This window comes from Bacteroides cellulolyticus (assembly GCF_025567135.1).
GTDB classification, from domain to species: Bacteria; Bacteroidota; Bacteroidia; order Bacteroidales; family Bacteroidaceae; genus Phocaeicola; species Phocaeicola cellulolyticus.
Genome location: NZ_JAOQJJ010000001.1, coordinates 173,015 through 287,397 on the forward strand (window position 1 = coordinate 173,015; position 114,383 = coordinate 287,397).

A 114,383-nucleotide genomic window follows, 5' to 3' on the forward strand; every position below is an offset into this window, starting at 1 on the left:
TTAAAAGATGCCGTAGAAAGAGCAAAAAACTGCCTTTCTAGAGAAAAAAATGAAAACGGAAGACATTCATATACAAATGTGTTTAAGGCATTTGAGTAATCTTATTTTATTAATATTTTGTGATTCCATTTTCAAAGAGCATAAAGGTCTATTAGACGTTATAGCCTTATAGTGTTGGCAGAATGGGTTATAATGAAGGTTTTGTCTTTCTTGTAGAGAAAGTGAAATATATAGTGTTGTTTCATTTTAAGATGAGAGAAGGTTATTTGTTATAATACAAACATTAATAATGTTTTATGGTAAATCAAAAAAAAATAAACGAATTTATTAGTTGTATCCATCAGAATGGAAGTGATAAGATTGAAGTATTGTTTAATGCTTTGGAGTCTTGTAACTATTCTGAACTTAAATGCCTATATAGCAAAGTTCCAAGAATTTATAAAGGTTTATTTTCTTTGTCTTTTTTGAAGAGAACATCTTTTTCACAAATTAATAAGACTTCTAAATTTATTTATTTAAACACATCTGAAATTATCGGCAAACAAGTTTATGTGATATTGATGCATTCAAAAATTATAAATAAATATCTGAGTTATAAAAATAAATATGAATTTTTATATTTGAATGGTCTATATGATGAAGCACGTATAATCCTTAATAAGATAGATCATGAAATTTCGTATTCGTATTGGGCAATGTCCAATTATATTAGAATGGAAAGAATGCAAAAAGGTGTAAATGCCGCTATTAAAGTACATAATGAATATTGGCATGCAAATGACAATTTAATTATTAAGAAATTTTGTAATGCAGCTTTTTATACAAGTGCACTCGATTATTCTTCAGATATTAAAAAGAAATTGTATTATAAGCCAGAGAATGAGTATGCTAAAAAACTGAATAATTTAGTCAGCACACGGTATTTTGCTTTTGAAGGTATCAATGAAGAAAATGAATTATGTATTGATTTTTGTACTTCAATTATAGATTTATATAACCATTTTATAATTTGTATCTCCAATGTAACACAAGAACACATTACTGAAGATATTCGTTTAGGTTTAAAAGAAGTAGCAGAGGCCGTAGAGGATCCATATATATTGAAACTTTGTATTCTTTATGATATTAAAACAACGAAGAATTACAACAATCCGATAGAACGAAACTCTATAATAAAAGATTATGTAAATCAAAACTACAATAATGTTATTGAGAATGTTCCCAATTATTTAAAATCTAAAAATGTTTTCGATGCTGAATTGTTAATCATGCTGTCAAAAAGTATGGTCAATCATGGAAGTGACACCTCTATTTTAAAAAATGATGGAACTATTTATGAATCTATAAAATATCATCTTTGCCAGTTATTAAACAGAAAAGACGACGTCACATTCCATCAAAGGAAATTAGAAGATTTATGTAAATCACAATTTGATATAACTGAGATCAGATATCTTTATTCTACAATAAAAGCCATTTGTAATACTGATATATATAATTTATATTTAAATACCTGGAGATATTCCAAGTATTTAAATATTGGTGATGTATGCTTTTTTAAAGATAACCGTAAACAGAAACTTCTAGAATGGAAATACGACACATCAATTGTTGAAGCTTGCTTTAATTTTCCTCAGCAGTGTTTGTCTCAAGATTGTTGGGAGATATCTATTGCGGGAATTCATGACGAAGAGATGAATTATCAATTATTAGTAGCGTTAGAACAAAATCAAATAGTAGGATATCTAAAAAGTCCTATTTGTTTGTATTTATTTGAAACTTTTATCCAACAAAAAAAATATAAAGAGGCTGTCGTCTTTTTTGTAAAAAACCATATATCGGATATAAATGTTAATATACCCATCCCAAATAGTTCTGTTAATTTAATATTAGAGTTAAATGATATAATTGTAAAAGAAATTCCATTAGAATTGGCAATATTTTATTTTTTAATAAATTCTGATATTGATATAATTTATTTGGCATATAAACAGTGCTTGCGTAAATTAAATGTTAAAAAAGCTTCAGAGGTCCAAGTTACAGGAAATACAATAATTGATTATTTCTTAGCAAATATTGCAATCCCTAGAATTTTAACACTGCATGTACTTAGATTTAAGTCAGTAGAAGATGTTATTAATGAACGAATATCAATATGTACAAATCTAAATTTGTTTTATGATAAAAAACGATTTGCTGAAGAAATAGCTGGTCATATTCGTGACTTGAAGATTCTGGAATTAAATAATAAAGTAGATGATAATAAAATTTATGTTGATACTCAATCAATAAAAGACAATGAGTTAGATGAAGCAAAAGCTCTCTTTAAAATGTATGAACAATCTTCTTCAGAAGAATCTGTTTTAAGTGAAAGTGTATCGATGCTTGTTCATAAACTTAGAGAAATGGGGATTGGGGTTGAAGTTTTTCTAGGATCATTAGAACATGGCCAAGAGCGAGTTAATTATCAGTATGATATATTAAAACGCATGTTTATATATATTCGTGATCAATTTCTGTTCAATCCCAAATCTGGACTTGATAATTATTTAAGTACACGAATTAGGCATGGAACCTTGATTAATCAGTTACGAAATCATTTTGAAACGGATAATTTGATTTCTAATAAAGTTAATGATGCCTATATTCCAAACGAATTTTGGATATATTCCGTTTTTGGCATAAAAGACGCTATATTAAAAAGTGATTGCATAACCAGATTTACAGAATTTTCTTCAAAAATAGATGCGCTTATTTTTAAGATTAAAGATCAATATGTCCAAGTTAGAACAGAACAATATCAAGAAAAAATGGAAGCATGTTTCAATTTTGATATAGAAAACTTTGAAGAAAAACTTAGAGAACTTCATTCTCGCAGCGAACTTAATTCATTCGAAGCTATTCTTTCTGAGATTTTAGCTATTTTGTGGGCGCATACAGATGATTGTTTGGAAATTGTAAAAACTAAATTGATGGATGTGCAGAATTTGTTATTAGAAGAGTTACATGCTTTTGAGAAAGACATAGAAAAACTTGTTGGCTATAAAAAAGTATCATGGGTAAAGTTTCACGATGCCTTGACTCAGTGTACTAATAATATTCAGAGTGATATTCAAATAGTTGCAAGATGGTTTAATAGAAGTAGTTCTGTTGATTTTGATTTTACAATTAAACAAGTAATAGAAACTTGTAAGCATGGAATAAATGCCAATAATAATAATAAATTTTTGGTAGAAGTTGAGTGTGATTCGTTTTCGGAGTTAAAAGGTAAATATTTTTCAACACTTTATGATATGTTTCATGATATAATGATCAATGCTCTCAATTATGAAAGAGAAAAACATACTGGTGGTATTTGTAGAATAAATGCAATAGAAAATGAGGATATATTAAAGATAAATGTAAGTAATCCTATAATTAGTGATAATATTGATGAAATGTGTGAAAAGGTTAATAAAATCAACAGAAATTTAGAAAATCTTTTAAGTGGAGGAATTTCAAGAATGGAAGGCAATTCTGGGTGTATCAAAATATTTAATGCAGTCCATAATCACCTTGGTTCAAAGAATAACTCATATTCTAATTCTATAGAAAATGAATGTTTTAATGTTAATATTGAGTTGGACTTAATTCCTTTGAGAAAATGAGAGTATTATTTGTAGAAGATGATGACAATAAACGTAATAGTGTTATTGCATATTTATCGTCAGTGTTCAAGGATGATATTTCTATTTCAATAGGAATGTCAATTGCAAGTGGTGTTCAACTAGCTATAGATGAGAAGTTTGATGTAATAATATTAGATATGACAATACCAAACTTTGACAAAACAGATGGCAAGGATGGTGGACAGTCTTTTAAAAACGGAGGAGAATTTATTATTCGAGAATTGATAGATGAAGGAGTCTTATTTAAATGCTTGATTTTAACTCAATACGAAACTTTTAATAATGAAACTATTGATCAAATTAGTGAACGAATAAAAACTAAATGCGGAGTTAATTATCTTGGTTATGTTAAATATAACAAGTTAAATGAAGAGTGGAAGGGACAATTAGTAAAATTATTGCAAGATGTTAAGAATTTTAATAATAGATGATACTCCTAGTAAAGTAAAGGATATCTTGGATTTACTATCAGAAATGCGTGATATAAATATGAACCTAGTCGAATCTGCCGTTTCTGTTCAAGATGCAGAAGAGAAATTTTCGAAGGTACAATATGATTTGGTTATTTTAGATCTATACCTACCTCTTCGTCATGGTATGGATCCTAGTCCAGATAATGCTATTACGTTATTAAATGATTTGTCAAATGAAGATGAGTTGATGATGCCGTATAATATAGTAGGCATAACTAGATGGAAGGATGCAGATCCGAAATATAAAGCAATATTTGATGAATTCTTATTAGCATATATTTTATATGAAGAATGTAGTGATGATTGGAAATTGAAGCTACGTAATAAAATAGATTTTCTAAGAAAAGCTCAAAAAAGCTTAATGAATCAAGAGTTTTATGACTATGATGTAGCTATTATCAATGCATTGCAAACTGAAAATAGGCATGTTAAAAAGGCTTTTGAGAATGATGGTTGGGAAGAACTAAAAGTTCCTGCCGACCATTCTACTATTTATTATACAAAACAGATTTTTAATAAAGACAAAACATATAGAATAGTAACTTGTTCTTCTTTGCAAATGGCATCAACAGCATCAGCAGTTTTAGCTACAAAAGTTATATATAACTTTAGACCTAAATTATTAATAATGACAGGTATTGCTGCTGCTGTTAATAGAGATGACGTTAATTTGGGTGATATTTTGGTTGCATCAAAAGTATGGGATGGAGCTAGCGGAAAAATAAAAACAGATAAAGAAGGGGATGATGTATTTTATCCAGATTTTCACGAGATACCTATTGATCCTGATATTCATGCTCTAGTACAAAAAATGGCTGACAATAGAGGGTTATTGGATTCTATCGAAGCGAAGTACGAAGGGCATAAACCGGCTTACAAATTAAATGTAAGGATTGGGCCCATTGCGTCTGTACCAGCTGTATTGTCTTCTCAAGGAGAAGTAAAGAAAATTGAAATTCATTGTAGAAAGCTTTTAGGTATAGAAATGGAAGGTTACGGCGTATTTTATGCGGCACAAAATAGTGCCCACCCAAAACCTCAATACACGATATTAATAAAATCTGCTTCAGATTTTGCAGATCCACAAAAGTCAGATGATTTTCAAGACTATTGTATGTACACTTCTGCAAACTTTGCTCGTCATTTGATTTATTTAATTTTTGATTCACCTATATTAAAATGAGTCTATAATAAATTCCCAATTAATACAATAAAAAATACATTTATATATTGTTTTGAGTTTATTTTTACCACAATATACAACTTTAGGGTTGTATTATCCTGAATTTTTGGTACCTTTGCCTAATGAGTTAGGTAAAGGTATTTTTTTGATATACAATATGGTAGAAAAACATATCAAAATAGGTTCAGAAATAATTCAGAACAAATCTGAAGAAAGATGGAAGAATAACTCTCTAGCTATAGCGACAGTTATGTCTAGTAGAATGGTTGAGCTTGGTTTAACACAACGGACTTTGGCTAAAAAGATGAATTGTACTCAACAATATGTTTCAAAAGTGTTGAAAGGACGTGAGAATCTATCATTAGAAACCATGTGTAAGATAGAAGATGCACTAGATATCAAAGTATTAAATACTGAATTAAAGAAGTAAAACATCATAGCAAGATAAAAGTATGTCAATACAAAGTGAAGCGGCATTAGAAGCCGGACTTATCGCTACCCTTCAACAAATGGACTATGAATATATCCAGATTGCAGAGGAAGATAATCTTCAAGCCAATTTCAAACGGCAGTTGGAGAAGCATAACCGTAAGCAGTTGTCAGAGCATGGTCGTACTGAATTTACCGGTGAGGAATTTGAAAAGATACTTATCTACCTAGAAGGTGGTACGCGCTTTGAAAAAGCAAAAAAACTCCGGGACCTCTATCCGCTTGACACGTCAGATGGCAAGCGGATTTGGGTGGAGTTTCTCAATCGTCAGCAATGGTGTCAGAATGAGTTTCAGGTGTCGAACCAAATTACGGTGGAAGGACGTAAGAAATGCCGCTATGATGTAACCATTCTTATAAATGGTTTGCCTTTGGTTCAGATTGAATTGAAACGCCGAGGCGTGGAACTGAAACAAGCATACAATCAAATACAGCGTTACCACAAGACTTCATTCCACGGACTATTTGACTATATCCAGTTGTTTGTCATATCCAACGGAGTAAATACACGTTATTTCGCCAATAATCCGAATAGTGGTTATAAATTCACATTCAACTGGACTGATGCTGCCAATCATCCGTTCAATGAGTTGGATAAGTTTGCCGTATTTTTCTTAGAGAAGTGTACGCTCGGTAAAATTATAGGAAAATATATTGTACTGCATGAGGGCGACAAGTGCCTGATGGTGCTTCGCCCTTATCAATTTTATGCGGTAGAGAAGATTTTGGACAGGGTACAAAACTCTAACGACAATGGCTATATCTGGCATACAACAGGTGCTGGAAAAACATTAACTTCATTCAAGGCGGCACAGCTTGTATCGGAATTGGATGATGTAGATAAGGTGATGTTTGTAGTTGACCGTCATGACCTCGACACTCAGACACAATCGGAATACGAGGCATTTGAGCCGGGTGCGGTGGATAGTACCGACAATACGGATGAACTTGTGAAGCGACTGCAAAGCAATTCAAAGATTATTATCACTACCATTCAGAAACTCAACTCTGCAGTCAGCAAGACTTGGTATAGCAATAAGATTGAATCTGTCCGTCACTCACGTATCGTAATGATATTTGATGAGTGTCATCGCAGTCATTTCGGGGACAGCCACAAGAAGATTATGAAGTTCTTTGACAATGCCCGGATATTCGGCTTTACCGGAACGCCTATCTTTACTGAGAATGCGGTGGACGGACATACCACCAAAGAAATATTCGGCAATTGCCTCCATAAATATCTGATTAAGGATGCCATTGCGGATGAAAACGTGCTTGGTTTCCTTGTAGAATACTATCACGGCAATGAAGTCGTTGATAATGACAATCAAGCCCGAATGGAAGAAATTGCAAAATTCATCCTTAACAATTTCAACAAATCCACATTTGATGGAGATTTTGATGCCTTGTTTGCCGTGCAGTCCGTTCCGATGCTTATACGCTATTACAAGATTTTCAAATCTTTGACCCCTAAAATCCGAATCGGTGCAGTGTTTACGTACGCAGCCAATAGTAGCCAGGATGATGACCAGACAGGTATGGGTACAGGTCAATATACAAGTCAAAGTGTAGGCGAAGCTGACGAACTGCAAGCCATCATGGATGATTACAATAAAATGTTCGGAACAGCTTTCACGACTGAGAATTTCCGAGCATACTATGATGACATCAATCTGCGCATGAAAAAGAAGAAAGCGGATATGAAACCGCTTGACCTTTGCCTTGTCGTGGGTATGTTCTTAACCGGCTTTGACAGCAAGAAACTGAATACGCTCTATGTGGATAAAAACATGGAGTATCATGGCTTGCTGCAAGCGTTCAGTCGTACCAACCGAGTACTGAACGAGAAGAAGCGTTTTGGTAAAATCGTTTGTTTTCGTGACTTGAAAAGTAATGTTGATACGTCTATCAGGTTATTTAGTAACTCTGACAATCCTGAGGATATAGTGCGCCCTCCGTTTGAGGAAGTAAAACAGGAATACAGAACTTTAGCAACAGAGTTTCTTCAAAAATATCCTACGCCCGGCAGCATAGACTTTCTGCAAAGTGAAAACGACAAAAAGAATTTTGTGCTTGCTTTTCGTGATATAATCCGCAAACACGCAGAAATCCAGATATACGAAGATTATAGCGAAGATGCGGACGATCTTGGACTGACAGAACAACAATTCAACGACTATAAGAGTAAATATCTCGACATAACAGTTGGCTTTATCAATCCTCCAGTTACACCACCAGTTGTTGCGGAAGACCCTGTGCCATACGGCAGTAATCAAGGCTTGGAAGATATAGATTTCTGTCTTGAACTTCTGCATAGTGACATTATCAATGTGGCTTATATCCTTGAACTCATTGCCGACCTTGACCCATATAGCGATGATTATTCTGCCAAACGCCAGCATATCATTGATACTATGATTAAGGATGCTGGAATGAGAGGCAAAGCCAAACTCATAGACGGCTTTATCAAAAAGAATGTGGATGAAGACAAGGAAAACTTCATGACTGGGCGTAATAAGGCTGACGGCACAAATGAATTGGAGGAACGCCTGAACCAGTATATTGTATCTGAACGAAATAAAGCTATATGTGATTTGGCTGATGAAGAACAAATTTCTTCCGAGGTGCTTAATCTCTATATAAAAGAGTATGACTATTTGCAGAAGGAACAGCCGGAAATCATACAAAAGGCTTTGAAAGAGAAACATCTTGGCCTGATAAAGACAAGAAAAGCATTGACACGCATTCTTGACCGTCTGCGTGGTATTATAAGAACTTTTAGTTGGGAATAAAATATGAGTGACAATAAAGAAATAGGCTATGTGTATATTCTTACGAATCCGAGTTTTCGTGAGGATTGGGTTAAGATTGGTAAAAGTTCACGTCCTGTTGATGTACGCTCAAAGGAATTGGATAACACTGCGGTTCCGCTTCCATTTGAGATTTTCGCCACAATGAAAACTTCCAAGTTTAATGAAGTTGAGAAGTTGGTCCATAAGACTATAGACCGATTGACTGACTTACGTATTAGGCAAAACAGGGAGTTCTTTAACGTCGATCCCAAAGTAGCACTTGATATATTCAGAGATATTGCCCAAACTGTAGACGATGCAGTTGTGACAGAATATAAGGATAATAAACCTATTGTTACTAATGCTGAAAAGGAGGAGCAAAAAATTGAAATAGAACGTCCGAAGAAACGGGAAAGATTCAAATTCAGTATGGTTAATATTCCGGTAGGAGAATACATCACTTTTATCCCAACCAATATAAATGTAAAAGTTGCAAGTGATGATTCTATTGAATATGAAGGAAGAATATATAAATTATCACCCTTCGTAGGAACTTTTCTACCGGAAGAAAAAAGAACACCGTCCAATGCCTATCAGGGAGCAAAATACTTTTCTTACAATGGACAGGTATTGGATGATTTACGCAAACAATTTGAGCAAAAATCTATAGAAAATGATTAAAATTATAGATAGTCTATACCTTACAGAGAAAGGATGTAGTATAAAAAAACGCAATTATCATCCAGTTCATATTCGTCAAGGAGATATTGATGGTGCATGCGCTGTATATTCTTTGATGATGAATTTACTTATCTTGAAGACGATAAGTCGAGTTCAGATTGAAGATGTATACGATAATATAAAGAAGTCGCCAGAAACGGAAAAGCTATTCCATGAATTTTTTGACAAACATGGTATGATAAGAGGTGGCTTTTATTTTGATCGGCTTACCAAATTAGTCAATAGGGTTTATGGAGAGGTTGTTACTGCCCAATATTCCAATATTAATGATAATTTTAGAGAAACTGATTTTTGGGAGTTAGTAAAGACAGCAATAGATGACAATATCCCCATTATTCTTGGTATGGATTTTAAAACGGGCGGTGGTCATGCTGTTCTTGCCGTTGGGTACGAATATGATGAAGATGGCATATTCAATGTGTTTTGTCTTGATCCCGGATATGAATGTAACCCAACATCATATTGGAATATGGTTATTGCCTTAAATCTATTCAGCGGAAAATTCAAGCATCAGTGTTTGACTAACAATTCTTATAATTGTCCTGCAGTATATATCTCTGATGCAATATTAATTACGAAAAATAAGAAAAAATAATATGAGCGAAGAATTACAACAGAAACTCCGTGACCAGCTTTGGGAGGTCGCAAACCGTTTGCGTGGCAATATGTCGGCAAGCGACTTTATGTATTTTACCTTGGGGTTTATCTTTTATAAATACTTGTCGGAAAAAATAGAGAAATACGCCAACAGTGCACTTGAAGATGACGAAGTCACTTTTAAAGAATTGTGGGATATGACCGATGCCGATGCTATGGAGTTACAGGAAGAGGTCAAAAACCAGTGCCTGGAAAATATTGGTTATTTTATAGAGCCCAAATATCTGTTTTCATCTGTGATAGACACTATCAAACGGAAAGAAAATATCCTGCCAATGCTGGAACGTTCGTTGAAACGCATAGAAGACAGTACACTTGGGCAGGATAGCGAAGAGGATTTCGGAGGACTGTTCTCTGATATTGATTTGGCTTCTCCAAAGTTGGGTAAGACCGCTGACGACAAGAATACATTGGTCAGCAATGTGCTTCTTGCTTTGGATGATATAGATTTTGGTGTGGAAGCCTCACAGGAAATTGATATTCTCGGTGATGCCTACGAATATATGATTTCTCAATTTGCTGCCGGAGCTGGGAAGAAAGCAGGAGAGTTCTATACGCCTCAGGAAGTCAGTCGTATATTGGCGGAAATTGTTTCTATCGGCCACCAACGTCTGCGCAATGTGTATGATCCTACTTGTGGCAGCGGCTCGTTATTGTTACGTGCAGCAAGTATAGGAAAGGCTGTTGATATATTTGGACAAGAAAAGAATCCTACTACCTACAATCTTGCCAGAATGAATATGCTGCTTCACGGAATCAAGTTCAGCAACTTCAAAATAGAAAACGGTGATACGCTAGAATGGGACGCTTTTGGAGACACCCAATTTGATGCAGTAGTTGCAAATCCTCCGTTCTCTGCCGAATGGAGTGCCGCCGACAAGTTCAACAATGATGATCGTTTCAGCAAGGCCGGACGGCTCGCACCGAAGAAAACAGCCGATTACGCCTTTATCCTGCACATGATTTATCACTTGAATGAGGGCGGTACAATGGCTTGCGTAGCTCCTCACGGTGTATTGTTCCGTGGAAATGCCGAAGGTGTTATCCGCCGTTTCCTCATAGAAAAAAAGAACTACATAGATGCCATTATCGGATTACCAGCCAACATATTCTATGGTACAAGTATTCCGACCTGTATTCTTGTCTTCAAGAAATGCCGTAAGGAAGATGACAATATCCTGTTCATTGACGCAAGCAAGGAGTTTGAAAAAGTAAAGACTCAAAACAAGCTTCGTCCACAGCATATACAGAAGATTGTTGAAACCTACCGTGACCGTAAGGAAATAGAAAAGTACAGTCATCTTGCCACCTTACAAGAAGTGGCCGACAATGACTACAACTTGAATATCCCCCGGTATGTTGATACCTTTGAGGAAGAAGAACCTATCGACATTAAGGCCGTAATGGCAGAAATCAAAGAACTTGAAGCCAAACGTGCCGAACTGGACAAAGAGATTGAGGTGTATTTGAAAGAATTGGGACTAGTTGAATAAATGGAGGTATAATGGCAAAACGGTTTGAGATAAGAAACAGTACGGCAGAATTCCTAATCTTCGCTATTGAGGGCAAGGAAGATGGCATACAGGTGATGTATCAGAATGATACCATCTGGTGTACGCAGAAAGCTATGGCAACCTTATTTGATTGTTCGACAGATAACATAGGCTTGCATCTTAAGAATATATATGCCAGTCAGGAGTTACAGAAAGAAACAACTACCGAGTTTTTCTCGGTAGTTCAAACGGAAGGTGAACGTCAAGTCAACAGAAAGACCCTGTTCTACAATTTGGATGCCATTATATCTGTAGGGTATCGAGTAAACAGTATCAGAGCCACACAATTTCGCCAATGGTGCACTGCAGTCATCCGTCAATTCTCTATCCGTGGCTACGTGATAGACAAAAAGAGAATGGAAAACGGTTCTTTCATTGGTGAAGATTATTTTGAACATTTGCTTGCCGAAATCAGGGAGATAAGGTTGAGTGAACGCCGTTTTTATCAGAAACTTACCGATATTTATGCCACTGCAATTGACTATAATCGTGATGCTCCGACTACAAAACTGTTTTTTAAAAAGGTCCAGAACAAAATGCATTATGCGGTACACGGCCAGACAGCAGCAGAACTGATTGTGAACAGAGCCAATGCTGAAAAAGAACACATGGGACTGACTACCTGGGAGAATGCTCCAGACGGGAAAATAGTCAAGACTGATGTAAGTATTGCTAAGAACTACCTAAAAGGTATAGAATTGGAAGATATGGGACGTTTGGTCAATGCAGTTCTGGACATGGCAGAGCGTATGGCAAAGCGTCATATACCTATGACGATGGAAGATTGGGCAAAACGTATTGATCTCATTCTGGAAGCAAGTGGTGATGCAATCCTTACCGATGCAGGCAAAGTAACGGCTGAGTTTGCCAAGAAATTTGCTGAAGCAGAATTTGAAAAATACCGAATTATTCAAGATCGCTTGTTTAGTTCAGATTTTGACCGTTTTAATGAAGGTGACAACTTTTTGCCGTTTGATATTAATCCCGATAAAGAATAATGACTATGACAAATAATAAAGATAAAAAAGTCCTTAATGTTCCAAATCTGAGATTCCCAGAGTTTACGGGGGAATGGAAAAAGGAACGACTAGATGAAATAGCAGAATTATCTAAAGGAATAGGTATATCAAAAGAACAATTGTCTAGCAATGGAAATCCTTGTATACTTTACGGAGAATTATACACAAAGTATAAATCAGAGATTATTAGTGAAGTAATAAGTAAAACTAACATTGAGAAAAATAAACTGAAACATAGTAAACAAAATGATGTAATTATACCATGTTCAGGTGAGACTGCTGTTGATATTGCTGTTGCTCGTTGTGTCCCATTTGATAATGTTTTATTAGGAGGTGACTTGAATATTATACGCTTGCATAAATATGATGGTGCTTTTATGGCATACCAACTGAACAGTAAGAGAAAAATAGAGATAGCAAAGTTGGCACAAGGAGTTTCTGTCGTACATTTATATGGTGAAAATTTGAAATCAATCAATACATATAATCCAAGTTTACAGGAGCAGCAGAAAATTGTAAGATTACTTTCTTTACTTGATGAACGAATCGCTACCCAAAACAAAATCATTGAGGATTTGAAAAAACTAAAGTCCGCAATCTGTGAAAAACTTTTTTCTAGTCCCAAAGATAAGCAACCACAAATAAGATTATATGGTTTTTTCGGTGATTGGCACTTTGTACGGCTTTCTGATATTTGCCATAGAATCTGCAGAAAAAATACGGGAGAGCAATGTAAGCAAGTTTTGACGATAGCAGCTCAATATGGTCTTGTTAGTCAAGAAGAATTTTTCAACAAGAATGTTGCTAGTGAAAATTTGTCAGGATATTACCTTCTACAAAAGGGAGATTTTGCATATAATAAAAGTTATTCGGGAGATTATGTTTGGGGGACAGTAAAACGTTTAGACAATTATGAGCAGGGTGTACTATCCCCATTATATATTTGTTTTCGTCCAGACCCAGCTAGAGTGGATTCTGATTTTCTCATCTATTATTTTGAATCAAAAAAATGGCATAAAACTGTCGCAAATATAGCTGGTGAAGGTGCAAGAAATCATGGTTTACTTAATATCTCTGTTGTAGATTACTTTAATACTATTCATTGTATTCCATCTATGGATGAACAGAAACAAATAGCTCAGATTATAGGTACATTGTTATCAAAGATAGCACGAGAACAACGCATGTTGAATTGTTACGCTGCACAACGGCAATACCTACTTCGTCAGATGTTTATATAAACATTTGGCGAAGTAAATATTGTTTTTCTGACTGTACAGCAATTAAGATGTCAGTTTCTACTTGGACTTTTCTTTCAAGTAAAGAAAGAAAAGCAGAAATTGTTTTTTGTTGTTCTATTATCGGTACTATTACCCTGAATTTAGCTAAATCTTTCTTCTGAATATTAGGTAATCCTGAGCCAATGCGAAGTTTCATAATAGTATCCTCATTACATTTAAGGTAATGATACAGATATAGTTTCTCTACATTATTTGTGATATTTTGAATTGTATAGCAATGTCCTCCACTCCAAAATGGAGTGGTATTGAATTGTACATAACCACAAGAATTTCCGCCTTCACTTATAGATATGGTGTTGGCTTCAGTATTATAATCATCATAATAACCTGATGGTTCTATGCCTCCATTCATCACATAGTAATTGCCACTATCTGTAAGAAATTCTCCATTGACTTGTTTACCTTTAACTATATCACATATATCAGCTAATGTAACAACATCACCATTTATAGACGTAAAGAATCTTTCTGAAATTGCGGACATTTCAGAAATTTCATCCTTAATTCAGGCAATATGCGAAACCTTAATAGAATCAGAACAGCATAAAGTCGAATTGTCATTTAATGATTTTGGTAAACCATATTCAGGTTTATCAGGTAAAAGTGCAGAAGATTTTGGTAATGGGTGGCCCTACATAACATATATGAATGTCTATCAGAATCAAATCATTGATATAACCGATGTTGGTTTAGTCAAAATCAATGAGACAGAGCAACAATCGGTTGTCCGCTATGGCGACATTCTTTTCACCTTGTCATCTGAAACACCGGATGAAGTTGGAATGGGTGCAGTGTATTTGGGAGATGCTTATCCTTTATACCTGAATAGTTTTTGTTTTGGTGTCCATATCACAGATGAAAGTAAGATTTTCCCTCCATTTTTAGCATACTATATTTCAACCAAATCATTTAGAAAGGCTGTTTTCCCATTGGCACAAGGCAGTACACGTTTCAATTTGCAAAAGAGCGATTTCATGAAAAAAAAGTTTCTTTTTCCAACGGTAGAAAAACAGAACAAAATATACTCCGTTCTCAAAGCCTATTCGGATAAGCTTTCTATCGAAAAGAATATAGCCAATTTACTTTGTGAACAGAAAAGTTACCTTTTACGTCAGTTGTTTATATAAACATCTGACGAAGTAGGTATTGTTTTTCTTTCTCATACGAACATAACAAACTTTTCTCTACATCAATCTTTGTTTGAATGCTTGTCAGGGCGTTAGCAATATAGACTACTTCATCCTCTGTTTTTGGAAGAGGAATGGAGTTTTCCAAGAAACGGGCGTTAGTAATGTTGATTGTGTTCTTCGCTCCTTTCTGTATAAGTGGATGCAAATAATTGAACGCATTGTTGGACTGCATGAAATAGAAGTGCAGAAAAACTCCGATGTTATCATTAATCGGCTTATATACACCATACAGAGGTGATACCGCAACAGCGTTTTTAATATAACAGCGTTTTACTATTCCATAAGGAAAATCACCTGTTGGGCTTTTTGTATAAACAATGTCACCATATTTAACAATATTGTAATGCGATGTTTCTTTGGCAGCAAAAGAGCGTCCAAGATATTCTATCTGATTAATGACACCTTGACTTACAGATACAGAACAAACAGTATAGCCATTTATATTCTTTTCTGTTCTCTCTTGTAGAACTTTGCTTAATTCCGTTTTCTGCCAATTCCCCTCGCGTATTCCATCCATCTTTTTCTGATAAATAATTGCCTGAATTAAGGATTCATATTTCTCAATGATTTTGTTTTGGGTAATAATACGTTCATCGATAAGAGATAAGATTTTGGCTATTTTTGCCTGTTCTATTTTTGATGGTACGTTTATATTTAGCCGTAATAATTTGTTTACGGCTAAACCGGGTTGTGCAGATTGGTCTGAATACTGTCCCAATTTCATCTTTTGAAAAAGATATTGTAAAAATGTCGTTTCATTTTCCTTTGATGCACAAACAGCAATGGCATGTTCTGTTACATACGTTTTTCCTGTAACTTTTCTGATATTTCCACATAAAGCACCTTGTCGTCCAATAAGTATATAATCTCCATCATGATTATAACTTTCTGTAAACCCACGTAGGCCATTCCCTCCGTAAACAGGATAAAGTCCTTGACCAGTTATCATTTCTGCTTTAATGTTTTTACCACTCTGGAATTCCGAGCAAGCTTCTTTAATAGTTATGTTTCCCCACTCATTTGTAAACTCCGGAAATCTCAGATTTGGAACATTACATATTATATATCTCTAATTATATGAATTAATATCGATTATTTATGAATCACAAGAAACTTAAAGAAATTGCTATTGCTTGGAAAGACTATAAAAGGTCTTATGTGAAGCAGTCTACAATGGCTGCATACGTACTAATTTTAGAGAATCATATTCTCCCGGCTTTCGGAGAGAATGATTCGCTTCCTGAACAGAGTGTACAAAATTTCGTTTTAGAGAAAATGGAAAGTGGGCTAAGTGCCAAATCAATCAAGGACATACTTATAGTTCTTAAAATGGTTATGAAGTTTGGAGTAAAACATGAATGGATGAATTATTATGAATGGGACATTAAGTATCCCACAATTAGCAAAAATAATAATATAGAAGTGCTGACAATAGCTCACCATAAGAAAATACTCGATTACATTCGACAAAATTTCACGTTTCGTAATTTAGGTATCTATATATGTCTGACTACAGGACTTCGTATTGGTGAAGTATGTGCTCTCCGTTGGAGTGATATCGATGAGATTAGCGGAACTATTAAGGTTCAACGCACTATAGAGCGTATATATATAATTGAAGGTGGAAAAAGGCACACAGAACTTATTATTAATACTCCAAAAACACAGAACTCTTGTCGAGAAATACCTATGAGTAAAGAACTTTTGGCCCTAGTTAAACCTCTTAAGAAAGTATTTAATGCAGATTATTATGTACTTACTAATGATATTTCTCCTATAGAACCACGAACATACCGTAATTATTATAAACGGTTCATGAATCAGCTAGATATTCCTAAATTAAAGTTTCATGGTCTTCGCCATAGCTTTGCTACACGCTGTATAGAAAGTAATTGTGACTATAAAACTGTTAGTGTATTACTAGGACACTCTAATATTACTACAACGCTTAATCTTTATGTCCATCCCAATATGGAGCAAAAGAAACGTTGTATCGCAAAAATGTTCAAATCGTTAGGGAAATAGAACTTACAAACAAATACGTTTTGAATAATCAATGAATTAAAATAGAGTTTCAACCGATTATCATCTCTTCGGTTGAAACTCATGTGTTTATTTTTTATCTTTACATATTATCATCACCACTACCACCATCGTAATTCCCAAGATCAGAATAAGCCCACATGCAGCAACCATCCTCCAAATTAACCAGGAATGCAAAAATTCTACATTCGCCACGATCATACAGACCAAGAAAGAGGATAGGGCAATTAGAATGACAATCAAAATATAAAATGCCTTATATGATAGAGAAATGTGATTATCTATTTGAGCAATCCTCTGCTCTGCCTCTGTGCACTTGATCTCAATTTGGTCAATGAACTGGCCAAGAACGGTATTGCCAAATTTTACAGCCTGCTCTTGCGTATCCTGGGTAATAGACAACTTGTACTTTTCTAATAAATCTACCAATGCGGTAAGATCCGTCCTCAATCCATACACATTGTCATTCAACTCGGCAAGTTCTTTTACGTTTATGCCAAGCAGACGTTTTTCCTCCTCAAGATATTCATTTTGAGGAGTACTTTTGGTAATTTGCGCTTCCTTCATTTCAGCGGTAAAATCAAATTTCTTTTTCATAAGCTTATCGTTTTAATCCTGTTTTCGGTTTCTTTCCTAAGGTACGAATGGCAGCACGGGCACATCTTTTTGCCCATAGGAGATCATCCTCGTCCTTATCTCTCCATGGCAATTCGCTTTGTGAACCACCGCCACCTCCGTTTGGTGCATTGGGAACTTCCAGCAATCCGACAAATATTGCTACTGCCATATCGGTTAACTCCTGTGAATTGGAGACGAAACGATAATCAAATTCATCGTTAAAATGGTTGAGTACCTTTTCTGGAATGTAGAACCGATGTTCCTGACCTTCGTGACTCAATGTATAGGGAACCGTATTCGGATTGTAGATCTTATATTTGGTATAATCAGCGGATGCCGATGGCTTCTGAATCTGTTTCGAATCAGTGTCTTTAGGTTTGTTGTTTGCTGCAATGCCTGACCTATAATGAAGTTTCTCCCAAGTGGCAGGAAGTTTTGAAACCATTAGGTTTCTACCAATACCCAGATCGGAAGCTTTGTATTTCGTCTTTCCTTTCATGATAGCATATCCGTGAAGAATACCATCATTGTCCTTTCGCTCATGTATGGTATATCCCTTCTTTGTCAATGCTGCTCTGTATTCATCCCATGACCATGATGACATGGATTTAAGGACATTCATACAATCCCGTGTAACCAATGGCATATTGACATTTCTTACCTGTTTTGCTGTCGTCCATCCACGTTTCTTTGCCACTTTTTCCGCTGCCCATTGGGCACGAAGGTGTATATTGTGGTCGTTGTTGATCTGTCCGTCTTCATCCATCCGGCAGACAGCAGCATGAAGATGAGGAACTCCGCTATTGGATTCCATATGGAGCCAGACTGTGTATTTGCTGTTGGCCAGATTGGTCGGACAGTTTCGTACTTTCTCGTCCTTGTCTTTGAACACTTGTTTGTCAAACTCTGTAGCGAAATCCTGCCAAAGTTTTTGCCAGTCTTCAATGGTGAAGTCCTTGGTATGTTCGGGTGACGGACTAAGTTCAATCCTGATGACTGAGTTCTTCACCGGACGGAAGCGGGAAAGAGTGAGTTGCATGGAATTCCAGACACCCATTGCATCTGGTTCCGATGGCATCATATTGTCCAATACCCGATAGATTTTTTCCGGATGTTTTTTATTATGTGATTCGCCGGTTATATATCGGATGTCGTTTATGCCATGCGATATTGCTTTAGCCTTTGCGATCATGATTCTTCAGTTTTATTATTGGTTGGAATACTGTTCGGCTCTTTTACGGAATTTAGGAACTGGCAGACATTTTCTGCCACATTGCCAAGCTCCTTCAGCCAGTTCACCATAAATGGAATCTGGTTGAACATCGTGTGCCGTTGGCTTGCACTCATTCCATGAAGGGCTGATGTGTATTTCACCAGGTCAGCACGGCAGTTGTCCAGATTCTGCAGCAGTGCAGCTTCTTCTTTGGAGAGTCTTGCCTTTGGCTTATAATTATATGCCCGCGCAAGTAGATAATCGCTTACGGTCATTCCGCATTGTTCGGCCAGTGACTTGATATGTTCTTTCTGTCGGGGGCTGACTTTGGCCCCGATAAATACGGTTCTCCTGTTGTCCGGAGTCTCGTTCTGTTCTGTTTGTTTTATTATTTCTTTTTCCATGAAAATCTAATATTATAACGGGTTAAGGTGCGAGCCTGCGAGTACCGCACCGGCGAAGTGGCTAAGCCGGCGAGAGCGCCAATGTACAACCATAACAGAGTGGAGGTTATACCTTGGCATATCTCGCAACAGATACCTGTTGAAACTGCACGGCAAGCCGTGTCGTATATACAAATGAAATAGGCATTTCTACTGTTACCATAAACGATATAAGTATTCTGGTTATCCAATAAAAGGGGAGAAGATGAATATTCCCTATAACGTCTTTATGACTTTGCTTTATTCTAATATGTACACCCTGCCAATAAAGTAAAGCCGGATTCAATAATAGCTGTCTGGATTGATTTTATATTCCTTTCCCTCTTTTATGACCATCCTTTTGTTACTGAGGAAGGTGGCAACTTTAACTGCTTTGTTATGTCCCAGCTTAATGTCCTGCAGAGCATATCCTTCCTTCAGTCGTTCCAGATAATCGTCATAACTGGTAATACAGACGTTTGTAAAAGCTGCGTCCAGAGCTGCCCGATGCACGCTCTCGGAAATTTCCTTGTACGGATCAAACGGTTCTTTTGCAGGTCTTCCGATTTTCTTTTCCTGGGGCTGATAGGAATCGAGCAGTTCAGGTAAGACTTCATCGTTTATGCGGAAAGCAAACGGTTCAAATTCCCGGTCACGGATATGAATGGCTTCTACTACGCTCACTGTTCTGTCCATTTTGTCCACTTCTACCTGCATGACTGTTTCTGCCTTGTTATTCAGTTCTGTGCCGATGTGACCACGGGCATTCTCGTCATTCTTGTTCTGATGGAGAATGGTATGAATGTGAATCTGGCGGTCATCCGTCCATTGCATGAATCTGGAAATAATATCGGTCGCTTCACTGGGGGAATTGATATCATAAAGAAAGTCTCGGATGCCATCTATAATCACCAGTCCGAGATCGGGGATTGTACCGATAGCCTGTTCGACTATAGCCAGACGTATCGTAGGGACGTACTTGCGCAAAGCCAGCATAATCAGATTGTCTGGATTCTTGTCCTCCGGGAGTCCGGCAAGGCGCAGGATTCTTTTCAATACTTTCTGGCAATGATGGCGTCCCTGTTCTGTATCAATGTACAGAACAGTTCGCTTATCCTCTGGAAATGATGAACGGTATTTCAGCACAGTACCGTTTTTCAATGCCGATGCTGCAATGGCTGTTACGTTAAAAGTTTTCTTGCTTTTGGCCTTGCCTATAGAGGCACTGAAGTTTCCCAGTGTACCGATTGCGGCATCATCTACCATCAATACAACCGGTGACTGTTCATAAGCTCCGTTTGCACTTACAGCAGATTCCTCCATATAAGCGGTCAATTCCTCGTCAGTAGGAATTCTAATGTCTGTCTTGTCCATAGGCTTTACACGTTTTTAGGGTTAGCCTTACGACGGGTGGCAGTAAACATCTGTGTCTGTTCTTCTTCAAAAGTCAGTGGAACCTGTACCTTTCTTCAGGTCTCAAGCCATTTGTCCAGTTCATCACGATAGACAAAAAGATGTTTGCCTTGTTTGATTACAGGAATGCCTCCATGCTTGACCTTATAATAAAATGAGGATTTGGATATACCAAGGTAGGTACATACTTCATCAACTGTCATAGGAACGTGATGGTTCTCTTTGACCTTGTTTTGGACTGCCAGACTGTTTTTCAATACAGTTTCCAGACTTTCAATTCTCTTACATAATTCACCTACAACTGTAGGTAAATCGTTAAAGGTTAAATTTTTAAAATGCATAATGTCTTTATTTGTTGTGTTTAACGCCACAAACTAAATCAATGACATTATGCAGAAAAATAGGAGACGAGAATCATTTTCCGGTCTGTATTAATTCATTTTTTTCTCACACTGCGCTTTGTTTATAAGAGTATAATCAAATTTAAAATCATCATATTTTGGACTGTCAATAGGAATCTGACTGTGTATGGTATCTTTGAGATTCTTGACAAGGTATCCCAAGGTTGCATTTTTTAATTCATTAGGAAATATGGTTTTTATGAAATTGGCTCTTTCTGATAATGATATGCCTAACCGTTCGCCTATATTCCAGACAAAATGTCGTAATGAAGGTGATGTAAGAGGAGTTTCCATTTTTGAACGGATGGGTTTATACAAATCTGATTGCCCACTTGCCAAATGGTCTATGTTTTCATGTAGTATAAGCAGATTCTCTTTGGTAAGAAATTTTGCGGTAGAATAGGTGGTATATTCATGAATAGCATTTATAATCATTATTTTTCTCTCTAATTCTTCCTTCTGGATTTCTTCCATACGGCTTTCGAATCCCTGGAGATATGAAAAAGCTTCGGGTTTAACTTCTGAGGTAGGTTGTTGCTCCAAAACTTTGATTTCTTTCGAATCATCATGCTGCTCTGATATTGTAATGGATGTAACGATTTCAGAGCTGACAGCTTTATTTTCTGTCGTATCAGTATTCTTTGTCTTTTCCGGTAACTCAATCATTGAAATAACTTCTGTTGCATTGCTAACTTCAATCATTTCTATATCTGAAACTTCTACAGTTGGTTCACTGCATTCTTCAATTATCATATCTGGTTTGGGAATAACTTTGTCAGGTATAGAATTTCTTTGATTATCAGAAAAGATCTGCGGACATTCATCCGTAAGGAATATATAGAATACACGTTGTAATCCTCCGCACGTTATGATTATTACAACAGTTCCTAATATTATAGGTGTTGTATATCTGGTCAGATCTATCTGGTGATTAATGTACAGATATGTTGCAATTACTGAAAAAAGGATATAACTTACCGCAAGTATGAAACTTATCTTTCGTGCCGATAATTTAATATTGTTTGTCATGTTCCGTAATTATATGTATTAGTTTTTATGGCAAATATATTTTCTATTTCCAAATAGTTGTAATTAGTGACAGATAATCGTTGAGATTTTAAGAAAAATAAGCCTAAAGTACGAAAATCATACTCTAAATCATACTATAATCATACTTTAGGCCTATTATTTATTTAGAATACAGACTGCTATCCTTTCCTTTTTAGGGTAATCTTGTTGCTCGCTTCACGCTTGTTGCTGTCCACTACTTTCATGTATCTTTGGGTCGTGGTTATGCTCTTGTGAGCCATCATACTTTGTATGGTACGGATGTCGGTCCCTGCAGCTCCTTGCAGGGTTGCGAATGTTCTACGATACGAATGGAATGTTATATTCTTTGTGATTCCGGCAGAACGAATCCATTCCTTCATGGGAACTTGGGTCCAGCACCTTTTCAAACCTTTGAATACCAAACCCTTCTTCTCAGGTGAGTATTCTATCAGCTTCAGGGCTTCATCACTAATGGGGATGATGTCTTCCGTCTTTGTTTTCTGTGTGATGGTGTGTACACATTTTCCTCCTGCTGCAAAATCAACGATTTCCTCCCAGCAGAGAGTAAGTATGTCACTGAGTCTCAAACTAGTCAGGCACGAAAAGAGGGAAGCGGTTTTTAGAACTGGTATCTTGCATGGTGTTTCGGCCAGACAGTACAATTCCTCTACACTCAAATAGTCCTTTACCACATCTTCCGGTTCAATCTTTTCCAGGAAATCATTTATGTTTGCCTTGATCAGCCGATTGCGATAGAGAATTTTCAGGAATCCTCTGAATGTGGACCAGTAGCCGGACGCAGAGTTTCGTGTAATATATCCATCCCGTTTTAGCTGTCTGGCATTGAGCAGATATTCACGAAACTTGTTGCACAGCTCCACATCAATTTCTTCGAAAGTACATTTGCCATGTACGAAGTTATAGAAGTGCTGATAAACGAATTCCCATTTCTGGTCGTGCTTGGGAAGTTGCTTACGGTAGTATTCCAGAAAGTCTGCCTTATATTTTCTCTTGTCGAAGAAATCATATCGTTCGTTTACGATAGCTTCAAAGCGCCGGCATCGGATGGCTTCTGCTTTCTCTGACATGGTTGCATTGAAGTCACGTTCCCGCTGGTTCTTCGGATTTGCATAGATATAAATGTTCAAACCTTCGTGACGGATAGTCTTCATCGTTTCCTGGTCACGGTAGCCCGGATAATAGTCCAGATAGAAGGAAAGCATACCATTTTTTAACGGGCGGGTTCTCAAAGTTACAGTTTTACATTCTGACATAGTTACAAATGTTATTAGTTGACTTAAATTTTGCGGTGAAGATGCACAATGACTTTATGCAGACCGCATTCAGCATAAAATCATTTTCCAGTCTGTATATATGTCTGTACAGATTCATTATCTGGCGCCCATAATGTGGTCAAATTCCACTTTCAGGAATCTCACAAAACGCCCTTTCTTCTCCCGTTTTATTTCGTGGAATTGCAGAATGCCGTAAACAGAATCCCGTGTGAGACTATACTTCTTCATGGCTTCCTGCACGGTATAGTATTCTGAAGAATCATCTTCGGTTGTCTTCTTGGACAGATCGAAGTGAAGTTTTGAGTAGAATATCTGGCCGTGCTCTTTCTTTGAAGGGATGTTGTTGCGGTAAACATGTGAACGGATGGCTACACGTGTCATCCCATAGTTTTTTTCGATTTCTTCCGGAGTGTACCATTCGGTCAAGGCGTCATCCGTCTTATATTTGGCAAATGCCGCATCTATGTGTTTTTTACTGTAATAATTGAACTGGCGGATTCTGACTTTGGGAACATTATTTTGTCGGGTATAGGTCCACACCCATTTGGCGTTGACTTTGTACTTTTCCGCAATCTGTTCAGCGGTATAATACTCGGTAACGTCAAATTCATCTTTTGGTCTGAGAACTTCATAAGGTTTTGTTTTCAGCATAAGTTCGATGTCGGTTCTTCTGATGAGCGACATTCTTGAACTCAGCCTTGATGCACGAAGTTTGTCCTCCTTTACCAGTTTATAGACATACTGGCGAGAAACTCCCATTAGTCTGGCTGCTTGAGAAAAGGTAAAGTATTCCTGGCTCTCCAGTTTGTTCTTTACCTCCAGCATTTCCTGAAATTCGCGCATTTCCATTCTACGTTCCTTCATGCGGTGTTTGTAACCTCTTTTGGAACATTGCGGACTACAATAATTAGTAGTGGTCTTTTTTGCCATGAAAGGCTTGCCGCACCACTGGCAGATTCTTTTTACTTCCATTTTTGTTATTCTCCATATTTTAGTGAAACATGAGCTTTTTACAGCTTGGATAATTTCCCTTTTTGTCTACTCACGTAAACCATTGTCAATACACGTCAACAAATGCGTCAGTGTGACATCGGGCAAAAGCCCTTAATTGTTCCGCGGTAGAAATACGGTAGAAAAATATGGTGAACAACAGTATCCAACTGTTTATAGCTGGATTTTTGGAAAATAAAAAAGCCGCTGAAAATCAGCGACTTCATTATAGTTGGTTCTAATTCGTTGCAGTTGATTACAATATCCTACTTGCCGATGCAAAAATTCCTAAATATATTCCCCAGCACCTCATCATTAGTTATCTCCCCACCAACGATTTCTGCCAGATGGAACAGACATTCCCTTAAATCCTGGCTTACCAGATCACCGGAAAGTCCCATGGCCATTCCGTCCTGTACGCGGTGGATGGCTTCAAGGGCATGGGATAGAGCCTCGTAATGACGGACGTTGCTTACCACAACATCATTTTGTGTCACTTCGGGTAATGCTGCCGCTTTTACGAGAAGCTTTTGCAGTTCTGCTATTCCCTTGCGGTTTTTTGCAGAGATTGATATTGTTTCCATGCAGTCATCCTCACCAAGACATATATTTTCTTTCGCAACTATATCATGGTTGGGAGTCACATCACATTTGTTCATCACAAGGATGAGCTTTTTGCCTTCGCATCGTGGAATAACCTTGTCCTTTAATGTATCTATCTGGGCTTTTGCTTCAGTGCTGTCAACCACCCATAGTACTATTGAGGCCTGATCCAGCTTTTGGAAACTGCGTTCTATACCTATAGTCTCGATGGCGTCGGATGTCTCACGTATTCCGGCCGTATCAATAAATCTGAATGTTACTCCTTCAATGTTCATAGTGTCTTCTATCACGTCACGTGTTGTACCGTGAATGTCGCTCACTATGGCACGTTCTTCGTTCAGCAAGGCGTTGAGTAGGGTAGATTTGCCAGCATTTGTTTCACCTATGATTGCTACAGGGATACCGTTCTTTATCGCGTTTCCCACGCTGAACGACTGTACAAGACCGGTTATCACTTCTTCCACCTGCGATGCAATCTGTGCAAGTTCGCTACGGTCGGCAAATTCCAGTTCCTCATGGTCGCTGAAATCCAGTTCCAGCTCCATAAGAGATGTCAGATGGAGCAGCTTTTCTCTTAATGATGACAGCTCTCTGCTGAATCCACCACGCATCTGGTTCATTGCCATACGGTGTGTGGCGGCCGATGTGGATGCTATAAGGTCTGCCACAGCCTCTGCCTGGCTTAAGTCCATCTTGCCGTTCAGGAAAGCTCTTTGAGTGAATTCTCCGGGACCTGCAGCACGACATCCGTTCTTTATCAGCAGTTGCATCACTTGTTGCAGGATATACGATGAACCATGGCATGATATTTCCGTTGAGTCTTCACCCGTATATGAATGTGGTCCGCGGAAAAGGCTCACCAGCACTTCATCCTCTATTTCGCCTTCATTGCCAATGATATGCCCGAATGTCAGTGTGTATGCTTTACGTCCGTCTAGTGGAGCCCCGTTTATCGGACTGAAAATCCTGTCCGTTATGGCTATGGCATCCTTTCCCGAAACTCTTATAGTACCTATTGCACCTCCCTGTGCCGTAGCTATGGCACATATTGTATCATCTGTGTATAGAATATTCATTTGTATAAAATCAGTATAAATTTTTTACTATCATTCCCACGACCTTTTCCAGATATATGCGGTCTGTGTCGTCAAAAGTATTCAGCTCGTCACTGTCTATGTCCAAAACTCCGACAACATTCACGCCACTTATCATCGGAACCACTATTTCCGACCGTGAAAGTGAACTGCATGCAATGTGTCCCGGAAAAAGATCCACGTCTGCCACCACCTGCGTCCTGGCTTCTGCCCATGCTGTTCCGCACACACCTCTTCCTTTTTTTATACGATAGCATGCTACACTTCCCTGAAACGGTCCCAAGTGCAGTTCTCCTTCTTCTATCAGATAAAAACCTATCCAGAAGAAGCCGAATGCCTCTTTCAGTGCGGCAGTAGTATTTGCCAGTACGCTGATAATGTTCTTCTCGCCCTCAATCAGATGCGAGTACTGTTCAAGGAAGTGTAAATATTTTTCTTCCTTTCCGGCTATATTGTCCTGCTTGAAACTCTCTTCCATTATATTCTTTCCAATACCGTTTTTATTAAGTCGTCTATCTGGTTTTTATATCCTGTGTTGGCTTCCTTTGCCACTCTGTTTGCAATTACCATACATACCGTCGTAGCTTTGTGTCCCTGTAGTCTTGCCAGACCTGCAAGTGCCGAACTTTCCATCTCGAAATTGGTTATTCTTCGTCCGTCATATTCGAATGTCTCTATTTTTTCATTCTGATGCGGATCTGCCAACTGAACCCGCAGTTTCCTTCCCTGTGGTCCGAAGAAACCTCCGCAAGCCACAGTAATACCTCTCACCATATCTTTGCCTGCTATGCGTTCCACCATCTCCTTGTTGGCATGAATTGCATATGGGGCGGGGGAGCACATATTTCCACACCATCCCAGATGATTCAGCAACGCACGTTCCAAAGGCAGGTCACAGACAGCGTTTCGTCCTTCGTAGAAGTTAAGCAATCCGTCAAAACCTATCGATATTTCAGAGCAGATGAATGTTCCCACAGGAGTATAAGGCTGCAATCCTCCGCACGTTCCTATCCTGACTATTTCAAGCGATTTCAGATTTTCCTTTTCATATCTTGTGTTGAAGTCTATATTCGCCAGAGCATCAAGCTCATTCATCACGATATCTATATTGTCACATCCTATGCCTGTTGAGACTACGGTTATTCTCTTACCTTTGTACGTACCGGTTATGGTTCTGAACTCCCGGCTTTCCACTTCGCATTCTTTGCTGTCGAAATGCGATGCCACAGTAGCCACACGTCCCGGATCTCCCACCAGTATCACCTTGTCTGCCAGATGTTCAGGTTTCAAATGCAGATGGAACACCGATCCGTCTTCATTTATAATAAGTTCCGAAGGGGCAAAATATTCTTTCATAGGCATTTATTTAAGTTCAATGTTTCTTATCGTAGTTGACATTCTTTCTATTTCGGCTCTTAAATCATTCACCCTCTTTTCTTTATCCAGTATTCCCGGTGCCATTGAGGCTTTTGTTGCCTGGTTTGATTTCGAATATTTCTCTCTCAATTGTCCCAGTTCCTTTTCCAGGGCATTCAGGTCACTCTGTTTTTTGGTCATCTCCTGAAACATCTGTTTTGCTTTTGCCTTTCTGAAATCGTTCAGCGATGTATATGTCCTGTTGTCATTCACAATGAATGTGAAATCAGCTTTCTTGGCCTTGTTTTCTGTGGCATACATCACCTTTGCAAGCCTTTGCTTTGCTCTGGCAACAGTGTTGTTGTCCGTTTGTGTAAGAGCTATATTATCAAGTTTTGCCAGGGAAATCATTTTGTCTTCACCCACAGCGTCATAATCGTAAGTAATCTTCGATTCGTTTGGCACGAACACATACACACACACTTTCCCCTCCGGCTGATACCTGTCCGATGCAAACCATCCCAGATTGTTATAATCGTCTATGGCATACATATAGTCGTTGAACCTCGAGTTGAAAGGATATCCTATGTTGTCCGGTTTGAAGAATGAGTTCTCTTCCGAGTCGGCACGCGTAATGAATATGTCGTATCCTCCCAGACTGTCATCTCCTTTTGCCGAGAAATAAAGTGTTGTACCGTCCGAGTCCAGGAATGGGAAGTTCAGTACTGTCATGTCTTCGTTTATGCCTTTCAGCTTTTGCGGATTGCTCCAGCTGTCAATCAGCTTCATGCTTGCATACAGCTTGCTGTTTCCGTTTTCATCCTTTCCTGAGAGCAGCATTTTGTCTCCCATCTCGTTGATGAATTCCACTGTCATATCGTCATCATTGCCGCTACCGTCATTGGTCATTTTTAGTGTACCGGCCTGTTCGCTCAATTTATATGCGTCAAGAAATCTCTGTTTATCCACCACGAAACTGTCTATCACCGTAATGTTCTCCACGCTTCTTATCAGTCTTTCACCCTTCCTGTATTTCGTCATCAGTTCTTCGGCTTCCGATGTATCTCTTTTCTTTTTTTCCAGCCAGTAGATATGTTGTTCCAGATTTTCTATAGCATCTTCATATCTGTACATGTCATAATAAGCCTTGCTTACGTACAGGTAAGCGTTTATCACCTTTCTGGCCGCACTTTTTTCCAGATAAGGCAGTCCTTCCATCATCTCTCCCGTCTCATAACAGCATGCCCCGTACCAGAAGTTATAGCTGGCGTTCGACGGCGATTGCTTCACCAGTTTCTTGAATACCGGTTTTGCCTTTTCGAATTCACCTTGTGTAAACCATCTCTGCGCCTGGCTAAGCGTCTGTGCTCCGGCACTGGCAGAAAACATCAATAGTGCTATTGCAGTCAGTTTTATTTTTGTATCCATATATATCTGTTTTTATATTTTCTTGTTTTATCATTGTGATCAACCGATTGGTGGTCAAATCATTCTATTCAATCAGGAATTAAAAACTAATATTCTCATCAACTTTCTACAAAAATAATCAAAATATCCGAAAGCAGGTATTTATCTTCAATTATTTAGTAGGCTGATGCAGCTTGACATAAGCTTTTATCTGCGATTGCGGAGTATATTTCCACTCATACCGGATGTTTGCGTAATCAGGTTCCTGCCGGAAAGCATGGCTGTATTTTTATGATAAATCAAGGAATATACGTAAAAAAAATAACGGACAAGACTGAACAAAAACATTTTATGAGTACCTTTGCACCCGCTTTTTGAAATGATTTATGACAAAACAGACTGAAGAAGACAAGACACTCTACCGCATAAACAAGCGTTTCCTGAAAGGAATAGTTGATTACGGACTTATAAACGACGGCGACAAGATCCTGGTCGGACTGTCGGGAGGAAAGGACTCCATGGCTCTGCTTGAACTGCTTGCCATGCGTTCCAGAATATTCAAGCCGCGTTTCTCTGTCATGGCGGTACATGTGGAGATGAGCAACATAGAATACAAGTCGGACACTACGTACCTGCGCGAGTTTGCAGAATCGCTTGGCGTTGAGTTCGTCACCTACACCACCTCGTTCGATCCTACAACAGACACACGCAAGTCGCCGTGCTTCCTCTGTTCGTGGAACAGACGCAAGGCATTGTTTACCGTAGCCAAGGAACATGGATGCAACAAGATTGCCCTCGGTCATCACATGGACGACATTCTTGAGACACTGCTGATGAACATGACGTTTCAGGGAGCTATAAGTACCATGCCTCCACGCCTGGTGATGCGCAAGTTCGATATGACCGTCATCCGCCCTATGTGCCTGATACACGAGTCGGACCTGATAGAAATGGCTCGTATCCGCGGATACCGCAAGCAGATAAAGAATTGTCCTTATGAGAAGGATTCCCACCGCTCGGACATGAAGGAAGTGCTGCACCGTCTGGAAGAGATGAATCCCGAGGCAAGATACAGCCTGTGGAGCAGTATGAACAACATCCAGGAAGACATGCTGCCTGTAGTAGAGAAACTGTAAACTGAAAACTTAAAAAACTCACAATATGTTATCACATGGAATTTTCTCAGTATTATTACTGATTTTGTCAAACATTTTCATGACATTTGCCTGGTATGGCCATCTCAAGATGCGCGAATACAGCTGGTTTGAATCATTGCCGCTGATAGGAGTGATAGCCTTCAGCTGGGCTATAGCATTTTTCGAATACTGCCTTCAGGTACCTGCCAACCGTCTTGGCTTCCGCGAGAGTGGGGGACCGTTCGATATCATGCAGCTCAAGGTCATCCAGGAGGTTATCACACTTGTTGTGTTCACCGTATTCTCTGTCATAGCCTTCAAGATGGAACTGAAATGGAACCACCTTGCAGCATTCTGCTGTCTTATCCTGGCAGTCTATTTCATATTCAAGAAATAAGAAAATGTCCCGACATATCATAAAATATGCCTTGCCGTTCTCAATCTGACGACAAGGCATATTTCTTTTCCCGCGGCTTATTCCAGTCCGTATCTCATCTTTCTTATCTTCTCCTGTTCGGCTCTTTCTTCAGCCTCCCGTTTTTCCTTTTTCCTCATATAGATATAGATGCTGTCCATGCTTCCCGGCAGTTCTTCAATCATCTTCTCCTCCATGGCTTTCACCTTTTCCTCCTCATCCTTTATTTTCTTAGCTGCCTTGGCCTTTTTCACGTTCCATCTGAAGTTCCTTCTCACCCTGTCAGGCTTTCTCTCCTTGTCCGCTTCCTCGTTCGCCTTTTCCAGATACTCGTTCCTCAGCGAGTCTTTCCTCAATGCAATCACCATCTCTATCTCCGCCCTTGCTGAGTCCGACAATACAGGAAAATCCCCTGTCATTGCCGTATCTTTCCCGTTCTTGCTGTAGTCGAACACAGGCATCGTCATCCCGTTGTAGAATGTCGGAAATTTCAGGCTGTCAGCCAGCGACGGCTGATACGTCTGATATGTCTTCCATGCATTTGCATGCTTCCTGTTATGTTGCAGCATCCTTCCCCTTCGAGTAAGGTTGTTGTATATAAATCCCAGTATGTCAAGATTTCCTATAGTCACCCCCGCACCTTTCATCATCACCCCGTCGCTTATCATACCTGCCGAAGGAGCTATGCTCCTTCCGTAATTGCCTTCTTCATCTCCGAAAGGATTGAATGTCCACGTTATCTCATAATCCTTCTCTTTTTTGCCGAACACCATTACGTCATACACCGGATCTTCGCCGAATTTTGTCCATATGGAGTATGGAAGCATCCTTATATATCCTTTTGGCTTTCTCACCTTCGTGGTGTCTGTAAGGCTCTTGGGTACTGCCAGATCGGCCTTGAACTCCATCCACGGTTTCTTCAACGGTGCCTCAAGAGGTTTTGTCGCATCGTTGTTCATTTCAGGCATAAAATCAAACTTGATCAGCTTTATGGCATCCTCGTTCAGTTTCAGTTCACTGTCCGTCTTTTCGTTCTTGAAATCCTTCTTGAAGTCAGTGTTCAACTGCTGTGCCGCAATATTGTTACCTATCATCAGCATGCCGGCTATAATGACCGGAATATGTACCTTACTGTTATTCTCCATCTTTTCCTAATATCATTTCACTCTTCCGCCCTGTAGCCAATGCTTCTCGTAATATCGTTCGTTCAGGCTGCTCACCACCACTCCCACACTGCTCGAAGCGTGTATGAATCTGCCGTTTTTCAGATATATCCCTACGTGCGATGCCTTTCTTTTCTTTTTTCCGTTGTGGAAGAAAACCAGATCCCCCTCACGCAGATTTCTTTTCAGGATTTTCCTGCAGTCGTCATTCCTCTGGTCCTCCGCGCTTCTTCCCAGTTTTTTCATATACACGGTCTTGTATATTGCCGATGTCAGTCCCGAGCAGTCCACACCTTTCTTCGTCTTGCCTCCGTACCTGTATGGCGTACCTATCCAGTCGGCAGCTTCGATGTACAGCTTGTGGTTGTCGTTCATCTCTATATCCATGTCCAGTCTGATGGCCGCAGCTGCCAGATCCCTGAAGTCATAGTTAAACCTGTGGCTTCCGCACGACGACAGCAGCAGTACCGATATACACACCGCCATTACATGGATTATTTTTCTGTATAGAGTCTTTTCTGGCATTTATAATGTCTTTTTTTACGTGTTTCAATACAAATGTAGTCAATAGTTCCCTTTCGGAAGATTTCCGTTTGCACAATTTAGTTACAATTTAACATTATTCTTACAATATATCCCCTGATTACAAAAAAATGGAGACGATACACTCATAATTCGTAGTATATCGTCTCCAATATATATTTACGGTCACCTCTCGGCTATTCCGTCAATCTCATTTCACCGGCGAGTTCATGCTCACTTCAATCATGTTCTTCTGTCCGAAGAAGTCTTTTGCGAATTTCTTCAGGTCATCTATTGAAATTCCGTTCACGGTGTTTTCATATCCTTTGTTCATATCTACACCTTCCCACAACATGGTGTTCAGAATTCCCATCCAGTAAGAGTTTTCCTTCTGGTTCTGCTGATATGTCTTGAGCATATATTCTTTCACCTTGTTCAGGTCTTCAGTCTTAGGACCCTGTGCGATGAAGTCGCTGATACCTTTGTTTATCAGTTCCACCATCTGAGGTCTGCGCTGCGGATCAGTGTCGAAATATATCTGGAACACACCTTCAGCTTCAGGATATTTGCTTACAGAGCCGTTGCATGACACACCGTATGTACCTCCTGCATCCTCTCTCACAGTCTGTGTATATAGAATGTTCAGCAGTTGTCCCATCATGCTCATCAGCACCACATTTTTCTGGTCATACTTGCATTTTCCGCTTGCCACCATAAGAACTGACGATTTGGCTGTCTCCATCTCTCTTGTGAAGTTGTTTTCATACAGTCCCTTTCTGATGTCAGGGTTCACGTCGCGGAATTTCTCGTTACGTTTTGTCGAAGGCAGACTGCCCAGATATTTTTCTATCAGCGGAGTAGCTGTAGCCTCGTCAATGTTGCCCACCATGATGAAAGTAAAGTCGCTTGCGTCAGCAAATCTGTCTTTATACAGTTCCATCACCTTGTTGTAGTCAATCTTGTCAAGAGTCTCAGCCTTCACGCTTATAGCTCTAGGATGTCTGTTATACAGAGCCACGCTTATTGAGTCGCCGAAAGCAGTGTTAGGGTCAGCTTCAGCATTAGCCAGGGCAGCCTTGTTTCTGTTGATAAACGATGCGAAAGCATCCTGATCCATTCTTGGAGCTGTAAATCTCAGATAAGTAAGCTGCAGCATTGTTTCCATATCCTTAGGCGAGCAAGAACCGCTTATACCCTCAGTCAGGCTGTTTACGTATGCCGATGCCGAAGCCATCTTTCCTGCAAGCACCTTGTCCAGATCCACTGCGCTGAAGTTGCCTAGTCCTCCCAGGCTTACCACCTGGTTGATCAGTTTGAACTGAATTGCATCCTTGTCGTCGAACATTGAAGTACCACCGGTACTGAAAGCCTGCATTCTCACTTCGTCAGCCTTGAAGTCAGTCTTCTTCAGAACCACCTTCACACCGTTGCTCAGAGTCAGGATCTTGCTGTTGAACGGTCCTGCTTCCTCTTTCACAACCTTTCCTCCTGCAGGAAGTTCCTTCATCAGAGGTTCGTTTGAAACCTTATCCACGTATGCTTCAAGTTTTGCAGCCTTAACCTTGTCGATAACTCCCTTCAGCTCAGCTTCTGTAGGATATTTCATACCTTCCTTCTCAGGACAGAACACGCTCAGCACGATGTTCTTTTCTCCGATAATCTGTTTTACCACCTGGTTGATTGCATCTACAGGAATGTTAGGCACAATCTGGTTCATTATCGCATATTCGTTCTCTATGCCAGGGATAGGTTCGTTGTCGATGAAGTGTCTCACATATTCGTTCACATACTGTGAGTTTCTCATCTTCTCCCTTTCGTTGTAAGCCGATTCCAGACTTCTCAGATAGTCGGCCTTTGCTCTTGCATATTCGCTTGCGGTAAATCCGAACTGTCTCACTCTTTCTATTTCAGTCATCAACGCTTCCGTAGAAGTCATGATGCCGTCTTCCTTGGCTACAGCCAGTCCCATGAAAGCACCCTTGGTCTTTGCCAGCAGATAGATACCGTCATCGGCAAAAGCCTGGATGAATGGAGGCTGTGGCTTCTGAGTAAGCTCTGACAGACGTGCATTCAGCATATTGCTTATCATCGAAGTCATATAGTTCATTGCCAGATATCCCATATTGTTCTTCATTTCATCAGGCACAACCTCATGCTTGTAGAACAGATATATGATAGGCACCTGCTGTTCCTTGTCCTTAGCCACGGCTATCAGCGGTTCGTCATTGTCAGGTACAGGGAAATATACTCTTTCAGCAGCGTTTGCAGGCATCTCGATAGGGGAGAACATCTTCTTGATTTTCTCTTCCACCTTGTTCACGTCCACGTCGCCCACTACTATGATACCCTGCTGGTCCGGTCTGTACCATTTTTCATAATAGTCTTTCAGAGCCTGATAAGGGAAGTTATCCACCACTTCCATTGTACCGATAGGCAGACGGTAAGCATACTTGCTGTCCTTGAACATTATAGGGAACACCTTTTCGTACATACGCATCATGGCACCTGTTCTGGTTCTCCATTCTTCGTGTATCACCTTACGTTCCTTGTCTATTTCCTCATGATCCAGAGTCAGGTCGTTGGCCCAGTCGTGCAGTATCAGCAGACATGAGTCAATCACAGTCTCTCTTGCCACAGGAACATTCGAGATGTTATACACAGTCTCGTCTATTGATGTATATGCATTCAGGTTAGCTCCGAATTTCACACCGATAGTCTCAAGATACTCTCTCAGCAGGTTTCCCGGATAGTTTGTCGTACCGTTGAAACACATATGCTCCAGGAAGTGTGCCAGTCCTCTCTGATTATCCTCTTCAAGAATAGAACCTACTTTCTGTGCAATGTAGAAATCGGCCTGGTTCTCAGGCAGCTCGTTGTGTCTGATGTAATAAGTAAGCCCGTTTTCCAGTTTTCCTATACGTACATTCGGATCGGTAGGTATAGGCGGCATCTGCTGTGCGAAGCCTGATGCCATACCGCCTATGAATATTATCATGGCGGCAGAACGTTTCCATAAATTCATGTTTGTAATTAATAATTAACAATTAATAATTAATAATTAATAATTGACAATAAACAATTGACAATTAATAATTTAGAACTGGAGGTAAATTAAAAATTAAAATTGATGACATGCACTCGTTTTTAATTTTTAATTATTAATTCTTCATTTATTCAAATATCTCTCCGCCTCAATAGCAGCCTTACATCCGCTTCCTGCAGCTGTAATAGCCTGACGGTAATGAGGGTCAGCCACGTCACCTGCTGCAAACACACCCGGAACTCCGGTACATGGTGTATTGCCTTCAGTGATGATGTAACCCACCTCGTCAGTCTTCACCCATGGCTTGAAGATGTCAGAGTTAGGCTTATGGCCTATTGCAAGGAAGAAACCGTCGATAGCCACGTCATATCTTTCCTCGTCAGCTTCGCCCATTCTCTTCACCACGTGCATACCTTCCACGCCGTTGTCGCCATACAGTCCCACTGCATTGTGTTCGAACAGCACCTTAATCTTAGGATGGTTCATCACTCTTTCCTGCATAATCTGCGATGCTCTCAGGAACGGCTTTCTCACCACCAGATACACCTCGCTTGCCAGACTTGCCAGATATAGGGCTTCCTCGCAGGCTGTATCACCGCCGCCCACTACAGCCACTTTCTTCTTTCTGTAGAAGAAACCGTCGCAAGTGGCACATGCGCTCACGCCCATACCTGCATATTTCTTTTCATCTTCCAGTCCCAGATACTTTGCAGTAGCACCAGTCGAGATGATTACCGCATCCGCAGTAATTTCCTTTTCTCCGTCCACCTCGAAAGTATATGGAGCCTTGCTCAGGTCAGCCTTTGTCACGATACCGTTTCTTATCTCAGCGCCGAATTTCTCAGCCTGCTTTCTCAGGTCGTCCATAAGCACCGGACCTGTCACCCCTTCAGGATAACCGGGGAAGTTTTCCACTTCAGTTGTAGTTGTCAATTGTCCTCCAGGCTGGAGTCCTTCATAAAGTACAGGATTGAGGTTTGCTCTTCCTGTATATATTGCGGCAGTATATCCTGCCGGTCCCGATCCTATGATCAGGCATTTCACGTGTTCTGTAGCCATACTGAAAATTATTATTGGTTACTAATGTTTATATTACTATCTCAAATCTATAATCTCTGCATTCGGATATTTCTTCCTGTCGAACTTGAAGAAAGAGTCCGCCAGGTTCAATGTCCTGTATTCCTTCACGGTGAATTCCTGCGCATCGCCCGAATTGCTTTCCAGTTTCACATACACAGGCTGCATCCTGTTGTTCACCGATATTGTTATCTCCTTTATATCCTGCTTCTTTTCAGGTCTCAGCACTATATCCTTACACATCATTCCGCTTCTGCTCTTCGTGCCTGCATACGAGTAGTTGAAGCCGTTCCTGTACATCCCTATCATGGCATACGGATTAATCGACTGTATCTCCTCTGCCGTAGGCGACGACACGTTCACCTCTTCGTTATCCTCCACATAGCTCCATAGAGTTTCTCCGTCAAACCAGCTTTTTATGCCACCGCAGTCCAGAACGAATTTGTTTCCTTTCAGTGCTATTGTCCCTTTCACGCTGCCGTCAAACACAATTTCCGTACCCGCCGCCTTGTCGTATTCTGCCGCCATGGCGTCAAGTACCTGCCTTGCCTTCGCATCCTTCTGTCCGAAGCATTGCAGCGTAGCCAGCAATAATGATATTACAGTTAAATATCTTATATTCATTATCAGCTCCTAATTTTTGATTATCAGCTCTTAATTTTTAATTATTAACTCTTAATTATTAATTATCAATTATTAGCCCTTAATTGACTAAGTCTCATCTGCAAGTCATTCTCGTCAATACACAGCACATCTCTTGCCTTGCTGCCGTTTGCCGGACCCACGATACCCGCTCTCTCCAGCTGGTCCATGATACGTCCCGCCCTGTTATATCCCAGCGACAGTTTTCTCTGTATAAGCGAAGTAGAACCCTGCTGATGATAAATAATCAGTCTTGCAGCTTCCTCAAACATAGGGTCCAGTCTGTTCATATCAACATCCGCAGCTCCGCTAGGTTCCGCATTCTCATCCACATATTCAGGCAGCTCGAAAGCGGTAGGGTAGCCCTGCTGTTTGCTTATGTATTCCGAAATCTTCTCCACCTCCGGAGTATCCACAAATGCACACTGCACACGCACCGGATCATTTCCCTGCAGATAAAGCATATCACCCTTACCGATAAGCTGCTGTGCACCCGGTCTGTCCAGAATAGTTCTTGAGTCCATCATAGATGCCACTCTGAAAGCCACACGTGCAGGGAAGTTTGCCTTGATGGTACCTGTGATGATGTTCGTTGTCGGTCTCTGGGTTGCTATTATCGCATGTATTCCCACCGCACGTGCCAGCTGAGCTATACGGCATATAGGAAGTTCCACTTCTTTTCCCGCAGTCATTATCAGGTCGCCGAACTCATCTATAATTATCACTATGTAAGGCATGAACTTGTGTCCGTTTGCCGGATTAAGCTGTCTGTTGATGAATTTCGCATTATATTCCTTTATGTTTCTGCATCCCGCCTTCTTCAGCAGGTCATATCTCGTATCCATCTCCACACACAGCGAGTTCAGTGTCTGCACCACCTTTGTCACGTCAGTGATGATTGCGTCCTCCGCATCAGGCAGCTTTGCAAGGAAATGCTTCTCTATCGGTGCATAGATGGCGAATTCCACCTTCTTAGGGTCGATAATCACGAATTTCAGTTCGCTCGGATGCTTCTTATACAGCAGCGATGTCACGATGGCGTTCAGTCCCACAGACTTACCCTGTCCTGTAGCACCTGCCACCAGCATATGCGGAGCCTTTGCCAGATCCACCATGAACACCTCGTTGGTGATAGTCTTACCCAGCGCTATAGGCAGCTCGTAAGTACTCTCCTGAAACTTCTTGCTAGCCAGCACAGAGCTCATAGGAACGATTTTCGGACTCGCGTTAGGCACTTCTATACCTATCGTACCTTTTCCCGGTATAGGGGCAATTATACGTATTCCCAGTGCCGAAAGGCTCAGCGCTATATCATCCTCCAGATTTCTGATTTTCGATATTCTCACGCCCTCAGCCGGAGTAATCTCATACAGCGTCACCGTAGGCCCCACATTAGCCTTTATCGACGAAATCTCTATTCCGAAACTTCTCAACACCTGGATAATCCTGTTCTTGTTGGCATTCTGTTCCTCCATGTCGATGCTCGGCCCGTCGTCAGGATAAGTCTTCAGCAGATCCAGGGTAGGGAACTTATACAGCTCCAGATCCAGTCTCGGGTTATACGGAACATTCAGGTCGCCTCTTACCTTTTCCTCTTCCTTAGTCTCTTCTATCTCAAAAGCAGGTCCCCCGTCATCAGCCTTTGCCGGTTTCGACATGTTCTCTGCCTCAATAATCTTTTTCGCATTCACCGGAACATCGTCCAGCGGAAGCTCTATGCTGTTGTCTGTATAGTTTACGTCGTCGCTGTAAACCTCCTCGGCATAAGGTTCAGGCTCATTCTCATGCTTGAATTCGGCATATTTCTTCTCGTAGTCCACATTTATGATATCCTCTTCCACGGCCTTTTCCTCTTCAGCTGCAGTCTCTTCTTCAGCATCATCCTCACCTGCGTTTTCTTCAGCCGCCTTATGCTTCTTTCCGAACAGTTTTCCCAATATTCCACCCGGCATCAGTCTTGCACTCCATTTCGGCTTTTCTTCCGCCGTCTTTTCTTCAGCTTCCTCAGCATTCTCGTCTTCAGCCGCAGTCTCTTCCTCGGCAGGAGCCTTCACCTCTTCCACTGCCACCGCCTCATTCCTTGTCTCCTCGTCAGCCTTAGGCCCGCTGTTGCTGTCTGTCGTGTTGTCATTCTTCTTGAAATCCGGATGTATAACCTTTCTCACCACATCCATTGTCTGTCTTCTGATGGCAATACCTATTATTATACCGCAGAACAGCAGCAGCAATATCAGTCCCGGCACTCCGATATACGATTCTATCCACAGAGACACATTATACCCGTGCATACCTCCCGGGTAGATGAAAGAATTCTCAAACACTTTTCCGAAAGCAAATCCCAGTGTCACCGACAGCCAGTACATTATGCTCATACATCCCAGGAACCATTTCCATACCGTAAAGTTGTATGCCTTCATCAGCTTCGTACCCGCGATAAGCAGCACCACCACTATCAAATATGCCGGAATACCGAAACAGTCGTTTATCAGAAATTCCGCCAGTCTGGCACCCGCCGGTCCCGTATGGTTCTGCACCACCTCCGTTTCGCCAATCGAGTTCACCGCCGTCACACTCTGGTCAGCTCCTCCTGCCGACAGGAACGAAGTGAATGCCAGAAACATATACACTCCGAACATCAGACATATCAGTCCTCCTATAAAGTGTCCTGTCTCTCCGTTCAGTGCCGATTTTATCTTCTTTTTACTATTGTCCTTAGAGTTTATATTCGATTTTTTATTGTCTTTTTTTGTACTCATAACATATATCAGTTAATTACCGTTTTACAAAATACTCATGCAAAGATAATACAAACGATATGAAAACAGTAAACAAAAAACAATAAAAACAGAAAAAATTCCTACCTTTGCACATATATTTTAAAGAATAGCAGACAAATTAAATCAAATGAAATCATCAAATCAACCTATTTTCGATGCAAACACAGTCGAGTTCGTTACCGTAGCCGCCGAGTTTTGCGGTTTTCTGGAACGTACTCCCGAAATGCAGCCCTCCGAGTTTGTCGATCGCAGTCTCAAGCTCCTTCCGCTGCTTTATCTGAAAGCATCCTTGCTTCCCGATTGCGAACCTCTCGACGACATCGAGCCTGAGACATTCGTTACAGAAACCGACTATGAACATCTGCGCAGCCTGATAGCGGAACAGTTGGGTCCTGACGATGACTATCTTGAGGTTTTCCTTGATGACATGGCATTCAGCGACACACCTATCAAGCAGAACATCTCTGAAGGCCTGGCAGACATCTACCAGCCGCTGAAAGATTTCGTATGCGTATATAGCCTGGGTCTCGACAGAACTATGAACGATGCCCTCTGGCGTTGCCGCGAGCAGTTCGCATCCTACTGGGGACGTACATTGGTCAATGTCATGCGTGCCCTTCACAATGTAAAGTATCACGGTGAAGAATCAGAATGCTAAACACGGACAGACATGACAGACTACCAACCCACAATAGACAAGAAACTCATATCCGAAATGCCTAAAGTGGTTTTCCCCGGCCGTATCATTATCATCTACACCGAGGACGATGCCCGCAAGGCTGTAGCCTATCTCAACCGTTGCAGCGTAGTGGGAGTTGACACCGAAACCCGTCCCTCGTTCAAGAAAGGAAAGGTGAACAGTGTAGCCCTTCTGCAGGTTGCCACATCCGACACATGCTTCCTTTTCAGGCTGAACCGTATCGGCATACCGGACTTCCTCGAAGAGTTTCTGCAGAACGATGTCCTGAAGATAGGACTCTCTCTCCGCGACGATTTCAACATGCTGCGACGTGCGAACAACAAGGACCCGAGGGTAGGCAACTGGATTGAACTCCAGGACTATGTATCCCGTTTCGGCATTCAGGAAAAAAGTCTCCAGAAGATATATGCCATACTCTTCGGCGAGAAAATATCCAAGAGCCAGCGCCTTTCCAACTGGGAAGCCGACGTCCTGACCGAAGCACAGCAACAGTATGCCGCTACGGATGCATGGGCTACGCTGAGGATTTATCAGAGGCTGAATAATGAATAATGAAAAATTAATAATTAATAATTGGCGGATGTCATCAGTTTTAGTTCTTAATTTTTAATTTTTAATTCTTAATTCTTAATTAACTTCGTTGACCATTGGTTAGCATCGCTGATTTTTAATTCTTAATTCTTAATTCTTAATTTTTAATTGAATAACATGAACAAAGTATATTTAAAACCCAAGAAGGAAGAATCGCTTCTCCGCTTTCACCCGTGGGTGTTTTCCGGCGCCATAGCCCGTGTAGAGGGCAATCCGGAAGAAGGAGAGGTAGTTGAAGTATATACATCCGACAAGCAGTACATAGCTTCCGGACACTATCAGATAGGCAGCATCGCCGTACGTGTGCTCACATTCAGGAAAGAAGAGATCAATCACGATTTCTGGGTACGCCGTCTTACCGTTGCGCGTAACCTCCGTCAGGCTCTCCGTCTTATCGGAACAGAGACCAACAATGCCTGCCGCCTTGTACACGGCGAAGGCGACAATCTTCCAGGTCTTATCATCGACCTCTACGACCATACAGCCGTCATGCAGGCACACTCTGCCGGAATGCACGTCTATCGTCACGAGATAGCCAAGGCACTCAAGGAAGTGATGGGCGACACCGTCAGCAACATATATTATAAGAGTGAGACCACGCTCCCTTTCAAGGCCGATCTTGAATCTACAGAGAACGGATTCCTCCTCGGAGGCAGCACAGAGAATGTGGCAATGGAGAACGGCCTTCTCTTCCACGTCGATTGGCTCAAAGGTCAGAAAACAGGCTTCTTTGTCGATCAGCGTGACAACCGTGCCCTTCTCGAGCACTACTCGCTCGGCCGCAACGTCCTCAATATGTTCTGCTACACCGGAGGATTTTCATTCTACGCCATGCGAGGCGGAGCCCGTCTTGTCCATTCCGTTGACAGCTCATCCAAGGCTATCGACCTCACACGTGCCAACGTAGAGCTTAACTTCCCTGGCGACAAGCGTCATGAAGCCTTTGCCGAAGATGCCTTCAAGTATCTCGACAGGATGGGAGGGGAGTACGATCTTATAATCCTCGATCCGCCTGCATTCGCCAAACATCGCGGAGCCCTTCGCAATGCCCTTCGCGGCTACACCAAGCTCAATGCCAAGGCATTCGAGAAAATCCGTCCGGGAGGCATCCTCTTCACCTTCTCCTGCTCTCAGGTAGTAAGCAAGCAGGATTTCCGCAATGCAGTCTTCACTGCTGCAGCCCAGAGTGGCAGAAGCGTACGCATCATGCACCAGCTCACACAGCCGGCCGATCATCCGGTCAATATATACCATCCTGAAGGTGAATACCTCAAGGGACTGGTACTGTATGTAGAATAAAAAAATAGCTCCTCGGAATTGAGGAGCTATTTTTTTATTATGCGATATTCATTATCAGAAAGTCACGTTCAGACCGAAGCTCAGGTTCATATTCATGTTGTTCAGAGGAATATACTGCTTGCTCACCTTTCCTACTATATAGTCCATACCTACGAACAGGCTCATTACTCTAGGGTGGAAGTTCACAATCCATCCCATTGTGCTGCCGTACGATGTGATACCGTAGTTGATACCTGCTTCAAACCAGCTCAGAGGAGAAACATTAGCCGAGAAACGTCCTTCGCTCCATGAATACTTACCGTTGATTCTTGTAGAAGAAAGGAAGCCGAACGAAAGTTTGTCATACATCGGTAGTGCATATTCCGCACCTAAATTCAATGTAGCAGCCAGTGCTCTGTTCAGTTTTCCTCCTGTGCTTCTTCTGTGCAGGTTGGTATAGTCTTCAAAGTCATCCGAAAGTTTGTCCAGCTGGTTGTCAAATGAATTCTCGCTGTCTTCATCCATCGACAGGTCATGGAAACCTTCGAAAGTCCAAGGCTCGTTGTTAGTCGAAGCATAAGTATTGTTGCTCCAGTTCATGAATCCCAGATCCTTGATGGCAGCCGATACAGTCAGATTATCCATCACCTCGTATGTGGCACCCAGATCCAATGCCAGACCGAATCCTCCCAGTCCCGGAGAGTTCATTTCTATATTGTCAAAATCCACCAGCGTACCCTCGTTACCTGTATATTCGGCACCGCTTTCCTCTTTTGTCGGAACGTTCAGTCCGGCCATTGCGATATTCATCTCTCCGTTGGCCATCACTTCCCATTTGTCTTCGCTCAGCGTTACTTTTGTATTGCTCAGGTTCATGTTGGCATACAGACCGCCCAGCAGAACCTTGAATTTTGCACCCACTCTCAGATTGTCGAATATCTGTCTTGAGTGTCCCAAGGCGATTTCCACATAGTTGGAAGTAGAGATACCCATGCTTCCCAGGTCATAAACGGTATTAGGTCCGCTCTGTCCCACCTTCATGAATTCAAAGAAATCCTTAGGCACATATACCGAAGAACTCGATCTCAGTCCTATATCCAGAGTATTGAAACCTCCCCATCCTCTGAATCCCATTGAGATGATTGAAGTATTCACGTTCAGCGACATCTTGTTGATGTTTCTCAGTCCCCCGAGAAACTCTTCGGCACTTACGCTGCTGTTCATGAAAGTGGTCAGTTTGTTGCCGGCAGTAGGGTATATGAAGTTTGCCATACCCACATTACCCATTGTTCCGAAATTCATGTTTCCCAATACCGGGATACTGAAATACGATTTGTCGCTTTCCAGTGCCGGGTTCAGCTGATGCTTGAACAGATATCCGTCCAGAAAATATCCCGAGTTAAGAGCCTGGGCAGAAACCCCTGTAGCTGCACACATCATGGCAGCTCCCATCATATATTTAGCTATATTCTTCATCTTCTTTTTCATTTAATATTAGTTCAGATCCATAGTAATACCGCCTACAAGTCTCAGTTTTATTTCAGTAAACTGCATAGTCTGGTTTTCGTTCAGTGTAACATCGCTTACGCTGTTGTCAACCGATGCCACGACAGAGATTTCTATACCGTCCAGTCCTGCAATCCTGCCGTCTTCAGTTGTCAGAGTGAAGTTCACGTTTTGAGTTGTCGGTGCACCGATTTCTCCGGCTTTGATTTCTACATCCATATCCACCTTCACGTTCTCAAGCACATTGCCATTCACGTCGATGGCCTTTGCTGTCATTCTCACTCCCAGCGGTATTTCGTTTATCACGTTCATCGATGCTTCCACTCTGTCGAATTCCATATCTTCCAGGTCAGCATCCCATCCGTCTATAGCCTCAGTATATGTTATTTTTGTTTCAGGGCCAAACATCAGCGGAGTATCCACCCTGTAGTCAGTAACGATAGTATAGTTCTTGTCAAGATCTATAGTCACTTCTTCCTGCACCACGCTTGTTTCCACGTCTGTTATTTCTATTCTGTCCGGAATGTTCTTTATCAGGTCGCTCAGTCCTTCAACCTTCTTGTACATGATTTTCTCTGTTGTATCCCATTCTTCCCTTTTTTGGTTTACACAGATTACGTAGTTCTCACATTCTTTCGGGATATTTACATTCTGCAGATAAGCTTCCCCTTTTTTGTTACCTTCCTTAAACGATCTCAGTGCGGCACCCATGTTTACGGCTACAGGGCTCGGATTTGTCACTGTAATGTAAATCCTAGGGTCTGTAAGGTCAAGAATCACATCTTCTTCAGCCAGGAAGTCAGGAATATCGTCTATTCTTATAGGATCTATTTTTATGTCAACCTCAGGATCTACCACTGCAGTTGCCGATTCTATAGCCATGTTTTCAGCTTCCACATTTGCCGACAGAGTGAAGTTTCCGCCTTCATTTGTCTGTGCCGAAGCCTTAACGTTTCCGTCCAGCGAGATATTTCCTCCAAAATGTACAGAGTTGTTGTCTTTTTCATTTTCATTGTTGGTAAAGACAGCCTCATTCTGGTCAAACTGTACATTTACAATCTGGAATTTTATTTTGGTGTTGTTTGATATTTCCATACCTTCAGCCTTGGTAAGCTTCAGGATATTTCCTTCTGCTGTCCAGTCGGCATTTTCTGATTTTACTGTAATATAGTTTGGAAACTCTATGGTATAACCGTTTTCCAGTACTGCCTTTATCTGGTTTGTATTTTTCGAGAATACCAGATATGTGTTTCTGCATGAAGTCTCCGCATTGCTTATACTCTTGATGTCGGATGTAATGCCGTTTTCGTTAACGTCTATTTCGATATTGTCTTTAAATTCTATGTTTTTTTCAGGCATATCGCTGCCAATTCCTGCAGGAATGTTGAAAGTCTGGCTTACACCCTTGAAACCGTTCGTCATGTTGATATCAACTTCCGGTACTTTTACGTCCGTGGAGCTTGTTTCCCCATCCTGCACCAGATAATAGTCACCCGCTGAATTATTTACTTTAATCACGCTGTTATCTTCCAGATCAAGAAGGTCGCTTAATACAATTTTCTCTGTACTGCTTCCCGGAACCGTCAAATCTCCCCCAACAGTAATAGTCATATCAAAGTCCTTGTCCAGGTCATAAGTCTCATCGACTTTCAGACATGAATTAAGACCAATCAGTCCCAGGGCACACATACCCACAACTGCATGATTCTTGAAATTTTTTTCCATACTTCTAGTTTATATTTTTATATCAGACAAAATTTACATCATTAATATTTTTTACGAATACACAAAGATTATGCATACTCATATTAATAATACTTTGCAAATATAGCGAAAACATCCAATAAATAGGAAAAAAATACAAGTAAAATCTTTTTAATTGTGAATACATATTTATAATTACATCATTCCGTTACATTTTTGTTTAGATATATATTATATATAAAAATGGCGGGACATCATCAGTTGACATCCCGCCATTGTCCATTCCGTTATTGTTCCGTGTACCATTTGTACATTCTGTGCACACCTTCATCAATTTCCACTTTGTGGTGCCATCCCAGGTTATGCAGTTTCGTCACGTCCGTAAGTTTCCTCATCGTGCCGTCCGGCTTCGATGCATCCCATCTTATTTCCCCTTCGAAACCTATTTCCTTCTTGATAAGCATTGCCACGTCGTGAATGCTCAGTTCCTTGCCCGTACCCACATTGATATGGCAGTTTCTGATATCCTTGTCACCTTCCTTATAAGTGTCCTTGAAATCCACATTCAGCAGCACATGCACGCTGGCGTCTGCCATTTCCTCGCTCCACAGGAACTCTCTCATCGGTTTTCCCGAGCCCCACAGCATCACGTGGTCATTGTGGATGCCGTATTTTGCCAGAATTGCTATGATGTCAGCTTCCGGAGAATTTCCGTCCACACCTTCCACCGGACGCTTCTTCAGGTCAGCCCTTACAGCCTCCATATCGCCGTTCATCAGACATTTTGCCAGATGGATCTTTCTTATCATGGCCGGCAGCACATGGCTTCTTTCCAGGTCGAAATTATCGTTCGGACCATACAGGTTAGTCGGCATCACCGCTATATAGTTTGTACCATACTGCAGATTGAAGCTCTCACACATCTTCAGTCCCGCAATCTTTGCTATCGCATACGGTTCGTTGGTATATTCCAGAGGTGAGGTGAGCAGCACTTCCTCCTTCATCGGCTGTTCCGCATCCCTCGGATAGATACATGTACTTCCCAGGAACAGCAGTTTCTTCACCCCGTGACGGAAGCTTTCGCCTATCACGTTCTGCTGTATCTGCAGATTGTTGTATATAAAGTCAGCTCTGTAGATAGAGTTCGCCATTATACCGCCCACATGAGCGGCAGCCAGAATCACCGCATCCGGTTTTTCCTCGTCGAAGAATTTCTTCACAGCCACCCCGTCCAGCAGATCCAGTTCCTTGTGAGTCCTTCCCACAAGATTTGTATATCCCCTTTGCAGAAGATTGTTCCAGATGGCAGAGCCCACCAGTCCGCGGTGTCCTGCCACATATATTTTACTGTTTTTATCCACGGTTATATCAATGAAGAATTAAAAATTAAATAACTCATTATTAACTCTTAATTCTTAACTCTTAACTCTTAATTATTAATTATTTTACTATTCCCTTCTCCAGATACTCCGCAAGATTAGTTCTCACCACCTCGCTATGTCTTTCCACAGCCACTTTCGCCATGTCGGCATCCACCATGATGTTCACCAGTTCCTGGAAGCTTGTCTTTGTCGGGTTCCATCCCAGTTTTGCTTTCGCCTTAGTCGGGTCGCCCCACAGGTTCACCACGTCGGTAGGACGGTAGAAATCTTCGCTCACCTCTACCAGACACTTTCCTGTAGCCTTGTCGTAACCCTTTTCGTCAATACCTTCACCCTTGAATTCAAGTTCTATACCTGCACGCTTGAATGCATAATAGCAGAATTCCCTTACACTGTGCTGTTCGCCTGTAGCGATTACGAAGTCCTCAGGCTGGTCGTTCTGCAGAATCAGCCACATACATTCCACATAGTCCTTCGCATAACCCCAGTCACGCAGCGAGTCCAGATTACCCAGATACAGCTTCTCCTGCTTACCCTGTGCAATACGTGCGGCAGCCAGAGTAATCTTTCTTGTCACGAAAGTCTCGCCGCGGCGTTCGCTCTCATGGTTGAACAGGATACCCGAGCAGCAGAACATGTTGTAAGCCTCACGATATTCCTTCACAATCCAGAATCCGTACAGCTTTGCCACTGCATAAGGCGAGTAGGGGTGGAACGGAGTATTCTCGTTCTGTGGCACTTCCTCCACCTTTCCATACAGTTCCGATGTCGATGCCTGATATATGCGGCAGCTGTCAGTCAGTCCGCACAGACGCACAGCCTCCAGTACACGGAGCACACCTGTTGCATCCACATTAGCTGTAAACTCAGGCGAGTCGAACGACACCTGCACATGGCTCTGTGCAGCCAGGTTATATACTTCAGTAGGGCGTACCTTGCTCACCACCTGCATGATGCTCATCGAGTCTCCCAGATCCGCATAGTGCAGATGGAAGTTAGGTTTTCCTTCCAGATGTGCTATTCTTTCTCTGTAATCCACAGACGAGCGTCTGATAGTTCCGTGTACGTCGTATCCTTTCTCCAATAAAAATTCTGCCAGGTATGAACCGTCTTGTCCCGTAATACCTGTAATCAATGCTACTTTTCTCATTCAGTCTGTTATAATGTATATAAGTTACAGTAAAAAAGGGGTAAAACTTCTATTTTCACCCCTATATATAATTATTTTCTAAAAGAATTTATCAGATCCTTTCCGAACAGTATCCATCCGCATGATCCCACACCTGCCAGAAATACGAAACCTATCAGAATCATCGGTTTCGAAGGCTTAGACGCTCTAAGCGGCACCGAAGCTGCCTCTACCACTGTATATACCGGAGTGTCTTCCTGCACCTTTGCCTTTGCCACCTGCAGCTGCTGAGCTGTCTGGTTATATACGTTGAATGCCAGTTCCATCTCGTTTCTCAGCCTTTCCTGCTGTGTCTGAGCACTTCTCAGCGAAACATTCTGGTTTCTGTCCATATATGCGGCATATTCCTGCTGTGCCTCATGATAGCTCTGCATGCTTTCTTCGTACAGCTTTTGAGTATATTCCAGATCCTTCCTTGCCTTGTTTGTTCGGTATTCTGTGATATAGTCCTGCAGTTTTTCCATCACCTCATTCGTCAGCGTTGCTGCTATCAGCGGATCCTGCATAGTCACTGAAATATTTATCACCGAAGTCTTTTTATCTACCTGCACTGAAATCCTTTCTCCCAACGCCTTAATTATTTCATTCTGGTCCTTTGTCAGTTTGAAAGGGTCAACTGTATTGGTTTCTGCTTCTTCCTCTTCTCCTTTTATGGTCTTCATTACCCATCCCAAGGCCTTGAAAGGTGCAGAGATTACATACCCCCACCACGGTTTTTTCTGGTGTTCCTTCAGGTAATCATACACAGTTGTATTCAGTTCTCCATCTTCGTCTGTCACTTTGATATCGAACAATTCGATAGAAAAAGGAATTGATTTTACGACATCCGGATATAGTTCAGGAGATAGGGCATCTGCAGTTTGCGATGCACCTAGATTGATTCCTGCCATTCCTGCCAATGCCGACAATCCTCCACTTACTGACCTTCCTCCTGCTGCTGCTTCCGGCGCCAGTGTCACATTGGCTGTATATTCCTTAGGGATACTGAATCCAACTACAAGTCCTACCAGCACTGCCCATCCGCAGGCTTTCAGTACAAGTTTTCTTCCTTCCCAGACCTTTTTTGCCAGTTCTATCAGATCTATTTCCTGTTCCTGCATATTCTTTTGTTTCTGTATATCTTCCATTTTCAGTTCTTAAGTTTTTAAGTTGACTAGAAATTAGTTACTGGATAATAGTAACCAGTTACTAGGGGCCGGTTTACTTAACCAGATTCGCAATAGAAGCTACCATCATAGCCAGTGAGGCCAGCGAAGTGGTATATCCCATTATGTCTCCGAATCTGTTCTTCTTCACCTTGTTCGGCACTACAATCTCGCATCCCGGTTCCACCTTCTTGCTTCTTGCCTTAACCCTTTCCACCTGGCCGTTCATGTAGATAATGAATTTCTTGCTCTTCTTTGCGCTTTGCGAGTAACCTCCTGCCTGGTTCAGATAGTACTTCACGTTCTCTCCGTCCATATATGTCACTGTGTTAGGCATCATCACCGCACCGTTTATCTTCACTGTCGATGTCATTTCCGGAACGCTTATCACGTCACCCTCTCTCAGTACAATGTCTGCGCTGCTTCCCGGCTTAGCCAAAGCTTCCTCCAGATTGATACCTACAGTAAATACACTGTCCAGTTCCAGTTTCAGCGAGTCTGTCAGCCCTTCGCCAAGCTCTCTTCTCATCAGCTTCAGCACATCCTCCATTCTTTTCTTTTCGTCATCGTTTGCCACTCTGGTCAGTTTCGCACCCTTTGCATATCCGAATGCAGTTATACCTCCTGCACGCTCTATCAGGCTGCTCAATCTTTCATTCTTGAAGTTCAGGCTATATTCACCTTCGTACAGCACTTCTCCGTTCACCTTTACGTTTTTCTGTATGCTGTATCCCGGACTCTTTCTCACGAATACCTGGTCATACGGCTCAAGCACGAATCCCGGTTCTCCATCCACTATGAATCCGTCCTTCAGTCCGAATGTAAAGTTTTGTCCCACGGTCTCAGTCACCTCTGTTCCCTTGTTGTCCTTTATACGTCTTGACACATCCACTCTCACCAGCGAAGCTTCATCCTTCAGTCCTCCTGCAGTAATCACGAAGTCTTCCAAAGTCATATTGTCCGAATAAGGATATATACCCGGATTCTTTATCTCTCCCGAAATATAAACGTCACCGGCATATTTTATATCGTGAATGCTCGGGATGTACAGCAAATCGTTATTTTTCAGTTCCACGTCAGGAGCCGTACCGTTCATTATACCTTTCACATCCACCGAAAGCACTTCGCTTGTCAGGTTCTCGCGCTGTCTGTACAGTACCGCACGGTTTGTAAATGCATCACCCAGCAGCCCGTCAGCCTGAGTAAGCAGTTCCTTCACAGTGTTTATGTTATCACAGAACTCGTATATCCCCGGTCTGTAAACCGCACCGACCACTTCAAGTTTGTTCGAGAATCTGTTGATAATCGAGTCGGCAGTCACCACATCACCGTCCATTACCTTGAACGAAGCGAAATCATTTCTATCTACAGTAGCTACAGAGAATTGTCTTCCTTCCTGTCTCACCACTCTTACGCTGTTCTTGTATGCATTTGCAGCAAAGAATCCCGCATATTTCAGCAGGGTAGAGATGCTTTCGTCACTCTTCATCTCATACTTCATAGGTCTTTTCACCTTGCCTTCCACCTTAACAATAGCCTCGTATGTAGGAACTATGATAACGTCACCTTCCTGCAGACTGATATTACCCTCAGTCTTTCCCTGCAGTATATATTCATACACGTCAACGTTGGCCACCGTGTTTCCGTTTCTTGCCACCCTGATGTCTCTCAGGCTGCCGAGGTCGGTTATACCTCCTGCGCTGTACAGAGCATGGAACACCGATGCGAAAGCCGACAGGGTATAGGTGCCCGGCACCATCACTTCACCCATCACGTTCACCTTAATGCTTCTTGTATTTCCCAGTGTCACCTGTATCTGGTTTCCCTCATTCGCATATATCTTGCTCAGTTCACTCTTCAGATATTCCCTTGCATCGGCTATGTTCAGTCCGTTCAGCGAAATCATTCCCAGTCCCGGTATGGTGATGCAACCGTCAGGCGAGATTTCCTGTCTTATCGAGTTCTCGCTGGCACCCCATATGTCTATGATGATTTCATCCCCCGGTCCAAGTCTGTAATCCTGCGGAGTCGCCACATTCATGTCCGGTTCGAACGACAGGTTCTTGTTCGTGAAGATATTTCTTCCGAACACCTGGTCTTCCGGTTTCACCGGTTTGATAGGCCTTCCGTATTCATCCACTGCGATAAACATGTCCGGATTATACATTGTCGAGTCGTTCAGCATTCCCAGCTGCATCTTGTTGTATCCCTTTATGTTGGACTGCTCGTCACCGTTGAGTTTCCCCTGTCTCATCCTGCTGTTGGCGCTTATCCTGTCCGAAATGCCGCTGCTGTTGCTTATCTGTCCCGACTCATACATTTTCTTCAGTCTCAGGGCCTGTTCCTGGGTCATACCCTTGGCAGTGAGTTCCATCATCAGCTTTTGCTGACTTTTACCCTGTTTCATACCGTCCTGAACGTACTGTATCACCTGCGAGTCAGTCATGCCCGACTGGGCAAAAACCGGAAGTGCTCCCATCATTAGGATTGAGAACGCTGCATATACGAAATGTTTTCTCATGAAATATTTTTATATGTTCTGTTTTTTTGAATAACCGTTGCAAAGATACTTATTTAACATAAGAAATCAAAACATGCCCCCATATTTAATGACAAAACGGGCAGGAATGTTCCTGCCCGTTCATCTCCGCCGGTGGAGTATTCGTCTCACCTGCGTTTACATTCTATATATCAATAAGCTTTTTCTTCGCCCTTAAACACATTTGCCACAGTTTTGTATATAATGTACAGATCCAGCCAGAACGACCAGTTTTCTATGTACCATATATCCCCCTTTATTCTTCCCTGCATATCCTTCAGCTCCTTTGTTTCCCCTCTGTAACCTGTCACCTGGCTCCATCCCGTTATTCCCGGCTTCACCAGATGTCTCACCATATATTTGTCTATCAGTTTCGAATATTCTATCGTATGCTTCAGCATGTGCGGTCTAGGGCCCACTACACTCATGTCGCCCATGAATACATTGATAAACTGCGGCAACTCGTCTATATTCGTTTTTCTCATTATGTTTCCCCATTTTGTCTTTCTTGGGTCATCCTTTGTGGCCTGCAGCCTGTCCGCATCGGCATTCACCTTCATGCTTCTGAATTTCAGACAGTAGAATTCCTTGTCGTTCAGTCCGTTTCTTTTTTGTCTGAAGAACACCGGTCCCGGCATTGTGATTTTCGTCACAATAGTCACTATAATCAGTACGATAGGGAATACCGTACATAAGAACAGAGTGGAGAACACCAGGTCAAAAGCCCTTTTCAGCAACTTATTTCCTATTCTCGACATCGGATCCTCTCTCAGCTTCAATATAGGCACGTTCCCCATAAAACCCAGATAAACCTTGTTCTGCAGATAGTTGTGCATGTTCGGGACACTGAAAAACCTTATTATATTGTTTTCACACAGAGTTATGATGTTAACAATGTCCTTGCTGTGATTATCTCTCAATCCACAATACAGATAGTGCACGTTTCTGTTATTCTTTATGAAATCCTCCAATTCATCCGGCTTTCCAAGATACCTGCACCCCTCAGGCATCAATTCATTCTTTTCATAGTCGAAATATCCCAGAACATTATAACCGGCCCAGCCCTGACTTACTATCTCATCATACAGTTCCCTCATGCTTCTGCTGCTTCCCACCAGGACTACGAATCTCAGATTTCCACCCCGCGTCCTGTATCTTTTTATCAGGAATCTCCATGTAAGTCTTTCCGCAAACAGAAGTATCATTACAGATAATATATAAATGCCATACATGTATGACCATGAATCCATAAAGTGTCCGTACCTCAGAATATAAACTGACGATATTCCGAACAGGCATACAGTCTTGAACACCTTCGATATAATTTCATATGCCAGAACTTTTCTTTTAAACAATACCACTCCCACTATAGAAGCACAGATTGCATAAATCAGCATTACCATCATCGCCACCTGTATAGTGGGCGATATCATAACCTTTTCATAGTTTGTATCTTGTGTCAGTTTTATATATACCAGAAACAGGCCACCGCATAGCAATGTCTCGAAAGCTATGAGTACCGTATTCAGATATTTATCGTAACTGCTTGAATTTACCATGTGTTTGATTTTAGAATTATAGAAGTTAAGAAGTAATAGAAATTAAAGTAGGCAAGATACCTTTATCGGAAAGATAAACGCCGGATTGTAAAGACCTTTTTTAGAAGTATTTAGAATCCGGCGTATTTATTATATTATAGAGTTCTCATCAGGAGAATTATTTGCTGAAAGTAGCTATGATAGCTCTGTTCATTTCTGGTTTGCTGAACTTGTCACCTACACCCATACCGGTTGCAGTTATTCTGTCAGCTTCAATGCCATATCTGTTCACCAGGATTTCCTTGACAGTGTTTGCACGTCTTTCAGACAGTTTCTGGTTGAACTGCGCATTACCTTCAGGTGAAGCATATCCTTTCACGTCAAGTTTCACTTCAGGATATTTCTTCATGTAGTTTGCAATGTTTTCAATGTTTGAAAGCTGTTGTGCATCCACCATATCCTTACCCTGTCTGAATGAAACTACAGGTTCCATAGACTTGTCGAAATTCTGTTGTTTGGCAGTCTCGGCAATCTTGTTGCAATCCTTCAGTGCGCTTACCAGGTCTTCGTTCTTTCTCTTGGCGTCAGCCACTTCTTTTTCCAGACCTTCATTTCTTCTTCTCATGTCGTTGATTTCTCCGTTCAGTCTGTCCACGTCAGCCTGGCTGTATGCCATCATCACTGACGGATAACGCTTTCCGTTGGAGTTCTTGAAGTGATAAACCAAACCGGCCATAAGTTCAAAGTTAGTATTTCTCGGATCGCTGTCACCAAGTTTTGTCACCAGTGCCGGTCTTACGCTCAGAGTCCACTGTTTTTCCTTGCCCATGTTGAAGTTAAGGCTCAAACCAGCTCTGTAAAGGAAGTAGTTATTATCATCTCTCTGTCTTGCAGCGAAGAATTCTCTTCCTCCACCTACACCAAGGAAACCTTCCACTTCAAACAGTCTCGGTTCTTCCTTTGCGCCAAGCAGAAGGTTTGAGAAGTTCACCTTACCGTTAATCAAGAACTGCAGTTCGTCGAATGCATTTACGCTGTAAGTAGTGTTGAAACCTGTCAATGCCTGGAATGAAACTCCCAATACCGGAGTGGCCTGTTTGCCAAGCTCAAAGCCCACCAAACCTCCGTTTCTGTCTGAGTTTTTATAAGTTTCTCCCAATTGATGTTCCCATCCTCCGTTTATACCGAAATACCAATTGTCCAGAAATTTATTCCCCACTGTTACCTTTTCCTGTGCACCTGCAAATCCTGCAAATGCAGCAGCTACAATAGTCAAAATTACTTTTTTCATAATCATTAGTATATGTTTGATGCCGCAAAGTTATAACTTATTTTGTCTTAGAATAAAAAAACAGACATTTTTTTATTTTTATAGGCAATTTTCTTTCTTTATATTAAGAAAAACTGTTAATCCCTTTTGAAGATATCCCTTGTATAGACTTTCTGTTTCACATCGTCCAGACACGAGTCATATCTGTTCGCTATTATCGCCCCGGACAGTCTCTTGAATTCCTCCATATCGTTCACCACCTTCGAACCGAAGAAAGTTGTTCCGTCCTCCAATGTCGGCTCATATATTATTACCGTAGCACCTTTCGCCTTGATACGCTTCATCACGCCCTGAATAGAGCTCTGTCGGAAGTTGTCACTGTTCGATTTCATTGTAAGCCTATATACACCGATAACCACGTTCTTTTCGTTGCCCATGTTCCATTGCGAGTTCGCAGTGTAATATCCCGCCATTTTCAGCACCTGATCCGCAATGAAATCCTTTCTTGTACGGTTCGATTCCACTATCGCATGAATCAGGTTCTCCGGCACATCCGCATAGTTGGCAAGCAGCTGCTTAGTATCCTTAGGCAGACAGTAACCTCCATATCCGAACGACGGATTGTTATAGTGATTGCCTATTCTCGGGTCCAGGCTAATACCGTTTATTATATCCACAGTGTTCAGCCCCTTCATCTCAGCGTAAGTGTCCAGCTCGTTGAAGTACGAAACCCTCAGTGCCAGATAAGTGTTTGCAAACAGCTTCACCGCTTCAGCTTCAGTCAGTCCCATAAACAGAGTGTCGATATTCTCTTTCAGCGCACCCTCCTGCAGCAGACCCGCAAAAGCCTTTGCAGACTCTTTCAGTTCCTCCGCATGGTCACAAACTTCCTCCTTCGGACATCCCACTATTATACGGCTGGGGTAGAGGTTGTCATACAGCGCCTTGCTCTCACGCAGAAACTCAGGCGAGAACAGCAGTTTCAGATCCCTTCCATACTTCTTGTACAGTCCTTCGCAGTATCCCACCGGAATAGTACTCTTTATCACCATCACAGCCTTTTGGTTAACACTTCTCACCAGGTCGATAACCTCCTCCACATGACTGGTGTCAAAATAGTTCTTCACCGGATCATAGTTTGTAGGAGCCGCTATCACCACAAAGTCCGCATCCCTGTATGCCGCTTCACCGTCCAGTGTGGCAGTCAGATCCAGTTCCTTTTCTGCCAGATACTTCTCTATGTAATCATCCTGTATAGGTGAAATACGGTTATTAATTTTTTCTACCTTTTCAGGTATTACATCCACAGCCATCACCCTGTGATGCTGTGCCAGCAATGTTGCTATTGACAGTCCTACATAACCTGTTCCTGCCACCGCGATATTCCTTTTCATATGATTTTGAGTTTTTAGTTGTTAGTTGACTAGTTACTAGTTGACAAGTTAACGAGGCTTTAACTCCGTTGACCGTATGTATAACCTTGTCCCCTTGTAACTGAAGCCTTGTCCCCTTTTTAATTTTTAATTTTTAATTTTTAATTCTTAATTATCATCAGCTCCTGCTCACCTCCAGCCCCCTGTCCGAAAGTCTCATATCCACAAACCTCGCCTTGTCGTTCATCCTGTTTTCGTTCAGAATCCTTCTTATTCTGGCAGCCGCCTCCTGATCCTTTGCCACCATATACAGATATCCGCCTCCGCCTGCACCCGGCAGCTTATATCCCAGACACAGGTCGTCTATCATCGCGGTCATCCTTCTCACCGCCTCAGGATTGGTACCGCTGTCCAGAGCCATGTTCTGCTGCCATGTCTTCCTTACCAGACGTCCCATACCATCGAAGTTATTCCTTATAATGGCGTCATACATCTCCAGCGCATGCCCCTTCATCGCATCCAGAATCCTCAGATGCTTTTCCGAGTTCAGGAACATACCCTTGACTATCTCCGCCAGGATACCCTTTGCCGTACGCGTGATACCCGTGTAATACAGCAGATGACACTTCGCATACTCCTCATTCCTGAATATATAGTCCGGCATCCACTTCACCGCAGGTTCCTGCTTCCATCCCGGAGCCGTCTGCAGCAGTTTCACCCCCTGCAGCACTCCGCCATACTGATCCTGCCATCCGCCGCCCGTAGTGAGCATCTGTTCCAGAATCAGAGTCCTGTTGCCGATAGCCTGTCTGTCCCAGTTCAGTCCGCAGAAATCATTCAGAGCCCCCAGCACAGTAGCCGCCAGTATAGAGCTTGTACCCAGTCCCGAACCCGCAGGAACCGCAGAAAGCAAAGTCACCTCAATACCCTTGCCGAACGCCTTCAGCTGTTCCTCCAGCGAAGCATAAGCATCCATGCAGAATTCCGGCAGGAATCCTGCCAGAGCCAGAGCCGCCTTAGGAATGGAGAAAGGCGAGCCCACCTTCCTGAAATCCCTCAGCTCCTCGTACGAAGTAATCACCTCCGCAGCCCCCAGATCAATGGAACGCAGTATAATATTATAATTGTCCGACGGTTTCACATAAGCCTGCAAAGGCGGCTGTCCGTTCAGTTCTATTGCTATGTTCACCACATTGCCGCCCTCCATCACGCTGAAAGGCGGAGTGTCAGTCCATCCACCAGCCAGGTCAATCCTCACAGGGCTGCGTCCCCATACTATCTGATCCGCATACACAGCCATCGCCGGTCTCTGTCTCAGATCCATCACACCCGTCAGTCCCGCGCGCATCAGTCCGAAAGCCCTGTCCTCCATAGCCTTCGCCTCAGGGTTACCCTTAATCTCCATCACCCTTGCGCGGAACATACCGTCGCCTATCTTTTTCAGCAGCAGCGTATCCTCCGGCAATTTCTCCGGCAGATCCATTCCACCCTTTGCAAAATCCTCTGCCGCCTGTTCCAGATCCATCTGATAGAACACACTTCTCTCATGGTTCTTGGCCAGAGTCACCAGGTTCTCCATTCTGAAAGCCTTCCGCTGTGCTGTCAGTCTTCTCAGGTTTGCATATGCCGATATGCCGTCGGCAGACATCTTGCGTGCCTCCGTCCATATCTTCTTTCCTCGTACATCATCAGCCTTACATGTCATCCACGCCAATACACAGCCCAGATCATCTATATTGTCCGTCACAGGGAAAATCTCCGCACTCTGCAAGTCCGTGCTTCCCGCTATGTCATCAGCCTTCAGCCCCCTTTCCTCCAGCCATTGTGCGGCAGGACGTCCCATGAACAGGGTAGAGGCATCCCTCATGTCTCCCTTGAACTTGTCCTCAAATCCGTAAGGCCTTGCCACATACGATTTTTCGCCCATCGGCACAACGTCTATGCACACACCTTCACCAAGCGACAAAGCCCAGTCATTTTCCGGTACGCCCGTAATTATATTTCTGCTCGTAAGTTTCCATTCCTTGCCTACGAAGCTGTTCTCAATCCATATCTCCGCATTCTTCTCCGTCAGACCAATGTTTATCACCGCGTTCTGTACGAAAGCCGCCGGATGCGGTTTCACCTTATGATGCATTATCGCCCTCTGATCCATCACACAGTTCTGCACCGTCAGCGTAGATGAAATCATCTCCCTGCTCGTTCCGTAATGATGGAATTCCCCTCCCGGCAGCGGCAGCACCACCACCTTCAGGCTGTTCAGTTCCCTGTCCTCAATTCTCGGCTTCTCACCAAGAGCCAGACCGAATTCCGAGTACATGTCATAGAATTTCATCTCCCCGTTACCGTCCTTCGAACGATCCATCATCAGCTTCACGGCCCTGTCGCTCAGCAGCCATATGCCTATATCCATCATGAACAGATAATCCTTCATCAGCGCCGCCATCTCCTCCACACTCGGTTTCTGCATCATGAATTCCAGCTTCTCAGGCGATTTTCTCGATGCCACGAACACCCCGTGGTTCTTCATCAGCTGCGGATCCTCCCACAGTCCGTAGCACACCACGTCAGCCTCCGGTATCTCCTGCAGCTGTTCCTTCGCCCTTATATACACGTCGCCGCTTGCAATCAGCGTGTTCAGCCCTTTTGGAGCCTTCTCCATTATCTCCTCGTACAGCGGCAGCTGCAGATCAAGAAGAGTCTGCGTAATCTTCTGTCCGCGTGCCCATCTGAACACCGGTATCGGCGTCAGAATCTTTCCCGACGGAGCATAAGCCGGCAGACGTCTGCTCTGTCCCCCCGCATGCAGCAGTATTCTCTTTTCGCGTCCCAGCCATTCCATCACGTCCTGTCCGTCCGCCTCGTTCTTTCTGCATTCATCCAGCAGCCATGTCGTTCCGCCGCCCGATCCCAGTTTCTTTCCTACAGGATCCGAAGTGCAGAACCATTCCTTTCTGTCCGCGTTCATTATATCGTGAAAACACTCCACCAGATTGGGTGGGAGAGAGAGTAATTTCTTCATAATATTTATTTTTTTACTTATTTTGCCAACAAAATTAGTCCATCTTAACGGATTGTGCAATAAATCATTTTATTTTCCTCCATATCCAGTGCCATATCTTGAATATCGGACTCCACAACACTTCTTCCGGATATTCTCTCAGCAGCCTGAAGTTTCTTGCGTTCCTAGTTAGAAAGCTCATTGCCGAATCTTTCTTTATTGTTCTGTCTATCGAACTGTCGTACATTCCGAAGTTACCGCCTTCCATTATCGAGGCCAGCAGTTTTTCCCCTTTTTCTGTGTCAGGCTCCACAAGCAGACATTCGTCTTTCAGTCCGAACACCTTTTTCATCACGTACATCACTGCCCCTGCAAATCCGTACATATTCAGCTCTTTCATATATCCGGCAAATACCGCCTTATCATCATCACTGCATCCCCTGTTCAGCAGCATCGCATAATCCGTCATCTGTCTCAGTCCTATACCCTCACTGAACACATGTCTGTATATATGCACCAGCAGATACACCCTGTTCATTTCGTCAGAAGGCACGCACACACGTCCTGCATCAGGCAGTTCAATCTCCTTGCATGAATCCGCCCATGCCCTGAACATCCTTTGCAGTTTCCTGTTCCTGGAATACGAGTACATCCACGACGGGGTAGTATGAATCTCCAATTCCGTTACCCCAATATTATGGATGCCTATATGATGATACGTGAAGTCCTTTGCTCCCAGTTCCTCACGAGCCAGTTTCCTTATTTCTTTTTTATTGCCGGTCACCCACATATCAATATCCCCCGGCGACCTGTGTAGCAGGTTAGGGTAGAGGCATGCCACACCTTGACCTTTCAGCAATATTGCACCATACCCCTTTTCACGGAAGAAACCGTTCCACTTAACCGCTTCACTGTTTACCAGTCTGTTCTTCTTCTCTATCTCTATTCCGAGAGAAATCAGTTTCATCAGCAGGTCACGGTCTGGTTTCTGTGCATCTTCCGGCAGCCTGTTCACCGCATCCATCATTATCCCTGCCACAGCCTGCTTCTGTGCCATAGAGAATACAGAAGCCCATAATGATCTGTTCATTACGGGCAATTCTATACTGTCATTCAGTCCTGCGCCGAAACGCAGGAGAGAAAAAAACAAACTGTTTATATCCATATTGGAGATGATCAATCCCTTTTGAAAATATCACGTGTATAAACCTTGTCTTTCACATCGTCCAGACAAGCGTCATATCTGTTGGCTATAATGGCAGCCGACATTTTTTTGAATTCATCCAGCGAGTTTACCACTCTTGATCCGAAGAATGTACTTCCATCCTCCAGAGTAGGTTCATAGATAATCACTGTTGCACCTTTAGCCTTTATACGTTTCATTACCCCCTGAATAGAACTCTGACGGAAATTATCGCTGTTCGATTTCATTGTTAGCCTATACACACCTATAACGCATTCCTTCTCATTTGTAGAGTTCCATTGTGCGTTATCAGAGTAATATCCAGCCTTCTTCAATACCTGATCCGCTATGAAATCCTTTCTCGTACGGTTCGACTCTACAATAGCCTCAATCAGATTTTCCGGTACATCCTCATAGTTGGCAAGAAGTTGTTTCGTATCCTTCGGAAGACAATAACCTCCATATCCGAAAGAAGGATTATTATAATGGTCGCCTATACGCGGATCGAGACTGATACCCTTTATTATAGCCTGAGTATCCAGACCTTTCATTTCCGCATATGTATCCAGTTCATTAAAATAAGAAACGCGAAGTGCAAGATAAGTATTGGCAAACAGTTTCACAGCTTCCGCTTCCTTCATACCCATAAACAGAGTATCAATATTCTCTTTTAATGCCCCCTGTTGAAGCAAAGCCGCAAATGTCCTTGCAGCATCTTCAAGATGTTCACCTGCTATACTGTTTATAGCCCTGTTTTCCTCGTCCTTACCTTCAATGAATTTCGGTATTCCCACAATTATCCTCGAAGGATACAGGTTATCATAGAGAGCCTTGCTTTCCCTAAGGAATTCCGGAGAGAACAACAAATTAAACTTCTTTCCCTTCAGCTTTGGGTTCTCACTATAAACCTTAGCATACTTCACATACAGACTTCTGCAATACCCTACAGGAATTGTACTTTTTATAACCATCACCGCATCCGGATTTACTTCCAGAACCAGGTCTATAACCTCCTCTATATGGCTTGTATCAAAGAAGTTCTTCACCGGATCATAGTTTGTAGGAGCCGCAATCACAATAAATTCTGCATTTCTGTATGCGGCTGCCCCATCAAGAGTAGCAGTCAGATTAAGTTCCTTTTCAGCAAGATACTTCTCTATATATTCATCCTGTATAGGACTTATCCTGTTGTTTATTTTTTCCACCTTTTCAGGTATCACATCCACGGCTATCACATTATTGTGTTGAGCCAATAAAGTAGCTATTGACAATCCTACATAGCCTGTTCCGGCTACAGCAATATTTTTATTACACATTATAATATAAGTATTTTAAAATCATTCTTATTTAAAAAAAGCTGAAACAAATTGCGGAACCTTCCAAGCCATTTTCTCCAGCTTTGTCAGTGTTGGGTTCAACCCATGACTACGATACATGCGTATATCCTCCTCCCACATTTGTTTACGTTTCTTGCTGTCTGTTGAAAGTCCTCCCATACGCATTCTCACTATATACTGTTTCAAGTAAGAAACCTTCAGATCCGCCTCATACAGGTATCGGAACAGGAAATCCGAATCTGCCGCTATTTTGTAACTTTCGTCATACAGTCCGTATCGTTCTATAGCCGACCGTTTTATATAGCAGGTAGGGTGTAATGGCAGCCATCCGTTGCGCACCTTCCATTTAGAATATGATCCACCAATCCAGTTACGTATCACCCTGTCCGTGTTATTGAAATCCACAAACAGACCGTCCCCATATAGGAAGTCCGCTCCGGTCTCTTCAAACCTCTTAACTATTTTAGAGATAATGTCGGTAGAGTAGAGAAAGTCATCACTATGCAGCAACCCCACTATATCCCCTGTAGCAGCCCTGATACCCTTGTTTATACCCTCATACATACCACGGTCAGGTTCCGATATGATAGTTGCTATACGGTCTTTATATCTGTTTATCACCTCCAGTGACTTATCTTTACTCGCTCCATCTACTACAATATATTCTATGTTCGGATAATCCTGTGCCAGTACACTTTCTATTGCCTGACCTATAGTTGCTTCACGGTTGAAGCACGATGTAATAATTGAAACTTTCATATCCAATACTATTCTATAGAGTATATTATCTATTTACAAGACTATCTACAATTAAACCATTTTCTCAATGTTTCTTCTATTAAACTTTGAGCATTACCTTTTTTTATCTGTTTAAAATCAAAAGTTTTGGCTTTTTCTATTTTTTCTGACAAATCCTTTTCATCAAAAACTCCAATAACACATCCAAGGCTATCAAGTTTTCTTATTAATTGAAACTGATCATGAATATGTTCCGTCTTATCATAACGTGGAATGACTACGATTCTCTTTTTTTTCTCTATTGCTTCGGATATAGTACCCCAACCACCTTGAAGAATCAGAATATTAGCTTCATCAATATATTTCTGCATTTCATCTTTAGTACAGAAACGAAAAACATCATTTATATTCTTATATTCGTAATCCGTATAACCAGTCTGAACTACAATTCTTTCTTCTGTTGTAGCTGCCCATTCATCTACAGCTTTTGCCATACGATAAAAAGGCATATCCATTGTACCTAAACTAACAAAAATCATAACACACCTATATGTATTGCATTAGGAAATATCTCTTTCATCTCCTCCCATTGAACTAAAAACAAATCAGCATATTTTTCTATCCAAATAGGAGTTTTTGATGCATGAGTGACATCCGCAGCAGAATTAATAAAAATAATCTTTGTTCCCAATAACTTCTTGGCAAAAAAAACTGTAGGAACTGTTACTCCAGCCCCAGTAGTAATTATTACATCAGGTCTTTTTACAAGTACCCAAAATAAGGCTTGAATACAATTTACTAATAATGTCCATTTTTTTGCAGGCTGAAAATTGGTTAAAAACACGTGCTCTTTGTCTTTCAAAAAAGCTTTGGTTGAAGTTGTCTTTAATGTTAACCAATAACAATGCCATTTGTTTGGTAAATCTCCTATAGCTAATTGCAATTCTCTTAAATGCCCCCCTGCAGAACAGGCTAAGCATATCTTTATACTTTTATTCATATTATTTTCTGCTATCTCCTAAAATTGACTTAAAACAATTTACTAAACTTCTTTTCGTCTTTTCTTCAGTAAAAGTATTCAAAAAACGCAATTTTGCATTATTCCCCAAATATGTTCTTAATTCTTCAGATTCGATTAATCTTTTCATCGCTTTTTTGATAGCCATAGAATCTTTAGATGGAACGAGGAGTGCTTCTCTTTCATTGTTAACTGTTTCTGGATTTCCCCCAATATTAGTACAGACTATAGCACATCCAGCTCTCATTGCTTCTAATAATGCAATAGAATGATTCTCTTGCAAAGAAGGTAATACAAAAATATCTAAACTATTAAGCCAGTCAGGAATATTATTTTGATATCCTTTAAATTCAATAATATCCGTGATCTCCAAGGTCCTGGATAAAAAAAACATTTCGTTTAAAAGAGGACCGTCACCAATAATATATAATTTGATTTTTGTATTAATTTCTTTTTTTAATGAAGCTATAGCTTCTAACAAATATTTAATACCTTTTATCTCATCTATTCTTCCAGCAAATCCGATATTTACAAAACTTTTATCTAAAACAACAGGACTTTTTGATTCAATATGTTCCTTTAATCCATTATAAACCAAATGTAATTTATCAGGACTAACACCATTTTTCAACAAATATTCTCCAGCAAATTTAGAAACTATAACCACTTTAGTTGCTCTATATTTACAAATAAATGCAATGAGTTTATTAAAAAAACTTGTAAGAATAGCAGTCTTCCATGTTGGAGGATTATATAACCCATGAAAACTGATAACAACCGGTATATTTTTTATTTTAGGATGAAAAAATTTAGTTACTTCAATGATAATAGCTCCATATAATCCATGCGTAAAAATAATATCCGGCTTTTCATCAATTATCAAATTGTAGATTTTACCAATCCAACTAAAATCTTTCCTGTTTTTAATTTTTAATATACGAGCATTAATATCATAAAGAGGCTTTCTATCGTATTTACAATTAATAGGATCAACACAAGCCGATATGACTTTCACATCATTATCGACCTCTGAACATTTATCATATATTAGGAAACATTTTCCTATACCACCAGTAGTAAATTTCCATATAATATTTAGAACTTTCATTGTAAAACTTTTAATATTTGGGAAACACTATTTTCTAAGCTTCCTGTATTGTCAACTGTTATTATTCCTTTTTTGGCCATTAATTGCTGATAAAGCTCAAATCTATATTTAAAATCTGGATTTGTGTGATTTTCCAATCTACAATCCAAAACATCTTTAATGTCTCTTTTTACCACAAATTGAAAACTGTTTTTAGGCAATATATTATGAAATTTATTATACCACTTAGAATCGAGTATGTCCATCATCCTACATTCAGCTCCCAAGTCTATAAGAATATCATTTATCCATCTGTCACAGATTACATAATCTGATTTTAATTTTCTTACTTTTCTTACAGCAAAAAGATTATCAAAATAAGAAGCTCTTACATATAACCAACAAAACCATCTCATTTTATATAAACGATGTTCCCATACATTTCCCATTGCATTATGAACCTTTACACTTAAACCTAATACTCTTGCTAAAGCATTCATTACTCGCAATAAATAGTGATTATACCTCATCCATATATAATCAACCGATTTCCCTTCTTTTTCAAGAATCTCTTTTAGATTGTTGATAACAGTAGTTTTACCACTACCATCAATTCCTGATATTATAATATATTTGGTCATAATACTCTATAAAAGTTTTTTCCATTCATTAGCTATGAAATTCCAATCTGGATGTTTTTCCATTAGGTCTAATGCCATTTTAGACTTTTCAATTCTTATTTTTTCGTTATACCATAAATTCTCTATTGATTTTATTAAATCTTTTATATTTAAACGACTTAATATTAGGCCTTTTTTCAAATATTCTGTAGTCCCGCAATTATTAAAACTAATGATAGGAGTTCCGCAACTCATGATTTCAAAATAAGTTAAAGGAACTTCGCTTGGTATTACTATAAATGGCAATATGGCACAATATGCTTTACAAAAAAATGCTTTTAATTGTTCTCTTGATAGTTTTTCATCAATGATAGTAATCCTATTACGATTCTTCATTGAATTTAAAGCTTTTAGGAACTCATCAGATTGAGTACCCTTATCTAAACGCATCAACATTACAAGATGAATATCACTGATGTTTAATCTATCAATAGCTTTTATCAATTCCGATGATCCTCTAAAGGCAATAGGTGCACCTGTAAATAGTAAGAATTTTTTGTCGTTTAAATCATATTTTGATAATATACTGTTGTCAGTACTTATGTATTCAAATTCATCTTTGCCCGGATATATTGTTTCTACATTTTTGATTCCATTCTGGATAGCTATTTGAGATGTATATTCTGTCAAACCTATAGCAGAACTGAAATTTGATTTTTTAAGTTTGTTTTTTAATAAACACTTAGGGACAACACTTTCAATCAAATATGGTTTTGACAAACTAAAATTAGAGATTGAAAGGAGTTTTAAGGAGTTACTTAAGCTATATACACCACCACTGAAATATGCTATTTTCTTACATTTTAACGATTGGATATCTTTCCAGTACTTTAAGCCGTCACGCCATTTAACTTCCATAAATAAAACATCAACAGATGCTTTTTTTATGAAATGAGACAATTCTAAATATCCTGGAGAAATAGCTTTGATTTTTACACCATTCCATTCAAAATCAGTTCTTTCATTCTCGTTGTAACACGCATTAATGATTATTGCATCATTATCCTTGTCATTTATTCTTTTAGCTACTTCAAGAATAGTACGCCAAGGCATTAAATATTCCCTACCTTTACACAAATCAACTGTATAAAACGATATTCTTTTTTTCATATTATCACTTACTTTCTCCTATCATAAATGGCAAATATCGTTTAAATATTGGTGTCAATCCATAGTAAGATACACATACTAGTAATATAATTATATAATACTCATACCCATATAAAATATTTATCTTGTTGAATATCTTCACATAGAAGTTTATTAAATACATATGAGTACATAAAACCAATAATGAATTTCTTCCTATAAAAGTAATAATAGGTATTTGTTTAATATAGAATGATATAAAAGTAACCAATATTGAACCAGAGACCCCACCTAATAAAAACAATATAGGATTCCTTATTACATTACTTACTAAACTTATTCCTTGAATTGACAAATATACAAGAACTGAAGATAAAGTAATTATAACAAAAGAAATACTCATTTTTTTTGTTATTTGTTCAAGCAATTTGTAGCGTTTAAAAATATATCCAATATATATAATTGGTAATGATGATAGGGAGGTGTCAATATATAATGGTATATTAATATTATTATAACTACAATAATATCCTGCAAAAAATACGAATATTATACAAATTATTTCATATACCATTTTCTTTGAATATTTTAAAACAATATACATAATGACATTGCACCAAAATAAAGACAATAAAAACCAAATTACATTATTGGAAAAAATATCTTTCCAAAAAACTTGGAATATATCAATATAATGAAACGGATTCTTTGTTGTTACATTTAATTCGTGTAATAATAAATTTAGGATATATGTCAAAATATAAAAGCATATATATGGTACAATTAATCTTTTATACTTTTTCTTTAGCCATGGTACAAAATCAATCTTACAAGAAAAAAATAATCCAGATAGAAAGAAAAATAAAGGCATAAAAAAACTACTTGTATATAAGTGTATGAAAGATCCAATATAGCTATTATCTGGGTAATTTATAAAGGTATGTAGTATTATTACAATTAACATTCCAATACCTTTAGCTGTATCAATAAAATCTAATCTAACATTCATTTTAAAAAGCTTAATGGATTTTCTACCACCTCGTTAAAACTAACCCCCTCGTTATATACTTTATCATGTTTTTTATATACTACGATGGCCTTTTCGTCTTCTCTCATTTCTTTTTTCAAATAATCTTCAGAATCTACTAATTTTAAGTCTAAAGGTATCCTATATTTCCATATACCTATAAACCGTAATTTCTGTACTTTCAAAAATAAGAAGAAACTTCTATTCTCTTGTACGATCCTTAAATCCAAATCGCTTCTATCATGAAATTTTCTTCTGGACAGACTTCCATAAACAGCTATTAAAGAAACATTGCTATTGCCATATAATTCTTTTCTTACAATATCTATATAGTCTATTACTCCTTTAATACCTTTACTCATAAAAGTTTTATCAACTTCTCTATATCCGACCAACCAATGCGAATCACATAACCAGGTTAAAGAATGAACAAGAATTAAACTTATAAGATACAACCACCAATCAGCAACACCACAAAAATACAATATGGTTATTGGCATCAATTGTAACACCAATTCGCAAATTATATAATACAATTTTTCTGTTTTGTCAAAAACATGAACACCATGCAACAACCAGCTGGCCACAAACCAGCGTAAACCTAGTAAGCTTCCCCAATTATAAGTGTAATTTCTCATTTTGAAAATTAAATGTTATATTTTATAATAATCAGAATACCATTTCGCAAAGCTTCTCAGTCCATCCCTTAATGAAGTAGAAGGCTTAAAGCCAAAGTCCTTTTCAAGAGGTGTTGTATCAGCATATGTAACAGGAACGTCACCCGGCTGCATTGGAACCAGTTTTTTATGGGATTCAAAATCATAATCCTCAGGTAAAACGCCTGCGTTAATTAATTCTTCCTGTAGGATTTGAACAAAATCAAGCAGGTTTTCAGGCTGGTTGTTACCTATATTGTAAACTTTATAAGGGGGTATAGGCAGACCGTCCTCGCCATTTTGCTTTTCTGGTGCATGCTGCATCACTCTTATAACGCCTTCCACAATATCATCAATATAAGTAAAGTCTCTTTTACAGTTACCGTAATTGAATATTTCTATTGTTTCACCTTTACGAAGTTTGTTAGTAAAACCAAAATATGCCATGTCAGGGCGTCCGGCTGGCCCGTAAACGGTAAAGAATCTAAGTCCTGTAGAAGGGATATTATATAGTTTCGAATAAGCATGAGCCATCAATTCATTGCTTTTTTTTGTAGCGGCATAAAGTGAAACAGGATTGTCCACCTTGTCATCAGTAGAATATGGAACTTTCTTGTTTGAACCATAAACTGATGATGAAGAAGCATATACCAGATGTTCAACTTCATGATGACGGCAAGCCTCTAATATGTTATAAAATCCTATCAAATTACTCTCAATATATGAATCAGGATTTGTAATACTATATCTTACACCGGCTTGAGCAGCTAGATTAACTACTATATTAGGTTTTTTATCTATAAAAATGTTATTTATCAGATCTCTATCTGCAATACTACCTTTTATGAATGTAAAGTTTTGATATTTACTAAGATTCTTCAATCTTTCTTCTTTAAGTTTTATATCGTAATAGTTAGTAATAGAGTCAATTCCTATTATTTCGACATTACTATATCTTTTTAATAATTCATTAGCTAAATTGCTGCCTATGAAACCTGCAATTCCAGTAATAAAAATTTTTTTATTGTTTAAGGTAATATTCTTTTCTAACATATTTTTTTATTTATTATACATTTCATATACATTATTAAATCCTTGAATCATTTGTTCTATATTGAATTTCTCTTGAACAATTCTTTTTCCATACGCCCCCATTGTTTTTCTTAACTCAGTGTTATCCAGTAGCTTTAAGATATAATCAGCAAATGCATTATAATCATGATATTCTACTAAAAAACCACTTTTGCCTTCTTCAACAATTTCTTTAGTTCCGACATTTGGACCTTTTGTTGAAACAATAGGTTTTCCCATATACATTCCTTCCATTATAGCATTACTTACACCTTCGACACACGTTGCCAATACTACAATATCAGAAGCATTATATATTGATTCTACATTATTTACTCTTCCAATAAATTTAATTCGATCTGAAAATTGTGGTTCAATTAAAGCCTTGTAAGGAGTAGCATCACCACTTCCCATAGCTAAAAACGTAACGTCAGGATTTACTTTTAGAACTTTGTTAGCAGCTCTTACAAACATTGGGTAATCCTTTCTAAAAGAATATTCCCCAGCCATTGATACAATATATTTTGTATTAATTGAATATTGGCTTCTAATTTCTTCTATGCTTTCTTTTACTTCTCCTCGTTTAAAATCAAAGCCATTATATATACAAATTGATTTTTTTCCCGGAACTTTATTTATAACAAAAGCTTGCATGGAATTTGATAATATTTTATCATAAAAACGGTATGTAAACTTATTTAAAAAGAATTTTTTACCCCCTTGTTTTCGTGCACTGGTAATTGATGAAGATATTATTGGTATATTCAATAAATAATGAGTCGGTGCTATTATATAACCATAAATAAGAGATGCCCACAGATGAATCAACTCTATGTTTTCATTTTTGCATATTTTATATATCTTTTGTACAAGGTGTAATCTGTTATAATTCCCTAAGAAAATAAGTTTTACCGGACAATCTAAAATCTCTTTATAAGCAATGGATGAATATGCGTCTTTCCCTTCTAACATTATTATAATAAATTCATAATGAGGCTTTTTGCTTAATACTTTAACTAATTCAACAATACGCCTTTCTTTACCACCGCTTAATAATGAATCTGTTATAATTGCTATCTTCATCTTGGTTTATTATTTTGCTAATGATTGTAATTATTGTTTTCTTATATTTGTACTTTAATTGTAAAATGGTGAAAAGACATGTAGTGAACTAATTTTTTTATGTGAGTTTGTTTAAATCCAAATTAAAGCATTTAGTAGTTATTTTATTTAAATGCTCAAAATATTCTTTGAATGAGAAATTATCTTTAATGGCATTTCTTCCTTTTTCACCATATGTGGTTATTAATTGAGGATTATCAGCAATATCATCTAGAAATTGTGTAAGTTGATTGTTTGAAATAGAAAAAACAAATCCACAGTTATATTCTTCTAAATAGCTTGAGAGACCACAATTCTTGCTACTCATTACACATATTCCTTTTGCCATAGATTCTAAAATTACCATTCCTGCACTTTCGTTCTTACTTGGTAGAATTAAGACATTCGCTTTATCATAAATCTCACTCATTTGTTTAAATGGCACATTCTTTTTTAACTTAATAGTGTCTGTTAGTCCTTTTTTGGCTATATAATCTTTCAAACGATTATAGTATTCTTCTTCTGAAGATTGTGAAACTTGACCGATAATTGTTAATTTAAACTTAGAAATATCCTTTACTTTTGATAAAGAATCAACTAAGAAAAAATGATTTTTATATTCTCTGAATTTTCCTACATCTAATAACTGAATAATATCCTTATGAATAATATCTTTTTGATTCCAGTCTTCTATAGCAACCAAAGGAACAAACCATTGTGGAACAAACCAACCTTCTGACTTTTCATTTTTGTTTCTTATTTCTCCATTATATAAAATAGGTGTAAAACATATTTTTGGAAAAAGTCTTTTTGCAATAAAATCAAAGAAATGTTTTCTTGCTTTATATCCATATAAAGGAATTTGAGTATACATAATGACGTTTTTTATATGCATCAATTTACATATTTGCCATATAATCATATTAAAAATAGTATGCTCACGTAAAATAATTAAATCAGGTTTCTTTTTTCTTAATAATTTATATATGTATATTATATTGGGAATAAAAAATAATGTTTTTTTCCCTTCCGATACAGATGGGCTATATCTTTTGTCAATCAACCAATTGCTAAATTTTGTAATTAATGAAGGTTTCATTAAATGGAAGTCAACAAAATCGTAGATTTCACTGACACCTTTATACTGAGCTAAAAATGTAACCTCCGCTCCATACTCAACCCATCCTTTCATAATAGGGACTTGGTTGGTATGATATCTATGTGAGACATATAATATTTTCATTTTTGTTTTTTTGAAATAAGGTCTAGATATTCTTTAAATTTCTCTGAATAATTATTAGCATCAAAATATTTCCGGCATATTTTTTTCCCATTTTCTCCGATTTTGACTCTTTCTTCTTTGTTATTAATTGCATAAACAATTGTATCAGCCAATAAATCAATGTCATTAGGCTCAATAATATATGCATTTTCTTTGTTGCTTAACCAATTAGTAGCCTCACCTACATTGGTTATAATTACAGGCTTGGCTGCAGCCATATATTCTGCTAATTTTGTAGAAAAACAATATGTGTTTTGTATTGTTACGAGTTTATTTATGATAACAAGTGATGCACCAGATAGCTTGATTTTTAGTTCCTCTTCAGATAAATATCCAGTAAATATTAATTTATTCTGTAAATTATACTTGTTGATTAGATTTTTAATTTCATTCCTATGTGGTGTGTTTTCATAGTTACCTGTACAATAAAATAGAATAGGCTCATTTAACATACTCAGAGCCTTTCCAAAAGCCTCTATCATACCTAAGATTCCATCTTTTCGTTCAATTAATGAACCTGAGTGAAATATATACTTAGGGGATATACTATTTTGATTATCTTGTATATCATATTTCTTAAAATCTACTAGAATTGGTATCTTTATTAATTCGCAACTTTGGGATATATATTCTTTACTATATTGAATTAGTGCATCAGAGATACATATTATTCCATCAAATTTATTTAAAACTCTATTCTCCGTTTTCTGTTTTATAATTTGATTCTTTCTAGATGGGTTACCTTTCCCTGGTATTTCATTTAACTCTTTTAAAACAAAAGCTCCTTTTTTGTGAATGAGACTAATAAGATCTAGTGAGAACTTTACATCTGAAAAATAAAGTAAAACAAAATCTCCTTTTTGTAAATTTTGCCTTAAATATTTTTTCATTGATTGCTTATCTAACCAATTATTTATAAACCGTAATAATTTATTATTAGAACCATATAATTTAGCACCAGCATACCAATACTTAAATCCTTCATCTGTAACTCTAACTTTTTTATATGTTTTATCTTTTACAAAATGAGAATTACGTTCAAAAACATCAACTTCACAATTTATATTTGCCTTTTGTAATGCCTGGGCATAACATTTAATACGTGCTGTTGAAGCCATTCCATATGGAAAAGGTCCCGTTGTTAGTATATAAACTTTCATGATAAATGTTATTTGGCCTTAAAATCAAAAATAATATTTTTATAACCATCAATTACTTCTTCAACTATTTTATTCTTATCATGTCGTAATGAAGCACGTTTATAAGCATTGTTTGCATATTCTTTTGCTAAATCAGGATGCTGGATTAAATTTATTATAGACCCCGATAATATATATGGATCACCATCCTGATATAATATTCCTTCCTTTTCATGTTCTAAAATTGAACATGTTCCACCAGCAAAAGATGCAATAACTGGCATTCCTACTAACATCGCTTCACATACGGAATTAGGAGAGTTCTCTATATGAGATACATGTACATAAATATCTGAATCAATTAATATTTTAGAAATCTCATTAGCAATAATTCTGCCATGAAAAACGATATTACAATGAGTGGATTTTATATTTGTTATACTTTCGCAAATTTTGACCCATTTGGAATCACTAGAATAACCAATTATATGCCATTCAAAGTCTATGTTGCTATACTGTTTTAATATTCTAGCTGATTTTAATACAGTTTCAAATCCTTTATAAATACCACCACTTATTGTACTGACAATCTTTATTTTTTTATTAGAAACAAAACCTTTCCAATGACAAGAATAAAATTCCGGACGTAATATCTCATTTACAATGTAATACTTACGTCGTGGATTTAATGCTAAAGTACAGTATTTATCCCATATTGTACGACCAAATATATATTTGGCATTATTTAAATATATTTTCTCTCTTTCAGCTTTATAACAAAAAGATTCATAAATTCTTTTTATTCCTTCTCCTTTTACTATATCAATAAATTTGTCTTTTTTATATGCAATGTTTTGTGGAATTCCAGAGAAATATTTCTCTTTTATTGGACCGATTAACCCTTGAATAGAAAATACTACTGGAATATTATTTGTAGTGTTATGTACTATTCCCAATAAACCTTCTGTGCCATGTACATGGATAACTTCTGGTTTTACAATATTTATACATTTCTGAATTTGTGGAAATGCAATCTTTTCTAATGTAGTTTCACTACGTCTTACCTGTAAAAGTCTGAACAATTTATATTTGCTTTGGTCTATACAAATAGGATAGTAATGTACCCCCTCAAATAAAAAATTTTCTTCTTTATTTTTTGATAAATAAGCTACATGTAATTCTATATCTTTTCTTTTTTTAAATTCATCTTCAAGAGAAATTAACCATCCACCTGCAATGGTTTTACCCGAATATCTCCTAACACTACCACATGGTGTAGCTGCCAACCATAATATTTTCATATTTCGTCTATTTTCTTTATGATTTTACATGGATTCCCTGCTGCAACACTATTAGAAGGAATATCTTTAGTTACTACACTTCCAGCTCCAATTACAGAATTGGCGCCTATATGTACTCCTTTTAAAACAATAACTTCATATCCTAACCATACATTATCCTCTATCACAATATCTCTAGGTTGACCAACACGTGAATCATCTAAATGAAAATCGCCATCAAAAATAGTACAATTTCCACCAATCCTTACATTATCACCTATTTTAATATTCTTAAAACATGCAATTATGCAACCGCTCATTCTAACATTATTACCTATCTTTAAACAAGCACCTTTTCTGTTAGTCTGTATTGTGCATGGACGTTTTACTAAGTTTGATTCTTTAACAATACTTACTGCTGAAAAATTATCCCCAATTGTTATTTCCGTAGAATATGCTTTTTTGAAAAAACAATGTCCCCTAAACTTTGGATTTTTCCCGAGTTTAATACCCCAATAATAAGCTCTTAAAACATTGATACTTCCTAAATAGATTTGTATCTTACGCTTATAATCAAATGCTCTAATTCTTAATTTAGAGAATATGTTTTTGGCAATCATATATCACTAAAACTATTAATAAATACTATTTTATTATTAGAAAGTTCATTTAAAAATTGTCTCCAATGTTCAGCTAATCGTTTATCTGTAATTGAACATAAATCTAAAACTGAATAAGACGGTATAATTTGAGAAGTTCCACAAAGTGCGGTTGACACAAATCCTATTGCTATATTAAATTCATTGTAATCTATGAATTCTGAAGGAATGAAATTAGGAATAATATCATCTGCTAAATGTTCTATTTCCTTACAAAGACCTATTCTTGGGTGTCCTTTTAAAATTATTGCGTAACCTTTCTTATGAAGTTCACTAATAATAGTTTTATTTACTGATATAAAATCATTACTATCTTGAAATTTATTTCTATATGGCTCAGTAAAAAATATAGCTGTATATTTAGAATTGGTATGAGGCTTATACGAATATTTTTGTATTATGCTTTTTTCTTCAGTATCACTTAATTTTTTTTTTATGGTATGTCTTAAATTCTGTGGGTTAAAACCTAATATTGAATGAGCGCCACAATTGTAATATTCTAGTTTTGTTCCACAAAAACATTGTTTTATAAACTTTTCTAATTTTCTCTTTATAGAGACTTTAAAAGATGCTTTGTTGGTACCCTTATAACACCATACTTCACTATCTTTTTTATCCCTATAAGTGAAAGTTGTTGATAAAGGAAATTGTTTGAAATGGCAATATGAAAAGAAATCGTATCTTGACGAATAGAAAACATCAACATTGTCTATTTTTAATTTATCTACGTTTTCTTTGATTTGCTTCCTGAATGCTATCCATGTAAAAGGATTTAAAGCATCAAATCTATAATCATTACTCCATCTGACAAAATTAGCTTCAAGTCCTATGTATTGGAAAAACTCATTATAACTATTAGTGTCGCGGCTTACTATTGTAATATCTTTATATCTATTTTTTATTTCTTCATAAAAACATAATATATTAGGAATTTCAACAGGTGCTTGACATACTAAAATTGCATTCTTAGCCATACTCTTTCTTCCTATTTTCTAAAATGTATTGTAAAAATTAATCAATCTAATAAATCTTTCTTTTCAAGTATCAACTTATTATAGATTTGCTCAGCAACATAAAAGTCTAGAGGAGTATCAATATCTATAGCTTCTATATCAGAAGTTACAATAAACTGAGGATGTTTTCCTATAATATTCCTATTTTTTATAAGATTCTCCCTTGAAGTTACTGTTGCTCCAAAATTTAAAGCTAAAATGTTGGGAAGATTCTGTGAATTCGGAGCGTTGAGTGGATCATAGTTTATTGGTCTTCCATCTAACCACATAAATTCTTTTATAGAACTCACTGTAGCAATACAGTCAATATTACTTTCATTATTTAAAAAAGCTTTTATACATTTAGATATAGTATCAGGTTTTATAAATGGAGAAGTACATGGAGCATAAACAAAAATATCTGTATCAGTTACTTGACCTAAATGTTGGAAAAATTCACTACCTGAACATTGAGAAGATGCATAATACTCTTCTCTTTTATGATAAGTTACTTTTGTGTTACAATATTTATTCTTTACAATTTCGATAGCTTTCTCCGAATCTGTATTTACAATAATAGAATCAAGTTCTGGAACATTTAGTAACATCTCAATTTTATTTTCCATTAATGTTGTATTTGCAAAATTACGAAGATTCTTGTCTTTTACACGTTGTGATCCAACTCTTATTGGGATTACTGCTGTTATTCTTTTCATATATATATTTAGTTAATAAAATAGTTGATTATTTTTGGCTAGTATATTACTGTATTACTTTCCTAATATATATCTTTAGTTCATTATCATTCATATTTCTAAAATATGGTGACTGACAAAATGCTACTAAAAACCAAGATGAAATATACATAATAGAAAAACTTTGAAAGTTCTCAACCCAGGAATAAAAATAAAAAAATGATAGGAAAATAGCTATACCACTAACATACTTATTTTTACTCTTATATAATCCATTATAAATAATACTTGACCACATAATAGTATATATTAAAACATATACAATACCTCCCCATGTAAAGATATTATGGATACCTACCTCTGAATGCCTTTCTTTAGAAGAAATATCAGTTGCTGTTTTATTATATAGGTTTGATAATTCTTGGTATTCAGATTCATATCCACGCCCTATACCTCTACCAAATAGGATATAATTATTGTTGATAGCTGATGTTATAACTTCATAATACAACTGGGTTCTTGTGTCTACCATGCTTTCTTCTTTTAAATCTGTTTCTAGGTATTTGTCAGTCTCAAAAATATTAAATGTACCTGATACCCCTAAACTTAAGAAAAAGAAAGGTAATATAATCATTAACCATGCAAGATGCCTTAGGAAACTTAGTTTTTTGTAGAAAAGTATTACTAAAGAAGTTATTAAACAAAATATCGTTAAAATAGCATTGCTTCTTGCATCATAGTTATATCCTAAAATAATAATACTTATTGCAAGTCCAAGATATAATAATTTGTATTTATAATTTAGAACTCCAATAAAAATAATAGCAAAATAAATAGGTCTTAATAAGAAACCATATATACCACCAATACTTTCATTTTTCATGAAAGGGAAAATAAACAATACTATTATAGGACTTATTTTTATTACAAAATGTAATATATTGTAAAACCAAAAAGGTTTAATTATTACATACACTAAAGAGCAACTAAACATAGATATTATATATAAAAAAATATCTATGAAATCATATTTAGTAATACCTGAAGTATTTACAATTAAAGAATATATTGAAAGGAAAAATGTATATATAAAGAATATATTAAATAATCGTAATCCCTCTGAGTAATATCCTTTTTTTAAATTCTTATTAATAAATAATAAGAATAAGAAAGAAGTGAAAATAAGAATTTTTTGTATAAATGATACTGTTAAGCTATTATAAACAGGGTTAGAAGATAACCATGCAGAACAACTATGTATAGCTAACAATATGTAGGCTATATAAAAAAACTTTATAACGATTTTCGAATTACTCATTAATTAAATATAATATTGAATATTTCTAAGTTTTCTTATTTTGTGAAATTATATGCTCTTTTAATTAGTTTATCGGCATATTCTTTCCAAGTATTTTTATTTTTAGGGAAATTTTCAATCGAAATTTTATCATTGAATGTGAAATCTTTTATAAATCCTTTACTTCCCAATCTTATTATATTAAACAACTCTTCCAATCCTCCTAATCTACACTTGCTAGCTTCAGATTGTTCAGAATTATATATGTATATAACAGGTGTTTCTAAACCTAAACAAGGTAAAGCACAATGTATTCTTGAAGTTACTACTAATGCTGCTTTTGAATATTTTTTTACTAATTCTTCTGCTACTGATAATCGTTCTTCATCATTTTGTAGGTTTTCTTTATAAAATCTATTTTGTTGAGAAATATATTCTGCCTCTAATAATGTCTTTTTAGTGAAAATTTTTTTATACTGTCTATAAAATAATGAGACAGATATTTTTTTTTGAATTCCCGTGTTATTTGTATGGAACTTCTTAGCAATGTGATTAATAGTTCTCCAATGAAAAGTAATATAAAACAAATTATAAAGTTTAGAACTTAAACTATTTTTTTTTATGAAGAAAGGATCTACAAAATAGCATTTTTTTTCTTTTTCTTCTGATTTATATTTGTGACCGAGGGTTAATGTCATACACGCAGAAAAATAGGCGTTTACTCCTCTTTCCTGCAAAATATTCATTGTATTCAAGTCACGACACCCAATCGGTTCATTTTTTTTAAAATAATCAATACTTTCATCGGATAACATTAAATCTTTTGTCAAAGAGTTAATATGGAAAGCAACAAATAAAGGATTAATCTTTTCAGATGGTGGCCACTGATTAGGATTATGCATATACCAACCATTCATTATAATTTTACACTCATCCCCATTATATTCTTTAAGCAGTTCTCTTTGAATAAAACCATCAACTTTAGGTAAGAATTGTGAAGATGCTAATGCTTGTATATAATCTCCGATATTGACTTGTTTTTCTGTGCTTACTGATAATAATTTGTATTTCATTTTTTCAACTTGTTTTGTATGATTTTTATTAAAAATGCTTTCTCTTCATGATCTAAAGCAAATATGTAAATAATAAATATCTCATATATTACAATGATAAATGACTGTATTATGAATGTCACATGAGTTGAGTACAAGGAGATATTTATTATTAACATATATATCGGTAATATAATTAAAACTGTGGTAATAATTACTGGCAGTATGACTCTTTTAAAATAGGACTTGATATCAAATTTTATTAATTTGGCTAAAAAATAAAGTCTTGTATATAATCCCAATATATATATAAAATTTCTTGCTAAGAAAAATATTTCAACATCTTGATTGTAATAACCCAATATTAATGATACAGGAATATTTAATAATAGTACGATACTAATGATAATTTGGTATGTCCTAATTTTACCTGTTGCAAAAATAGTTACCCATAATGGTCCTGAAAGGCATTCAATTAAAGCTCCAAGAATAATTAATCTGCATATATTGGGAGTGTGCTCCGGATATTCTGATAACCATAATTCTAATATATATTCTAGATTAAAAATAATTGGAATAGATATTAATAATAGTATCAAATAAGATAATTTGGATGATTTACAAATTAAATCTAATTGTCTAGCTTTGTCATTTTGAGCTTCAGATTTTACTAATTGAGGGTTTAATGCCTGTTGAAAACCTGTAACAAAATGTGTTATTGCTGCGTTAACCTGATTCGCTATTCCTATTGCCGCATTTACAGTTACTCCATAAAAAATATTTATTATAACATTCATACCTTGGTGTAAACCTAAATTGGCTGTGCTACCGAACAATGTCCATCCAGAAAAAGAAATAATGGTTTTATATAAAATAATATCTTTGACCTTAATTATTTTAATTTCAGGAAACTTATTTTTATTGAATAATATAAACCAAGCGGTTATGATTGTTATTACACAAAACATTAAAGCTGAATATACTAATAGCTTATCCATAGGTAAAACAATTAATAAAAAAACAATAGCTAGTTTCAATACAACTTCTACTATACCTGTATATGCATAAAAAGACATCTTTTCATGGGCAATAATACTTGCCTGATATGGTATTCTTATAATATTAGAAATACATCCTAGAATAGAGAATTGATATACCCAGTTTACTATGCCCATTCTGTAACTAGGCAAATTCATATGGGTATTTAAGAACCATAATCCTATTGTTTCTGCCAGAATGAATATTATTATAGATATGGATATGTGTATGAATAAACAAGCACTGAATACTTTCGATATATTGCCTTCAGGTTTACCTAATTCATAAGATAAGTGTCTTTGTGTGCCTGTTGACATAGCAGAATTGATAAATGTAAATAATACAACAACTCCACCTACTATATTATATATACCAAAATCTTCTACACCTAATGTTTTAAGTACCACTCTTGATGTATATAAACTTACTACCATAGTAAGCAACATACGGAAGTACATAAATAGCGTATTTTTTGCTATTTTCTTATTATTTTCTGTTTGTGTTGACATTTTAATATTAATCAGTTAAGATTGAGTGTTATCCTTTAATTGATATTTATTTAAATTTTTCTTGCCGAATTCAATACCCCTTCATAATCGGAAATCATACCCTCAATGTACCATTCGGCTTCTTCATTATCAAAATGATGTTCATCAAGAATATTTTTCAAGCTCGATATTACTGCATTGCATATAGACTCGGTTTCATTAAAATTATAACGGTCTTTATAGTTTCTTGCTTCCTGAAGCCATTTGTCGCTAATCTTTATTAAGCAATTGATGTCTTTGATACCTGATTCTATTTCACTGCATATCCGGTCTGGAGAGTTGACAGGACAGTAGGGCAGAAGTTCTGCATCTTGAACAAAACTGTTAAACTCTTCTACCGTCTGGCTGTGCCATTTGTCTTTATATCCGTTTTCTATAGCCAGATTGTTTATCTTGCGTCTTGATTCTTCTATTATCGTATCATCGAATATGAAATAATCATTCGGGTCTATACTTATTTCCATTCCTAGCAGTTCTCTGGAATGTGAGGACTTACGGCGTAATTCAGTTCCGCTAAGATTTTTTGAACTCTTATAGTCCAATCTTAATTCAACCAATAATAGTCTTTTACTTACCCTTCTGTTGTTTTGATAGTTGCATATACCTATGGCTGCGTCCATCGTATTATTAGGAGAACCTGACTTTGCAGCTCTTTCGTATGTGTCAAGGTCTATACATACAATCTTGTCGTTGAATCCGCCTGACTTGTAGTCACGTATGCTGACTTCATTGAGCTTTAAGCCATAACCTTTACTGTAGGCACTATGTGACAACAGTATGGCATTGTCGAAAACGGTATTACTCTCCATATTCCTTTATTCTTGACAATGCGATATTGAACGATCGGAATATATCGGATATATCCGTTCCTAAAGGCTTGTAGGAATATTGCCATGAATCGTTTTCTTTAACTGCTAGATAGAAGTTGGTCTTGTCTTCCACTTCTTCTTTCCTTGCTATGGATGATATGGCTGAAACCATGTCGGGGTTATGGCTGGCAATCATGATATTTACACCCAGTTTCTTATGGATTGTTACCAACACACGGGCAAATTCCACTATCCACTGTGGATGCAGATGGGCTTCAGGCTCGTCTATCAGCAAGAGCGTTTCGCTGTCAAGATATCCGTTCTGCAACAGTAACAACAGATAGGCAAAGGCGTTCAGACCGGTTGCTGCCTTTTCTAGGGTTATATCCAGTCCGTCCCTGCGGACATATCTTATTTCCTTATTCTGGAATATGTTTTCCTTAATTGAGAATGTTCCGTCTATTACTTTTTTTATGTAGAAAATGATTCTCTGCTCCTCGGAAGTAGGCTTCCTGCTCTCGTTTATCATCATATCCTGCAATGATGTCCACGAAATGCTCCGTATATCCTTATGCCCCAATGCCATAGGGGTGTCTATGTATATGGCCTTCTTGAGATTATATGGATAATTAAAAGTGTCTCCTTTCAATATGTCATTTCCCGATTCGGACAGCTGTAGGGATGGAATGTCTTTTCTTGATTCATTATATTTCCTGCAAATAAAATCGAACAACTCCCTTTGGGGATGAACAAGTTTAATATTCTTTGAAATATCAGACATTGATTTTATTCCCGATATGTATTTTCTGTAGAAAGCGGTTATCGCATCTTCGTTTTCTTCATCATTTGAAGAATAGGGTAAATTAAGAAAAGAGAAAACACGTTCCTTCTCACTTCGCGGTATATCTTTATTTCCGTTCCATATCAAAAGATCTGTATAGTATCTTCGCAGGATTTTCGTGTATATATCCGTGAATCTGTCTATGCTTAAATCCTCTTTACGCAAATCATCTAACCTTAACAACGGTTCAGAATGGATATCTGTAATGGATGTTCTTTTTAAGTCAAGCAAGTTGTAATAAAAACGGCTGATAAAATCATCAGTAACCAATTTATCAAACTGATTGATGGTATTTACAAGGTAATAGAGCCACCGTGAAAGCGTACTTTTGCCGCATCCGTTAGGACCTGCAAGAACAGTGATACCGTCGAGTCTTAACCGGGCTTTATTTATTGCCTGATAGTTGTCTAAACTGTATATATAGCTTTGATGATTATTCATTATGATATGCTATTGATATTTAATGGAAATACATAGATTGGTATGACCTGATTAAAAACATTCAGAACAGACTTTTCAATTGCTCTATATCAGCTTTATACTGTTGCTCTGACAAATATTTCAGAACTTTTTTGAGAGTCTTGATCTCGTAATTCTCCTTAATAGCTTCAAACAATTCCTTAAACCTTCTGTCATCGTTTGATGTTACTGATTTTGAGACTTTAGTAAAATCTTTTAGCTTTGAAGGTAAATCATAAATTTCAGGATTGACTTTCTGCTCCGTTGCACAATCTAAAATGAATTTATCTATTGCAGGTTTTACAGTTATAAGATATTGATGTACTGATTTATGTTTCATGACTGTCAGATGTTTGGTTTCGGCAACAGTATTACAATCCTTTATATAACCTAATTCAACTTTATCCTTGTCTATTATACCAATTGCAAACTTATCTGCAAATTTATTTTTAAGTAAACCTACAACCTTTGTACAACTATGCTGGTGGTTTACACCTGCCTTTACCAGATATTCTATCAAGTTTGTATCAACATAACACTCCGGCATTATGTACGGCTTTCTGTCTTTCATAAAATTAAAGGTATAATTCAAAATTGAAAAAGATATCTACACCATTACCATACATTTCTTTTATTTCTGAATCCTTCAACTGTCTGACTGAATATGTAGAAGTCGTTTTATCTGTACAGTGAGTGAAAAATACATTTAAACCTTTGGGAGCTTGTTTTATCAGTTCGTCTAATATGTACGGACTGTGAGTGGCAATAAATAATGTATCGTTATGTTTTTTTATTGCTTCGACCAACCATTTTATGAACTGACATTGGGTGGGGGGGAATAAATTGTTCTCCGGTTCTTCCAAATAGATGTCGCTATGATCTGTTTTAAAATAGTTTTCATAGACTGTCATAAACTTGTTGGCTTCATCAACATCGGAAAATCCATAATCATAACCGCCAACTTTAAATGTCACTAAATTATCATCTGTCTTATCTTTCCTGTATAAAGAGCCGTATATCAAGGATAGAAGATTCTTTCGCTCTTCTGCCTGTTCATACGAAATCTTTACGTTATTGTCGCCATACTGTCCGTTGGTTATATAATCAAGGTGAACATACATCGGTAATAATGACTGGATGCCGCTTGAACCTTCCTTAAGCTTTAAAGGCCTGCCGTTTACAAGAACTATTTTGTCTGAATTGGAGGCACTGTCGTAAACATATGAAATTCCTAAATTCAATAGGTTATTCTCTATTTTCAAGAACTTACGGGCCTTGTCCCAGTTTGCCATGAACTCAACCATGTTCTTGTCAAGCGGGATAGAGCTCCAAACCGGAATTGACGCCACAAGATTCCTGTCGGCAGGAATATATGTTACTTTGGGACGTTTATATTTCCAGCGGGAAGACTTCCATTTCATTGTAAACTTTTTAACGGAATGGTCATAAAGGAACTTTAAATGGCCGGTCTCATACTCGATGTAGGTATTATCTTGTATATAGTTTGATATATCGTAATATCCTGCCATAGAATCAATGAATGATGTTCCTTCCTCAAATTCTTTAGTACTTTGAGACAGTTCTATTCTTTTTTCAACATACGAACAATAACATGCTACTTTAAGAATACAACTCTTGCCGGAACTTTGCAAACCGGTTATAATATTTATTTGACCTAATTCAAGCATCGCATCTTGTATAGGGCCAAATTTTCTTATTATTAAGCGTTTCATTGTCAACTAAATGTGTTTCGTGTTTTAGTCCTTACCATAGCCATAGCCGTAGCCATAGCCGTACTTCTTGCCATAGCCGTATTTGCCGTATTTGCCGTACTTGCCATAGCCGTAGTAGTAACCGTTGCGGCGCTTGTCCATATCTATACCGTTGATAATGGTACAGAGGTTAGGGAGCTTGTTTTCTGACTTAAGCTCGTTGATAAGGGCATAGTCGCTCTTGTGGGTATAGTCGGCACGGCATACGTAGATGCTGACGTCTGCAACACGGGAAATAAGCTGGGTGTCGGTCACTATACCGATAGGGGCTGTGTCAAGAATTACATAATCAAAATTCTGTTTTAAGATTTCTATAGCCTTGTCAAGTGTATCGCGTGCAACAAGCTCCGTAGGATTCGGAGGTACTGTTCCGCCGGGAAGGATATAGAGATTGTCGCTTAAATCGCTTTTCTGACATAATGACAATAAATCTGTATCGGAAGGAGATGCCAGATAGTGAGTGATACCTTGTATCTTGCTTGAGATATTGAAAACACGGTTCAAGCCCGGCTTACGGATGTCCATTCCTACAATAACTGTCTTCTTACCCATAAAGGCAAATGATGTGGCAAGATTACCTGCTATAAAACTCTTACCTTCACCGGGACCGGTGGATGTGATAAGAACAACTTTCTGATCTTCTCGGAGCATATACTGTACATTGGTACGGACGCTTCGGAACACTTCTTCCATAAGGTCATTGCGGTTTTCGCGGATTACGATTGCTCCCTCGCTGCGTAGAGGTGTCTCTGGAACATCGCCTACAATTGTTATATCAGTAATCTTTTCAACATCGGCACGGCCTTCTATCTTGAAGCGGAGCATACGGATAAGCCACAGGCAGCCAACAGGAATTGCTATTCCTAATACGAAAGCTATCATGTATATCTGCTTGGATTTCGGTCCTGTCTGTCCACCATATAATGGTTCTTCGATAATACGGCCGTTATTTGCCACTGATGCAAGGGTAATGGCATTTTCCTCACGCTTTTGGAGGAGCATAAGATAGAGGTTTGCCTTGATTTCCTGTTGGCGTGAGATGCTGATAAGTTCCTTTTCCTGAATAGGGGCGTTACTGATACGTGACTCGTATTTTCCTGCTTCAATATCAAGGTTGCTGCGTGTGATAAGGAGTCCCTTGTGTACGCTTTCTACTGTAGTGAGAACACTATTGCGTGTGGCAGCCAGAGAAATATCAAGATTTGCCACCGCAGGGTTTTCTTCGCTTGATGTACGGAGAAGACGCTTACGCTCTATCAGCATTTCGTTATATTGGGTGATAACAGTTGTAAGTGTTGCATCGGTAATTCCTACATTAGCTGGGATAACCTCGTAACGGTTTGCCGGATTGTCAATATACTGACGGAGAAATTCCACAAGACGGAGCTGAGTGGCGTTTTCGGCACGGCGTGCATTATATTCATTGCTTCCTTGAAGTGCAATTTGTGCATCGCTGCTTATATCGGTAAGTCCGGCTTTCTGCTTGTATTCGGCAAGTTCCTTTTCTGTTGTACCAAGTTCCTTATTAATTATTTCAATACGGGCATTGATAAATTCTGCTGTACGGCTTGCCACTTCGTTCTTGTCATCGTTGGCATCACTATTGTACAGACTGACAAGGGTGTTGATAAAATCGATTCCACGACTGACATTTACATCAGAATAGCTAAGGGCTATGATTGATGTTGTCTTGCTGGTTGGTTCAGCTGTAAGACGTGACTTGAATCCGGCTGCAGTAGCGGTAGGAGAGGTTATGACTGCCTCTATTGTACGTGGTGCCTTAACAATGGCTGTTGCAGTATCCATAGGAGCGGTAAAGCTTACAGTTCCGGCAGGAGTAATCAACAATGCTGGCATACGGTCGAAAGAGCGTGTCTCTTCGACTTCCTCACCGTTATAGCGGTAGAGAGCCGTTACACTGAATGTGCTGTCTGGAGTCAAGCTTATACTGAGACGCATTGCTCCCTGAAGGCGTTCGGCTTCTTCAGGTGCCATCCATACCTTTACAGGACTATTCTTATATAGTGTAAGAGGATAGCCGAATGTCTGCTTCTCGCTATAGTTAATATTCAGACTGAGGGTATTTACTACCTTCTTTATCAGTGTGCGTGACTGGATAATCTCTACCTCATTGTCGAAATTGCTTGCCATTGACATCATTCCCAGATCCTGCATTGCTGCGAATGTGGATGCGGCACTGCTGTTTTTGGTCTTGTCGCCCTGTTTGATAAGGACCGTAGCATTTACATTATATACAGGTGACTGATAGCGGAGATAGATATATGCACCAATCATACATGCAATCAAGAATGCTAGTATGTATGGCCAGTGTATGAGATACTCCATTATAATGGCTTGCCAGTTGATTGGCTTTTCGTTTTCTTCTTCGAAGTAGTTATTTTGATTCTCCATGTAATTTAATTAAGAGTTAAGAATTAATAATTAAAAATTAGGGGACGAGTTGACAAGTTGACGAGGTTGCCGTGCGGATGTAAGCAGCGAGCGGCAAAGCCAAACCTTGTTAACTGGTAACTGATACCTTGTTCCCTTGTTTATTTGCTGAGGGCGATGACTAGGGTAGTGACTGACGTTACCAGGCTGAGGAGGGTTATCCACATTGATGCGTTGGTGCTGAATGTGTTGCTGCGTACCTTGGCTTTGGTAGGTTTCACATAGATGACATCGTTTTGCTGTATATAGAAATAAGGTGAGTTGGCTACATCGGCACGGGTGAGGTCTAAGGTATAGACTTGACGCTTGCCTGTTGCATCTTCACGCATGAGCTGTACATTGTCGCGCACTGAGAAGAGTGTCATGTCGCCTGCAAGGGCAAGGGCTTCATAGACTGTCATTTTCTCGTTGGTTGTGCTGTATGTACCAGGATGACCAACTTCTCCAAGGACACTGAACTTATAGTTTGATGTGCTTACTGTAACGTTCGGAACTTCTTTTAGGTATGGTTTCAGAAGTTCACGGAAATGGGCTTCACATTCACGGGTTGTCATTCCTGTTACCTTTATCATACCCAGGACAGGGAAATCTATATATCCATCGTTATCTACAAGATAGCTCGTAAGGTTAGTGCCCTGCAATCCGGCTGTATTTGCACTAGTAAATTCCTTGCTCTGTCCGAACTTACGGATAAACGGTGCAGACGCCTCCGGATTTGTTGTACTGACCACGATTGTCAGCTCATCCTTAGGCATGATACGGAAATCGTAAAGCTGGGGTTTTGAAATTTCATTGAATACTTCTGAGTCCTGCATGTAGAGGGCGCTCTTGTAAGACGAACATGATGTGACGCCCATTAAGGCTGCCATGATGGCACAGCCAAGGAATGTTTTCCTTAAACGTAATGTCATTATTATGAATTTTAAGTTTGTTTTTTTTAGTTGACTAGGGGACTAGTTGACAAGTTGACGAGACTTCAGTTGACGAGGTTCCTTGTAACTTGTCTTTCGGGTGCGCTTCGCGGCTCCCTGTCACATCCGTATTTCCACTGAAAAGCGGATGACAGAGAGTCCGTATGGCTATAATCGCGCACAAAATTACAAAAAAAACTTATGTTGTAACAAAAAAACGAGGAAAAAGATTGTAAATCCGCACAAAAGGCCTTGATTTATTACAGAATTCATTCATTTTTCCTGCCAATTTCCTTTATACAGTGGTTAAGGAGCCTGATATACTTTCGGAGTCTTGCTATATCGGACTTGCTGAGACGGTTCTCACGGCTGCGGAAATAAAGCACTTGGGTGATTAACTCGATGAACATGCACATGGTTTCTACAGGTAAAATTTTTTTTCATAAGAAATAATTTTAAATTGTTAATAATGTTATTAATTAAAGTGTTTTTCTTTGATTTTGTCATACGAAAACTTGTTTTACATTGCAAAAGTATAAAAAATATTCGATTTTAAATATTTATAAGGATGGTTAAATTAATAAATTATTAAACCGTCAAATGCGGACAGAATATATCTGAGACGGATAATATATAGCAACAATGTGTAGTTTTTAACATTTGGAGTTGATTTTAAGATAGTGTATTTTTGTCAGAGAAACAACAATACAAGATAGGAACCGGGGAGGCGGGGACTATTATTATAAATCAACTAAAACGTAAACAAATGAAAATTACTGAATTTTCAAGCCTCTACAGCAAAGAGGCTAGCGCAGTAATCGATGCAAGCGAGTGGGTGGATGCCATACGTAACGGTAAGTACAAATCATTGGTGGAGCAGATCCGTGCCCTGGTGAATGAGGGCAGGAAGAATGAAACTTCGGGACTGAAATTGAAGCTGCCTGCAGTGGTATATGGGGGAGTGTGCCGCATGGGGCGTTTCTTCAAGGATACGACAGAAAGGACTGGATGGGCGATGTTTGACATCGACAATATGCTTCCGGAACAGCTGAAGGCGGCTCGGGAACTGCTGGAGGTGTTTCCATGGGTGGTCATCCTGCATGTGACTTCTTCGGGCAGGGGACTGAGGATAGTGGTGAACATAGGCGTGGTGCATATAGATGTGTATCGTAATGCATACGAGTGCGTGGCTGCCCGTCTGAAGGAACTCACCGGCATGGATCTGGATATGGCATGCAAGGATTTTGCACGTGCCAGCCTTGCTTCGTATGATCCGGATATCTATTTCAATCCTGACGCTACGGTGTTCGACTATGACAGGGATTATAATCCTTTGAACTATGTTCCTGCGAGCGGTCCTGATACTTCGGAGGATTTCAGATACCTGAACAATCCTGTAACCCAGGCTTTGTCGCTTGGATATGAAACGGAAATGGATAGTTCCTCAGCTCCCGATGTGACTAAGATAATGGAGCGCTTCTTCGCCAAATATACTTACGTGCGTGGCAGCCGTCACAGCACCATGCTTTTCCTGGGAAAATATCTCCGCTGGCACAAGGTACAGTCATGGCAACTTGACGAAGCGATATCTCTGGCGTGCAGTCGCGGGGTAGAGTCCGGCATCACGGCAAAGGAGATAACGAACGCTGTAAAATGGGGGTACGAGAACGGTGAGGAAAGAGTGCAAACACAGACAAACAGTGCTCACAATGCTCAAAATGCTCCTATGAAACCATTTCAGAGTACACAAATGATACAAAATGCGGATAATGAGGAAGTTATGGATAACGATAAGGATGAAGGGGAGCTGATAGACGAATTCTGTCCGGCATTACCCGACGAGATTTACGACCATCTTCCGGAAGACCTCAGCGAGCTGCTCGTTATAGCCAAAGACAAGAGGGAGAGAGATACAATCCTGCTGTCGTCCATCAGCGTCCTGAGCAGCTTGTTCCCGGCAGCAAGGACAATCTACGGCAACCGTAAATATTCGCCACATCTCTACACTTGCTTTGTAGCCGAAGCCGGAGCAGGAAAAGGAGCTGCCATGTACGCCACAGAACTTGCCATAAAGGTAAACGAGGAATTTGCCAACATCTATCATGCTGCGAAGAGGGAGTTCGATAAGAAGATGCAGATATGGGAACTGGAGCAGAAAAGGGCCATAAAGGAAAACAGGACAGCCAACATAGAGCTGAAACCTGTGGAACCTCCCTACCAGGCATTCCTGCTGCATGCCAACATATCGAAGAGCCAGCTGATCAGAGATATGATGGTGGCCAAGGACGACGGCAATATCATGATACTGGCCGAGATAGACATGATGTGCGAAGCCCTGAACACCGATTATGCACGACATGCCCCCGAGCTGCGTATGGTATTCGCCCACGAGGGTATAGGTCTGCGTTTCAGGACAGACAAGGAACCTATCGAAGTGAAAGAACCCCGACTGGCAATACTGATGAGCGGTACTCCCGAGCAGTTCGTCCAGTTCTTCAAGTCGCTCGAGGACGGTATGTACAGCCGATTCCTCTTCTATATGATGGGAACCGACAACAGATGGAAGTCGCAGTCGCCACTCGACGGAAACGGAAACATCGACGCTAAAGAACTGTTCGGCAAACTGGGCGAGAAGCTGAAAGTCAATTTCTTCAACACCCGTGGCAAAGAGATATTTATACATTTCACCCGTGAGCAATGGGACATACACAGCGAGACCTTCGATGCCGAGCTGGGTATAGCCACAGCCGAAGACAGTCCGCATTCGGCAGGTATAGTGAAGAGGTCCGGTCTCATCATGATAAGGATAGCCATGGTGTTGAGTTGCATGAGAATAATGGAAGCCGGGTGGCAGGTAAACGAATACACATGCTCGGACGAAGACTTCGACACAGCCATGAAGATAGTACTCACCAGCCTGAAGCATTCCGCCAATATCTCCACCATGCTGATGAATACAGCCGCAAGAAAGAAGCTGACCAATTACTACAAGCTTCTTCCGGTGTTGGAGAAGATGCCTGACATATTCCGTTACAGCGAGTTCCGCGACGAAGCCCTGAAGTGTGGATCCAATGTCTCCGCAGCCAGACGAGCCCTTGAAAAATACCTCGCAAGCGGCCTGATAATAAGGGTTGAGACAGGCTTCAAGAAGACAGGTAAGCTGAAAAAAATGTTCAAACGGACAAAGTGAGCACAATGAGCACAAAATATAACTCACGCAACAGGAAATCCCCCCTTGAAAAGTCCGCTTTCAAGCGTGCGCACGTTCGGTTTCAAGCGTGCGTCCATTCGATCTTAAACGTGCGCACGCTTTACCTTAAATGTGCGCACATTTTTTCCGGAACACAAGAAAGGAAAAATCCGCACAATGGCGGTCATACCGCCGATATTGTTCTTCCATGGTTTGGTTATCTGCCTGATTTTTAGTAACTTTACGTAAAATCAAAAACAAAAGGCATATGATCAACGGACAGAAAGAGCAGGCAGAACAGGAATTCCGTCTGCGCACATACAAGAAGAATGAGCTGGCAATGATGTATTTTCCCGACGTGTCGAAAGCGGCTGCCTCGAGGAATTTCCGAAGATGGATAAGGAATTGCCCTCCGATGATGAAGGAGCTGGATGCAATGGGGTACGACAAAAACCGCCAGTATCTGCTGAAAGCGGAGGTGGCGGTGATAGTGAAGCATTTGGGGGAACCGTTCTGATAAGTTACTAGGCATCAGTTACAAGGGGACGAGGTTCTCCATCCGGATGGCGACCTGGTCAACTTGTTAACTAGTAACTAGTCCCTAGCCTCTAGTCCCTCATCACAATTCCATTTTCAATTCTTCATACAAATCTACAGGGCCCAAATGCCAATATTTGGTACTTTCTGTCGATAATTTTTTGTAGAGATTTGAGCTGTAGATACGGTTCAGACACTCTTGAAGCGTGAAACCGTAGTCATCATGCAGGTATTCCACCAGCCAGCTTATTTTCCCGGGCAAAAGCAGGTGAAGATTGCTTTGGTTTATCTGGAACATATCGTTATACTATTTTAATTGCTTCTATAAAATTCAAGGCTTTCATCTAAACTACCATGATATACCTTCATTCTTCCTTATTCTTTCTTATTTGTATAAATTCGTCTATCTCATCAATCAACCAATCGCGACCTTGGGTGTGAAGCGGTTCAAAGCACTTACTCAAATAATCGGTTACGCCATACCTGGAAAACAGATCAAGAACTTCCTTACCATTCATACCTTTGTCTGCCCCATATTCTTCAATGCAGAATGCAACGAATAAGGCTATGTCTTTTTCTTTCTTGTTCATTTTAATACAAAATCACTTAACTTTTTAGAATTTCATCAATGTGACAAAAATAAACATTATAACACAGAAAAACAAACGTAATGAGATACTTTAGCTTGGGGAAATACCTCAAAACTTCCTCAGTTCCAGACGGGCATAATCTGACTGGGAGTTTATTCCGTAGTGACGGAGGCCTTCGACGGGGGATACTAGTTGACGAGTTGTCACCTTTTATTAATAGCATTCTCTTGCGATAACGAACGCCTATAAGATGTCTTTTCATTCTGAAAACCGATATATTTTTGTGGAATGGTAAATTTAGGTGATTTATAGTTTAAAAATACAAGAACTTATAAACTAAAAAACTTATAATTTGGTTATATCGGGAATAAAAATTACTTTTGTAGAAAGAGTATTTGTAAAAAACGAAAATGTATGCGTTTGAGCAGAAAGGAAATAGAAACAATACTGAAAGTTGCGGACGAGATATACGGCAAGGGTGTGAAAGTATATCTCTTCGGGTCACGCACCGATGAGAGTAAACGTGGTGGTGACATAGACCTTCTGTTGCGAACCCCTCAAAGTGATGGAGGCATACTGAAAAGAATACGAATGGTAGCAAGGCTGAAAGAACTGCTTGGAGATCAAAAAATAGACATTATCGGTGATCACGAGACATCCGTAGTAGCACGTGAGGCTTTATCAAAAGGTATATTACTGCAATGACAGAAAGAGAAAAAGAAATAAGAGAGCGTATAACACGCGAATTTGAAGTATGCGACAGACATATAATCCGAATTAAGGAAGCATTGGACGAACTGTCTGCAATACTTCCCATACAGTGTGACAAGTATCAGACATTGACCTCTGACGAAGTCCGTTGTCTGGACCAGTTTATATTCCGCTTCTCAAAACTGCAGGACGCAATGGGAGCCAAACTTTTCCGTTATATTTTGGAGCATCTGAATGAAGACATAAGTTCATTGCCTATGCGTGATATACTGAACCGGCTGGAAAGATACAACATCATTCCTTCAGTTTCAGAATGGATATATGTCCGTGAACTCAGAAACGAGATTACTCATGACTACCCTATAGACGATCAGGAAGTGGTACAGGCAATAAACGAATTGATAAACAAGACAGATATACTGCTGGAAATATACAAAGAACTCAAGAAAAGGTTTTATAGCGAGGAATATACTGGATACTAAGAGACTAGGAGACGAGTTGACAAGGTTCCCCATTCGGATGGCAGCCTTGTCAACTCGTCAACTTGTAACTTTTATATCCTGATATAGACGATGTTTTGCATGATTGCTTTGATTATAACACAGAAAAACAAACGTAATGAGATACTTTAGCTTGGGGAAATACCTCAAAACTTCTTCAGTTCAAGACGGGCATAATCTGACAGGAGTGTCATGGTCTTGCCGTCGCAGTGGATGATTTGGAACTTTGTTTCCGACTGGGAGTTTATTCCGTAGTGACGGAGGCCTTCGACGGGGGCGTTTTCGCCTGTATCTCCAACTCCTCCGCGTATCTTAAAATCTCTAATTAATAGAATTCTTTCATTGTTTTCGTATCCTGTACGCCCTATGTAAGCATCGTAGCCATTTGTCCCATTGCGTTCGGAAACTTCTGTAAGATAACGCGTAATGCTGTAATACAGGTTTTGGCATTCTACAGTCTCGTCAGTGGAAAGGACGGTAAATCTCTCCAGTTTCCAGAAGCCTTCCACATCTGACCGGATAGGGGCTTTCTCGCAGGAGATAAGCTGAAGGCACAAGAACAAAAAAGTTAACAAGATACTAGTTGACGAGTTGATCAGGTTATTTATTGATAGTTGTTTCATAATGAGTCGTTTTTTAGTTGATTAGATACTAGTTGACAAGTTGACGAGTTGACTAGGCCGCCATCCGTATGGAAACCTTGTCAACTTGTAACTGAAGCCTTGTCACCTATTATTACCTTTTAATTCTAAATTGAACTCCGACTGTTCCTCCCACTGAGTTTCCGATATAATCGCCGTTATCTACTCCTAATGCAGCCTTGAAGCTCCAGTGTTTCAGCTTGAGAGGGGAGAATCGGACTTCGGCCATTCCGCTGAACTGATGTTTCACTTCGTCGAAGGGGAAATTATACGTTCCCCAGTGACAGGCGAAGGAAGCCAGGAGTCTCCAGCTCCATTCTCTGGTAGGCTCACCTTGTAGTCCGAAATGATGGGCTTTCATGCGGTTGCTGCGGAAAGTTATGCTATGATTTTTATTGTATGCCGGACCGGGAAGGAGAGGAGAGCCTATTCCCTGACCGTAGTATTGCCATGCATTATATATATAATGATTAAAATAATTATCATTACCATAAAATGGCAAATCAGTAAAAACTCCTGCAAAAATTTCATATAACAAAGGACCTGTCTGATCTTTTGTGGAGATGCCTTCCCAAAGTAAGCTACTTACCCATCTGTTTTTGGGAAAAGTAATATCAAACCCTATTTGTCCATCTTTCCATCTCCCGTACTGCAAAAACATTTGTGAATGATCTTCAAAATAATGATCCAAATAAAGACGAAACTTCCAATCCTTGTGGTAATAGTTTAAAGCGAAGTTCCAGCTTCCCAGCATATTTCCCTCAACATTTAATTGTTCACCGGCAGGTGTATCACTACCACCTGTCGTGGGGAAGAACGCATTAATATAGTTGCGGAATCCGTCAGGCATATCTAATACAAGTTCACTGCTTCCGTCGGCAAGCTTACGCATCTGGTCTCCACAGAACTGTGTTGCCATATGCAGACCGAATTCGAATTCTAGAGGCAGTTTCTCCTTGTTTCCCAAACGGAACATCAGGGCCTTGCTGTGATATTTTATATCTCTTCCGTAGAGCGTACCGGGAGCAGCAAAATCTTCCTGCCACTTGCCGTCAAGGAAGGCTCCATATGCCAGATGTCCCTTCAAAGCCAGCCAGTGGCCGGTGAACGGGAGACTGTAGAAATCGCGTATTTCAACACGTACCTGAGGTATAGGACGTGTGTTCATTCCCTCGGTCATCCACCCAGAAGTGAGGTCGGAGTTTTTCTCAAGGGGTGAGCTTATGCGTTCTTTGCTTCCTATGCTCAGCCCGAGCATACGCCATGATACGTCGAGGTATGCTTGCTGTACCCAGAAATTGGATACTGTACCGGCTCCTCCTGCAAGATCCAAGCCTGCACTGATTTTCCATCCGTTATTTAGATGTCGATTCCAAGCCGCACCTGCTCGTAAATAAAAATTATCACTGCTGGTGCTTCCAAGTCCAAACTTATTGTTTGAAAACCAATAAGGCGCATAATCGCCACTTGAAAATGACACTTCAGTATCAACTTTTACTGAAACATTAGAAGCCCCCTGACCGAAAAGAGTAATAGGAATACCTAATAAAACAAACAAAAATCTATAATACATTATATATATTAGAAATTAAAAATTATATGTTGGATTAATGAAATCTATAAAATTGAAATATTTAATTATTGTTAAAATAATAATTTAGTCATATCATCAAGCAAGTATTTGCAAATATAATGCATTTATAGTAAGACAACAAGTTTTTTTGTGCTTTTATAAATCATTAAAGATAGTATTTATATCTAATTTTTGTAAAATCGTAAAATGCAATAGATTTACAGAATACTAAGATAAAAAACGTCTTTTAATATTGGCTATGTCAAGTAAAAAATATAACTTTGTAAATAAAATTATTTACTCAAAGGACTATCTTGCACGTTGAAAACAAAAAAATAGATGTGAGAGATAGCCGCGAAGCGTGCTTTAAAGTGAAAGGACATGATATTTAGTAAAGATAAAAAAGAAATATAAAGAATAAATTTACAACTTTTTTTTACATAAATAAACCACATACAGATATTGTGACGTTAAAAATAAAAAAATACATATTTGCCCAATTATTATTGATTTGTATTTTCTTCTTTCAGCTTTTCTTTTTTGCTATAGATAGTGAAATTAGTAAATTGGAAGTGGATATAGTGCAAATCGAATTGTTTGTTTATTATATTGCCATCCTAATATATTCGTATATAAGATTTGGGGCTTTTAGTCTTTATTCTTTGTTTTTATACACTATGGCCATATTTATTTATGGAAGGATATTTTTAGACATATTTGACTTGTTTGATTGGAATTGGGCAAATAAATGGCAGGATTTTTATTTTCCGCTGTCAACACAATACGAAATATTAAATTTGTTATTGTTATCTTTACTATTTATTCACTTAGGAGTTTTAATAGGTAAGAGTAAAAAAACAACAACAGAAAAAACATTGGAGCATAATGAAAAATTAGAAAAAGTTTCACTTTTTTTCTTCTATTGTGCAATACCGGGAACTTTTGTTAAATATATGATAGAATTAAAATTAATTTTATCATACGGCTATCTTGCTGTTTTTGATGGTACTTTATCTGATATCTCATATCCGATATGGACTGCTGGTTCTGGAACAATACTTATAAGTTCTTATGCTACATTCCTAGCATCAAAACCTTCTAAAAAAAAGTTTTTGATTATAACCACAGTATTTTTCTTTCTGTGTTTTTTTAATATGATGAAAGGTTCAAGATCAAAATTATTTGTTCCTTTAATGTTCATTTTATGGTATTATTTTGAATTTTACAGTAAAAAAAATATTCCTTTTTATAGATTAATCATTGTAGGAGTTCTATGTGTAACCGGTTCACAGCTAATGCTTATGAGTAGAGATATTGGACTACAAATAGAATCATCTACAATGTGGACATTGTTTTTTATACAACAAGGTGTGTCTATTCTTGTCCTAGGATACATGGTGTATTTTAAAACAGCTTTCGTAAATCACGGATTGCCTTATATTTTTGCACCGCTATTATTTTGGGAAAGTGGATATGGACAGACTGCAGAAACTATTAATTTAACACACAGATTGGCATATAAGCTAACATATTTCATTTCTCCTGATGCTTTTTTTGATGGAGAAGGTCTCGGCTCCTCGTATTTGGGGGAATTTTATGATTTGGGCTATATGGCATTTCCTGTTCTTAGCTGTCTGTTAGGTTACATAATATACAGATTACCTGTTTACTCTAAAAGAAACAGGCTAATCTTGGCTTTATCATTCGTAATGGTACAAACTATTATATACATGCCTAGAAATACATTTCTACCTCTAATAGAAGAAGTGTTGCCTGTAGTTTTCTTTTATTATGTAGTTGTATATCTTGCAAATAGAAATATTAAAATCGTGTATGGCAGAAAAATATAATAATATAAAAGATAAGGCATTCAATTCGGTATTCTGGAGTGCTATAGAACGTTTTTCAGTTCAAATAGGCCAAATAGTTGTAGAATTAATATTGGCACGTCTGCTATTGCCTGCTGATTACGGAGTAGTGGCAATGATAAGCGTTTTTATAGCTATTGCACAAACATTTGTCGATGGTGGATTTGCAAATGCACTAATTCAAAAAAAAGATTGTTCAAATACAGATTATTCGACTGCTTTTTATTTCAATGTGATAGTTGGTATATTCTTGTACTTTTGCATTTATTTTTCAGCCCCATTCTTATCCGAATTTTATAAAGAGCCACTCCTTGAGGTTGTAACCAAAATAGTAGGACTCAATATCATTATATCTTCTTTAAGTATTGTACAAAGAAGCAGGCTTATAATTGAATTAAATTTTAGACTTCAGGCTTTTATCTCATTTGTCTCTATTCTTTTTAGTGGAACTCTAAGTATTTTAGGAGCTTATCTGGGCTGGGGGGTATGGGCACTGGTCTTTCAAGTTTTATCGTACAATACTATAAATGTTATATTACTATGGTATTATGGCAAGTGGAAACCTACTGTTGAGTTTTCTAAAGATTCTTTTGTCAAACTATTTGGATACGGTTCAAAGCTACTTGTTTCTAACTTGTTGCAAACAATATATTTAAATTTATACACATTAGTTATTGGAAAAAAGTTTTCGTCGTTAGAATTAGGATACTATAACCGTTCATTGGTTATATCTCAAGTACCATCTTATAAACTGACAGAAATAATGTCTAATGCAATGTTTCCAATACAATGTCAGCTGCAAGACGATAAAATAAAGTTACGAAATAGCTTTATTTCATATTTAAGGATGTCATGTTATATAGTTTTTCCTTTATCTATAACAATAGCTATTTTAGCAGACTCTTTAGTTTATGTAGTCTTGACTGATAAATGGCTGGATATGGCGCCGTTACTGGCAATATTAAGTATTGCTTACATGTGGACTCCGGTAATGGTAGTGAATAATAATATAATAAAAGTTTCAGGACGAACTGATTATTTTTTAAAAGCAGAAATCATAAAGAAAATAATAGCAGTTTTGATATTACTAACAACTCTACATTTTGGTCTTTATGCTATATGTGTAGGTTCAATATTGTATTCTTTTGTAGATATATTAATCATTACAAGATTTTCTGTTAAGGTTATAAATCTACCTCTCTTAGTACAATTAAAACAAATTCTATCAATACTTGCCCTAACAATCTCAATGGGACTTATAATATGGATAACTAAATCGCTGTTCGATTCATATTTTTTACAATTGTTTGTAGGAGGTTTTGTTGGACTTACTTGTTACCTTTTAATTTCAAAACTTATAGGTTTGCCTGAATTTGATTATATATTTTCATATGTAACTAAATTTTTTAATAAATGGAAGAAAAAATAGATATTGTAATATTATGGGTTGATGGGAATGACCCCAATTGGCAAAAAGATTTTTTACACTATGCCAAATTAAACAACATGGGTGATAAAAGAGTTTCCTGTTTTAGAGACTGGGGAACTTTAAAATATTGGTTCAGAGGTATTGAAAAATTTGCGCCATGGGTGAATAAAATCCATTTTGTAACTTATGGACATTATCCAGAATGGCTGAACTTGAATTGTCCTAAATTGAATTTTGTAAAACACTCAGACTTCATCCCTGCTAAATATTTGCCAACATTCAATGCTAATACCATTGAATTAAATATACATAGGATAAAAGGTCTTTCTGAAAAATTTATTTATTTCAATGACGATTTATTCTTAATAAGAGAAATAAAACCGGACCGTTTTTTCAAAAAAGGTAAGGTCGCTGATTCTTTAACATTCAACGCACTTTCAGGTGGTGGAATCGGACATATTATTCTTAATGACATTGAAATGATTAACAAGCATTTTAATAAAAAAGATTTTTTAAAAAAGCAATGGAGAAAATGGCTTAATCCTATTTATGGAAAAGATTTGTTAAGAACAATATTTTTATCACCATGGCCGCATTTTACTGGTTTTATAGATCCACATTTTCCTACAGGATTTTATAAATCGACATTCAGTCGTGTTTGGGACATAGAACCTGATAGATTGGATAAAACGTGCTGTTGTCATTTTAGGAATGAAACAAATGTAAACCAATATTTAATGAGATACTGGCAACTTGTTGAGGGTAACTTTACACCAATAAACGTATTTAAGGATTCAATTTATATCGGAATGAATAACCGTTCAGTTATTCCTGAAATTAAAAAAGCGTTTGACAACAAAGATATCAGTATTTTAGTATTAAACGATGACTGTATTACGGATTTTGAATTCATTAGAGATGAAATCATGTCTATGTTTAAAAATATACTACCTGATAAATGTCAATTTGAAATTTAAGCCCAAAATATCATTTATTTTTCATTATAGAAACAATTAGCGTTATAATAAATTATTCTTAAAAAAGTATGAAGACAAAGATAATGTTAGTTTTCGGAACACGACCTGAAGCTATCAAAATGGCTCCATTAGTGAAGGAATTTCAAAAGAATTCAGAAAAATTTGAAACAATAGTATGTGTTACAGGCCAACACAGAGAGATGTTGGATCAAGTACTTCATATATTTGAAATTAAACCTGATTACGACCTTAATATAATGAAACAAGGTCAAGACCTATATGATGTAACAGCACGAGTTTTAGTTGGCATGCGTGATGTCTTAAAAGAATCAAATCCTGATGTAGTACTAGTTCATGGGGATACAACAACATCAACTGCGGCTGCTTTAGCTGCTTTTTACCAACAAATACCTGTAGGACATGTAGAGGCTGGATTGCGTACACATAATATATACAGCCCATGGCCTGAAGAAATGAATCGCCAAATTACAGGTAGAATAGCGACATACCATTTTTCACCTACTATTTTAAGCAAGCAAAATCTATTGAATGAAGGTGTAAATGAAGATAAAATTTATGTTACAGGAAATACTGTAATAGATGCTCTATATATGGTGGTTGACAAAATTAAAAATAACAAGTCTCTAGATACAGAGCTTGAAAATATATTAAAACAAGCAGGTTATGATGTAAATCGCCTGGTTAATGGGAAAAAACTTGTTTTAATTACAGGACATCGTAGAGAAAACTTTGGTGATGGCTTTATCAACATGTGTACTGCTATTAAAGATTTGACACTAAAATATCCAGATGTGGATTTTGTATATCCTATGCACTTGAATCCAAATGTTCGAAAACCAATACATGAGGTTTTTGGAGAAGATTTATCAAATTTGAATAATATGTTCTTTATTGAACCTCTTGAATATCTTTCATTTGTATATTTGATGGAAAAATCAAACATAGTCTTAACTGACAGTGGTGGTATTCAAGAAGAGGCTCCAGGACTAGGAAAACCTGTTTTAGTAATGAGAGACACTACAGAACGCCCAGAAGCTTTAGAAGCCGGTACTGTAAAATTAGTAGGAACAAACTATGACAAAATAGTAAAAGAGGTTTCTGCTCTAATAGAAAACAAAGATTATTATGAAAAAATGAGTAAAGCTGTTAATCCATACGGTGATGGATTGGCATGTAGTCGTATTGTTGCTACATTTAAATAATTATGTCAAAAATAAAAATAGACCTACCGGAGAGTTGTGCAATTTCCATTCTAAGATCTTTAGCTATGGTTAGCATTGTAACATGTCATATTCTCCAAGCGACAAACAATAAATATTGCTGGCTCTTCAATATTGGAGTTCAAGTTTTTTTAGCCATTAGCGGATACTTAAATGGTAGAAAATATATTGAAAATTGGATATACTGGGCAAAAAAAAGATTGAATAAACTGTATGTTCCATATATCACATTTATATTGATATGTTTTATCTTTTATTATATTTTTGCACCAAATAATATTAATGTAAAGTCCGTTGTAATACATATTCTTGATCTTCAAGGGTTAGTATCATCTGCCAATATTAGTGGATTATCACATTTGTGGTTTATGTCCATAATTGCCATATGTTATATTATTACACCTATTTTACAGTTTGTTAGAAAATATAATATTCTTATCCCGGTATTTATCGTTATTTCAATACTGAATTTTTTCATATTTAAAATATGTGTTGTTCCTTTTTCATGGTTATTTGTCTATATTATGGGATACATGTATGGTGCAAGTACTATATTTTGGAAGAGAAGAATTACAGTATTTGTTAGTTGTTTGTTTATTTGGTTAAGTTTGTTTATTTCTTGGGAAGATATTTTAGACTACCAAAATATAATAAATCAATTATTTCATGCGATGTCTGGTCTATTTGCAATAATATTTACAATAATATTATTTAAACGATTTAATATAACTTTAAAAAATAAGATAATCTCAACAACAGATAAATATTCATATGAAATTTATTTAGTTCATCATGTATTTATCTTAGGGCCCTTCTCATTAATGACAATTACAGGGAATCTTTTTATAAACATTTCCAGCATAATTGTTTTAACATTTTTGTGTTCTATAATCTTGAATTATATCTCATCAAAGATTTGTTCATATATAAATAATAAATAAAAGAATATGATACCTAAAAAGATTCATTACTGTTGGTTCGGACGTGGCGAAATGCCAGAATTAGCAAAAAAATGCATAGAATCATGGAAAAAATATCTCCCTGATTACGAAATAAAAGAATGGAATGAAGACAATTTCGATATGGAAATGTATCCATATGTTAAAGAGGCCTACAAATGTAGAAAATATGCTTTTGTTACTGATGTGGTTCGATTATATGCTTTATATACAGAAGGAGGTATATATATGGACACTGATGTGGAAGTACTTAAACCGCTAGATTGTTTTTTAACACACGTTGCTTTCTCTGGTTTTGAAGATGATGAAAACATACCGACCGGTATTATGGCTGCGGAAAAAGGAAGTAAGTGGGCTAAAGAAAACCTAGAATATTATAATAACAGACATTTTATAAAGGAAGATGGAAGTTATGATGTTACAACAAATGTGACAACAATAACAAATTATATGTTACAATTTGGTTTGAAACAAAATAATACATATCAAGATTTTCCTGGATTAATAACTTTTTATCCAAAAGATTATTTTTGTCCTAAATCTCATATAGACGAGAAATTGTATTTAACAAAAAACTCATATACCATTCACCATTTCTCCGGTTCATGGATTCCAAAACATAGACGTGTAATCAGATCTATAATTTTAAAAATAGGCGGAGTTAAATTAAAAAATATAATTAAACGCTTTTGTGGCGATTATAGTGAAAAAAAATAAGAATTTAGTGTTAAAATCATATATTCGTTCTTTAAATTTAAATCTTTCGTAAGACGAAATCCAGTTTATAATAAAGAAATACTTTGTAATTAGCGCATGATTGAAAATTATACTATTGCTATTATAATGTCGATTTACAAGAACGACAGGTTAGATTATGTAAAGCTTGCTGTAGAAAGTATTCTTAATCAAACTCATCATAATTTTGACTTTTTTATTCAATTTGATGGCATCATCAATGTTGATGTAGAAAAATATTTAAGTGAATTAAAGGATGAGCGTATAAAAATCAATGCAAGAACTGAAAATAAGGGATTGGCGTATTCATTAAACGAACTTTTGGAAATCGTTATGAATAGTTCTAAACAATACCAATTTATTGCAAGGATGGATGCAGATGATATCAGTAAATTAAACAGATTTGAACGCCAACTACAATATTTCCAGGAACATCCTGATGTAGAATGTTTGGGTACATGGGCTATAGAAATAATGAGTGATGGAAGTGAGTATTATAGGAAACAAATGCCGGAGACACACGAAGGATGTAAAAAACTTTTCAGAAAGAGAGACTGTATGATTCATCCAACAGTAATGTTCAGACGTTCTTATATAGAAAAGGCAGGGAATTATTCACTAGACACTTATTTTGCAGAAGATACTATGATGTGGGCACAAGGTTTTGCAAAAGGTTGTACATTTGCAAATGTACCTGAGTATTTATTCTTCTTCAGATTGGACAATAACTTCTTCAAACGAAGAAGAGGGTGGAAACATGCAAAAAATATTTTCCTGCTCCGTCATAAAGTTAACAAAATGTTAAATTATGGCATAATGGCGGATATTTGGGCATTAGCTTATGCCGGAGCTAAAATGATGCCAACTTTTTTGTTGAATATAATTTACAAGACAGCAAGATAGTAAATGAAAAGTGAACATTAAAGCTGATAATTACCTGACACATTTATATATGATATGAAAAGACTTTTTGATATAATTGCCAGTGGATGCGGACTCATCGTGTTAAGTCCCGTATTCTTAATTATGGCTATATGGATTAAGTTGGATTCTGAAGGTCCAGTATTCTACCGTCAAGTACGTGTAGGACGTCATAATAAGGATTTTAAAATATTTAAATTCCGTTCAATGCGAGTTGGAGCTGATAAAGGAAGTCTTGTGACCATAGGAGGACATGACCCACGTATTACTCGTAGCGGGTATTTTATCCGTAAATATAAGCTTGACGAATTTCCACAATTAATTAATGTTTTTGTAGGAGAAATGAGTCTCGTCGGACCGCGTCCTGAGGTGCGTCATTATGTAAATTACTGGACACAGGAGCAGATGCATGTATTGGATGTTCGTCCTGGTATCACAGATCCAGCTTCCATAAAATTCCGCAATGAAAATGAGCTGATGGAAAAAGCTGATGATCCGGAAGATTACTACATAAATGTTATTATGCAGGAAAAAATAAAACTTTATTTGGAATATGTACAGAATGCATCATTTTGGTATGACATAAAACTGATATTCCAAACATTCAAAGTTATTATCACTGAAAGATAATAGCTTATATATAAACAATTCTAAATCTAAACAACAATGAGTACAGATTTGAAAAAAAGGAATGTGCCTTTCAGCCCTCCTGATATGACTGAGGCAGAAGCAAATGAAGTGCGCGAAGCTATTTTAAGTGGATGGATTACCACTGGACCTCGTACAAAACAATTGGAAAAAATCATTTCAGAATATGTACATACAGATAAAACTGTATGCCTTAACTCTGCAACTGCCGCTATGGAAATGGTCTTACACATATTAGGGGTAGGGCCTGGTGATGAAGTTATTGTACCTGCTTATACTTATACGGCATCAGCCTCTGTTGTTGCGCATGTTGGGGCAACTATTGTAATGGTTGATTCTCAAAAAGATAACGTGGAAATGGATTATGAGAAACTAGCTGCAGCAATAACAGAGCGTACTAAGGTAATTGTACCTGTAGATTTGGCTGGAATTTGTGCAGATGTAGATAGAATCCTTGAAATTGTAACACGCCCTGAAATTTTGAAGAAATTTCATCCTAAAAATGACATCCAAAAGTTAATAGGACGTATTGTTGTTTCTAATGACTGCGCTCATTCTTTTGGAGCTCATAGAAAAGGTAAAATGGCTGGTGAAATTGCGGATTTCTCATCGTTCAGTTTTCATGCTGTAAAGAATTTCACAACGGCTGAAGGTGGTGCTATGACTTGGAAATTACCTTTTGGAAATGAAAAAGTAGAATCTCAACAAGTATATTGTGGAAGTCCTGTTCCTTTTATAGAGGGAGAAACATGGAATGAATTCATCTATCGTATATCACAGTTATTCAGTCTGCATGGCCAGAATAAGGATGCATTAGCCAAGACAAAACTTGGTGCGTGGGAATATGATATTATAGGTCCGTGGTACAAGTGTAATATGACAGATATAATGGCAGCCATCGGACTCGTTCAATTTAAGCGCTATCCTGAAATGCTACAGAAACGAGGAAAATATGTTGCATACATGAATAATGTCATTGATAAGCTTAATTCTGAACTTGATGTTAATAACCAGATAACATACTTGAATCATAAATCAGACGATCATTGTTCATCACATCACTTATATATAGTTCGTCTTGGAGGACGCACTCGTGAAGAAACAAATAAAGTAATAGAATTAATGGCTGAACGAGGTATAGCGACTAACGTTCATTATAAACCATTACCTATGATGACAGCGTATAAGGCTCTAGGATTTGATATTAAGAACTATCCAAATGCATATCATCTTTTTGAAAATGAAATTACACTTCCACTAAATACACGTATGAGTATGGAAGATGTAGAATATGTAATGGAGAACTTCTCACAAATTATTAAGTCTCTTTGATAATTTAATAGTCTAATATCTATGGCTATAAGAATATAAGAACTGATAAATATTAGTATTATGCAAACAAGTAGGAGAGAACTTTTTTATTTTCTCCTACTTTTATTTTCCCTTTTATATACCATACAAACGCAGTAAAACACATTTAAAGAAGAACAGGAATGAAAAACATATTATATATTACAAACAAAAAAACATAAACTAGAATACTTGCTTAAAAATATTGGAGTGAACCAATATTTGATAATTACTTTCAATTAAAATTCCTTTTTATTTGAATAAACAAGAAAATAGGTTATTTTTGTTTCCATAAAAATATTCAACAGTCACATAGTATTGTGATATTTATCAAACTTTACAAAAATGAGAGTAAAAACACTTATTCATCGGTATCTTTCTGTTAAGGTTTTACCGATATGGACTATTCTATTAATGGATATAGTCTTAACTGCTTTATCATGTCTAATAGCTTATATACTTAGATATGATATAAAAGAAGTATTTACTGTTTTGTCAGATGTGGATACCAGTATATTATGGTGTGTCTTGATTGCAATCTTTTTTTACAAGATATTCCGTACATATTCAGGTGTGCTTAGATATTCATCATTTGTTGATATAATGAGAATATTTGTTGCGCTAAGTTGTACGTATGCTGTAATAATGATAATCAGTATATTTAGCAGGAAATCAAATATTTTCCATTTACCTCCTTATAGTGTAATATTCATATCATATATAATAAACTTCGGGTTAATGACGGTTTCTAGAATGGTAGTCAAAATTTTATTTGAAACATTAAATTTCGACGGAAGCCATAGCGCAAATGTATTTATATACGGCGCCAAGGAAGCAGGGGTAAATATAGCCAAATCATTGAGAGTTAATTTAAGAAACCACTATAAATTAAAAGGATTTATTGCTGATGAACCTAAATTGATAGGAAAGGTTCTAATGGGAGTCAAAGTATATGCTAATGATGAAGAGCTATTTGAAAGGCTTAGTGAGAAAGATATACAAATAGTTATTATTTCTCCGGCCAAAATGAATGAACTCAAAAAAAGTGATTTAGCGGACAAACTTCTTGCCAACAATATAAAACTTATGACAGCTCCTCCTTTGAGCGAATGGAAGAGTCAGACGTTAAGTCAACCTGAACTTAAAGAAATTCAAATTGAAGATTTGCTACAACGTGAACCTATTCAAATTGATATCAGAAAAGTTGCTTCACATTTGGAAGGAAAAAGGGTTATGATAACAGGTGCTGCAGGATCGATAGGAAGTGAAATAATGAGACAAGTAGCATCTTTTAACCCATATACTTTGATACTTGTTGACCAGGCTGAAACTCCATTACATGACATCAGATTGGAATTGCAAGACAGATGGAGAGACATAGATGCCAAAACAATAGTTGCTGATATTGCCAACCAAACAAGAATGGAATCTATATTCAAAGAATTCAGACCTCAATATATCTTCCATGCAGCTGCTTACAAACATGTTCCTATGATGGAAGATAATGTGTCGGAATCTATACAGACAAACGTAGCCGGAACTAGAATTGTAGCTGATTTGGCTGTAAAATATAAAGCTGAAAAATTTGTAATGATCTCTACAGATAAAGCAGTTAATCCGACAAACGTTATGGGATGTTCAAAACGTATATGTGAGATATATGTACAAAGCCTAGCAAAAAAATTACAAAAAGAAGGAGGACATGTTACTCAATTTATAACGACAAGATTTGGTAATGTACTTGGTTCAAACGGTTCTGTTATACCACGCTTTAAAGAACAAATCAAACGAGGAGGTCCTGTAACTGTTACACATCCTGAAATTATACGCTATTTTATGACAATCCCTGAAGCTTGCAGATTGGTATTAGAAGCTGGAAGTATGGGTAACGGTGGAGAAATTTATATTTTTGACATGGGTAAACCTGTTAAGATTTTGGATTTGGCCAAGCGTATGATTAGTTTATCAGGTCGTCCTGATATAAAGATAGAATTTACAGGACTTAGACATGGTGAGAAACTTTATGAAGAGCTGTTAAATGTGAAGGAATTGACCAAGCCTACATATCATGAAAAAATTATGATAGCAACTGTCAGAGAATATGATTACGATGAGGTAAAAGATCAGATTCAACATTTAATAGATGTAAGCTACACATACAATCAAATGAAAGTGGTTGAAGCTATGAAAAATCTTGTTCCTGAATTTATAAGCAAAAATTCATGCTTTGAAGCATTAGATAAGAATAAATAAAATAATTAGAAATCAGTTGGCGGAATTTAATTAAAACATATTAAAATTCCGCCAACGTTTCTTATAGCAAATATATTAGTTAATCGTTTCATTAATCTATGCAAGATTATCAATAATCTATATACTTACGCATATGAAAAGGATGAATTATATGTATAACCTTTATTCTTTAATTTGAGCCAGACAACAGTTTAAGAGATTATATTATGAAATTTAATAAATTAACAATTGCTTTTTTATTCGTAGTTCTTTATATAACTATAGCATGTAGAAATGATAAAATTAATGATGACTATAAGAAACCTAATAATCCTTCTACTATAAAAGTTCCAACTTTACAAAAGGATAACCAAAATGAATGGGAAATTGATTCTGTTTATGATGGATTTATTTATTATAACTATGAAGGATATGATAACGTAAGTAAGGCTAATCAGATTGTTAATGTGCTTGAAATTGATTTACTTTCTAATCTGTATTCTGTTATATTTACATACAATAATAATGGAGATTCTCTTTCAAACGTAGCAAAAGAAAATGTAGCTATAGGTGGTATTAATGGTGGATACGAACAGGATGCTATATACATTCGTATTAATGAAATTAATATATCTGAAGTTACACTACCTGAAGGAGACATAAGATACTGGAAGCACAATGGTGCAATTTATTCGGATGGAAAATCTGACGTTGGAATTATATATGGTGGACAGAACGGGAAGGCTGCTATTGACATATATAAACAATATCCTGCAAGAAATCTGTTAGCTAGTGCTCCAACATTAATTTATGACTATCAACCTTTAAGTGAAACTTTTGTTGGTAATTATACTATGGAAGAATTAGAATCTTTTGAATATGAAGATTATCGCAGACATCAAGGAGTACGCCACCCTCGTACAGTTGTTGCTGTAACTGAGGATAAAGATTTGTTGTTAATTACCATAGATGGAAGATGGGCAGGTAAAGCTGAAGGTATGAGCGCAAAAGAAGTAACCTTATTCCTCAAAAAACATTTTAATCCTCAGTATGCACTTAATATGGATGGTGGTGGATCTACTACTATGTATCTGAAAGGTAAAGGAGACGAAAAAACTGACATTGTCAATTATCCTACTGATAATGGAATTTTTAATCATTATGGGCAACGTTGTGTACCAACTCATATTTATGTCGCTCATAACTAAGAATATTTTACCTATATATTTTGTTTTCTAGTAACGATTGTATTTTCCGCCTTGACACCGCAAACAAACATATCTTTTCGTCGTAAACTATAAGAACAATAATCAAAAGAAAAATAAAACTATCAAGAAGTTATTAAGATTCTTACCAATTGTTTTATATAAACTTATCAAATACAGAAACTTTAACCGTAACATCCTTATAACCGGCGGTGCCGGTTTTATTGGCAACCACGTAGTGCGCCTGTTCGTGAACAAATATCCTGAGTACAGAATCATCAACCTGGACAAGCTGACTTATGCCGGCAACCTGGCGAACCTGAAGGACATAGAGGATAATCCTAACTGTTTGTGTTGACAGCCCGTACTCGGCTTCGAAAGCGAGCTCGGATCACTTTGTGCGTGCTTATCATGATACTTACGGGATGCCGACTATAGTGACTAACTGCTCGAACAACTACGGTCCGTACCAGTTCCCGGAGAAGCTGATTCCGCTGTTTATCAACAATATTCGTCACCGCAAGCCGCTGCCTGTATATGGCAAGGGTGAGAATGTGCGCGACTGGCTGTATGTGGTGGATCATGCGCGTGCGATAGACGTAATTTTCCATAACGGAAAGATTGCGGATACATACAACATAGGCGGTTTCAACGAATGGAAGAACATCGACATCATAAAGGTGCTGATAAAGACCGTTGACAGACTGCTGGGTAATCCGGAAGGTTATTCTCTGGATCTGATTACTTACGTGACTGACCGTCTGGGACATGACATGCGTTACGCTATTGACTCTACGAAGCTGCAGCGTGAGCTGGGTTGGGAACCGAGCCTGCAGTTTGAAGAGGGTATAGAGAAGACGGTGAAATGGTATCTGGAGAACCAGGAGTGGATGGATAATGTGACTTCAGGGGATTATCAGAGGTATTATGAGGAAACTTATGATAATTAATAATTAAAAATTAATAATTAAGAGCTGGCGGTCAACGAAGGTAATTAATAATTGGCAGACAGCGAAATTGATTAATAACTAGGGGATTCCTCCATGCGGCGGCTGGTAATGCCGGGCATGGGGGAATTTCGGTTTAATATAAGGAAGAAAAAGAATATTTTTATTTGATATATCGGAATTAAAAATTACTTTTGTGAATATTATGATATTCAGCCGACAAAAAGTATTTTATTTATGATAGATAAATATTTAGAGATTGAAACGAGAGGATTGGTGTTTTTAGGAGATTTCAATCCTTCTATATTTCACCCTTATTGGTTGGCATCAAAAGACCTTATACAGGAGGAAGAGGCCAAAAATGCGAAAATAGAGATAGTCATGAATGAACTTTCCAGATTCCAGTTGGGAGAATGGTTGAGTATTGAAGTCTCAAGAAATAGATGTGATTTCAAAACAATGAAAAAACCATATTTCTATCCTATGCGTGATTTAGCTATAAATATCTTCAAAATATTGAATGAGACTCCTATAAAAGCTGTAGGCATTAATAATGTATATGATTTATCATTAAAAAATGCCGACAACTATTATAACTTTGGAGACAGGCTGGCACCATTGAATAACTGGAATGATATTCTTACATCACCAAGATTGTTAAACATCGAAATAATAGAATCTACAGAATCAGGAAACACATCTTTCAGACGTGTGAGTATATCACCGTCTGAACCTGAACTGAAGGTGAATTTCGGCATAAATTTCAATATAAACAATCATTTTAATCTGGAGCCTAACAGTAACGGTTACAAGGCATCGCAACTCGTAGAGGATAAATTTGATTATTGTGCGGCAAACTCAAAAGAAATAGTTTCAAATATTCTTTCAAAAATTTTCGGATAATGGGAGATTCAACATTACAAATCAACAAATATTCTTTCTTTGACAACTATACAAACAATAGTTTGCCTACATTGTATGAAGATTTGGTTTTAGAAGAGATTCAACTGCCGATTAAGGAAAGAGTATCTTTACTATCAACATTTGAGACTAGAGACTGTGATAAATCTGAAAAGATAGAGTTACCGTTAATAAAAAGTTCCAAAAGCAATTTGAATTATATTTGTCATTCACTCAACTGGATAGGTAATGTCACCGAAATAAAAGATGAAACTTTTACAGCTGTATTAATAAATACAGATGAAAACACTACACACGAGATTGCTGAGTTTGAAAAAAAAGATATATCAAATTGTGATTTGCATTTACTGAATGTGGGAGCTGTTTTTTATTGGAGTATAGGATATGCCAACTACTATGGACAAATAATAAAACAATCTTTTATCCGTTTTAAAAGAAGTATAAACTTGAGCAATAATGAATTTGAGTCTATAATGAATGATGTTGATAAGTTGAAGGAGGGTATCATGTGGGAATGAATCTATTCAGAGTTTCTTTGATTGGAACAGGTGGAGGATATGGAGAATCTGTTGTGGTACAATTAGGTATGAATAATTGGATGGTGGTAGATTCGTGCATAGACCCTGTTACAAAAGAATCTTTGCCTCTTGAGTATTTGAAGTCACTTGGTGTTCACATTGAGACGGAAGTAAAATTAATAGTTTGTTCACATTGGCATAACGACCATATTCTTGGGATAGACAAGCTGCTTGAAGAATGTAAATCCGCAACATTAGCATTCGCTGTAACTTCGGACAAAGCCAAGTTTCTTGAGTTTATCGGACTTGACAGCAGGAATGATAAATTATTGTCTCATACTTCCTCAACGGATATCATGGCTAAATGTCTGAATATAGTTAATCAGAGAAAAATACCTGTGAAAACAATATTACAGGATCGTGTGTTGTATAGTAGAAATGATGAAAGAAATGACATAAAAGTGATAGCTCTTTCTCCTTCAGACGCAGTAATATCAGATTTTGGAACAGAAATCTCAGAATTAATGAGAAATTATGTCCCATGCTCCAACAGAAAAATTATAGTTCGCAGTCCGAATGAAAAGTGTGTTGTTCTGCAAGTAAGTGTTAACGGATATACAGCTATTTTAGGAGGTGATCTGGAAACATCAGAAGACAATAAACGTGGATGGCTATGTATTCTCGACAATTGTAGCTGTATCTCAAAAAACAGTGCATCACTTTATAAGATACCGCATCATGGTTCTGAAAATGCATACGAGAAGAGAGTATGGGATGAAATGTTTAATCATAATTTATTGGTAGGTCAATTATCTCCTTTCATTAATGGAAAAGTATGTCTGCCAACCAAAGATATGCTTAATATATTCATTAAGAATGTGACACACCTATATATAACTTCTTTTGACATACTGAATAAGCCCAAAAAAAGAGATAATTCTTTACAAAAAGCCATACGCGCATTTAATCCAACATTAAAGGAAATTCCTTTCAGGAAAGGGATTATTGAAAATTATATAGACTTGGATGTTGAAAAATGTACATGGAAAACCAATTTGCATGGTAAGGCTTTTGAAATAGACAATGAATTTATCAGCAAAATATAGGATAAGCTTCCAAAAATGACCAGGAGTAGATGGATAATGTGACGAGCGGGGATGCGGTCAACGAAGTTAAGCCTCGTAACTTAACCTTTAATTTTTAATTCTTAATTGCCCAACATGAAATACCCTATAGGAATACAGAATTTTGAAGAGATACGCGAAGGCGGTTATCTTTATATCGACAAGACGGACATGATGTTTGATCTGGTGGATAATGGTAAGTATTACTTCCTGAGCCGTCCGCGCAGGTTCGGAAAGAGTCTTCTTATCTCTACGCTGGAGACTTATTTCAGTGGAAAGAGGGAGATGTTCGAGGGGCTGAAGATTGCGGAACTGGAGAAGGAATGGACGGAATATCCTGTGCTGCATCTGGACCTGAATACTGAAAGGTATGCCACTCCGAAGGATCTGGAGAACAAGCTTGACCTGTTTCTGAAACAGTGCGAGGCTCTTTATGGCAAGAATCCGGATGAGTATTCGCTTGCGACAAGATTTGAGGGGGTAATACGAAGAGCGGCGGAAAAGACTGGAAGGAACACTGTAATCCTGGTGGACGAATATGACAAGCCTATGCTGCAGGCTATAGATAATGAGGAGCTGCAGGATGAATACAGGAACACGCTGAAGGCTTTCTATGGGGCGCTGAAATCGATGGACAGGTATATACGGTTCGCTCTGCTGACGGGGGTGACGAAATTCGGAAAGGTGAGTGTGTTCAGCGACCTGAACAATCTGAGGGATATTTCGATGCTGAAGGCATACGAAAGGATTTGCGGTATCACGGAGGAGGAACTGCACTCTGTATTCAAAGATGGCATAAAGGATCTGGGTACTGCAAATGATATGACAGAGGAGGAGACAAAGGCGAAACTCAAGGAATTGTACGACGGGTATCACTTCAACGACAGATGCGTAGATATATATAATCCGTTCAGCATACTGAATACGTTTGCAAGTAACGAGTTCGGCAAATACTGGTTTGAGACGGGTACGCCTACTTTCCTTGTAGAACTGATGAAGGGGTGCAGATATAACCTGAAGAAACTGATGAGGGAGTATGCTACGGCGGACTCGCTGAATGGATTGGAAACACTCAGGAAAGATCCGGTGCCGATTTTGTATCAGAGCGGGTATCTGACAATCAAGGATTATGACAAGGAGTTCAGGACTTATATACTTGGATTCCCGAACAGGGAGGTGGAGGATGGTTTCATGAAATTCCTGTTGCCGAGCTATACGGGGATGGATAATTCGGACGCTACGTTCGGAATCATGAATTTCGTCATGGATGTTCGTAACGGTGATACGGATTCTTTCATGAAACGCCTGATGACTTTCTTTGCCGACACTCCGTACGAGCTGGCTCGTGACCTGGAGCTGCACTACCAGAACGTGATGTTCATCCTGTTCAAACTGCTGGGATTCTATACGCAGGCGGAATATCATACCTCGGAGGGAAGGATTGACATGGTGGTGAAGACACCGGACTACATATACGTGATGGAGTTCAAGCTGGACGGCACGGCGGAAGAGGCAATGCAGCAGATAGAGAGCAAGGACTATGCGCTGCCTTTCGAATGTGACGGAAGGAAGCTGGTGAAAGTGGGTGTGAACTTCAGCTATGAGAAGAGGAATGTGGAGAGGTGGATTGTGAAGGAGTAGATACCAGGGACTGGGGACTAGGAGACGAGTTGACAAGGTCTTAGCTTCGCTGACCGTTGGTTATTAATTAGCTTCGCTGACCGTTGGTTATTAATTTTTAATTTTTAATTGACTTACATGAAATACCCTATAGGAATACAGAATTTTGAAAAGATACGCGAAGGCGGTTATCTTTATATAGACAAGACGGATCTGATATATGACCTGGTAAATAACGGTGTATATTACTTTCTGAGCCGTCCGCGCAGGTTCGGAAAGAGTCTTCTTATCTCCACGCTGGAGACTTATTTCAGCGGAAAGAGGGAGATGTTCGAGGGGCTGAAGATTGCGGAACTGGAAAAGGAATGGACGGAATATCCGGTACTGCATCTGGATCTGAATACGAAGCGATATGAGAATAAGGCTTCGCTTCTGGAAATTCTGAACATGCACCTTGAGATGTGGGAGGCTGAATACGGCGACGAGAAGAAAGACAGGTCGCCTGAGGAGAGATTTATGTACGTGATAGGTCGTGCGTATGAGAAGACAGGGAAGCAGGTGGTTATCCTGGTGGACGAATACGACAAACCGATGCTGCAGGCCATAGATGACGAGGAGTTGCAGAATGAGTACAGGAACACGCTGAAGGCTTTCTATGGGGCGCTGAAATCGATGGACAGGTATATACGGTTCGCCCTGCTGACGGGGGTGACGAAATTCGGAAAGGTGAGTGTGTTCAGCGACCTGAACAATCTGAGGGATATTTCGATGG

General features: G+C 38.3%; 98 protein-coding genes and 2 pseudogenes (1 of these 100 cut by a window edge). 39 read left to right on the forward strand and 61 right to left on the reverse strand.

All coding sequences use genetic code 11. The features are described 5' to 3' along the window. From OCV82_RS00725 to OCV82_RS00775, 11 genes are all read left to right on the forward strand, one after another. A protein-coding gene (locus tag OCV82_RS00725) for an RloB family protein (RefSeq protein ID WP_154042632.1) crosses the window boundary here: on the forward strand, positions 1-99 show its 3' end. Its footprint begins 606 nt before the window's first position; 99 of the gene's 705 nt are visible here — the last part of the coding sequence; its start codon lies beyond the left edge, outside the window; its stop codon occupies positions 97-99. Positions 100-296: 197 nt separating this feature from the next. Continuing rightward, on the forward strand, positions 297-3,647 hold the full coding sequence (locus OCV82_RS00730) for a hypothetical protein (RefSeq protein WP_154042633.1): 3,351 nt from the start codon (positions 297-299) through the stop codon (positions 3,645-3,647). Then, complete coding sequence (locus OCV82_RS00735; protein ID WP_154042634.1) at positions 3,644-4,099, forward strand: response regulator; 456 nt, start codon at positions 3,644-3,646, stop codon at positions 4,097-4,099. The genes OCV82_RS00730 and OCV82_RS00735 overlap by 4 nt, the downstream gene beginning before the upstream one ends. Next, the gene (locus OCV82_RS00740; RefSeq protein WP_154042635.1) at positions 4,074-5,324 is read left to right on the forward strand and encodes a phosphorylase family protein; all 1,251 of its coding nucleotides are present in this window, start codon (positions 4,074-4,076) and stop codon (positions 5,322-5,324) included. The genes OCV82_RS00735 and OCV82_RS00740 overlap by 26 nt, the downstream gene beginning before the upstream one ends. A 157-nt stretch (positions 5,325-5,481) precedes the next feature. Then, positions 5,482-5,754 (forward strand): helix-turn-helix domain-containing protein, encoded by a 273-nt coding sequence (locus tag OCV82_RS00745; protein WP_154043058.1) that lies wholly within the window; start codon positions 5,482-5,484, stop codon positions 5,752-5,754. Positions 5,755-5,776: 22 nt separating this feature from the next. Next, positions 5,777-8,605: a type I restriction endonuclease subunit R, EcoR124 family gene (locus OCV82_RS00750; RefSeq protein ID WP_154042636.1), complete on the forward strand. Its 2,829-nt coding sequence runs from the start codon at positions 5,777-5,779 to the stop codon at positions 8,603-8,605. 3 nt (positions 8,606-8,608) lie between these two features. Continuing rightward, the gene (locus tag OCV82_RS00755; protein WP_154042637.1) at positions 8,609-9,286 is read left to right on the forward strand and encodes a GIY-YIG nuclease family protein; all 678 of its coding nucleotides are present in this window, start codon (positions 8,609-8,611) and stop codon (positions 9,284-9,286) included. Further along, positions 9,279-9,941 carry a C39 family peptidase gene (locus OCV82_RS00760; RefSeq protein ID WP_154042638.1) on the forward strand — a complete coding sequence of 221 codons (663 nt, stop codon included), beginning with the start codon at positions 9,279-9,281 and terminating at the stop codon, positions 9,939-9,941. The genes OCV82_RS00755 and OCV82_RS00760 overlap by 8 nt, the downstream gene beginning before the upstream one ends. A gap of 1 nt (position 9,942) precedes the next feature. Then, entirely contained in the window at positions 9,943-11,496 is a 1,554-nt protein-coding gene (locus OCV82_RS00765) for a type I restriction-modification system subunit M (protein ID WP_154042639.1), read from the forward strand. Between the two features lie 11 nt (positions 11,497-11,507). Beyond that, on the forward strand, positions 11,508-12,554 hold the full coding sequence (locus OCV82_RS00770) for a virulence RhuM family protein (protein WP_154042640.1): 1,047 nt from the start codon (positions 11,508-11,510) through the stop codon (positions 12,552-12,554). Continuing rightward, complete coding sequence (locus OCV82_RS00775) at positions 12,554-13,816, forward strand: restriction endonuclease subunit S (RefSeq protein WP_154042641.1); 1,263 nt, start codon at positions 12,554-12,556, stop codon at positions 13,814-13,816. The genes OCV82_RS00770 and OCV82_RS00775 overlap by 1 nt, the downstream gene beginning before the upstream one ends. Here OCV82_RS00775 and OCV82_RS00780 read toward each other — a convergent pair. Further along, a complete protein-coding gene (locus tag OCV82_RS00780; protein WP_081023363.1) occupies positions 13,809-14,360 on the reverse strand; it encodes a restriction endonuclease subunit S in 552 nt (183 codons plus the stop codon). The two genes, OCV82_RS00775 and OCV82_RS00780, sit on opposite strands and share 8 nt — an antisense overlap. A gap of 70 nt (positions 14,361-14,430) precedes the next feature. On the opposite strand from OCV82_RS00780, the gene OCV82_RS00785 reads away from it, so the two are divergent. After that, on the forward strand, positions 14,431-15,003 hold the full coding sequence (locus tag OCV82_RS00785; RefSeq protein ID WP_262542712.1) for a restriction endonuclease subunit S: 573 nt from the start codon (positions 14,431-14,433) through the stop codon (positions 15,001-15,003). On the opposite strand, the gene OCV82_RS00790 is transcribed toward OCV82_RS00785, so the two are convergent. Then, positions 14,996-16,129: a restriction endonuclease subunit S gene (locus OCV82_RS00790; RefSeq protein WP_154042642.1), complete on the reverse strand. Its 1,134-nt coding sequence runs from the start codon at positions 16,127-16,129 to the stop codon at positions 14,996-14,998. The genes OCV82_RS00785 and OCV82_RS00790 overlap by 8 nt on opposite strands. 35 nt (positions 16,130-16,164) lie before the next feature. On the opposite strand from OCV82_RS00790, the gene OCV82_RS00795 reads away from it, so the two are divergent. Beyond that, positions 16,165-17,091: a tyrosine-type recombinase/integrase gene (locus OCV82_RS00795; protein ID WP_154042643.1), complete on the forward strand. Its 927-nt coding sequence runs from the start codon at positions 16,165-16,167 to the stop codon at positions 17,089-17,091. Positions 17,092-17,178: 87 nt separating this feature from the next. Here the strand turns inward: OCV82_RS00795 and OCV82_RS00800 are convergent, their stop codons facing one another. The 12 genes and pseudogenes from OCV82_RS00800 to OCV82_RS00855 form a co-directional block, all read right to left on the reverse strand. Beyond that, positions 17,179-17,706, reverse strand: a complete 528-nt coding sequence (locus OCV82_RS00800; protein ID WP_262542713.1) for a hypothetical protein — start codon at positions 17,704-17,706, stop codon at positions 17,179-17,181. A 4-nt stretch (positions 17,707-17,710) separates the two neighbouring features. Then, a complete protein-coding gene (locus tag OCV82_RS00805; RefSeq protein ID WP_154042644.1) occupies positions 17,711-18,919 on the reverse strand; it encodes a relaxase in 1,209 nt (402 codons plus the stop codon). Beyond that, positions 18,916-19,344 carry a plasmid mobilization protein gene (locus OCV82_RS00810; protein ID WP_154042645.1) on the reverse strand — a complete coding sequence of 143 codons (429 nt, stop codon included), beginning with the start codon at positions 19,342-19,344 and terminating at the stop codon, positions 18,916-18,918. The genes OCV82_RS00805 and OCV82_RS00810 overlap by 4 nt, the downstream gene beginning before the upstream one ends. A 321-nt stretch (positions 19,345-19,665) precedes the next feature. After that, the gene (locus tag OCV82_RS00815) at positions 19,666-20,736 is read right to left on the reverse strand and encodes an AAA family ATPase (RefSeq protein WP_154042646.1); all 1,071 of its coding nucleotides are present in this window, start codon (positions 20,734-20,736) and stop codon (positions 19,666-19,668) included. A gap of 5 nt (positions 20,737-20,741) precedes the next feature. After that, a pseudogene (locus tag OCV82_RS00820) lies at positions 20,742-21,116 on the reverse strand (helix-turn-helix domain-containing protein). A gap of 90 nt (positions 21,117-21,206) precedes the next feature. After that, positions 21,207-22,205, reverse strand: coding sequence for a hypothetical protein (locus tag OCV82_RS00825; RefSeq protein WP_154042647.1), 999 nt, complete (start codon positions 22,203-22,205; stop codon positions 21,207-21,209). Between the two features lie 179 nt (positions 22,206-22,384). Further along, the gene (locus OCV82_RS00830; RefSeq protein ID WP_154042648.1) at positions 22,385-23,500 is read right to left on the reverse strand and encodes a site-specific integrase; all 1,116 of its coding nucleotides are present in this window, start codon (positions 23,498-23,500) and stop codon (positions 22,385-22,387) included. A gap of 117 nt (positions 23,501-23,617) precedes the next feature. Continuing rightward, the gene (locus tag OCV82_RS00835) at positions 23,618-24,493 is read right to left on the reverse strand and encodes a helix-turn-helix domain-containing protein (RefSeq protein ID WP_042985143.1); all 876 of its coding nucleotides are present in this window, start codon (positions 24,491-24,493) and stop codon (positions 23,618-23,620) included. 284 nt (positions 24,494-24,777) lie between these two features. Further along, on the reverse strand, positions 24,778-26,190 hold the full coding sequence (gene mnmE / locus OCV82_RS00840; protein ID WP_154042649.1) for a tRNA uridine-5-carboxymethylaminomethyl(34) synthesis GTPase MnmE: 1,413 nt from the start codon (positions 26,188-26,190) through the stop codon (positions 24,778-24,780). A gap of 10 nt (positions 26,191-26,200) precedes the next feature. Beyond that, positions 26,201-26,686 carry a GAF domain-containing protein gene (locus OCV82_RS00845; RefSeq protein WP_154042650.1) on the reverse strand — a complete coding sequence of 162 codons (486 nt, stop codon included), beginning with the start codon at positions 26,684-26,686 and terminating at the stop codon, positions 26,201-26,203. Further along, positions 26,686-27,564: a nucleoside phosphorylase gene (locus OCV82_RS00850; protein ID WP_154042651.1), complete on the reverse strand. Its 879-nt coding sequence runs from the start codon at positions 27,562-27,564 to the stop codon at positions 26,686-26,688. The genes OCV82_RS00845 and OCV82_RS00850 overlap by 1 nt, the downstream gene beginning before the upstream one ends. Before the next feature lie 6 nt (positions 27,565-27,570). After that, on the reverse strand, positions 27,571-28,992 hold the full coding sequence (locus tag OCV82_RS00855) for a tetratricopeptide repeat protein (RefSeq protein ID WP_154042652.1): 1,422 nt from the start codon (positions 28,990-28,992) through the stop codon (positions 27,571-27,573). A 365-nt stretch (positions 28,993-29,357) separates the two neighbouring features. Here OCV82_RS00855 and OCV82_RS00860 point away from each other — a divergent pair, with 365 nt between their 5' ends. Both OCV82_RS00860 and OCV82_RS00865 read left to right on the forward strand, forming a co-directional pair. After that, the gene (locus tag OCV82_RS00860; RefSeq protein WP_154042653.1) at positions 29,358-30,107 is read left to right on the forward strand and encodes an ATP-binding protein; all 750 of its coding nucleotides are present in this window, start codon (positions 29,358-29,360) and stop codon (positions 30,105-30,107) included. Positions 30,108-30,132: 25 nt separating this feature from the next. Continuing rightward, on the forward strand, positions 30,133-30,504 hold the full coding sequence (locus OCV82_RS00865) for a DMT family protein (protein ID WP_154042654.1): 372 nt from the start codon (positions 30,133-30,135) through the stop codon (positions 30,502-30,504). A 77-nt stretch (positions 30,505-30,581) separates the two neighbouring features. Here OCV82_RS00865 and OCV82_RS00870 read toward each other — a convergent pair whose 3' ends face one another. The 6 genes from OCV82_RS00870 to OCV82_RS00895 all read right to left on the reverse strand — a co-directional run bounded on the left by OCV82_RS00870 (position 30,582) and on the right by OCV82_RS00895 (position 39,725). After that, positions 30,582-31,667 (reverse strand): DUF4858 domain-containing protein, encoded by a 1,086-nt coding sequence (locus tag OCV82_RS00870; RefSeq protein ID WP_262542714.1) that lies wholly within the window; start codon positions 31,665-31,667, stop codon positions 30,582-30,584. Positions 31,668-31,679: 12 nt separating this feature from the next. Beyond that, complete coding sequence (locus OCV82_RS00875) at positions 31,680-32,171, reverse strand: C40 family peptidase (RefSeq protein ID WP_154043061.1); 492 nt, start codon at positions 32,169-32,171, stop codon at positions 31,680-31,682. Between the two features lie 247 nt (positions 32,172-32,418). Beyond that, positions 32,419-35,229: a M16 family metallopeptidase gene (locus tag OCV82_RS00880; protein WP_154042655.1), complete on the reverse strand. Its 2,811-nt coding sequence runs from the start codon at positions 35,227-35,229 to the stop codon at positions 32,419-32,421. 144 nt (positions 35,230-35,373) lie between these two features. Next, positions 35,374-36,309 (reverse strand): thioredoxin-disulfide reductase, encoded by a 936-nt coding sequence (gene trxB, locus OCV82_RS00885; RefSeq protein ID WP_154042656.1) that lies wholly within the window; start codon positions 36,307-36,309, stop codon positions 35,374-35,376. Between the two features lie 36 nt (positions 36,310-36,345). Then, positions 36,346-36,951, reverse strand: coding sequence for a LolA-like putative outer membrane lipoprotein chaperone (locus OCV82_RS00890; RefSeq protein WP_154042657.1), 606 nt, complete (start codon positions 36,949-36,951; stop codon positions 36,346-36,348). Positions 36,952-37,016: 65 nt separating this feature from the next. Continuing rightward, the gene (locus OCV82_RS00895; RefSeq protein ID WP_154042658.1) at positions 37,017-39,725 is read right to left on the reverse strand and encodes an FtsK/SpoIIIE family DNA translocase; all 2,709 of its coding nucleotides are present in this window, start codon (positions 39,723-39,725) and stop codon (positions 37,017-37,019) included. Positions 39,726-39,873: 148 nt separating this feature from the next. Here OCV82_RS00895 and OCV82_RS00900 point away from each other — a divergent pair, with 148 nt between their 5' ends. From OCV82_RS00900 to OCV82_RS00910, 3 genes are all read left to right on the forward strand, one after another. After that, entirely contained in the window at positions 39,874-40,404 is a 531-nt protein-coding gene (locus tag OCV82_RS00900) for a DUF5063 domain-containing protein (protein ID WP_154042659.1), read from the forward strand. A gap of 12 nt (positions 40,405-40,416) precedes the next feature. Continuing rightward, the gene (locus OCV82_RS00905; protein WP_154042660.1) at positions 40,417-40,998 is read left to right on the forward strand and encodes a 3'-5' exonuclease; all 582 of its coding nucleotides are present in this window, start codon (positions 40,417-40,419) and stop codon (positions 40,996-40,998) included. Positions 40,999-41,154: 156 nt separating this feature from the next. Next, positions 41,155-42,336 (forward strand): class I SAM-dependent rRNA methyltransferase, encoded by a 1,182-nt coding sequence (locus OCV82_RS00910; RefSeq protein ID WP_154042661.1) that lies wholly within the window; start codon positions 41,155-41,157, stop codon positions 42,334-42,336. 54 nt (positions 42,337-42,390) lie between these two features. Here OCV82_RS00910 and OCV82_RS00915 read toward each other — a convergent pair whose 3' ends face one another. The 37 genes from OCV82_RS00915 to OCV82_RS01090 form a co-directional block, all read right to left on the reverse strand. After that, positions 42,391-43,791, reverse strand: coding sequence for a DUF5723 family protein (locus tag OCV82_RS00915; RefSeq protein WP_262542715.1), 1,401 nt, complete (start codon positions 43,789-43,791; stop codon positions 42,391-42,393). An 18-nt stretch (positions 43,792-43,809) separates the two neighbouring features. Then, positions 43,810-45,546, reverse strand: a complete 1,737-nt coding sequence (locus OCV82_RS00920) for a hypothetical protein (RefSeq protein ID WP_154042662.1) — start codon at positions 45,544-45,546, stop codon at positions 43,810-43,812. A 266-nt stretch (positions 45,547-45,812) separates the two neighbouring features. Further along, a complete protein-coding gene (locus OCV82_RS00925; protein WP_154042663.1) occupies positions 45,813-46,886 on the reverse strand; it encodes a GDP-L-fucose synthase family protein in 1,074 nt (357 codons plus the stop codon). A gap of 79 nt (positions 46,887-46,965) precedes the next feature. After that, positions 46,966-48,057, reverse strand: coding sequence for a GDP-mannose 4,6-dehydratase (gene gmd, locus OCV82_RS00930; protein WP_154042664.1), 1,092 nt, complete (start codon positions 48,055-48,057; stop codon positions 46,966-46,968). 71 nt (positions 48,058-48,128) lie between these two features. After that, positions 48,129-49,223, reverse strand: a complete 1,095-nt coding sequence (locus OCV82_RS00935) for a Wzz/FepE/Etk N-terminal domain-containing protein (RefSeq protein WP_154042665.1) — start codon at positions 49,221-49,223, stop codon at positions 48,129-48,131. Positions 49,224-49,296: 73 nt separating this feature from the next. Further along, the gene (locus OCV82_RS00940) at positions 49,297-51,762 is read right to left on the reverse strand and encodes a polysaccharide biosynthesis/export family protein (protein ID WP_262542716.1); all 2,466 of its coding nucleotides are present in this window, start codon (positions 51,760-51,762) and stop codon (positions 49,297-49,299) included. A gap of 170 nt (positions 51,763-51,932) precedes the next feature. Continuing rightward, entirely contained in the window at positions 51,933-53,339 is a 1,407-nt protein-coding gene (locus OCV82_RS00945) for an undecaprenyl-phosphate glucose phosphotransferase (protein ID WP_154042666.1), read from the reverse strand. A 157-nt stretch (positions 53,340-53,496) separates the two neighbouring features. Further along, positions 53,497-54,609, reverse strand: a complete 1,113-nt coding sequence (locus tag OCV82_RS00950) for an OmpA family protein (RefSeq protein ID WP_262542717.1) — start codon at positions 54,607-54,609, stop codon at positions 53,497-53,499. Between the two features lie 116 nt (positions 54,610-54,725). Further along, positions 54,726-55,982, reverse strand: a complete 1,257-nt coding sequence (locus tag OCV82_RS00955; protein WP_154042668.1) for a nucleotide sugar dehydrogenase — start codon at positions 55,980-55,982, stop codon at positions 54,726-54,728. A 157-nt stretch (positions 55,983-56,139) separates the two neighbouring features. After that, positions 56,140-59,004: a bifunctional fucokinase/fucose-1-phosphate guanylyltransferase gene (locus OCV82_RS00960; RefSeq protein WP_262542862.1), complete on the reverse strand. Its 2,865-nt coding sequence runs from the start codon at positions 59,002-59,004 to the stop codon at positions 56,140-56,142. Between the two features lie 43 nt (positions 59,005-59,047). After that, a complete protein-coding gene (locus tag OCV82_RS00965; protein ID WP_154042670.1) occupies positions 59,048-60,127 on the reverse strand; it encodes a nucleotidyltransferase family protein in 1,080 nt (359 codons plus the stop codon). Positions 60,128-60,138: 11 nt separating this feature from the next. After that, a complete protein-coding gene (locus OCV82_RS00970; protein WP_154042671.1) occupies positions 60,139-61,461 on the reverse strand; it encodes a nucleotide sugar dehydrogenase in 1,323 nt (440 codons plus the stop codon). Positions 61,462-61,488: 27 nt separating this feature from the next. Continuing rightward, positions 61,489-62,241: a glycosyltransferase family 2 protein gene (locus OCV82_RS00975; RefSeq protein ID WP_154042672.1), complete on the reverse strand. Its 753-nt coding sequence runs from the start codon at positions 62,239-62,241 to the stop codon at positions 61,489-61,491. A 41-nt stretch (positions 62,242-62,282) separates the two neighbouring features. Further along, positions 62,283-62,759 carry a glycosyltransferase gene (locus OCV82_RS00980; RefSeq protein WP_154042673.1) on the reverse strand — a complete coding sequence of 159 codons (477 nt, stop codon included), beginning with the start codon at positions 62,757-62,759 and terminating at the stop codon, positions 62,283-62,285. Next, positions 62,756-63,220 carry a glycosyltransferase family protein gene (locus OCV82_RS00985; protein WP_154042674.1) on the reverse strand — a complete coding sequence of 155 codons (465 nt, stop codon included), beginning with the start codon at positions 63,218-63,220 and terminating at the stop codon, positions 62,756-62,758. The genes OCV82_RS00980 and OCV82_RS00985 overlap by 4 nt, the downstream gene beginning before the upstream one ends. 1 nt (position 63,221) lies before the next feature. Continuing rightward, entirely contained in the window at positions 63,222-64,346 is a 1,125-nt protein-coding gene (locus tag OCV82_RS00990) for a glycosyltransferase family 4 protein (RefSeq protein ID WP_154042675.1), read from the reverse strand. Then, positions 64,343-64,966, reverse strand: coding sequence for a nucleoside/nucleotide kinase family protein (locus tag OCV82_RS00995; protein WP_154042676.1), 624 nt, complete (start codon positions 64,964-64,966; stop codon positions 64,343-64,345). Before OCV82_RS00995 ends, OCV82_RS00990 begins: the two co-directional genes overlap by 4 nt. 6 nt (positions 64,967-64,972) lie before the next feature. Further along, positions 64,973-66,115 (reverse strand): glycosyltransferase, encoded by a 1,143-nt coding sequence (locus OCV82_RS01000; RefSeq protein ID WP_154042677.1) that lies wholly within the window; start codon positions 66,113-66,115, stop codon positions 64,973-64,975. Between the two features lie 4 nt (positions 66,116-66,119). Next, positions 66,120-67,103, reverse strand: a complete 984-nt coding sequence (locus OCV82_RS15175; RefSeq protein ID WP_154042678.1) for an acyltransferase family protein — start codon at positions 67,101-67,103, stop codon at positions 66,120-66,122. Then, a complete protein-coding gene (locus tag OCV82_RS01005; RefSeq protein WP_154042679.1) occupies positions 67,100-67,759 on the reverse strand; it encodes a nucleotidyltransferase domain-containing protein in 660 nt (219 codons plus the stop codon). The genes OCV82_RS15175 and OCV82_RS01005 overlap by 4 nt, the downstream gene beginning before the upstream one ends. A gap of 15 nt (positions 67,760-67,774) precedes the next feature. Then, entirely contained in the window at positions 67,775-68,830 is a 1,056-nt protein-coding gene (locus OCV82_RS01010) for an NAD-dependent epimerase/dehydratase family protein (RefSeq protein ID WP_154042680.1), read from the reverse strand. 6 nt (positions 68,831-68,836) lie between these two features. Further along, positions 68,837-69,931, reverse strand: a complete 1,095-nt coding sequence (locus OCV82_RS01015) for a glycosyltransferase family 4 protein (RefSeq protein WP_154042681.1) — start codon at positions 69,929-69,931, stop codon at positions 68,837-68,839. A 97-nt stretch (positions 69,932-70,028) separates the two neighbouring features. Then, positions 70,029-71,141 (reverse strand): glycosyltransferase family 4 protein, encoded by a 1,113-nt coding sequence (locus OCV82_RS01020; RefSeq protein WP_262542718.1) that lies wholly within the window; start codon positions 71,139-71,141, stop codon positions 70,029-70,031. Positions 71,142-71,188: 47 nt separating this feature from the next. Next, a complete protein-coding gene (locus OCV82_RS01025; RefSeq protein WP_154042683.1) occupies positions 71,189-72,391 on the reverse strand; it encodes a glycosyltransferase family 4 protein in 1,203 nt (400 codons plus the stop codon). Between the two features lie 8 nt (positions 72,392-72,399). Continuing rightward, on the reverse strand, positions 72,400-73,671 hold the full coding sequence (locus OCV82_RS01030; protein ID WP_154042684.1) for a glycosyltransferase family 4 protein: 1,272 nt from the start codon (positions 73,669-73,671) through the stop codon (positions 72,400-72,402). Then, positions 73,668-74,270, reverse strand: coding sequence for an acyltransferase (locus tag OCV82_RS01035; RefSeq protein WP_154042685.1), 603 nt, complete (start codon positions 74,268-74,270; stop codon positions 73,668-73,670). Before OCV82_RS01035 ends, OCV82_RS01030 begins: the two co-directional genes overlap by 4 nt. After that, positions 74,267-75,283 (reverse strand): polysialyltransferase family glycosyltransferase, encoded by a 1,017-nt coding sequence (locus tag OCV82_RS01040; RefSeq protein ID WP_154042686.1) that lies wholly within the window; start codon positions 75,281-75,283, stop codon positions 74,267-74,269. The genes OCV82_RS01035 and OCV82_RS01040 overlap by 4 nt, the downstream gene beginning before the upstream one ends. 41 nt (positions 75,284-75,324) lie before the next feature. Next, entirely contained in the window at positions 75,325-76,017 is a 693-nt protein-coding gene (locus tag OCV82_RS01045; protein WP_154042687.1) for an acylneuraminate cytidylyltransferase family protein, read from the reverse strand. Between the two features lie 46 nt (positions 76,018-76,063). Beyond that, positions 76,064-76,879 (reverse strand): hypothetical protein, encoded by an 816-nt coding sequence (locus OCV82_RS01050; RefSeq protein WP_154042688.1) that lies wholly within the window; start codon positions 76,877-76,879, stop codon positions 76,064-76,066. 470 nt (positions 76,880-77,349) lie between these two features. Continuing rightward, complete coding sequence (locus tag OCV82_RS01055; RefSeq protein WP_154042689.1) at positions 77,350-78,366, reverse strand: polysaccharide pyruvyl transferase family protein; 1,017 nt, start codon at positions 78,364-78,366, stop codon at positions 77,350-77,352. Then, positions 78,363-79,892, reverse strand: a complete 1,530-nt coding sequence (locus tag OCV82_RS01060) for a lipopolysaccharide biosynthesis protein (RefSeq protein ID WP_154042690.1) — start codon at positions 79,890-79,892, stop codon at positions 78,363-78,365. Before OCV82_RS01060 ends, OCV82_RS01055 begins: the two co-directional genes overlap by 4 nt. A gap of 50 nt (positions 79,893-79,942) precedes the next feature. Beyond that, on the reverse strand, positions 79,943-80,740 hold the full coding sequence (locus tag OCV82_RS01065) for a hypothetical protein (protein ID WP_154042691.1): 798 nt from the start codon (positions 80,738-80,740) through the stop codon (positions 79,943-79,945). Further along, positions 80,730-82,022, reverse strand: coding sequence for an AAA family ATPase (locus tag OCV82_RS01070; RefSeq protein ID WP_154042692.1), 1,293 nt, complete (start codon positions 82,020-82,022; stop codon positions 80,730-80,732). Before OCV82_RS01070 ends, OCV82_RS01065 begins: the two co-directional genes overlap by 11 nt. 61 nt (positions 82,023-82,083) lie before the next feature. Beyond that, a complete protein-coding gene (locus OCV82_RS01075) occupies positions 82,084-82,611 on the reverse strand; it encodes a hypothetical protein (protein WP_154042693.1) in 528 nt (175 codons plus the stop codon). A gap of 4 nt (positions 82,612-82,615) precedes the next feature. After that, complete coding sequence (locus tag OCV82_RS01080; protein ID WP_154042694.1) at positions 82,616-83,773, reverse strand: ATP-binding protein; 1,158 nt, start codon at positions 83,771-83,773, stop codon at positions 82,616-82,618. Between the two features lie 24 nt (positions 83,774-83,797). Further along, entirely contained in the window at positions 83,798-86,224 is a 2,427-nt protein-coding gene (locus OCV82_RS01085) for a GumC family protein (protein WP_154042695.1), read from the reverse strand. A gap of 140 nt (positions 86,225-86,364) precedes the next feature. Further along, positions 86,365-87,174 carry a polysaccharide biosynthesis/export family protein gene (locus OCV82_RS01090; protein WP_262542719.1) on the reverse strand — a complete coding sequence of 270 codons (810 nt, stop codon included), beginning with the start codon at positions 87,172-87,174 and terminating at the stop codon, positions 86,365-86,367. A gap of 766 nt (positions 87,175-87,940) precedes the next feature. Between OCV82_RS01090 and OCV82_RS01095 the strand changes: the two genes are divergently transcribed. Together OCV82_RS01095 and OCV82_RS01100 are read left to right on the forward strand one after the other, a co-directional pair. Next, positions 87,941-90,364, forward strand: a complete 2,424-nt coding sequence (locus OCV82_RS01095; RefSeq protein ID WP_154042696.1) for a DUF3987 domain-containing protein — start codon at positions 87,941-87,943, stop codon at positions 90,362-90,364. Between the two features lie 268 nt (positions 90,365-90,632). Beyond that, positions 90,633-90,881 carry a DUF4248 domain-containing protein gene (locus OCV82_RS01100; protein WP_154042697.1) on the forward strand — a complete coding sequence of 83 codons (249 nt, stop codon included), beginning with the start codon at positions 90,633-90,635 and terminating at the stop codon, positions 90,879-90,881. Positions 90,882-90,983: 102 nt separating this feature from the next. Here OCV82_RS01100 and OCV82_RS01105 read toward each other — a convergent pair whose 3' ends face one another. Both OCV82_RS01105 and OCV82_RS01110 read right to left on the reverse strand, forming a co-directional pair. After that, a complete protein-coding gene (locus tag OCV82_RS01105) occupies positions 90,984-91,199 on the reverse strand; it encodes a hypothetical protein (RefSeq protein WP_154042698.1) in 216 nt (71 codons plus the stop codon). A 67-nt stretch (positions 91,200-91,266) separates the two neighbouring features. Continuing rightward, positions 91,267-91,491 (reverse strand): DUF3791 domain-containing protein, encoded by a 225-nt coding sequence (locus tag OCV82_RS01110; RefSeq protein ID WP_154042699.1) that lies wholly within the window; start codon positions 91,489-91,491, stop codon positions 91,267-91,269. A gap of 414 nt (positions 91,492-91,905) precedes the next feature. Here OCV82_RS01110 and OCV82_RS01115 point away from each other — a divergent pair, with 414 nt between their 5' ends. Both OCV82_RS01115 and OCV82_RS01120 read left to right on the forward strand, forming a co-directional pair. After that, positions 91,906-92,196 carry a nucleotidyltransferase domain-containing protein gene (locus OCV82_RS01115; RefSeq protein WP_154042700.1) on the forward strand — a complete coding sequence of 97 codons (291 nt, stop codon included), beginning with the start codon at positions 91,906-91,908 and terminating at the stop codon, positions 92,194-92,196. Further along, positions 92,193-92,684: a toxin-antitoxin system antitoxin subunit gene (locus OCV82_RS01120; RefSeq protein WP_154042701.1), complete on the forward strand. Its 492-nt coding sequence runs from the start codon at positions 92,193-92,195 to the stop codon at positions 92,682-92,684. Before OCV82_RS01115 ends, OCV82_RS01120 begins: the two co-directional genes overlap by 4 nt. A gap of 164 nt (positions 92,685-92,848) precedes the next feature. Here OCV82_RS01120 and OCV82_RS01125 read toward each other — a convergent pair whose 3' ends face one another. Further along, a complete protein-coding gene (locus tag OCV82_RS01125) occupies positions 92,849-93,325 on the reverse strand; it encodes a lipocalin-like domain-containing protein (protein WP_154042702.1) in 477 nt (158 codons plus the stop codon). Between the two features lie 112 nt (positions 93,326-93,437). Continuing rightward, positions 93,438-94,916: a capsule assembly Wzi family protein gene (locus OCV82_RS01130; RefSeq protein WP_154042703.1), complete on the reverse strand. Its 1,479-nt coding sequence runs from the start codon at positions 94,914-94,916 to the stop codon at positions 93,438-93,440. Between the two features lie 464 nt (positions 94,917-95,380). On the opposite strand from OCV82_RS01130, the gene wzy reads away from it, so the two are divergent. The 17 genes and pseudogenes from wzy to OCV82_RS01215 all read left to right on the forward strand — a co-directional run. Further along, positions 95,381-96,766, forward strand: coding sequence for an O-antigen polysaccharide polymerase Wzy family protein (gene wzy, locus OCV82_RS01135; protein WP_262542720.1), 1,386 nt, complete (start codon positions 95,381-95,383; stop codon positions 96,764-96,766). Continuing rightward, complete coding sequence (locus OCV82_RS01140) at positions 96,750-98,213, forward strand: lipopolysaccharide biosynthesis protein (protein WP_154042705.1); 1,464 nt, start codon at positions 96,750-96,752, stop codon at positions 98,211-98,213. Before wzy ends, OCV82_RS01140 begins: the two co-directional genes overlap by 17 nt. After that, positions 98,198-99,190: a stealth family protein gene (locus OCV82_RS01145; RefSeq protein WP_154042706.1), complete on the forward strand. Its 993-nt coding sequence runs from the start codon at positions 98,198-98,200 to the stop codon at positions 99,188-99,190. Before OCV82_RS01140 ends, OCV82_RS01145 begins: the two co-directional genes overlap by 16 nt. Positions 99,191-99,258: 68 nt before the next feature. Then, a complete protein-coding gene (gene wecB / locus OCV82_RS01150; protein WP_154042707.1) occupies positions 99,259-100,413 on the forward strand; it encodes a non-hydrolyzing UDP-N-acetylglucosamine 2-epimerase in 1,155 nt (384 codons plus the stop codon). Positions 100,414-100,415: 2 nt separating this feature from the next. Next, positions 100,416-101,372: an acyltransferase family protein gene (locus OCV82_RS01155; protein ID WP_154042708.1), complete on the forward strand. Its 957-nt coding sequence runs from the start codon at positions 100,416-100,418 to the stop codon at positions 101,370-101,372. 6 nt (positions 101,373-101,378) lie between these two features. Beyond that, complete coding sequence (locus OCV82_RS01160) at positions 101,379-102,107, forward strand: glycosyltransferase family 32 protein (protein ID WP_154042709.1); 729 nt, start codon at positions 101,379-101,381, stop codon at positions 102,105-102,107. Between the two features lie 126 nt (positions 102,108-102,233). Then, positions 102,234-103,028, forward strand: coding sequence for a glycosyltransferase (locus OCV82_RS01165; protein ID WP_154043065.1), 795 nt, complete (start codon positions 102,234-102,236; stop codon positions 103,026-103,028). A gap of 54 nt (positions 103,029-103,082) precedes the next feature. After that, complete coding sequence (locus OCV82_RS01170; protein WP_154042710.1) at positions 103,083-103,676, forward strand: sugar transferase; 594 nt, start codon at positions 103,083-103,085, stop codon at positions 103,674-103,676. 36 nt (positions 103,677-103,712) lie between these two features. Next, positions 103,713-105,026 (forward strand): DegT/DnrJ/EryC1/StrS family aminotransferase, encoded by a 1,314-nt coding sequence (locus OCV82_RS01175; protein WP_154042711.1) that lies wholly within the window; start codon positions 103,713-103,715, stop codon positions 105,024-105,026. Positions 105,027-105,389: 363 nt separating this feature from the next. Continuing rightward, positions 105,390-107,297, forward strand: coding sequence for a polysaccharide biosynthesis protein (locus OCV82_RS01180; RefSeq protein WP_154042712.1), 1,908 nt, complete (start codon positions 105,390-105,392; stop codon positions 107,295-107,297). Positions 107,298-107,503: 206 nt separating this feature from the next. Then, a complete protein-coding gene (locus OCV82_RS01185; protein WP_154042713.1) occupies positions 107,504-108,484 on the forward strand; it encodes a phosphodiester glycosidase family protein in 981 nt (326 codons plus the stop codon). 166 nt (positions 108,485-108,650) lie between these two features. Beyond that, positions 108,651-109,431: pseudogene (locus tag OCV82_RS01190) on the forward strand (dTDP-glucose 4,6-dehydratase). Between the two features lie 234 nt (positions 109,432-109,665). Further along, entirely contained in the window at positions 109,666-110,331 is a 666-nt protein-coding gene (locus OCV82_RS01195; protein ID WP_154042714.1) for a hypothetical protein, read from the forward strand. Next, positions 110,331-110,867 (forward strand): hypothetical protein, encoded by a 537-nt coding sequence (locus OCV82_RS01200; RefSeq protein WP_154042715.1) that lies wholly within the window; start codon positions 110,331-110,333, stop codon positions 110,865-110,867. The genes OCV82_RS01195 and OCV82_RS01200 overlap by 1 nt, the downstream gene beginning before the upstream one ends. Beyond that, positions 110,864-111,973 (forward strand): MBL fold metallo-hydrolase, encoded by a 1,110-nt coding sequence (locus OCV82_RS01205; protein WP_235340345.1) that lies wholly within the window; start codon positions 110,864-110,866, stop codon positions 111,971-111,973. The genes OCV82_RS01200 and OCV82_RS01205 overlap by 4 nt, the downstream gene beginning before the upstream one ends. A gap of 114 nt (positions 111,974-112,087) precedes the next feature. Beyond that, positions 112,088-113,632 carry an ATP-binding protein gene (locus OCV82_RS01210; RefSeq protein WP_154042717.1) on the forward strand — a complete coding sequence of 515 codons (1,545 nt, stop codon included), beginning with the start codon at positions 112,088-112,090 and terminating at the stop codon, positions 113,630-113,632. Positions 113,633-113,749: 117 nt separating this feature from the next. Further along, positions 113,750-114,383 (forward strand): ATP-binding protein (locus OCV82_RS01215; RefSeq protein ID WP_154043066.1); only part of this gene is annotated, 634 nt, incomplete at its 3' end.

Coding starts and splice junctions, on each gene's coding strand:
- OCV82_RS00730 (WP_154042633.1), top strand. CDS start 297: ATGGTAAATCAAAAAAAAATAAACGAATTTATTAGTTGTATCCATCAG.
- OCV82_RS00735 (WP_154042634.1), top strand. CDS start 3,644: ATGAGAGTATTATTTGTAGAAGATGATGACAATAAACGTAATAGTGTT.
- OCV82_RS00740 (WP_154042635.1), top strand. CDS start 4,074: ATGTTAAGAATTTTAATAATAGATGATACTCCTAGTAAAGTAAAGGAT.
- OCV82_RS00745 (WP_154043058.1), top strand. CDS start 5,482: ATGGTAGAAAAACATATCAAAATAGGTTCAGAAATAATTCAGAACAAA.
- OCV82_RS00750 (WP_154042636.1), top strand. CDS start 5,777: ATGTCAATACAAAGTGAAGCGGCATTAGAAGCCGGACTTATCGCTACC.
- OCV82_RS00755 (WP_154042637.1), top strand. CDS start 8,609: ATGAGTGACAATAAAGAAATAGGCTATGTGTATATTCTTACGAATCCG.
- OCV82_RS00760 (WP_154042638.1), top strand. CDS start 9,279: ATGATTAAAATTATAGATAGTCTATACCTTACAGAGAAAGGATGTAGT.
- OCV82_RS00765 (WP_154042639.1), top strand. CDS start 9,943: ATGAGCGAAGAATTACAACAGAAACTCCGTGACCAGCTTTGGGAGGTC.
- OCV82_RS00770 (WP_154042640.1), top strand. CDS start 11,508: ATGGCAAAACGGTTTGAGATAAGAAACAGTACGGCAGAATTCCTAATC.
- OCV82_RS00775 (WP_154042641.1), top strand. CDS start 12,554: ATGACTATGACAAATAATAAAGATAAAAAAGTCCTTAATGTTCCAAAT.
- OCV82_RS00780 (WP_081023363.1), bottom strand. CDS start 14,360: ATGTCCGCAATTTCAGAAAGATTCTTTACGTCTATAAATGGTGATGTT.
- OCV82_RS00795 (WP_154042643.1), top strand. CDS start 16,165: ATGAATCACAAGAAACTTAAAGAAATTGCTATTGCTTGGAAAGACTAT.
- OCV82_RS00800 (WP_262542713.1), bottom strand. CDS start 17,706: ATGAAAAAGAAATTTGATTTTACCGCTGAAATGAAGGAAGCGCAAATT.
- OCV82_RS00805 (WP_154042644.1), bottom strand. CDS start 18,919: ATGATCGCAAAGGCTAAAGCAATATCGCATGGCATAAACGACATCCGA.
- OCV82_RS00810 (WP_154042645.1), bottom strand. CDS start 19,344: ATGGAAAAAGAAATAATAAAACAAACAGAACAGAACGAGACTCCGGAC.
- OCV82_RS00815 (WP_154042646.1), bottom strand. CDS start 20,736: ATGGACAAGACAGACATTAGAATTCCTACTGACGAGGAATTGACCGCT.
- OCV82_RS00825 (WP_154042647.1), bottom strand. CDS start 22,205: ATGACAAACAATATTAAATTATCGGCACGAAAGATAAGTTTCATACTT.
- OCV82_RS00830 (WP_154042648.1), bottom strand. CDS start 23,500: ATGTCAGAATGTAAAACTGTAACTTTGAGAACCCGCCCGTTAAAAAAT.
- OCV82_RS00835 (WP_042985143.1), bottom strand. CDS start 24,493: ATGGAAGTAAAAAGAATCTGCCAGTGGTGCGGCAAGCCTTTCATGGCA.
- mnmE (WP_154042649.1), bottom strand. CDS start 26,190: ATGAATATTCTATACACAGATGATACAATATGTGCCATAGCTACGGCA.
- OCV82_RS00845 (WP_154042650.1), bottom strand. CDS start 26,686: ATGGAAGAGAGTTTCAAGCAGGACAATATAGCCGGAAAGGAAGAAAAA.
- OCV82_RS00850 (WP_154042651.1), bottom strand. CDS start 27,564: ATGAAAGAATATTTTGCCCCTTCGGAACTTATTATAAATGAAGACGGA.
- OCV82_RS00855 (WP_154042652.1), bottom strand. CDS start 28,992: ATGGATACAAAAATAAAACTGACTGCAATAGCACTATTGATGTTTTCT.
- OCV82_RS00860 (WP_154042653.1), top strand. CDS start 29,358: ATGACAAAACAGACTGAAGAAGACAAGACACTCTACCGCATAAACAAG.
- OCV82_RS00865 (WP_154042654.1), top strand. CDS start 30,133: ATGTTATCACATGGAATTTTCTCAGTATTATTACTGATTTTGTCAAAC.
- OCV82_RS00870 (WP_262542714.1), bottom strand. CDS start 31,667: ATGGAGAATAACAGTAAGGTACATATTCCGGTCATTATAGCCGGCATG.
- OCV82_RS00875 (WP_154043061.1), bottom strand. CDS start 32,171: ATGGCGGTGTGTATATCGGTACTGCTGCTGTCGTCGTGCGGAAGCCAC.
- OCV82_RS00880 (WP_154042655.1), bottom strand. CDS start 35,229: ATGAATTTATGGAAACGTTCTGCCGCCATGATAATATTCATAGGCGGT.
- trxB (WP_154042656.1), bottom strand. CDS start 36,309: ATGGCTACAGAACACGTGAAATGCCTGATCATAGGATCGGGACCGGCA.
- OCV82_RS00890 (WP_154042657.1), bottom strand. CDS start 36,951: ATGAATATAAGATATTTAACTGTAATATCATTATTGCTGGCTACGCTG.
- OCV82_RS00895 (WP_154042658.1), bottom strand. CDS start 39,725: ATGAGTACAAAAAAAGACAATAAAAAATCGAATATAAACTCTAAGGAC.
- OCV82_RS00900 (WP_154042659.1), top strand. CDS start 39,874: ATGAAATCATCAAATCAACCTATTTTCGATGCAAACACAGTCGAGTTC.
- OCV82_RS00905 (WP_154042660.1), top strand. CDS start 40,417: ATGACAGACTACCAACCCACAATAGACAAGAAACTCATATCCGAAATG.
- OCV82_RS00910 (WP_154042661.1), top strand. CDS start 41,155: ATGAACAAAGTATATTTAAAACCCAAGAAGGAAGAATCGCTTCTCCGC.
- OCV82_RS00915 (WP_262542715.1), bottom strand. CDS start 43,791: ATGAAGAATATAGCTAAATATATGATGGGAGCTGCCATGATGTGTGCA.
- OCV82_RS00920 (WP_154042662.1), bottom strand. CDS start 45,546: ATGGAAAAAAATTTCAAGAATCATGCAGTTGTGGGTATGTGTGCCCTG.
- gmd (WP_154042664.1), bottom strand. CDS start 48,057: ATGAGAAAAGTAGCATTGATTACAGGTATTACGGGACAAGACGGTTCA.
- OCV82_RS00935 (WP_154042665.1), bottom strand. CDS start 49,223: ATGGAAGATATACAGAAACAAAAGAATATGCAGGAACAGGAAATAGAT.
- OCV82_RS00940 (WP_262542716.1), bottom strand. CDS start 51,762: ATGAGAAAACATTTCGTATATGCAGCGTTCTCAATCCTAATGATGGGA.
- OCV82_RS00945 (WP_154042666.1), bottom strand. CDS start 53,339: ATGGTAAATTCAAGCAGTTACGATAAATATCTGAATACGGTACTCATA.
- OCV82_RS00950 (WP_262542717.1), bottom strand. CDS start 54,609: ATGAAAAAAGTAATTTTGACTATTGTAGCTGCTGCATTTGCAGGATTT.
- OCV82_RS00955 (WP_154042668.1), bottom strand. CDS start 55,982: ATGAAAAGGAATATCGCGGTGGCAGGAACAGGTTATGTAGGACTGTCA.
- OCV82_RS00965 (WP_154042670.1), bottom strand. CDS start 60,127: ATGGATATAAACAGTTTGTTTTTTTCTCTCCTGCGTTTCGGCGCAGGA.
- OCV82_RS00970 (WP_154042671.1), bottom strand. CDS start 61,461: ATGTGTAATAAAAATATTGCTGTAGCCGGAACAGGCTATGTAGGATTG.
- OCV82_RS00975 (WP_154042672.1), bottom strand. CDS start 62,241: ATGAAAGTTTCAATTATTACATCGTGCTTCAACCGTGAAGCAACTATA.
- OCV82_RS00980 (WP_154042673.1), bottom strand. CDS start 62,759: ATGATTTTTGTTAGTTTAGGTACAATGGATATGCCTTTTTATCGTATG.
- OCV82_RS00985 (WP_154042674.1), bottom strand. CDS start 63,220: ATGAATAAAAGTATAAAGATATGCTTAGCCTGTTCTGCAGGGGGGCAT.
- OCV82_RS00990 (WP_154042675.1), bottom strand. CDS start 64,346: ATGAAAGTTCTAAATATTATATGGAAATTTACTACTGGTGGTATAGGA.
- OCV82_RS00995 (WP_154042676.1), bottom strand. CDS start 64,966: ATGACCAAATATATTATAATATCAGGAATTGATGGTAGTGGTAAAACT.
- OCV82_RS01000 (WP_154042677.1), bottom strand. CDS start 66,115: ATGAAAAAAAGAATATCGTTTTATACAGTTGATTTGTGTAAAGGTAGG.
- OCV82_RS15175 (WP_154042678.1), bottom strand. CDS start 67,103: ATGAATGTTAGATTAGATTTTATTGATACAGCTAAAGGTATTGGAATG.
- OCV82_RS01005 (WP_154042679.1), bottom strand. CDS start 67,759: ATGAGAAATTACACTTATAATTGGGGAAGCTTACTAGGTTTACGCTGG.
- OCV82_RS01010 (WP_154042680.1), bottom strand. CDS start 68,830: ATGTTAGAAAAGAATATTACCTTAAACAATAAAAAAATTTTTATTACT.
- OCV82_RS01015 (WP_154042681.1), bottom strand. CDS start 69,931: ATGAAGATAGCAATTATAACAGATTCATTATTAAGCGGTGGTAAAGAA.
- OCV82_RS01020 (WP_262542718.1), bottom strand. CDS start 71,141: ATGAAAGGATGGGTTGAGTATGGAGCGGAGGTTACATTTTTAGCTCAG.
- OCV82_RS01025 (WP_154042683.1), bottom strand. CDS start 72,391: ATGAAAGTTTATATACTAACAACGGGACCTTTTCCATATGGAATGGCT.
- OCV82_RS01030 (WP_154042684.1), bottom strand. CDS start 73,671: ATGAAAATATTATGGTTGGCAGCTACACCATGTGGTAGTGTTAGGAGA.
- OCV82_RS01035 (WP_154042685.1), bottom strand. CDS start 74,270: ATGATTGCCAAAAACATATTCTCTAAATTAAGAATTAGAGCATTTGAT.
- OCV82_RS01040 (WP_154042686.1), bottom strand. CDS start 75,283: ATGGCTAAGAATGCAATTTTAGTATGTCAAGCACCTGTTGAAATTCCT.
- OCV82_RS01045 (WP_154042687.1), bottom strand. CDS start 76,017: ATGAAAAGAATAACAGCAGTAATCCCAATAAGAGTTGGATCACAACGT.
- OCV82_RS01050 (WP_154042688.1), bottom strand. CDS start 76,879: ATGAAAAATGAAAGTATTGGTGGTATATATGGTTTCTTATTAAGACCT.
- OCV82_RS01055 (WP_154042689.1), bottom strand. CDS start 78,366: ATGAAATACAAATTATTATCAGTAAGCACAGAAAAACAAGTCAATATC.
- OCV82_RS01060 (WP_154042690.1), bottom strand. CDS start 79,892: ATGTCAACACAAACAGAAAATAATAAGAAAATAGCAAAAAATACGCTA.
- OCV82_RS01065 (WP_154042691.1), bottom strand. CDS start 80,740: ATGGAGAGTAATACCGTTTTCGACAATGCCATACTGTTGTCACATAGT.
- OCV82_RS01070 (WP_154042692.1), bottom strand. CDS start 82,022: ATGAATAATCATCAAAGCTATATATACAGTTTAGACAACTATCAGGCA.
- OCV82_RS01075 (WP_154042693.1), bottom strand. CDS start 82,611: ATGAAAGACAGAAAGCCGTACATAATGCCGGAGTGTTATGTTGATACA.
- OCV82_RS01080 (WP_154042694.1), bottom strand. CDS start 83,773: ATGAAACGCTTAATAATAAGAAAATTTGGCCCTATACAAGATGCGATG.
- OCV82_RS01085 (WP_154042695.1), bottom strand. CDS start 86,224: ATGGAGAATCAAAATAACTACTTCGAAGAAGAAAACGAAAAGCCAATC.
- OCV82_RS01090 (WP_262542719.1), bottom strand. CDS start 87,174: ATGACATTACGTTTAAGGAAAACATTCCTTGGCTGTGCCATCATGGCA.
- OCV82_RS01095 (WP_154042696.1), top strand. CDS start 87,941: ATGAAAATTACTGAATTTTCAAGCCTCTACAGCAAAGAGGCTAGCGCA.
- OCV82_RS01100 (WP_154042697.1), top strand. CDS start 90,633: ATGATCAACGGACAGAAAGAGCAGGCAGAACAGGAATTCCGTCTGCGC.
- OCV82_RS01105 (WP_154042698.1), bottom strand. CDS start 91,199: ATGTTCCAGATAAACCAAAGCAATCTTCACCTGCTTTTGCCCGGGAAA.
- OCV82_RS01110 (WP_154042699.1), bottom strand. CDS start 91,491: ATGAACAAGAAAGAAAAAGACATAGCCTTATTCGTTGCATTCTGCATT.
- OCV82_RS01115 (WP_154042700.1), top strand. CDS start 91,906: ATGCGTTTGAGCAGAAAGGAAATAGAAACAATACTGAAAGTTGCGGAC.
- OCV82_RS01120 (WP_154042701.1), top strand. CDS start 92,193: ATGACAGAAAGAGAAAAAGAAATAAGAGAGCGTATAACACGCGAATTT.
- OCV82_RS01125 (WP_154042702.1), bottom strand. CDS start 93,325: ATGAAACAACTATCAATAAATAACCTGATCAACTCGTCAACTAGTATC.
- OCV82_RS01130 (WP_154042703.1), bottom strand. CDS start 94,916: ATGTATTATAGATTTTTGTTTGTTTTATTAGGTATTCCTATTACTCTT.
- OCV82_RS01140 (WP_154042705.1), top strand. CDS start 96,750: ATGGCAGAAAAATATAATAATATAAAAGATAAGGCATTCAATTCGGTA.
- OCV82_RS01145 (WP_154042706.1), top strand. CDS start 98,198: ATGGAAGAAAAAATAGATATTGTAATATTATGGGTTGATGGGAATGAC.
- wecB (WP_154042707.1), top strand. CDS start 99,259: ATGAAGACAAAGATAATGTTAGTTTTCGGAACACGACCTGAAGCTATC.
- OCV82_RS01155 (WP_154042708.1), top strand. CDS start 100,416: ATGTCAAAAATAAAAATAGACCTACCGGAGAGTTGTGCAATTTCCATT.
- OCV82_RS01160 (WP_154042709.1), top strand. CDS start 101,379: ATGATACCTAAAAAGATTCATTACTGTTGGTTCGGACGTGGCGAAATG.
- OCV82_RS01165 (WP_154043065.1), top strand. CDS start 102,234: ATGTCGATTTACAAGAACGACAGGTTAGATTATGTAAAGCTTGCTGTA.
- OCV82_RS01170 (WP_154042710.1), top strand. CDS start 103,083: ATGAAAAGACTTTTTGATATAATTGCCAGTGGATGCGGACTCATCGTG.
- OCV82_RS01175 (WP_154042711.1), top strand. CDS start 103,713: ATGAGTACAGATTTGAAAAAAAGGAATGTGCCTTTCAGCCCTCCTGAT.
- OCV82_RS01180 (WP_154042712.1), top strand. CDS start 105,390: ATGAGAGTAAAAACACTTATTCATCGGTATCTTTCTGTTAAGGTTTTA.
- OCV82_RS01185 (WP_154042713.1), top strand. CDS start 107,504: ATGAAATTTAATAAATTAACAATTGCTTTTTTATTCGTAGTTCTTTAT.
- OCV82_RS01195 (WP_154042714.1), top strand. CDS start 109,666: ATGATAGATAAATATTTAGAGATTGAAACGAGAGGATTGGTGTTTTTA.
- OCV82_RS01200 (WP_154042715.1), top strand. CDS start 110,331: ATGGGAGATTCAACATTACAAATCAACAAATATTCTTTCTTTGACAAC.
- OCV82_RS01205 (WP_235340345.1), top strand. CDS start 110,864: ATGAATCTATTCAGAGTTTCTTTGATTGGAACAGGTGGAGGATATGGA.
- OCV82_RS01210 (WP_154042717.1), top strand. CDS start 112,088: ATGAAATACCCTATAGGAATACAGAATTTTGAAGAGATACGCGAAGGC.